General features: G+C 71.2%; 106 protein-coding genes and 4 pseudogenes. 69 read left to right on the top strand and 41 right to left on the bottom strand.

Features of this window, described 5'->3' with window-relative positions; translation table 11 throughout:
* Positions 1-49 precede the first annotated feature (49 nt).
* On the top strand, positions 50-730 hold the full coding sequence (locus tag AB0C96_RS15630; protein ID WP_362917606.1) for a TetR/AcrR family transcriptional regulator: 681 nt from the start codon (positions 50-52) through the stop codon (positions 728-730).
* 57 nt (positions 731-787) lie between these two features.
* Here the strand turns inward: AB0C96_RS15630 and AB0C96_RS15625 are convergent, their stop codons facing one another.
* Both AB0C96_RS15625 and tnpA read right to left on the bottom strand, forming a co-directional pair.
* Entirely contained in the window at positions 788-2,470 is a 1,683-nt protein-coding gene (locus AB0C96_RS15625) for a bifunctional 3'-5' exonuclease/DNA polymerase (RefSeq protein ID WP_362917604.1), read from the bottom strand.
* 224 nt (positions 2,471-2,694) lie between these two features.
* Positions 2,695-2,984 (bottom strand): annotated as a pseudogene (gene tnpA, locus AB0C96_RS15620) (IS200/IS605 family transposase); the annotation flags it as partial.
* Positions 2,985-3,164: 180 nt separating this feature from the next.
* On the opposite strand from tnpA, the gene AB0C96_RS15615 reads away from it, so the two are divergent.
* From AB0C96_RS15615 to AB0C96_RS15585, 7 genes and pseudogenes are all read left to right on the top strand, one after another.
* A complete protein-coding gene (locus AB0C96_RS15615) occupies positions 3,165-3,425 on the top strand; it encodes a chaplin (protein ID WP_362917602.1) in 261 nt (86 codons plus the stop codon).
* A 140-nt stretch (positions 3,426-3,565) separates the two neighbouring features.
* Positions 3,566-3,742, top strand: a pseudogene (locus tag AB0C96_RS15610) (RdlA protein); the annotation flags it as partial.
* A 357-nt stretch (positions 3,743-4,099) separates the two neighbouring features.
* Positions 4,100-4,348 (top strand): chaplin, encoded by a 249-nt coding sequence (locus AB0C96_RS15605; protein WP_362917714.1) that lies wholly within the window; start codon positions 4,100-4,102, stop codon positions 4,346-4,348.
* A gap of 256 nt (positions 4,349-4,604) precedes the next feature.
* Complete coding sequence (locus AB0C96_RS15600; RefSeq protein ID WP_362917600.1) at positions 4,605-4,913, top strand: hypothetical protein; 309 nt, start codon at positions 4,605-4,607, stop codon at positions 4,911-4,913.
* Between the two features lie 823 nt (positions 4,914-5,736).
* A complete protein-coding gene (locus AB0C96_RS15595; RefSeq protein ID WP_362917598.1) occupies positions 5,737-5,883 on the top strand; it encodes a hypothetical protein in 147 nt (48 codons plus the stop codon).
* 138 nt (positions 5,884-6,021) lie between these two features.
* Entirely contained in the window at positions 6,022-6,417 is a 396-nt protein-coding gene (locus tag AB0C96_RS15590) for a hypothetical protein (RefSeq protein WP_362917596.1), read from the top strand.
* A gap of 486 nt (positions 6,418-6,903) precedes the next feature.
* Positions 6,904-7,749: a nitrilase-related carbon-nitrogen hydrolase gene (locus tag AB0C96_RS15585; RefSeq protein ID WP_362917594.1), complete on the top strand. Its 846-nt coding sequence runs from the start codon at positions 6,904-6,906 to the stop codon at positions 7,747-7,749.
* A gap of 36 nt (positions 7,750-7,785) precedes the next feature.
* On the opposite strand, the gene tatA is transcribed toward AB0C96_RS15585, so the two are convergent.
* Positions 7,786-7,983: a Sec-independent protein translocase subunit TatA gene (gene tatA, locus AB0C96_RS15580; protein ID WP_362917592.1), complete on the bottom strand. Its 198-nt coding sequence runs from the start codon at positions 7,981-7,983 to the stop codon at positions 7,786-7,788.
* Between the two features lie 298 nt (positions 7,984-8,281).
* Here tatA and rpmG point away from each other — a divergent pair, with 298 nt between their 5' ends.
* The 6 genes and pseudogenes from rpmG to AB0C96_RS15550 all read left to right on the top strand — a co-directional run bounded on the left by rpmG (position 8,282) and on the right by AB0C96_RS15550 (position 10,948).
* The gene (gene rpmG, locus AB0C96_RS15575) at positions 8,282-8,446 is read left to right on the top strand and encodes a 50S ribosomal protein L33 (RefSeq protein ID WP_361327555.1); all 165 of its coding nucleotides are present in this window, start codon (positions 8,282-8,284) and stop codon (positions 8,444-8,446) included.
* A 6-nt stretch (positions 8,447-8,452) separates the two neighbouring features.
* Positions 8,453-8,704, top strand: coding sequence for a type B 50S ribosomal protein L31 (locus tag AB0C96_RS15570; protein WP_362917590.1), 252 nt, complete (start codon positions 8,453-8,455; stop codon positions 8,702-8,704).
* A complete protein-coding gene (locus tag AB0C96_RS15565) occupies positions 8,704-9,852 on the top strand; it encodes a GTP-binding protein (protein ID WP_362917588.1) in 1,149 nt (382 codons plus the stop codon). The genes AB0C96_RS15570 and AB0C96_RS15565 overlap by 1 nt, the downstream gene beginning before the upstream one ends.
* 224 nt (positions 9,853-10,076) lie before the next feature.
* Positions 10,077-10,313, top strand: a complete 237-nt coding sequence (rpsR, locus tag AB0C96_RS15560) for a 30S ribosomal protein S18 (RefSeq protein WP_362917587.1) — start codon at positions 10,077-10,079, stop codon at positions 10,311-10,313.
* Positions 10,314-10,603, top strand: a pseudogene (locus AB0C96_RS15555) (SRPBCC domain-containing protein); the annotation flags it as partial. It abuts the gene before it with no gap.
* Between the two features lie 105 nt (positions 10,604-10,708).
* A complete protein-coding gene (locus AB0C96_RS15550) occupies positions 10,709-10,948 on the top strand; it encodes a DUF397 domain-containing protein (protein WP_362917585.1) in 240 nt (79 codons plus the stop codon).
* Positions 10,949-11,139: 191 nt separating this feature from the next.
* Here the strand turns inward: AB0C96_RS15550 and AB0C96_RS15545 are convergent, their stop codons facing one another.
* Positions 11,140-11,622: an ATP-binding protein gene (locus AB0C96_RS15545; protein ID WP_362917583.1), complete on the bottom strand. Its 483-nt coding sequence runs from the start codon at positions 11,620-11,622 to the stop codon at positions 11,140-11,142.
* 314 nt (positions 11,623-11,936) lie between these two features.
* Between AB0C96_RS15545 and AB0C96_RS15540 the strand changes: the two genes are divergently transcribed.
* From AB0C96_RS15540 to AB0C96_RS15525, 4 genes are all read left to right on the top strand, one after another.
* The gene (locus AB0C96_RS15540) at positions 11,937-12,800 is read left to right on the top strand and encodes a helix-turn-helix transcriptional regulator (protein ID WP_362917581.1); all 864 of its coding nucleotides are present in this window, start codon (positions 11,937-11,939) and stop codon (positions 12,798-12,800) included.
* 84 nt (positions 12,801-12,884) lie between these two features.
* Positions 12,885-14,342: an aldehyde dehydrogenase family protein gene (locus AB0C96_RS15535; protein WP_362917579.1), complete on the top strand. Its 1,458-nt coding sequence runs from the start codon at positions 12,885-12,887 to the stop codon at positions 14,340-14,342.
* A 344-nt stretch (positions 14,343-14,686) separates the two neighbouring features.
* Positions 14,687-15,241, top strand: coding sequence for a DinB family protein (locus AB0C96_RS15530; RefSeq protein ID WP_362917577.1), 555 nt, complete (start codon positions 14,687-14,689; stop codon positions 15,239-15,241).
* A 139-nt stretch (positions 15,242-15,380) separates the two neighbouring features.
* A complete protein-coding gene (locus AB0C96_RS15525) occupies positions 15,381-16,022 on the top strand; it encodes a PadR family transcriptional regulator (RefSeq protein WP_362917575.1) in 642 nt (213 codons plus the stop codon).
* 119 nt (positions 16,023-16,141) lie between these two features.
* On the opposite strand, the gene AB0C96_RS15520 is transcribed toward AB0C96_RS15525, so the two are convergent.
* The 3 genes from AB0C96_RS15520 to leuE form a co-directional block, all read right to left on the bottom strand.
* Positions 16,142-17,557 (bottom strand): glutamate decarboxylase, encoded by a 1,416-nt coding sequence (locus AB0C96_RS15520; protein ID WP_362917573.1) that lies wholly within the window; start codon positions 17,555-17,557, stop codon positions 16,142-16,144.
* Between the two features lie 17 nt (positions 17,558-17,574).
* Positions 17,575-18,198: an NAD(P)H:quinone oxidoreductase gene (gene wrbA / locus AB0C96_RS15515; RefSeq protein ID WP_362917571.1), complete on the bottom strand. Its 624-nt coding sequence runs from the start codon at positions 18,196-18,198 to the stop codon at positions 17,575-17,577.
* 177 nt (positions 18,199-18,375) lie between these two features.
* Positions 18,376-19,068 carry a leucine efflux protein LeuE gene (gene leuE / locus AB0C96_RS15510; RefSeq protein WP_362917570.1) on the bottom strand — a complete coding sequence of 231 codons (693 nt, stop codon included), beginning with the start codon at positions 19,066-19,068 and terminating at the stop codon, positions 18,376-18,378.
* A 114-nt stretch (positions 19,069-19,182) separates the two neighbouring features.
* On the opposite strand from leuE, the gene AB0C96_RS15505 reads away from it, so the two are divergent.
* Positions 19,183-19,941, top strand: coding sequence for a MerR family transcriptional regulator (locus AB0C96_RS15505; RefSeq protein WP_362917568.1), 759 nt, complete (start codon positions 19,183-19,185; stop codon positions 19,939-19,941).
* Positions 19,942-20,014: 73 nt separating this feature from the next.
* Here AB0C96_RS15505 and AB0C96_RS15500 read toward each other — a convergent pair whose 3' ends face one another.
* Entirely contained in the window at positions 20,015-20,383 is a 369-nt protein-coding gene (locus AB0C96_RS15500) for a YbjQ family protein (protein WP_362917566.1), read from the bottom strand.
* Positions 20,384-20,604: 221 nt separating this feature from the next.
* Between AB0C96_RS15500 and AB0C96_RS15495 the strand changes: the two genes are divergently transcribed.
* Positions 20,605-21,318: a VTT domain-containing protein gene (locus AB0C96_RS15495; protein ID WP_362917564.1), complete on the top strand. Its 714-nt coding sequence runs from the start codon at positions 20,605-20,607 to the stop codon at positions 21,316-21,318.
* A gap of 140 nt (positions 21,319-21,458) precedes the next feature.
* Positions 21,459-23,171 carry a threonine/serine exporter family protein gene (locus tag AB0C96_RS15490; RefSeq protein ID WP_362917562.1) on the top strand — a complete coding sequence of 571 codons (1,713 nt, stop codon included), beginning with the start codon at positions 21,459-21,461 and terminating at the stop codon, positions 23,169-23,171.
* Positions 23,172-23,266: 95 nt separating this feature from the next.
* On the opposite strand, the gene AB0C96_RS15485 is transcribed toward AB0C96_RS15490, so the two are convergent.
* Positions 23,267-23,761 (bottom strand): inorganic diphosphatase, encoded by a 495-nt coding sequence (locus tag AB0C96_RS15485; protein ID WP_362917560.1) that lies wholly within the window; start codon positions 23,759-23,761, stop codon positions 23,267-23,269.
* Positions 23,762-23,847: 86 nt separating this feature from the next.
* On the opposite strand from AB0C96_RS15485, the gene dacB reads away from it, so the two are divergent.
* From dacB to folE, 6 genes are all read left to right on the top strand, one after another.
* Positions 23,848-25,419 carry a D-alanyl-D-alanine carboxypeptidase/D-alanyl-D-alanine-endopeptidase gene (gene dacB / locus AB0C96_RS15480; protein WP_362917558.1) on the top strand — a complete coding sequence of 524 codons (1,572 nt, stop codon included), beginning with the start codon at positions 23,848-23,850 and terminating at the stop codon, positions 25,417-25,419.
* Positions 25,420-25,920: 501 nt separating this feature from the next.
* On the top strand, positions 25,921-27,066 hold the full coding sequence (locus AB0C96_RS15475; protein ID WP_362917556.1) for a zinc-dependent metalloprotease: 1,146 nt from the start codon (positions 25,921-25,923) through the stop codon (positions 27,064-27,066).
* 191 nt (positions 27,067-27,257) lie between these two features.
* The gene (gene tilS, locus AB0C96_RS15470) at positions 27,258-28,265 is read left to right on the top strand and encodes a tRNA lysidine(34) synthetase TilS (RefSeq protein ID WP_362917554.1); all 1,008 of its coding nucleotides are present in this window, start codon (positions 27,258-27,260) and stop codon (positions 28,263-28,265) included.
* Positions 28,266-28,351: 86 nt separating this feature from the next.
* On the top strand, positions 28,352-28,891 hold the full coding sequence (hpt, locus tag AB0C96_RS15465; protein ID WP_066933977.1) for a hypoxanthine phosphoribosyltransferase: 540 nt from the start codon (positions 28,352-28,354) through the stop codon (positions 28,889-28,891).
* A 236-nt stretch (positions 28,892-29,127) separates the two neighbouring features.
* The gene (gene ftsH / locus AB0C96_RS15460; RefSeq protein ID WP_362917552.1) at positions 29,128-31,140 is read left to right on the top strand and encodes an ATP-dependent zinc metalloprotease FtsH; all 2,013 of its coding nucleotides are present in this window, start codon (positions 29,128-29,130) and stop codon (positions 31,138-31,140) included.
* A gap of 119 nt (positions 31,141-31,259) precedes the next feature.
* Positions 31,260-31,865, top strand: coding sequence for a GTP cyclohydrolase I FolE (gene folE / locus AB0C96_RS15455; protein WP_362917550.1), 606 nt, complete (start codon positions 31,260-31,262; stop codon positions 31,863-31,865).
* Positions 31,866-31,914: 49 nt separating this feature from the next.
* Here folE and AB0C96_RS15450 read toward each other — a convergent pair whose 3' ends face one another.
* Positions 31,915-33,030: an alpha/beta hydrolase-fold protein gene (locus AB0C96_RS15450; protein ID WP_362917549.1), complete on the bottom strand. Its 1,116-nt coding sequence runs from the start codon at positions 33,028-33,030 to the stop codon at positions 31,915-31,917.
* A 141-nt stretch (positions 33,031-33,171) separates the two neighbouring features.
* Between AB0C96_RS15450 and AB0C96_RS15445 the strand changes: the two genes are divergently transcribed.
* The 6 genes from AB0C96_RS15445 to AB0C96_RS15420 all read left to right on the top strand — a co-directional run bounded on the left by AB0C96_RS15445 (position 33,172) and on the right by AB0C96_RS15420 (position 38,532).
* On the top strand, positions 33,172-35,019 hold the full coding sequence (locus tag AB0C96_RS15445) for a phosphatidylglycerol lysyltransferase domain-containing protein (RefSeq protein ID WP_362917547.1): 1,848 nt from the start codon (positions 33,172-33,174) through the stop codon (positions 35,017-35,019).
* Positions 35,020-35,145: 126 nt separating this feature from the next.
* A complete protein-coding gene (folP, locus tag AB0C96_RS15440) occupies positions 35,146-36,084 on the top strand; it encodes a dihydropteroate synthase (RefSeq protein ID WP_362917545.1) in 939 nt (312 codons plus the stop codon).
* 5 nt (positions 36,085-36,089) lie between these two features.
* Positions 36,090-36,560, top strand: coding sequence for a nuclear transport factor 2 family protein (locus AB0C96_RS15435; RefSeq protein ID WP_362917543.1), 471 nt, complete (start codon positions 36,090-36,092; stop codon positions 36,558-36,560).
* 406 nt (positions 36,561-36,966) lie between these two features.
* The gene (gene folB / locus AB0C96_RS15430; protein WP_030414985.1) at positions 36,967-37,341 is read left to right on the top strand and encodes a dihydroneopterin aldolase; all 375 of its coding nucleotides are present in this window, start codon (positions 36,967-36,969) and stop codon (positions 37,339-37,341) included.
* Positions 37,325-37,921, top strand: a complete 597-nt coding sequence (gene folK, locus AB0C96_RS15425) for a 2-amino-4-hydroxy-6-hydroxymethyldihydropteridine diphosphokinase (protein WP_362917541.1) — start codon at positions 37,325-37,327, stop codon at positions 37,919-37,921. The genes folB and folK overlap by 17 nt, the downstream gene beginning before the upstream one ends.
* A gap of 122 nt (positions 37,922-38,043) precedes the next feature.
* On the top strand, positions 38,044-38,532 hold the full coding sequence (locus AB0C96_RS15420) for a DUF3180 domain-containing protein (protein ID WP_362917540.1): 489 nt from the start codon (positions 38,044-38,046) through the stop codon (positions 38,530-38,532).
* 55 nt (positions 38,533-38,587) lie between these two features.
* On the opposite strand, the gene AB0C96_RS15415 is transcribed toward AB0C96_RS15420, so the two are convergent.
* A complete protein-coding gene (locus tag AB0C96_RS15415) occupies positions 38,588-39,808 on the bottom strand; it encodes a betaine/proline/choline family ABC transporter ATP-binding protein (RefSeq protein WP_362917538.1) in 1,221 nt (406 codons plus the stop codon).
* A 251-nt stretch (positions 39,809-40,059) separates the two neighbouring features.
* Between AB0C96_RS15415 and AB0C96_RS15410 the strand changes: the two genes are divergently transcribed.
* The 4 genes from AB0C96_RS15410 to AB0C96_RS15395 all read left to right on the top strand — a co-directional run bounded on the left by AB0C96_RS15410 (position 40,060) and on the right by AB0C96_RS15395 (position 43,785).
* Positions 40,060-40,794: an ABC transporter permease gene (locus AB0C96_RS15410; protein ID WP_362917536.1), complete on the top strand. Its 735-nt coding sequence runs from the start codon at positions 40,060-40,062 to the stop codon at positions 40,792-40,794.
* Positions 40,794-41,534, top strand: coding sequence for an ABC transporter permease (locus tag AB0C96_RS15405; RefSeq protein ID WP_362917534.1), 741 nt, complete (start codon positions 40,794-40,796; stop codon positions 41,532-41,534). Before AB0C96_RS15410 ends, AB0C96_RS15405 begins: the two co-directional genes overlap by 1 nt.
* Before the next feature lie 12 nt (positions 41,535-41,546).
* On the top strand, positions 41,547-42,512 hold the full coding sequence (locus AB0C96_RS15400; RefSeq protein ID WP_362917532.1) for an ABC transporter substrate-binding protein: 966 nt from the start codon (positions 41,547-41,549) through the stop codon (positions 42,510-42,512).
* A gap of 190 nt (positions 42,513-42,702) precedes the next feature.
* Positions 42,703-43,785, top strand: coding sequence for a hypothetical protein (locus AB0C96_RS15395; RefSeq protein ID WP_362917713.1), 1,083 nt, complete (start codon positions 42,703-42,705; stop codon positions 43,783-43,785).
* Between the two features lie 188 nt (positions 43,786-43,973).
* Here the strand turns inward: AB0C96_RS15395 and AB0C96_RS15390 are convergent, their stop codons facing one another.
* The gene (locus AB0C96_RS15390) at positions 43,974-45,116 is read right to left on the bottom strand and encodes an NADH-quinone oxidoreductase subunit D (protein ID WP_362917531.1); all 1,143 of its coding nucleotides are present in this window, start codon (positions 45,114-45,116) and stop codon (positions 43,974-43,976) included.
* 33 nt (positions 45,117-45,149) lie between these two features.
* Positions 45,150-46,187 carry an SAM-dependent methyltransferase gene (locus tag AB0C96_RS15385; protein ID WP_362917530.1) on the bottom strand — a complete coding sequence of 346 codons (1,038 nt, stop codon included), beginning with the start codon at positions 46,185-46,187 and terminating at the stop codon, positions 45,150-45,152.
* Positions 46,188-46,406: 219 nt separating this feature from the next.
* Between AB0C96_RS15385 and AB0C96_RS15380 the strand changes: the two genes are divergently transcribed.
* From AB0C96_RS15380 to AB0C96_RS15370, 3 genes are all read left to right on the top strand, one after another.
* On the top strand, positions 46,407-47,615 hold the full coding sequence (locus AB0C96_RS15380) for a sensor histidine kinase (RefSeq protein WP_362917529.1): 1,209 nt from the start codon (positions 46,407-46,409) through the stop codon (positions 47,613-47,615).
* A gap of 238 nt (positions 47,616-47,853) precedes the next feature.
* A complete protein-coding gene (locus tag AB0C96_RS15375) occupies positions 47,854-48,537 on the top strand; it encodes a response regulator transcription factor (protein ID WP_362917527.1) in 684 nt (227 codons plus the stop codon).
* Positions 48,538-48,741: 204 nt separating this feature from the next.
* Positions 48,742-49,452 (top strand): glycoside hydrolase family 75 protein, encoded by a 711-nt coding sequence (locus AB0C96_RS15370; protein WP_362917525.1) that lies wholly within the window; start codon positions 48,742-48,744, stop codon positions 49,450-49,452.
* A 76-nt stretch (positions 49,453-49,528) separates the two neighbouring features.
* Here the strand turns inward: AB0C96_RS15370 and AB0C96_RS15365 are convergent, their stop codons facing one another.
* On the bottom strand, positions 49,529-50,638 hold the full coding sequence (locus AB0C96_RS15365) for a DUF5937 family protein (RefSeq protein WP_362917523.1): 1,110 nt from the start codon (positions 50,636-50,638) through the stop codon (positions 49,529-49,531).
* A 99-nt stretch (positions 50,639-50,737) separates the two neighbouring features.
* Between AB0C96_RS15365 and AB0C96_RS15360 the strand changes: the two genes are divergently transcribed.
* Positions 50,738-50,971, top strand: coding sequence for a hypothetical protein (locus AB0C96_RS15360; RefSeq protein ID WP_362917521.1), 234 nt, complete (start codon positions 50,738-50,740; stop codon positions 50,969-50,971).
* On the opposite strand, the gene AB0C96_RS15355 is transcribed toward AB0C96_RS15360, so the two are convergent.
* Positions 50,938-52,218, bottom strand: a complete 1,281-nt coding sequence (locus AB0C96_RS15355) for a beta-eliminating lyase-related protein (RefSeq protein ID WP_362917519.1) — start codon at positions 52,216-52,218, stop codon at positions 50,938-50,940. The two genes, AB0C96_RS15360 and AB0C96_RS15355, sit on opposite strands and share 34 nt — an antisense overlap.
* A 431-nt stretch (positions 52,219-52,649) precedes the next feature.
* Here AB0C96_RS15355 and AB0C96_RS15350 point away from each other — a divergent pair, with 431 nt between their 5' ends.
* The 10 genes from AB0C96_RS15350 (at position 52,650) to AB0C96_RS15305 (ending at position 61,516) form a co-directional block, all read left to right on the top strand.
* The gene (locus AB0C96_RS15350) at positions 52,650-53,774 is read left to right on the top strand and encodes a DUF2520 domain-containing protein (protein WP_362917517.1); all 1,125 of its coding nucleotides are present in this window, start codon (positions 52,650-52,652) and stop codon (positions 53,772-53,774) included.
* The gene (panC, locus tag AB0C96_RS15345; protein WP_362917515.1) at positions 53,771-55,015 is read left to right on the top strand and encodes a pantoate--beta-alanine ligase; all 1,245 of its coding nucleotides are present in this window, start codon (positions 53,771-53,773) and stop codon (positions 55,013-55,015) included. The genes AB0C96_RS15350 and panC overlap by 4 nt, the downstream gene beginning before the upstream one ends.
* Entirely contained in the window at positions 55,012-56,802 is a 1,791-nt protein-coding gene (locus tag AB0C96_RS15340; RefSeq protein ID WP_362917513.1) for an L-aspartate oxidase, read from the top strand. Before panC ends, AB0C96_RS15340 begins: the two co-directional genes overlap by 4 nt.
* 75 nt (positions 56,803-56,877) lie before the next feature.
* Positions 56,878-57,969 carry a carboxylating nicotinate-nucleotide diphosphorylase gene (nadC, locus tag AB0C96_RS15335; protein ID WP_362917511.1) on the top strand — a complete coding sequence of 364 codons (1,092 nt, stop codon included), beginning with the start codon at positions 56,878-56,880 and terminating at the stop codon, positions 57,967-57,969.
* Between the two features lie 5 nt (positions 57,970-57,974).
* On the top strand, positions 57,975-58,772 hold the full coding sequence (locus AB0C96_RS15330) for a type III pantothenate kinase (RefSeq protein ID WP_362917509.1): 798 nt from the start codon (positions 57,975-57,977) through the stop codon (positions 58,770-58,772).
* Positions 58,773-58,888: 116 nt separating this feature from the next.
* A complete protein-coding gene (locus AB0C96_RS15325) occupies positions 58,889-59,536 on the top strand; it encodes a hypothetical protein (RefSeq protein ID WP_362917507.1) in 648 nt (215 codons plus the stop codon).
* Positions 59,537-59,597: 61 nt separating this feature from the next.
* Entirely contained in the window at positions 59,598-59,777 is a 180-nt protein-coding gene (locus AB0C96_RS15320; RefSeq protein ID WP_362917505.1) for a hypothetical protein, read from the top strand.
* Between the two features lie 167 nt (positions 59,778-59,944).
* Positions 59,945-60,496: a BlaI/MecI/CopY family transcriptional regulator gene (locus tag AB0C96_RS15315; protein ID WP_362917503.1), complete on the top strand. Its 552-nt coding sequence runs from the start codon at positions 59,945-59,947 to the stop codon at positions 60,494-60,496.
* Between the two features lie 9 nt (positions 60,497-60,505).
* Positions 60,506-61,024, top strand: a complete 519-nt coding sequence (locus AB0C96_RS15310) for an amino-acid N-acetyltransferase (protein WP_362917501.1) — start codon at positions 60,506-60,508, stop codon at positions 61,022-61,024.
* Between the two features lie 156 nt (positions 61,025-61,180).
* On the top strand, positions 61,181-61,516 hold the full coding sequence (locus tag AB0C96_RS15305) for an Lsr2 family protein (protein WP_362917711.1): 336 nt from the start codon (positions 61,181-61,183) through the stop codon (positions 61,514-61,516).
* Here AB0C96_RS15305 and AB0C96_RS15300 read toward each other — a convergent pair.
* Entirely contained in the window at positions 61,447-62,136 is a 690-nt protein-coding gene (locus AB0C96_RS15300; protein WP_362917499.1) for an SCO3374 family protein, read from the bottom strand. The genes AB0C96_RS15305 and AB0C96_RS15300 overlap by 70 nt on opposite strands.
* A 497-nt stretch (positions 62,137-62,633) precedes the next feature.
* Here AB0C96_RS15300 and AB0C96_RS15295 point away from each other — a divergent pair, with 497 nt between their 5' ends.
* Together AB0C96_RS15295 and AB0C96_RS15290 are read left to right on the top strand one after the other, a co-directional pair.
* Positions 62,634-65,159, top strand: a complete 2,526-nt coding sequence (locus AB0C96_RS15295) for an ATP-dependent Clp protease ATP-binding subunit (RefSeq protein ID WP_362917497.1) — start codon at positions 62,634-62,636, stop codon at positions 65,157-65,159.
* 1,601 nt (positions 65,160-66,760) lie between these two features.
* Positions 66,761-67,432 (top strand): M23 family metallopeptidase, encoded by a 672-nt coding sequence (locus AB0C96_RS15290; protein ID WP_362917495.1) that lies wholly within the window; start codon positions 66,761-66,763, stop codon positions 67,430-67,432.
* Here AB0C96_RS15290 and AB0C96_RS15285 read toward each other — a convergent pair.
* Positions 67,414-68,028 carry a TetR/AcrR family transcriptional regulator gene (locus AB0C96_RS15285; RefSeq protein WP_362917493.1) on the bottom strand — a complete coding sequence of 205 codons (615 nt, stop codon included), beginning with the start codon at positions 68,026-68,028 and terminating at the stop codon, positions 67,414-67,416. The two genes, AB0C96_RS15290 and AB0C96_RS15285, sit on opposite strands and share 19 nt — an antisense overlap.
* 192 nt (positions 68,029-68,220) lie before the next feature.
* Here AB0C96_RS15285 and AB0C96_RS15280 point away from each other — a divergent pair, with 192 nt between their 5' ends.
* Entirely contained in the window at positions 68,221-69,819 is a 1,599-nt protein-coding gene (locus AB0C96_RS15280) for an MDR family MFS transporter (RefSeq protein WP_362917491.1), read from the top strand.
* A 284-nt stretch (positions 69,820-70,103) separates the two neighbouring features.
* On the opposite strand, the gene cseC is transcribed toward AB0C96_RS15280, so the two are convergent.
* The 5 genes from cseC to AB0C96_RS15255 all read right to left on the bottom strand — a co-directional run bounded on the left by cseC (position 70,104) and on the right by AB0C96_RS15255 (position 75,189).
* The gene (gene cseC, locus AB0C96_RS15275) at positions 70,104-71,408 is read right to left on the bottom strand and encodes a two-component system sensor histidine kinase CseC (protein WP_362917489.1); all 1,305 of its coding nucleotides are present in this window, start codon (positions 71,406-71,408) and stop codon (positions 70,104-70,106) included.
* Between the two features lie 8 nt (positions 71,409-71,416).
* Positions 71,417-72,127, bottom strand: coding sequence for a two-component system response regulator CseB (cseB, locus tag AB0C96_RS15270; RefSeq protein ID WP_362917487.1), 711 nt, complete (start codon positions 72,125-72,127; stop codon positions 71,417-71,419).
* 9 nt (positions 72,128-72,136) lie between these two features.
* Positions 72,137-72,649, bottom strand: a complete 513-nt coding sequence (locus tag AB0C96_RS15265) for a hypothetical protein (protein ID WP_362917485.1) — start codon at positions 72,647-72,649, stop codon at positions 72,137-72,139.
* 373 nt (positions 72,650-73,022) lie between these two features.
* Positions 73,023-73,574: a SigE family RNA polymerase sigma factor gene (locus tag AB0C96_RS15260; protein ID WP_362917709.1), complete on the bottom strand. Its 552-nt coding sequence runs from the start codon at positions 73,572-73,574 to the stop codon at positions 73,023-73,025.
* Between the two features lie 655 nt (positions 73,575-74,229).
* A complete protein-coding gene (locus tag AB0C96_RS15255) occupies positions 74,230-75,189 on the bottom strand; it encodes an A/G-specific adenine glycosylase (RefSeq protein ID WP_362917483.1) in 960 nt (319 codons plus the stop codon).
* A 416-nt stretch (positions 75,190-75,605) separates the two neighbouring features.
* Between AB0C96_RS15255 and AB0C96_RS15250 the strand changes: the two genes are divergently transcribed.
* The 3 genes from AB0C96_RS15250 (at position 75,606) to AB0C96_RS15240 (ending at position 78,618) form a co-directional block, all read left to right on the top strand.
* Positions 75,606-76,268, top strand: a complete 663-nt coding sequence (locus AB0C96_RS15250; RefSeq protein WP_362917481.1) for a pyridoxamine 5'-phosphate oxidase — start codon at positions 75,606-75,608, stop codon at positions 76,266-76,268.
* Between the two features lie 335 nt (positions 76,269-76,603).
* Complete coding sequence (locus tag AB0C96_RS15245; protein ID WP_362917479.1) at positions 76,604-77,446, top strand: hypothetical protein; 843 nt, start codon at positions 76,604-76,606, stop codon at positions 77,444-77,446.
* A 188-nt stretch (positions 77,447-77,634) separates the two neighbouring features.
* On the top strand, positions 77,635-78,618 hold the full coding sequence (locus tag AB0C96_RS15240; protein WP_362917477.1) for an NAD-dependent epimerase/dehydratase family protein: 984 nt from the start codon (positions 77,635-77,637) through the stop codon (positions 78,616-78,618).
* A 307-nt stretch (positions 78,619-78,925) separates the two neighbouring features.
* On the opposite strand, the gene disA is transcribed toward AB0C96_RS15240, so the two are convergent.
* A complete protein-coding gene (gene disA, locus AB0C96_RS15235) occupies positions 78,926-80,050 on the bottom strand; it encodes a DNA integrity scanning diadenylate cyclase DisA (RefSeq protein WP_362917475.1) in 1,125 nt (374 codons plus the stop codon).
* A 125-nt stretch (positions 80,051-80,175) separates the two neighbouring features.
* Positions 80,176-81,588: a DNA repair protein RadA gene (gene radA, locus AB0C96_RS15230; protein ID WP_362917473.1), complete on the bottom strand. Its 1,413-nt coding sequence runs from the start codon at positions 81,586-81,588 to the stop codon at positions 80,176-80,178.
* Between the two features lie 197 nt (positions 81,589-81,785).
* On the opposite strand from radA, the gene AB0C96_RS15225 reads away from it, so the two are divergent.
* Entirely contained in the window at positions 81,786-83,594 is a 1,809-nt protein-coding gene (locus AB0C96_RS15225) for a sigma-70 family RNA polymerase sigma factor (protein WP_362917471.1), read from the top strand.
* 164 nt (positions 83,595-83,758) lie between these two features.
* Here the strand turns inward: AB0C96_RS15225 and AB0C96_RS15220 are convergent, their stop codons facing one another.
* Positions 83,759-84,622: a hypothetical protein gene (locus AB0C96_RS15220; RefSeq protein ID WP_362917469.1), complete on the bottom strand. Its 864-nt coding sequence runs from the start codon at positions 84,620-84,622 to the stop codon at positions 83,759-83,761.
* A gap of 75 nt (positions 84,623-84,697) precedes the next feature.
* Between AB0C96_RS15220 and AB0C96_RS15215 the strand changes: the two genes are divergently transcribed.
* From AB0C96_RS15215 to ilvD, 4 genes are all read left to right on the top strand, one after another.
* The gene (locus AB0C96_RS15215) at positions 84,698-85,624 is read left to right on the top strand and encodes a Ppx/GppA phosphatase family protein (protein ID WP_362917467.1); all 927 of its coding nucleotides are present in this window, start codon (positions 84,698-84,700) and stop codon (positions 85,622-85,624) included.
* Between the two features lie 278 nt (positions 85,625-85,902).
* On the top strand, positions 85,903-86,715 hold the full coding sequence (locus tag AB0C96_RS15210; protein ID WP_362917707.1) for a sugar phosphate isomerase/epimerase: 813 nt from the start codon (positions 85,903-85,905) through the stop codon (positions 86,713-86,715).
* A 16-nt stretch (positions 86,716-86,731) separates the two neighbouring features.
* Positions 86,732-87,358, top strand: a complete 627-nt coding sequence (locus AB0C96_RS15205; protein ID WP_362917465.1) for a TetR family transcriptional regulator — start codon at positions 86,732-86,734, stop codon at positions 87,356-87,358.
* A 199-nt stretch (positions 87,359-87,557) separates the two neighbouring features.
* Positions 87,558-89,408: a dihydroxy-acid dehydratase gene (ilvD, locus tag AB0C96_RS15200; RefSeq protein ID WP_362917463.1), complete on the top strand. Its 1,851-nt coding sequence runs from the start codon at positions 87,558-87,560 to the stop codon at positions 89,406-89,408.
* Between the two features lie 71 nt (positions 89,409-89,479).
* On the opposite strand, the gene AB0C96_RS15195 is transcribed toward ilvD, so the two are convergent.
* From AB0C96_RS15195 to AB0C96_RS15175, 5 genes are all read right to left on the bottom strand, one after another.
* Positions 89,480-90,037, bottom strand: a complete 558-nt coding sequence (locus AB0C96_RS15195) for a hypothetical protein (protein ID WP_362917461.1) — start codon at positions 90,035-90,037, stop codon at positions 89,480-89,482.
* Positions 90,038-90,047: 10 nt separating this feature from the next.
* Positions 90,048-91,643 (bottom strand): alpha/beta hydrolase, encoded by a 1,596-nt coding sequence (locus tag AB0C96_RS15190; protein WP_362917459.1) that lies wholly within the window; start codon positions 91,641-91,643, stop codon positions 90,048-90,050.
* A 3-nt stretch (positions 91,644-91,646) separates the two neighbouring features.
* A complete protein-coding gene (locus AB0C96_RS15185) occupies positions 91,647-92,222 on the bottom strand; it encodes a type VII secretion target (RefSeq protein WP_362917457.1) in 576 nt (191 codons plus the stop codon).
* 126 nt (positions 92,223-92,348) lie between these two features.
* Positions 92,349-92,639, bottom strand: a complete 291-nt coding sequence (locus tag AB0C96_RS15180) for a DUF397 domain-containing protein (RefSeq protein WP_362917455.1) — start codon at positions 92,637-92,639, stop codon at positions 92,349-92,351.
* On the bottom strand, positions 92,621-93,463 hold the full coding sequence (locus AB0C96_RS15175; RefSeq protein WP_362917453.1) for a helix-turn-helix transcriptional regulator: 843 nt from the start codon (positions 93,461-93,463) through the stop codon (positions 92,621-92,623). Before AB0C96_RS15175 ends, AB0C96_RS15180 begins: the two co-directional genes overlap by 19 nt.
* Before the next feature lie 170 nt (positions 93,464-93,633).
* Here AB0C96_RS15175 and AB0C96_RS15170 point away from each other — a divergent pair, with 170 nt between their 5' ends.
* Positions 93,634-93,840, top strand: coding sequence for a hypothetical protein (locus AB0C96_RS15170; RefSeq protein ID WP_362917451.1), 207 nt, complete (start codon positions 93,634-93,636; stop codon positions 93,838-93,840).
* Between the two features lie 347 nt (positions 93,841-94,187).
* On the opposite strand, the gene AB0C96_RS15165 is transcribed toward AB0C96_RS15170, so the two are convergent.
* The 4 genes from AB0C96_RS15165 to AB0C96_RS15150 all read right to left on the bottom strand — a co-directional run bounded on the left by AB0C96_RS15165 (position 94,188) and on the right by AB0C96_RS15150 (position 98,777).
* Positions 94,188-94,550: a hypothetical protein gene (locus tag AB0C96_RS15165; protein WP_362917449.1), complete on the bottom strand. Its 363-nt coding sequence runs from the start codon at positions 94,548-94,550 to the stop codon at positions 94,188-94,190.
* A 254-nt stretch (positions 94,551-94,804) separates the two neighbouring features.
* Positions 94,805-95,866 carry a WXG100 family type VII secretion target gene (locus tag AB0C96_RS15160; protein WP_362917705.1) on the bottom strand — a complete coding sequence of 354 codons (1,062 nt, stop codon included), beginning with the start codon at positions 95,864-95,866 and terminating at the stop codon, positions 94,805-94,807.
* Between the two features lie 71 nt (positions 95,867-95,937).
* Positions 95,938-96,252, bottom strand: coding sequence for a type VII secretion target (locus tag AB0C96_RS15155; RefSeq protein WP_362917447.1), 315 nt, complete (start codon positions 96,250-96,252; stop codon positions 95,938-95,940).
* Positions 96,253-96,446: 194 nt separating this feature from the next.
* Positions 96,447-98,777, bottom strand: a complete 2,331-nt coding sequence (locus AB0C96_RS15150) for a serine/threonine-protein kinase (protein WP_362917445.1) — start codon at positions 98,775-98,777, stop codon at positions 96,447-96,449.
* A 464-nt stretch (positions 98,778-99,241) separates the two neighbouring features.
* Here AB0C96_RS15150 and AB0C96_RS15145 point away from each other — a divergent pair, with 464 nt between their 5' ends.
* The gene (locus AB0C96_RS15145) at positions 99,242-99,508 is read left to right on the top strand and encodes a peptidase (protein WP_362917703.1); all 267 of its coding nucleotides are present in this window, start codon (positions 99,242-99,244) and stop codon (positions 99,506-99,508) included.
* Positions 99,509-99,595: 87 nt separating this feature from the next.
* Positions 99,596-100,093, top strand: a pseudogene (locus tag AB0C96_RS15140) (hypothetical protein); the annotation flags it as partial.
* 352 nt (positions 100,094-100,445) lie between these two features.
* On the opposite strand, the gene AB0C96_RS15135 reads toward AB0C96_RS15140, so the two are convergent.
* Together AB0C96_RS15135 and AB0C96_RS15130 are read right to left on the bottom strand one after the other, a co-directional pair.
* Complete coding sequence (locus AB0C96_RS15135) at positions 100,446-101,387, bottom strand: hypothetical protein (protein WP_362917443.1); 942 nt, start codon at positions 101,385-101,387, stop codon at positions 100,446-100,448.
* A gap of 87 nt (positions 101,388-101,474) precedes the next feature.
* Positions 101,475-102,152 carry a TetR family transcriptional regulator gene (locus AB0C96_RS15130; protein WP_362917441.1) on the bottom strand — a complete coding sequence of 226 codons (678 nt, stop codon included), beginning with the start codon at positions 102,150-102,152 and terminating at the stop codon, positions 101,475-101,477.
* A 279-nt stretch (positions 102,153-102,431) separates the two neighbouring features.
* Between AB0C96_RS15130 and sigJ the strand changes: the two genes are divergently transcribed.
* The gene (gene sigJ, locus AB0C96_RS15125) at positions 102,432-103,421 is read left to right on the top strand and encodes an RNA polymerase sigma factor SigJ (RefSeq protein WP_362917439.1); all 990 of its coding nucleotides are present in this window, start codon (positions 102,432-102,434) and stop codon (positions 103,419-103,421) included.
* 186 nt (positions 103,422-103,607) lie between these two features.
* Here sigJ and AB0C96_RS15120 read toward each other — a convergent pair whose 3' ends face one another.
* From AB0C96_RS15120 to AB0C96_RS15105, 4 genes are all read right to left on the bottom strand, one after another.
* Positions 103,608-105,071, bottom strand: a complete 1,464-nt coding sequence (locus tag AB0C96_RS15120; protein ID WP_362917437.1) for a M1 family metallopeptidase — start codon at positions 105,069-105,071, stop codon at positions 103,608-103,610.
* Between the two features lie 36 nt (positions 105,072-105,107).
* The gene (locus AB0C96_RS15115; RefSeq protein WP_362917435.1) at positions 105,108-105,245 is read right to left on the bottom strand and encodes a pentapeptide repeat-containing protein; all 138 of its coding nucleotides are present in this window, start codon (positions 105,243-105,245) and stop codon (positions 105,108-105,110) included.
* 31 nt (positions 105,246-105,276) lie between these two features.
* Entirely contained in the window at positions 105,277-106,899 is a 1,623-nt protein-coding gene (locus tag AB0C96_RS15110; RefSeq protein WP_362917433.1) for a SulP family inorganic anion transporter, read from the bottom strand.
* A gap of 306 nt (positions 106,900-107,205) precedes the next feature.
* Positions 107,206-107,610, bottom strand: a complete 405-nt coding sequence (locus tag AB0C96_RS15105) for a hypothetical protein (protein WP_362917431.1) — start codon at positions 107,608-107,610, stop codon at positions 107,206-107,208.
* Positions 107,611-108,038: 428 nt separating this feature from the next.
* Here AB0C96_RS15105 and AB0C96_RS15100 point away from each other — a divergent pair, with 428 nt between their 5' ends.
* The 3 genes from AB0C96_RS15100 to proC all read left to right on the top strand — a co-directional run bounded on the left by AB0C96_RS15100 (position 108,039) and on the right by proC (position 110,589).
* Positions 108,039-108,893 (top strand): ABC transporter ATP-binding protein, encoded by an 855-nt coding sequence (locus AB0C96_RS15100; RefSeq protein WP_362917429.1) that lies wholly within the window; start codon positions 108,039-108,041, stop codon positions 108,891-108,893.
* Positions 108,890-109,663 (top strand): ABC transporter permease, encoded by a 774-nt coding sequence (locus AB0C96_RS15095; RefSeq protein ID WP_362917427.1) that lies wholly within the window; start codon positions 108,890-108,892, stop codon positions 109,661-109,663. Before AB0C96_RS15100 ends, AB0C96_RS15095 begins: the two co-directional genes overlap by 4 nt.
* Before the next feature lie 116 nt (positions 109,664-109,779).
* The gene (gene proC / locus AB0C96_RS15090; RefSeq protein WP_362917425.1) at positions 109,780-110,589 is read left to right on the top strand and encodes a pyrroline-5-carboxylate reductase; all 810 of its coding nucleotides are present in this window, start codon (positions 109,780-109,782) and stop codon (positions 110,587-110,589) included.
* 58 nt (positions 110,590-110,647) lie between these two features.
* On the opposite strand, the gene trpS is transcribed toward proC, so the two are convergent.
* A complete protein-coding gene (trpS, locus tag AB0C96_RS15085) occupies positions 110,648-111,661 on the bottom strand; it encodes a tryptophan--tRNA ligase (RefSeq protein WP_362917423.1) in 1,014 nt (337 codons plus the stop codon).
* Between the last annotated feature and the right edge of the window lie 586 nt (positions 111,662-112,247).

Raw genomic sequence — 112,247 nt, 5'->3', positions numbered from 1 at the left:
CACCAGCCGGATCACGCCAGATCGTGGAGCACATCGTGGAGAGGGCCGCATGAGCGAGATCGACCGCAGCCGCGCCGCGCGCGCCGAGGCCAGAACGCGGATCGAGGAGGCCGCCGCCCGGCTGTTCGCCGAGCGCGGCTTCGCGGGCACGACCATCGGCGACATCGCCGCCGAGGCCGGCCTGAGCAAGCCGATGCTCTACCGCCACTTCGACTCCAAGCAGGAGCTGCACCTCGCCCTGCTGGAGCGGCACCGCGACGAGCTGGCCGCCGCCCCGACCCGCGAACTCCTGCACGGTGAAGGCGACTTCGAAACCCGGATGACGGCGATGTACGACGCCTGGTTCGGGTATGTGCAGAGCCACCCGTACACCTGGCGGATGATGTTCCGCGACACCACCGGGGACCCGGAAGTACAGGACTTCCACCGCGAACTTCAGCGCCGACAGCGGGAAACGGACATGGCACTGCTCCGCGAGTTCGTCCCCGGCATCCCGGAGGACGAGCTGGAACCGCTCGCCGAGGCGATCCGCAGCTCGCTCTACGGACTCGCCCTGTGGTGGCTGGACCGCCCCGACCGGCCCCGCGCACTGCTGGTCGCGACGATGGTACGGATCACCCGTGGCCTGATCTCGACGGTCGAGCGCCCGGACCACAAGAGCCCGGACCGCGCAGGTCCGGGCTCCGCAGGCCCGGGCTCCGCAGATCCGGATGACGGGCACACGCCCTGAGGCCCGACCACCGGCCCCCGGTCCTCACCGATGCCCGTCCGCCGCCCCCCCCGCGCGCTACTTCGCCTCCGCATAGCACTCCACCACGGCCGTGGTGAACGGAAACCGCACCGGCGTCTCCCCGAAAGTGATCCGCCCCGCCGTCGCGGCCGCCGCCGCGATCGCCTCGGACACCGCCGGCGCCTCGTCCGCCGGGCAGTGCACGATCACCTCGTCGTGCTGGAAGAAGACCAACTCCGCCCGGAGCCCGGCCTCCCACAACGAGCGGCGCAGCGCGGCCAGCATCAGCAACGCCCAGTCGGCGGCGCTGCCCTGGACCACGAAGTTACGGGTGAACCGGCCGCGGGCCCGGGCGGTCGCCGAACTCCCGCCGTACCCCGACCGCTGCTCCTCCTCCTGCGGCAGACCCGCCTCGTCGGGCGACGCCACCGACGCCGGCGGGCAGGTGCGCCCCATCCACGTGCGCACCAGCCGGCCCTCCTCGCCGGCCCGGGCCGCCTCGTCCACGTACGCCACCGCCGTCGGATAGCGGCGGCGCAGATCGGCCATGTGCTTGAGGGCGTCACCGGACGTCTGCCCGTAAATGGCGCCCAGCAGCCCCAGCTTGGCCTGCGCACGGTCCCCGCCGAACGCACGGGCCGCCAGATCCGCGTACAGGTCCTCGCCGCTGCCGGCCACCTCCATCAGCCCCCGGTCACGGGAGACGGCGGCCAGCACCCGCGGCTCCATCTGGGCGGCGTCGGCGACCACCAGGCGCCACCCCGGGTCGGCCAGCACGGCCTGCCGGATCACCTTGGGGATCTGCAACGCCCCACCACCGTTGGTCGTCCAGCGGCCGGAGACCGTACCGCCGGGCAGGTACTCGGGACGGAACCGGCCGTCGCGCACCCACTGCTGGAGCCACGCCCACCCGTGGGCGGTGTGCAGACGGTAGAGCTTCTTGTACTCCAAGAGCGGGGCCACCGCCGGGTGGTCGATCTGTTGCAGCTCCCACTTCCGCGTCGAGGAGAGGGCGATCCCGGCGCGCGCGAAGGCCTTGACGATGTCGTGCGGCAGATCGGGGCGCACCCGGGCCTCCGGCCCGAAGGCCCTGGACACCTCGTCCGCCAGCTCCGCCAGCCGACGGGTCTCCTGCCCACCCGGATACCGCTCGCCCAACAGGTCGTCCAGCAGCGCGCGGTGCACGTCCGCCCGCCACGGCACCCCCGCCCGACCCATCTCCGAGGCCACCAGCATGCCCGCGGACTCCGAAGCCAACAGCAGCCGCATCCGCTCCGGATGCTCGGCCCGCTCCGCACGCACCACCTGGCCGGCGTAGACCTCCAGCAGCGCGGCGAGCTCGTCCGTGCCGGGCGGCAGCGGCACCGGGCCCGGCTCGAACAGCGACGGCTGGGTCTCGGCCGTCCGCGGCGGAGCGTCCGGCGGAACGGGCAGATGGTGCGACCGCGCCCAGGCTGCCGCCAGCGACCGCGGCTGGCCGGACTGCCCCTCCTCATGGCCGATCAGCAGCGCCTCCGCCGCCTCCACGTCATAGCACCGCTCGACCCGCACCCCCGCCGCCAGCAGCCGCCGGTAGACGTCCGCCGTGGACCGCCACACCCACCGTTCGACCTCCGGACGCGAGCGCACGGCCTCGGCCAGAGAGGACTCCTCCAACACCGGTCCCGCGGGCCGACCGTCCTGAGCGAGCGGGCAGAGACGAGCACCCCCGTCGCCCGTCTCCACCACCGCCCATCTCATGCCCCGAGTCTTGCACCAGGGTCTGACAACCGCCCTGACCAGCACCTACGCCGACAGCACCGCGGGAAGACCCTCCAGTCCGTACCTCCAGCCCGCACTTCCAGCCCCTGCCCCCGTCCATCCCTGATCTTGGGTGGGTATCCCCGGCTTCAGCCGGGGAGGGAAACGCATTCTCGGACCGGAGGCGTGCAGCGCCCGAGTTCGCTCCGCCTCTGTGGTGACGGTCAGGTAGGCCGTTTCTGGCCCTCGATGCACTGACGGACGATGCGGATCGGTGCACCGCCGCACGACCCGGCGAAGTAGGACCGGGACCAGAAGACGGAGCCCAGGCCGATGCGGTTGATACGGCCGGTGTACTCGGCGCGCAGGTAGCGGGAACTGACCCCTTTGAGGCTGTTGATCAGCTTCGACAGCGCCACCTTCGGCGGGTAGTGCACGAGCAGGTGCACGTGATCGCGTTCGCCGTTGAACTCTCTCAGCTCCGCTCGAAGCTGGCACACACCTCTGACACAACCAGCGGTGTCCGGCGCGGGGTTGAGCGGGTCACACCGGAGGGACGGCCCGCCGGAACGGCCGCCGACAGGACGCACGGACCCGGGCATTTCACTCGGTTGCCGCACTACCTCGGTACGGGCGGGGGCGTTGGTCAGCTCGTCGCTCCATGCGGCGTGCACAGGCACCCGAATGCTGATCAATGAAGAGGTCTACCGTGAAGTTTCTCCCGAAAGCCGCCGCCCTGACCGCTGCCGCGAGCATCGCCGTGATGGGCGGGGCCGGCGTGGCCAGCGCCAACAACAGCGCCCACGCAGCGGGCGTCGCCAAGGGTTCTCCCGGTGTGCTCTCCGGCAACGTCGTACAGGTCCCCATCGCCATTCCGATCAATGTGTGCGGCAACAGCGCCAACGTCGTCGGCGCGGGGAACGCGGCGTTCGGCAACCGCTGCATCAACGCCTGACGGATGTGCCGGGTTCGCGGCCTCGGCCGCGTGCACGGTGTGCTCCCGACGGCTGATCGGAAATTCCTCCTATCGGTCCCGGGACGTCACCGGAAGGGCAGCCGGTGCCGGGCCGCCGCGCGGAGGCAGTGATCTGTGTCCATGCCGGTTCGCTCTTCGGGGGCATCCCCGTCTCGGTTCAGGACATCAATGTGCCGTCCAACCCGCAGGCGCAGCAGTGCGTCAAGAACGCGACGCAGATCAAGGGGGACGAGCCGCTGTCGCACATCCTGGACGACATCGCGGTACGTTCCGGTAACGGGCGCCGCAACCACTGAGCGGCCACCGGCCGCAGGCCCGGACCGCCGGCTCTCACCCATGGTGCGGCCCGGGGCTGCGGCACCCCGCCGCGAATCGTGGGGACGGTAATTCTCGACCCCTCTTTCGGTGGAAATTCGTATTCGGCAGTACCTCGCCTGTTCGAACTCCGGCGTTTTTTGCGCGGGCTGTGCGTGACAATCATTTGAAACCGCCTTGCATCCTTCGGGCGATTCTTTCGAAAACACCCACGGTGAGAGTTTCGTTCGCGAGGAGAAATTGTTAGCAATATCGGCAGCGGCGTTACGGGCGTACGGACCAGCCCGTGTGACACGACGGTCGTGTTAGCTATGGACCCGCTGCAGGAAGGGCTGAAAGTGAAGTACGCAAAGGTCGCAGCAGCCACTCTCGGCACGCTCATGGCAGTGAGCGCGGCTTCGCCGGCATTCGCTGACGCGGGCGCCAAGGGCATCGCCAAGCATTCTCCTGGCGTGCTGTCGGGAAATCTTGTGCAGTTCCCGATCCACATCCCGATCAACGTCTGTGGTAACACCGCTCAGTTTGTCGGAGTGCTGAACCCGGCGTTCGGCAACCGCTGCATCAACGTCGACTCGAAGAAGTGGTAGTCGCGTCCATGTGACCCGGCCCCGATGTGCGGTCTTCCGCGCATCGGGGCCGGTCGCATTCGGTCCCGGACCGGACAGAAGCGGTCCTCGTGAACTTTACGGCAGCGTTCTCAAGAAGGCCGAACTTTCAGAGTTTCTCCCGGCGGCGGCACTCGTTAGTCCCCTTGGAAGCGGTGGTCCGAGCAGCGAAGTGATTGCTCGCGCGGCAATGGTGCCGCGGGACCGAGAAGCACCGCCCGAGAAGGGACAATTGAAAGTGAAGTACGTAAAGTCTGCCGCGGTTGTCGCCGGTTCCGTCGTGGCGCTGGGCGCCGCCGCGCCCGCTTTCGCCGCCCAGCCCGGCGCCTCGGCCACCCGGACCGGAGCCCCCCGGACGAGCCTCAACGGCGGACTGACCGACGCGCTGCGGAACAAGCAGCTGGACGGTCACCAGTTCACGCCGCTGGTCAAGTCGGTCAAGAAGACGGGGGAGAAGGTCAAGTCGACCAGCGCGAACAAGCTGCTCGGTGGCGTCTCGGAAGCGGCCAGGAGCACCCCGCTGCTCGGCGGCCTGCCGATCAAGTAACTTCGCTGTCCCGTGGGCCGTGCCCGCTGAATTCACCGCGGATATCGATTACGCGCGCGGAAACCCGCGCGCGTATACCGCACCCCGCTGCGCAGTCGCCCTGAATATAATCCGCCCGACACATTTCGACCCCCAGCGGAACGCGATCGGCGCTTCGGATCAGAGCAGCGGCTCATTGAGTGAATGGGCACAACGAAATTCGCCCCGGTGAGCCAGGCGGGCCGCCCGACCCAAGGGCGACGAGGCCCTGTCGCACATCGTGGACCACATCCTGCTCCTCTCCGGCAACGGTCGCGGCCACCACTGACCGGCAGGTCTGCACCCGGGCCACCCGGGCCCTTCCTGCCAATGGGCGGACCGGGCCCACCCCGTTCCTCCGGCGCGCCCGATCCGGACCCTGGGCCGACGGAATCACCGGCGTCGGAACACGGAAATGTTATTCGCTCGTGACTGGATTACCGCATCCCGCTCGTTAGGCAAGGTGTGTGGAGGGAAGCATGCCGATGCCCTTGCGAGATTGATGGGGTTGCCGGGGCATTGGCATGCCGGCCGTATGCGACAGCAGGGCCCGCGACGTCGTTCATCGGCGCTGCGGGCCCTGTGTCGCACCCGTGAAACGGGGCGCCGCACGGACGCCTGGTGCGAGAAGAGTGCCGCACCGAAAAATATGCCGCACGACCGGTCTCGTGAAAAACGTTTATGGCGCTTTTCCGTGCGTTTTCGCGCCAGCTGTTCGAGTGGCGCAGCGGAACCCCCGTCGGGGTGGTGGGTTGTTCAAACAGGGCTCCCGTGCCGGGAGTTCCGTCTCCTGAAGGGTTTTGCGATGAAGAAGATGATCGCCGGCGCGGCCGTCGCGGCATCCCTGGTCGGTGTGGCGGCGACGGCCGCTCAGGCCAAGGGCGACGAGCCGCTGTCGCACATCCTCGACGACATCGCCTTCCGTTCCGGCAGCGGACGCCGCAACCACTGACGGTCGACGGCCCCGCCCTCACCACCGCTTGCGTCCCCGGGCGGTCGGCGCCGCGTATGCGCTGCCGACCGCCCGGCCGTGTGCGCGGCCCGGGGTACGGCCGCGGCCGTACGCCATGACTTCGGACGAGGAGGAGAGATGCGACAGGGCCTGACGACGTGCGTGCTCGTTGCGGCGGCGTGTGGTGCGCTCGGCGCGAGCGGCGGCACGGCGTACGCGGACGCCGGCGTCGCCCCCGTCCACCGGCTGGCCGCCGAGCTGGTGCACCGCCGCGCCCCGGAGCCGCTGTACCGCCCGGACCCACGGCCGGTGCGGCACCGGGCCGTGGTGCCGGTTGCCCCCGCCCGCCGGCCCGCCGCGCGGCCCGGGCAGAACCGGCGGGTCGGGGCGGTGGCGCGGGCCGGGGCGTCCGCGGGCTCCGCGCTGCTGGCCGTCACCGGGGCGGACGTGCTGGGCGTGGTGGCCGGTCTGGGCGGCGGGCTGCTGCTGGGCGGGGTGCTGCTGCTGCGCAGGGCCCGGACCCGGCGCAGATGAGACCCGTACGTGGTGCGCAACACGTGGTGTGCAGGGCACGCGGTGCGGAGGGCACGTGGTGCGGAGGAGGGGGCGGCCGGACCTGGCGGTGGGGTGGTGCGGGTGGCCGACGTTGCCGTGGGGGCTCGGCGGCCGGCCGAGCGGCGGGTCCGGCGGGCCGCTCGGCCTGGGCCACCCGGTCGAGCCGGCCGTCGGCATGGCCGGACGGTTCGACCGCGGGCCGTCGTACCGCTGCCGGCGGGCGATGCTACGGCTGGATGCCGCCCCGCGGGGGTACGACGGATCGTGCGGATCAACGCGTGGAGCCACGGCCCCGGCACGGCGCGGACGGTTCTTTCGCTCATTGGTGGGGACCCGGCTCCCAGGGCGTTTGAAGGGGACGGAAACGGGAGCAGAGCGGGATCATGCCCGTCGTTGCGGGCTCTGGCAAAATGGCGATGCAATACGATAAAAGCCGCAAAGGTGATGAGTGGATGAGGTGGGGTCATGCTCATTGCGCTGGCGCAGACGGATTGCCTGCTGGGCGAGGTGGCGGAGAACCTCAAGATCGCCCGAGAGCAGATCGAGCAGGCCGCGGCCCAGGGCGCCGACCTTGTCGTCTTCCCCGAACTGAGCCTGCACGGCTACCACTTGGGCGCACTCAAGCGCGACGAGTCCATCGAGGCGAGCGATCCGCGGCTGCTGGAGCTGAGCACCCTGGGCCCCGATGTGCTGGTCGGCTTCCACGAGCACACCCGCCTGCGCGCCTACAACACCGCGGCGCACTACACGGGCGGGTCGCTGCTGCACGCCCACCGCAAGCTCTACCTCCCCAACTACCTCGCCTGGGAGGAGCGCAAGCACGTCAGCCCGGGGCAGTCGTTGCGGGGCTACGAGCTGAAGCGGTCCAGCACCGGCGGGCGGGGCGCGACGCTGGTGTGCAACGACGCCTGGCAGCCGGTGCTGCCGTGGCTGGCGGTGCAGGACGGTGCGGAGGTGCTGTTCGTGCCGACCAACAGTGCGGCGAGCCTTGACCCCGAGGCGATGGACACCGGCCTGTACTGGGACACCCTGCTGGCCTACACCGCGAAGATGCTCCAGTGCTGGGTGGTGTTCGTCAATCGGGTCGGCAATGAGCACGGCGCCACCTTCTGGGGCGGTTCCCGGGTGGTGGACCCGCGCGGGGCGGTGGTGGCGCAGGCCCCCAAGTGGGAGCCGTCGCTGGTCACCGTGGAGATCGACCTCGCCGAGGCGCGTCGGCAGCGCCGGGCGGTGCCGCTGGTGGCCGAGGCCCGGCTGAGCCTGATCGACCGCGAGGTGCGGCGGCTGATCGACGAGGGCGGCGACAGCTGACCGTCGTCGGGGCAGTCGCCGGGGCCGGTGCCGGGGTCAGTGGCCGGTTGCCGACCCCGTTCGGGGCGCCTCGGCCGACCCCTCGTCCTTGAGGGCCTTGGCCTCGGACTTGAGGATGCGCATCGAGCGGCCGAGGCCGCGTGCCATGTCGGGCAGCTTCTTCGAGCCGAAGAGCAGCACGAGGACCGCGATGATCAGGATCAGGTGCCAGGGCTCGAAGGCGTTGCGGAGCATGGGCTTGATCGCTTTCGTCGGAGGTGCCGGCGGACGTTCTGTCCAGTATCACCCGAACGATCCGGCCATGCGGTCCAGGGGTGCTCCCGGGAGGCGGGCGTCTGTCGGCGCGGCCCGTGGTCGGGCCTGTCCGCGCCCGGGCGGTCGTGGATGACGGCCGTGAGGACGGCGCGTCTGGCCGTGTAACAGGCCAACTTCGCGCGGCGCCGGACCGCCTCGCCGATCGTGTTCCGCTCGGTCATCGGGCAGCACTCCTCACTGCTATTGAAAATGGAAACCATTTCCGTATACTAGCCGCATGGCTCGCAACGAACTACGCCCGGTGATCAAGCTCCGGTCCACCGCCGGCACCGGGTTCACCTACGTCACCCGCAAGAACCGCCGCAACCACCCCGACCGCCTGGAACTGCGCAAGTACGACCCCGTGGCCGGCCGCCACGTCACCTTCCGAGAGGAGCGCTGAGCCCCGATGAAGCCCGGAATCCACCCCGCCTACGGGCCCGTCGTCTTCCGCGACCGGGCCGCCGGCCACGCCTTCCTCACCCGCTCGACCGCGACCAGCGACAAGACGGTGGAGTGGGAGGACGGCAACACCTACCCCGTCGTCGACGTCGAGATCTCCTCGGCGAGCCACCCCTTCTACACCGGCACCGCACGGGTCCTGGACACCGCCGGACGCGTCGAGCGCTTCGAACGCCGCTACGGCACGAAGGCCCGCTGATGGGACGGCTCCCCGTCGTGCTGGTGGGCGGCCTGCACGCGGACGCGCGGCGGACCGCCGTCGCGCGGCTGCTGCGCACCGTCCCCGGCAGCGTCGCCCTCCATCACGACCTCTCCTCGGCCGCGGACGGCACCGTGCGGCGCACCGTCCGCGACGCCGGCGGGACCCTCGACACCGGCGAGACGCCCCTGGTCAACGACTGCGCCTGCTGCGCGCTGCGCGAGGACCTGGTGCCCGAGCTGGAACGGCTGGCCGCCGGCCGGACCTGCCGGCTCGCCGTCGTCGAACTGTGGGACTCCGTCGAACCCAAGGCGATGGCCGAGGTCGTCACCGCCTGCGGCAGTGCGAACCTCACCCTCACCGGAGTGATCACCGCCGTCGACCCGGCGCTGCTGCTGCCCTACCTCGGCAACGGCGACGACCTCGCCGAGGCCGGCCTCGCCGCCGCCACCACCGACCGGCGCACCGTCGCCGACACCTGGGCCCGGCAGCTGGAGTACGCGCCGGTGCTGGCGATCGCCCCCGGGGACGAGGAGGCCGAACCCGCCGACCTCGCCCTCCTCACCCAACTCCACCCGACGGCGCGCCACATCCCGGCCGAATCCCGGGAGCTGGCGGCCGTCGCAACGGCCGGCTTCGACGTGGAGGCGGCCGCGGCCCGGCAGCACCCGGCCTGCGCACTGCTGCCACAGGAAGCCGACGCGGACGGCGTCGGCACGCTCGTATGGCAGCACACCAGGCCCTTCCACCCCGAGCGCCTCTATGCCGCGCTGGAGGACCTCACCTGCGCCGCCGCGCGCAGCCGGGGCCGGTTCTGGCTGGCCGACCGACCGGACACCCTGCTGTCCTGGGACGCCGCCGGCGGCGCGCTGTGCGTGGAGAACGCCGGGCCCTGGCTGGCCTCGCTGCCGGACGCGGCCTGGGAGATGGTGCCGCCGACGCGCCGCGCCGCAGCCGCGCTGGACTGGCACCCCGAGCACGGCGACCGCTCCCAGCACCTGGTCTTCACCTCGCCGGGCCTGGACCGCGAGGGCCTACGGGCCCTGCTGGAGTCCTGTCTGCTCACCGACGCCGAATACGCCGGCGGCCGGACCGCCTGGAAGGGCCTGACGCCCGCCTTCGACGCACTCCTCGACCCTGTGTCGTAGCGGTCCGCTCGTGTCGTGGCGATCCGTTCGTGCCCTAGCGGTCCGTTCGTGCCCTAGCGGTCCGTTCGTGTCGTAGCGATCCGTTCGTAGTGCCGTGGTCCGGCCGTGGCCCGCGGCGACCGTCGACTTGCTGCCCCGCCCCGCCCTGCGCTGTCCCCGCTCCCGTTCCGCCCCGCCGTGTCCGTCCCCACGGATCCGCGCCCCGCACGTACAAGGAAGACGCCATGCCCCGACGGTCCGACCCACGCCGTGAGCCCAGGCCCCGCCGCAACCCGCTGGACGCGGCGGGTATCACCGTCATCGACTACAAGGACACCGACCTTTTGCGGAAGTTCCTCTCCGACCGCGGCAAGATCCGCAGCCGACGGGTCACCCGGGTCACCGCCCGGCAGCAGCGGCAGCTGGCCCGGGCGATCAAGACCGCGCGGGAGATGGCGCTGCTCCCGTACGGGTCACGGTGACCGCGGCCCCGCACCGACTTCTCCGGCACCGTCGTCGCCGAGGTGACCGCCTTCGAGGCGGAGCGCATGCTGCGGCTGCGCCGGCAGGACGCCGACGAGGGCGGGGCGGCCGCGCCGACTGGACGATCACCCGGGCCCTGGAACCCCAAGGACGTGGCACACGTCTCTTCCTCGTCCATGAGGGCTTCGACCCCGACGATCCGTACCAGGTGCAGGCGCACCGCATCATGGGTGGCGGCCGGCGGTCGATTGTGCAGGAGCGTTCGGGGAAGGCGCTCGACGAGCTGTGACCGCCCAGGCACCGGCTGTCGTGCACGTGCATCTGCGCATGCATTCGCATATGAACGCAGCTATGATCCGGGGCAGTTGACACCGTTTATCACCGGGAGATCCCAGTGCCCCACGCATACAACGGCATGGCCGCAGCGGATCTCCGCGATGTCGCGTGGCAGAAGAGCCGGCACAGCAACTCCCAGGGCTCCTGCGTGGAGTTCGCCAAGCTGCCCGGCGGCGAGATCGCGGTGCGCAACTCCCGCTTCCCGGACGGCCCGGCGCTCATCTACACGCCGGCCGAGGTCCAGGCGATGCTGCTGGGCGTCAAGGACGGGGAGTTCGACCACCTCGTACGCGACTGACCTCCCCGTATCGGACTGGCCTCCGCGCACCGGGCGGACGGCGCGCCAGGTCCGGGCCCGCCCTGTGGGCAGGTGCTACGCAAACATGTGGGCAGGTGCGACGCGAGCGTGCGGGCAAGCATGACGCGACCGGGCTCCCGTGCTCGACGGGTGCCCGGTCGTATGACGTCCGCGCGAGGGGCGGCGGCCGGCTACGGCAGTCGGAACAGCGCCCACACGATCTTGCCGTGCGTGACGCCGGACAGCGGGTGCCAGCCCCAGCCGTCGCTGAAGGACTCCACGAGGTACAGCCCGCGCCCCGACTCCGCCGCCGAGTCGGCCTCGCCGGCGACCGGTGAATCGTCGCTCGGATCCCGTACGGCACATATCAACCGCTGCGACCAGCGCATCAGATGGAGCCGGGCCGGCGGAGTGGCGTCGGCGTGCTCCGGAGCCGCGAGGATCGCATGCCGCAGGGCATTGGTGACGAGTTCGGAGACGACCAGGCCGACCGAGTCGAAGAGGTCGTCCAGCTCCCAGCCCTGAAGGGTCTCGCGGGTGAACTTCCGTGCAGAGCGCACCGATTCGTAGCGCGGAGGGAGCGTGCACGACGCGGATCCGGAGACGGCCAGGGGGTCGACGGGAGGAAAGCCCTGCCATAACGGCTCGAGCATGGTCAAAACCTTGGTCCCCATGCGAGGCACTCCTGGCGTTCGCGGACGTCATGACCTCGGCTGGTCAGCCGGGTCTGGCGGATCTTTCACGAGCGTGCATGCGTGCGACGCCTATGGTTCCCCAATGTGCGAGACAGATGCAAGGGCAGATGCACGTGCACGCGATGCAATTGTGGAGGGCTGCGCTGATTTGAACGGAATTCTTTCCGGTAGTTCTTGTGGAGGGCCTGCGGGGGCCTCACACATCAGTAACCGGATGAGCACTCAACGAAGCCTGAACATGGCAGACTGCGGCCCACTGTTGGACGGGTGGGGGTCACAGGAGGGTCGGAAAGGTGTCCGCAAGTGAGTCGAGCGGGTCGGTGGTGCGGCGGATCCTGCTCGGGTCGCAGCTTCGCCGCCTGCGTGAATCCCGTGGGATAACCCGCGAGGCGGCCGGCTACTCGATCCGGGCGTCCGAATCGAAGATCAGCCGCATGGAGTTGGGCAGGGTGAGCTTCAAGGCGCGCGACGTCGAAGACCTGCTCACGCTGTACGGAGTCGGTGACGCACAGGAGCGGGAGGCACTGCTGTCCCTGGCACGCGAGGCCAACGTGGCGGGCTGGTGGCACAGTTACACCGATGTACTGCCCGCGTGGTTCCAGACGTATGTGGGCCTGGAAGGAGCCACCTCACTGATCCGGGTCTACGAAGTCCAGTTCGTCCACGGGCTGTTGCAGACCGAGGCCTACGCCCAGGCCGTCGTCCGGCGCGGCATGCCCGACGCCGGACCCGCCGACATAGAGCGCCGCGTCGCGCTCCGCATGGAGCGCCAGAAGCTGCTCGTGGCCGAGCGGCCGGCGCAGTTCCACTGCGTACTGGACGAGGCCGCGCTGCGCCGCCCCTACGGCGAACGCCACGTGATGCGCGAGCAGTTGAAGCATCTGATCGAGGTGTCCGAGCGCCCCAACGTCCGTCTCCAGGTCATGCCCTTCAGTCTGGGCGGGCACGCCGGTGAATTCGGCGCCTTCACCATGCTCGGATTCCAGGAGTCGGGACTTCCGGACGTCGTCTTCCTGGAACAGCTCACCAGCGCGCTCTATCTCGACAAGCCCGAAGAGGTCGCCCAGTACGGGCGGGTGATGGACCGGCTCCAGGAAGAAGGGCCGAGTCCCGCAGAGACCAGAGATCTCTTGCGTGGTCTGCTACAACTCATGTAACGCGTCGGTAGGATGGCGCACCATCAGGAGTCAGCACCCCCCAACTAGGCGCCCTGCGCGCCCTGTTCTCCAGATCGGGATGGCATGTCCTACTTCGACGAGTTGGCCTATCAGTTCATCGACGGTGAGTGGCGCTCCGGAAGCGGCTCGTGGGACATCGTCGATTTCAACCCTTACAACGGCGAAAAGCTGACCTCAATACCCGTCGCCACGGTCGAGGAGATCGACCAGGCGTACCGCGCCGCCGAACGCGCGCAACGGGAATGGGGCGCCGTCAATCCGTACACCCGGCGCCTGGTCTTCGAACGCGTCCTGCGGATCATCGACGACCGCGAGGCGGAGCTGTCCGAGGCGATCGCCGCCGAGGTCGGCGGCACGCTGGCGAAGGTGGGCTTCGAACTCCACCTGGCCAAGGAGTTCCTCCGCGAGGCGATCCAGCTGGCGCTGCGCCCCGAGGGGCGCATCCTGCCGTCGCCGATCGACGGCAAGGAGAACCGCCTCTACCGGCTGCCGGTCGGCGTCGTGGGCGTGATCAGCCCGTTCAACTTTCCCTTCCTGCTGTCGATCAAGTCCGTCGCACCGGCCATCGCGCTCGGCAACGCCGTCGTGCTCAAGCCGCACCAGAACACCCCGATCTGCGGAGGCGGACTGGTCGCCAAGATCTTCGAGGAGGCCGGGCTGCCGGCCGGCGTGCTCAACGTCGTCGTCACCGACATCGCCGAGATCGGCGACGCGCTGATCGACCACCCGGTGCCCAAGACCATCTCCTTCACCGGTTCGGAGAAGGTCGGCCGGCACGTGGCCACCGTGGCCGCCGCCAACTTCAAGCACACGGTGCTGGAGCTGGGCGGCAACAGCGCCCTGGTGGTCCTCGACGACGCCGACATCGACTACGCCGTCGACGCCGCGGTCTTCAGCCGCTTCGTCCACCAGGGGCAGGTCTGTATGGCCGCCAACCGCGTACTCGTCGACCGCGCCGTGGAGCGGGAGTTCACCGAGAAGTTCGTCGCCAAGGTCGCGTCGCTGAAGGTCGGCGACCCCACCGACCCGCAGACCCACCTCGGCCCGCTGATCAACGAGGGTCAGGCCGAGGCCGTCTCCGCGCTGGTGGACCGCGCGGTCGCCGAGGGCGCCTCGGCCCTCCTGCACGGCGAGACCCGGGGCACCCTCGTCGAGCCGAGCGTGCTGGGCGGGCTGCCGGCGGACTCCCCGCTGCTGACCCAGGAGATCTTCGGTCCCGTCGTCCTGCTGATCCCCTTCGACGGCGACGAGGAGGCCGTGCGGATGACCAACGCCACGCCGTACGGGCTCAGCGGCGCCGTGCACACCGGCGACATCGAGCGCGGGGTGCGCTTCGCCAAGCGCGTCGACACCGGGATGTTCCATGTGAACGACGCCACGGTGCACGACGAGCCGATCGTGCCCTTCGGTGGGGAGAAGAGCTCGGGCGTGGGGCGGCTGAACGGTGAGGCGATGGTGGAGGCGTTCACGACCACCAAGTGGATCTCCATCCAGCACGGGCGGTCGCGGTTTCCGTTCTGAAGTCGATGCGATTCCCGTTCTGAGGTTCTGAGGTCGATGCGATTCCCGTTCTGAGGTCGAGGTTGGGACGGGGCCTGGTGGCGGGCCGTTGCTGCCTGCTCCTTGTTTCGGCAACGATTACGGAGAGTGATAAGTTCCGGGGCTTCTTGAGCGGAGAGTAGTTGTCCGGGGGGTAGTTGGTTGAGGGTGGTTGGTTGGGCGGGGTGGGGACGTGGCGGGCTGTGGATACGGGCGGGTGGGGGAGTTGCGGACAGAAGTTGACCGCAAGTGTCTCTAGCGTGAGGGGTGTTGGAGGGCGACGGCGGAAGGCCGGTCGCCCAGGGATGTCATGAAAGGCGGACCTCATGCCCACTCACGTTCTCGCCGAGGCGCACGGTGACGAGACCGGAGCGCTGCTGTCCTTCCTGGAGGCCCAGCGCGGTGGGCTGCGCCGCGCGGTCCTCGGGCTGACCGAGGCGCAGGCGGGCGAGCGGCCCAGCGCGAGCGAGCTGTCGCTGGCCGGGCTGATCAAGCACGTCGCGGAGACCGAGCAGGGCTGGGTGGAGACCGCGCAGGAGCGGCCGCACAGCATCGAGCGGAACCAGGAGACCTGGCACCTCAGCTTCCGGCTGGAGGACGGTGAGACGCTCGCCGGGATGCTGGAGTTCTGGGACGGGGTCGCGCGGCGGACCGAGGAGTTCGTCCGGTCCGTGCCGAGTCTGAACGACACCTTCCCGCTGCCCGAGGCGCCGTGGTTCCCGCCGAACACGCGGCAGTCGATGCGCTGGCTGCTGCTGCACCTGATCGAGGAGACCGCCCGGCACGCCGGCCATGCCGATGTGATCCGCGAGTCGCTGGACGGCAAGACCGCGTTTGCGCTGGTGGACGAGGAGCGTGCGGCCCGGGAGCAGACGGGCTGAGCAGACCGGCTGAGCAGGCGGGCTGAGCAGGTGGGATGAGGCCCGGGGGCAGGTGGGCGGGGGCCCGGGAGCCGGATGGCCGGGGGCCCGGGAGCAGGCGGGCTGATCCCTGGCGGTGCGGAGCAATAACCTGGATCGCATGTCAGCGATCCGTCTCCTGGTGCTCGGTGCCGTCCGGCAGCACGGCCGGGCCCATGGCTATCAGGTGCGCAACGACCTGGAGTACTGGGGCGCCCACGAGTGGTCCAACGCCAAGCCCGGCTCGATCTACCACGCGCTCAAGCAGATGGCGAAGCAGGGCCTGCTGCACGCCCACGAGACCGCGCCGTCCACGGCCGGTGGTCCGCCGCGTACCGAGTACGAGATCACGGCGCGGGGGACGGAGGAGTACTTCGCGCTGCTGCGCAGCTCCCTGACCGCCTACGACCAGAAGCCCGATGTGCTGTCGGCGGCGCTCGGGTTTCTGGTCGATCTGGACCGCGCGGAGGCCCTCGAACTCCTGACGGAGCGGGTGCGGGGCATCGAGGAGTGGCGCGCGACGGTCACCGAGTACTACACGCCCGAGGAGGGGCCGGGGCAGCTCGGTCACATCGGGGAGATCATGAACTACTGGGTCCACTCGGCGGACGCCGGTGCCGAGTGGACCCGCGGGCTGATCGAGCGGATCAAGGGCGGGGCGTATGTCTTCGCCGGCGAGGGGGAGCCGTTCGTCGGGGTGCTCGCCGAGGGGCAGGAGAACCCGTACGCGACGGGGGATGACCACCCCGGGGATGTGCGTTAGGCGAGCGGAGGCCGCGGTGTTGAGCGGCTGAGTAGCCGAGTAGCCGAGTAGCCGAGGAGGTGCGGGGCGGGCCGGTGGAGGTGGCCGGCCCGCCCCGGGCGCGGGCCCCGATGGCAGGGTCAGTGGTGGAACGCCGTTGCCACGGATTCCGGGCGTTGCAACGGGCACGGCTGTTCCCGGAGTTCGGGCAGGAGCTCTTCCAGGTCGGCGAGGAAGAGGTCGGCCAGGTCCTGGGAGAAGCCGTTGCGGCAGACGATGCGCAGGACGGAGAGGTCCTCGCGGTCGGGCGGGAAGGTGTAGGCCGGCAGCAGCCAGCCGTGTTCCTTCATGCGTCGGGAGACGTCGAAGACGTCGAACGCCTTGACGTCGTCCGCGGTGGTGAAGGCGAAGACCGGCAGCTCGTCCCCGTGGGTGAGCAGCCTGAAGTCGTCCAGTGAGTCGATCCGGTCGGCCATCGAGCGGGCCACGTCGCGGGTCGCCTGTTGTACGGCGCGGTAGCCGTCCCGGCCGAGGCGCAGGAAGGTGTAGTACTGGGCGGCGACCTGGGCGCCGGGGCGGGAGAAGTTGAGTGCGAAGGTCGGCATGTCGCCGCCGAGGTAGTTGACGCGGAAGACCAGCTCCTCGGGGAGTGCCGCCATGTCGCGCCAGAGTGCCCAGCCGACGCCTGGGTAGACCAGGCCGTACTTGTGGCCCGAGGTGTTGATGGAGGCGACCCGCGGTTGCCGGAAGTCCCACTCCAGGTCGGGGTCGAGGAACGGGGCGATCATGGCGCCGGATGCGCCGTCGACGTGGACCGGGATGTCCCAGCCCTTCTTCTCCTGGAGCTCGTCGAGCGCCGCGCAGATCTCGGCGACCGGCTCGTACGACCCGTCGAACGTGGAGCCGAGGACGGCGACCACGCCGATGGTGTTCTCGTCGCAGAGGCCGGCGGCGGTGGCCGCGTCCAGGTGGAAGCGGTCGCCCTGCATGGGGACCTGGCGCGCTTCGACCTCCCAGAAGTTGCAGAACTTCTCCCAGCAGACCTGGACGTTGGCGCCCATCACGAGGTTGGGCCGGGCGGTGGCCGGATAGCGCTCCGTGTTGCGTTGCATCCAGCGCCGCTTGAGGGCCATGCCGGCGAGCATGCAGGCCTCGCTGGACCCGGTGGTGGAGCAGCCGACGGCGGACGACGGGTCGGGGGCGTTCCAGAGGTCGGCGAGCATCGCCACGCAGCGTCTCTCCAGTTCGGCGGTGCGCGGGTACTCGTCCTTGTCGATCATGTTCTTGTCCCGGCACTCCGCCATGAGGATGCCGGCCTGGGGTTCCATCCAGGTGGTGACGAACGTCGCGAGGTTGAGGCGGGAGTTGCCGTCCAGCATCAGTTCGTCGTGGACGAACTGGTAGGCGGTGTGCGGGGATACCGGGCCGTCGGGCAGGGTGTGCCGCGGTGGTGAGGTCTCCATGCCGGCGATCGGGTCGGCTTCGCCGTAGAAGGGGTTGACCGGGTTTCCGGCGTGTTCGCGGTCGGCCGGCGATGCGCCTTTGTGCAGAGTCATCCAATCGCCCCTACTCGTCAACTCGCCTGAGAAAGGCCGTGCTTGATGGCTTTGGTGAACTTCACCACGCGCTCCGCCTGGATGCGGGCGGCGGTGCGTGCGTCGTCGTCGAGCGGGGTTTCCGGGCCGCCGACGTGGGAGGTGCCGTACGGGTTGCCGTCGACGAACTTCGCCGGGTCGGTGTAGCCGGGGGCGATCAGGATGCCGCCGAAGTGGTGGATGGTGTGGTAGAGCGCGAGCAGGGTGGACTCCTGGCCGCCGTGCTTGGTGGCGCTCGCAGTGAAGCCGCTGTAGACCTTGTCGGCCAGTCTGCCCTGCTGCCAGAGGCCGCCGAGGGTGTCCAGGTACTGCTTGAGCTGGGAGGTGACGTTGCCGAAGCGGGTGGGGGTGCCGAAGATCACCGCGTCCGCCCAGAGCATGTCCTCGTGGGTGGCTTCCATGACGTCCGCGGTGGCCGCGGCGTTGGCCGCCCAGGCCGGGTTGGCGTCGATCGCCGACTGCGGGGCGAGTTCGGCCGTCCGTCGCAGTCGTACGTCGGCGCCGGCGTGCTCGGCGGCGTCGGCGATCCGTCGGGCGAGTTCGGCGACGGTGCCGGTCGACGAGTAGTAGATGACGGCGACGTGGACGTCGTGCACGGGCATGGACACACCTCCTGGAACCCGACGATACGGGCATAAGGGGTGCGCGGCCTCCAGGGTTCGTCCAGTGGAAGCGCCGCGGGCGGGCGGCCGCCCCGTACGGCAGCCACCCGCCCGTCGTCAGTGAAGGGGGTCCCGCGCCCGGTGCTCCCTCACGCGTTCCGCGCTACGGGGCGACCCTCAGCCGGCGCTCGCCAGCGACAGCTTCGCGGCGAAGCCGAGGAACGCCGCGCCGGCGCCCGCGGACAGCCCGGCCGTCAGTCGCCGCCGGCGCCGGAAGGTCGCCGCCAGGAACGTCCCGCTGAAGATCAGGATCGACAGGTAGGTGAAGCTGAACAGCTGCGCCCACGCGCCCAGCGCCAGGAACGACAGCGCCGGATGGGCGTACGACGGGTCCACGAACTGCACGAAGAACGAGATGAAGAACAGGATCGCCTTCGGGTTGAGCAGGCTGACCACCAGCGCCCGGCGGAACGGCCGCTCGGCGGTCTCCTTCGGCGCCCCGGCCGTGCCGTCTGCCCCGGCCGCCCCGTCCGCGCCGGCCGCAGGCTCGGCCCTGCGGGCCTCCCGACCGCGCCACAGCGCCCACGCACCGCGCAGCATCCCGACCGCGAGCCACGTCAGATAGCCCGCGCCTGCGAACTTCACGATGGCGAACAGCACCGGGCTGGCCTGCAACAACGACGCCACCCCGCCCGCCGACAGGGTCATCAGCACCGTGTCGCCGCACAGCACGCCGGCCGCCGCGCGGTACGCCACCCGAGGACCGCGCCGGGCCGCCACCGAGACGACGTACAACGAGTTCGGTCCCGGCAGCAGAATGATCAGCGCCAGCCCCACCAGATATGTGGACAGATCCGTTATCCCCAGCATGAGCGGCAGGATCTCACCGCCCGATCGGTCCGCTCACGACTTTTCAGGATGCGGACTTGCACCTCACGCGGCGTGAGGAGCCATCGTGAAGCGCGTACCGAGAAGGGAGCGGAAGTGAGCTATTCGGTAGGGCAGGTCGCGGCCGTCGCCGGAGTGACGGTGCGCGCCCTGCACCACTACGACGAGATCGGGCTGCTGCAACCCGGCGAACGCAGTCACGCGGGCCACCGGCGCTACGGCGACGACGACCTGGACCGGCTCCAGCAGATCCTGTTCTACCGGGAGCTCGGCTTCCCGCTCGACGAGGTCGCGGTCCTGCTCGACGACCCGGACGTGGACCCGCAGGAACACCTGCGGCGCCAGCACCACCTGCTGACCGACCGGATCGAGAAGTTGCAGCGGATGGCCGCGGCCGTCCAACACGCCATGGAGGCACGCAAGATGGGTATCAACCTCACGCCCGAGGAGAAGTTCGAGGTCTTCGGGGACTTCGACCCCGACGCCTATCAGGACGAGGTCAAGGAGCGCTGGGGCGACACCGAGGCGTACAAGGAGTCGCAGCGCCGGGCCGCCTCGTACACCAAGGAGGACTGGAAGCGGCTGACGGCGGGGTTCGACGCCATCCACCGCACGATGGCGGACCTGCTCACGCAGGGGGTGCCGGCCGACTCCGAGGCCGCGATGGACGTCGCCGAGGAGCACCGCCGGTTCATCACCGACGGGTACTACGACTGCACCCACGAGTTCCACACCCGGCTCGGCGAGATGTACGTCGCCGACGAGCGCTTCACCGCCACGTATGAGGCGATCGAGCCCGGCCTCGCGGTCTACCTGCGGGACGCGATCCTCGCCAACGCCGCCCGCCACCGGTGATCCGTACGGGTCGGGGGCGCGCACCCGACCCGTACAGGCGGCTCCTGACGGGGGCCGGTCCCACACCGCCGCATCAGGACAGCGGGGCCAGCACCACCGCGGTGCCGTACGCGCACACCTCGGTGCCCACGTCGGCGGCCTCCGTGACGTCGAAGCGGAACATCAGCACCGCGTTCGCCCCGCGCGAGCGGGCCTGCTCCACCAGCCGTTCCATCGCCTGGTTGCGGGTCTCGACGAGGGTCTTGGTCAGGCCCCGCAGCTCGCCGCCGACCAGTGACTTCAGGCCCGCGCCGAGCTGGCTGCCGAGGTGCCGGGAGCGCACCGTCAGGCCGAAGACCTCGCCGATCACCCGGTCCACGTGGTAGCCCGGCACGTCGTTCGTCGTGACGACCAGGACGTCGGACTGCCCGGTCTGTCCCCCGCCGTACTCCTCGATGCCCATGCGGAGCACCTCCTCGCGGTCAGCATCACCCGGCTCCACGGGCGCGGCCAGCGGTACACGGACAAGCGGGTGGCGGCAGGGGAAGGGCCGGGTGCCGGCCCCGGGGGCGCCCGCCTGGAACCACGGGGGGACATCCGGCGTTGATAGTTTTGGGCCGCACACGCGCCTGCACCCCCGTCGCTTGCACGATCCGGCGCCCTCGACCCAGGAGCCTTCACCCCGTGAACACCCTCGCGCTCGGCCCCCAGTGGCTGGACCCGGACTACCTGATCGCGACGTTCGGCCTGATCGGTGTCCTGGTCATCGTCTTCGCGGAGTCCGGCCTGCTGATCGGCTTCTTCCTGCCGGGCGACTCGCTGCTGTTCACCACCGGGCTGCTGGTGACGGCGGGCAAGCTGGACAAGCCGCTGTGGCTGGTGTGCTGCCTGGTCGTCCTCGCCGCCGTCCTCGGCGACCAGGCCGGCTACCTCTTCGGCCGCAAGGTGGGCCCCTCGCTCTTCAAGCGCCCCGACTCCCGGCTCTTCAAGCAGGAGAACGTCGAGAAAGCGCATGAGTTCTTCGAGAAGTACGGCCCCAAGTCGCTGATCCTGGCCCGTTTCGTGCCGATCGTGCGGACGTTCACGCCGATCGTCGCCGGTGTGAGCCGGATGAACTACCGCTCCTTCCTCACCTTCAACGTCATCGGCGGTGCCCTGTGGGGCGCCGGTGTCACCCTGCTCGGTGCGCTGCTCGGCAACATCGAGTTCGTCCACAAGCACATCGAGCTGATGCTGGTCGCGATCGTGCTGATCTCCGTGGTCCCCATCGTGATCGAGTTCCTGCGGGCCCGCGGCAAGGCGAAGCAGGAGGCTCCGGCGCCGTCCGCGACCACGGGCCGCCCGCTCGGCGCCGCGCCGGAGAACACCGCGCGGCGGGGCCGGCACGCCAAGCGCTGAGGCCGCGCCCGGGCGGCTCGCCACGGCGTCCCGGCGCGGCGGTGATCGGACAATGTCCGCCCCAAGCGAGCACGGCGTCCGGGCATCAGGCATCGTGTCCTTGAACCACCCCCCAGGAGGCCATCAAGGAGCGAGAATCCGTGGTGTCGGATCCCCATGCATCGGAGTCGGGCGGCGGTACCGGGGAGGACCGCAAGCCCCCCTCGGACGAGGCGCACTCCGCCTTCACTCCGCCGCTCGGTGTCCCCTACCCCCCGCCGCCGGAGGAGGAGCACCCCACCTCCGAGTTCGCCCTCCCTGCCGGCCTGCGCCCGGAGGCGCCACCCGAGCAGGAGGGCTCCGCGTTCGCGCCGCCCGGCGGCACCACCGGGCAGACCCCGCTGCCGACCCCGGTTGGCGCCACCGCCCTGAGCGTGGCGTTCACCCCGCCGCACGGCATACCCACCATCCGCCTGACCAAGGAAGCCCCCTGGCAGGACCGGATGCGCACGATGCTGCGGATGCCGGTGGGGGAGCGGCCGGTCCCCGAGCGCCGCGGGGCCGGTGACGAGGAGACCGGCCCGGCCGTACCCCGCGTCCTCGACCTGACGCTCCGCATCGGCGAGATCCTGCTCGCCGGCGGCGAGGGCGCGGAGGACGTCGAGGCCGCGATGTTCGGCGTCGCGCACGCCTACGGGCTGGAGCGGGTCGAGCCGACCGTCACCTTCACCCTGCTGTCGATCTCGTACCAGCCGTCGCTGGTCGACGACCCGCTCACGGCCAGCCGGACGGTCCGGCGGCGCGGCGTCGACTACACCCGGCTGTCCGCGGTCTTCCGGCTCGTCGACGACATCACCTCGGAGGGCATCACCCTCGAAGAGGCCTACCGGGGCCTCGCCGAGATCCGACGGAACCGCCACCCCTACCCGAGCTGGGCGCTGACGGTGGCCTCCGGACTGCTCTCCGGTGCCGCGTCCATGCTGGTCGGCGGCGAGCTGCTGGTGTTCGTCGCGGCCGCGGTGGGCTCGATGCTCGGCGACCGGCTGGCCTGGCTGGCGTCCGGGCGGGGGCTGCCGGAGTTCTACCAGTTCGTGGTCGCCGCGATGCCGCCCGCCGCGGTCGGCGTCGCCTTCGGCCTGGCGCACGCCAATGTGTCCGCGTCCGCGGTGATCACCGGTGGACTGTTCGCGCTGATCCCGGGGCGGGCCCTGGTCGCCGGTGTGCACGACGGGCTGACCGGCTACTACATCACCGCTGCCGCCCGACTACTGGAAGTCGGCTACCTCATCGTCGGCATCGTCGTCGGCGTCCTCAGCGTGCTCTACATCGGGCTCCAGCTGAACCCCGCCCTCAAGCGGCTCAACCCCGAAGAGGCGCTACAGCGCTACAACGAGCCACTGGTGCAGACCGCGGCCGCCATGCTGCTGGCGCTGGCGTTCTGCGTGCTGCTCCAGCAGGAACGTCACACCGTGGCCTTCGCGACCCTGAACGGCGGGGTGGCCTGGGTGGTGTACGGCGCCCTCGCCAACGTCGCTGGCGTCAACCCGGTACCGGCGACCGCGATCGCGGCCGGCCTGGTCGGCCTCTTCGGGCAGTTGCTGTCCCGCTACCGCTACGCGTCCGCGCTGCCGTACGTCACCGCCGCCATCGGCCCGCTGCTGCCCGGTAGCGCCACCTACTTCGGCCTGCTCAACTTCGCCCAGGGCCACCTGCCGCAGGGCCTCACGTCCCTGGTGCAGGCCGCCTCACTGGCGCTGGCCATCGCCGTCGGGGTCAACCTGGGCTCCGAGGTCGCCCGGCTCTTCCTGCACGCGCCCGGCGTCGGGGAGGAGGGCGCCGGCCGCCGCGCGGCCAAGCGGACCCGCGGCTTCTAGGGCTCCCCGGCCCCGCGCGTCGGCGGACCGGGCCGGAACACACGACGGGCGGCACCCGACTGGATGCCGCCCGTTCGCGTACGAAAATCAGAGCGTCAGTGCCCGCCGCCCTGGGCCTCGAAGCGCTTGTACGAACGCTCGATCTCGGCCTCGGCGTCGGTGCGGCCGACCCAGTCGGCGCCCTCGACGGACTTACCGGGCTCCAGGTCCTTGTAGACCTCGAAGAAGTGCTGGATCTCCAGGCGGTCGAACTCCGACACGTGGTGGATGTCCCGGAGGTGCTCCACCCGCGGGTCGGACGCCGGGACGCACAGCAGCTTGTCGTCGCCGCCGGCCTCGTCCGTCATGCGGAACATGCCGATGGCGCGGCACTTGATGAGGCAGCCGGGGAACGTCGGCTCGTCCAGGATGACCAGCGCGTCCAGCGGGTCACCGTCCTCGCCCAGGGTGTTCTCGACAAAGCCGTAGTCGGCCGGGTAGCTGGTCGAGGTGAAGAGTCGACGGTCCAGGCGGATCCGACCGGTCTCGTGGTCCACCTCGTACTTGTTCCGCGAACCCTTCGGGATCTCGATGGTGACGTCGAACTCCACGGGTGGCTCCTCCATGATCAACACATACGTCTGGTGATTAAGTGTCCCCCACGCAGGTGTGTGGTGGCGAAAGGGGCTGGTCCGAGGTGCCGGAGACCAGAACGTGGCAGGTCAGATGGCAGTCGGTGCACCGCTCCGCGCGGGCGACGGCTCGCACGGCGGTGCGGACCGCTCGAACGGCGGTCGACGCCGCACAGCAGGCCTGGCGGGCCACACCACGCCACACCCAGCAGACCTGGCGGCTGACGGCGGTCTCCGCAGCCACCGGTCTGGCGGTCGCGATCGCCGCGGTGGCGGCGGCCGGCCCGTGGGACTCGGGCCAGCGTACGGCCGAGCGCGCGGAGGCGGCGGTGATGGACGGCGCCAGTGGCGAGCATCACGCCGCGGACCCCGACCGCGCGCCCAGCGCCCCGCCCGTGCTGCCGGCGCTCGGCGGCCCGGCGACCGGCGCCGCCGGCCGGGGCGCGGCCCCCGTCCCCACCAACGCGGGACTGGCCGACGCCCTCGACCCGCTCCTCAAGGACCCGGCACTGGGCCCGCTGCGCACCGCGTCCGTGATCGATGTCACCGCCGGCCGCGAGGTCTTCGGCGCCGACCAGGGCGAGGCCGCCACCCCGGCCTCCACGGTCAAGCTCGCCACCGCCGTCGCCGCGCTCTCCACCCGTGGCCCCGACCACCGCATCGACACCACCGTCGTCATGGCCGGCAAGGACCGCATCGTGCTCGTCGGCGGCGGCGACCCCACCCTCACCGCCCGCGCCCCGCGGCGAAGCGACGAGGAGCAGCCCGCGAACCTCCGCACCCTCGCCGACGCCACCGCCCGCGCCCTGCACCGGCGCCACCTCACCAAGGTCGGCCTCGGCTACGACACCTCCGCCTACACCGGCCCCGTCGAGCACCCCATCGGACCGAACGAGAACATCGCCCCCGTCACCCCGCTGATGCTCGACGAGGCCCGCCTCGACGACAGCGAGCACGGCCCCGCACCCCGCGAGACCGACCCCGCCCGCGCCACCGCCGACACCTTCGCCGACCTGCTCCACGAGCGCGGCATCACCGTCGACGGCGACCCCACCGCCACCGGCGCGCCGAAGGGCGACCGTCTCGCCGCCGTGCACTCGCTCCCGCTCTCCTCCCTCGTGGAGCGGATGCTCACCTACTCCGACAACGACATCGCCGAGGCCCTGGCCCGCCAGGCCGCCCTCGCCTCCCGCCAGCCGGCCAGCTTCGACGGCGCGGCCAAGGCCGTACGCACCGCGCTCGCACACCTCCACCTGCCGCTCTCCGGCGCGGTCTTCGCCGACGGCAGCGGCCTGGACCGCAGCGACAAGGTCTCCGCCGCCCTCCTCTCCCGCCTCCTGCTGGAGGCCGCCGCACCCGACCACCCGGCCCTGCGCCCGGTGGTCACCGGCCTCCCGGTGGCCGCCTTCACCGGCACCCTCAGCAACCGCTACACGGGCCAGAGCGCCGGCGCCGGCGCCGTACGCGCCAAGACCGGCACCCTCACCGGTGTGAACACCCTGGCCGGCACCGTCGTCGACGCCGACGGCCGCCTCCTGGTCTTCTCCTTCATGACCTCCGGCACGACGGACGCACAGGGTGCGCAACGGGCCCTGGACAACTTGGCTTCGGCCGTGGCGAATTGCGGATGTCGTTAGCCGCCCACGTTGTCGTCTGCGGCGCCGTGGTGGCTTGTCGCCGTGGCGCCTGCGGCGGGCAGGTTGGTGTTGGGTGCGGTGACGGACCTCCGAGGCCTGGTGTGTGGACTGCTTCGCTTTACGTCCACACACCAGGCCCCTCCGGCCCGTCCCCTCCCGTGAGTGGGTGGGAAACACGTAAGTGGGGGCGGGCGTGACCGCTCACAGGCACCCCCACCGGCCTTCTCGCTCCCCACAACGGGAGGGGACGGGCCGGAGCGGGTGGGTGTCCGGACGTAGAGCGAAGCAGTCCGGACACCCACCCGCGGAGGAACGTCACCGCACCCGACAACCCACGCCCGCCGCAGGCGCCACGGCGAGCAACCACCACGGCGGGACAGCCAACAACGTGGGGCGAACGCCGGCCGCCAAGGCCACGGCGGGAAAGCCAAAACCGTGGGAGGGCAGCCAAGCGCAGCGGATCGGGTATCCCACAGCGGAGCGTCCACGTACCGTGAACCCATGACGAGCATCGGTGGAACCGAGATGGTCGACTGGAATCTCGCGGTTGCGACCGCGACCCGGTTCGTGCGGCCGGGGCCAGAGGTGAGCCGGGACGAGGCGCGGGCGATCGTCGCCGAGCTGCGCAAGCACGCCAAGGCGTCCGAGGCACACGTCCGTGCGTTCACGCGGATGGCGCAGCCCGACGCGACGGGCCACGCGCCGCACGACACACCGGTCCTGGTCGTGGACCGGCCCGGCTGGATCCGGGCGAACGTCGCCGGGTTCCGGGCCGTGCTCAAGCCGCTGCTGGCCAAGATGGAGGACCGTCGTTCGACGGTCCCCGGGGGCGCGGTGCTCGGTGCGGTCGGCGGCAAGGTGACCGGCGTGGAGCTGGGCATGCTGCTGTCGTTCCTGGCGTCCCGGGTGCTGGGCCAGTACGAGACCTTCGCCCCGCCGTCCCGGGACCTGCCGGCCGCGGCCCAGGGCGGCCGACTGCTGCTCGTGGCGCCGAACATCGTCCACGTGGAACGCGAGTTGGAGGTGGCGCCGCACGACTTCCGGCTGTGGGTGTGCCTGCACGAGGAGACCCACCGCACCCAGTTCACCGCCGTGCCCTGGCTGCGCGACCACATCGAGGGCGAGATTCAGTCGTTTCTCGGGGAGACCGACATCGATCCGGGCACCCTCCTGGAGCGGCTGCGCGAGGCCGCCCAGTCGTTGGCCGGCGCCAAGCCCGAGGGCGAGGAGGGCGACGACGGCAACCGCTCGCTGGTCGATCTCGTCCAGACTCCGGCGCAGCGCGAGATCCTCGGGCGGCTGACCGCCGTGATGTCCCTCCTGGAGGGGCACGCCGATTATGTGATGGACGGTGTGGGGCCCGATGTCGTGCCCTCCGTCGCCGAGATCCGGGAGAAGTTCCAGAAGCGCCGGGCCAGTGGCGCCGGCCGGCTCGACCAGGCGCTGCGTAAACTGCTCGGTCTCGACGCCAAGCTGCGGCAGTACCGCGACGGCGAGCGGTTCGTCCGGTCCGTGGTCGAGGAGGTCGGCATGGCCGGCTTCAACCGCGTGTGGACGTCACCGAACACCCTCCCCACCAAACAAGAGATCGCCAAACCGGCGGACTGGATCGCGCGGGTGCACCGCAAGGTGGACGGGGCACCGTAGGGGAACGTTGTGAGCCGGGCACGCCGCGTGGCAGAAGAGCGCCCCTTCTATCACCCGTCTGAGGGACCGTTGGCGATGGATAGGCGTGCAATGCTCGGGGAACCGCTCGCCTCTGTCACCATCTAGGCACTCTGTGTGACGAACAGCCCTCACCGGCCCGAGGCTCCCCAGCTGAACGATTGGAAACGGACATGGGTCCCCATCCAGCGGTCGCCGCGATACGCCTGGCGGTCCGCCGCGTACTCCACGACGTGCTCAACCACCACTGCGCACAGGACCGGCAGGAGCCCCCGCTCGTGCTCGTCGCGTGCTCCGGCGGCGCCGACTCGATGGCGCTCGCCTCCGCTCTCGCGTTCGAGGCCCCCAAGCTGGGGGTCCGCGCCGGGGGTGTCACCGTCGACCACGGCCTTCAGGAGGGTTCCGACCTCCGGGCCGCCGAGGTCGCCCTGCGACTGCGGGCCCTGCGGCTGGCCCCGGTAGAGGTCGTCACCGTCAACGTGGGCCGCGAGGGCGGGCCCGAGGCCGCCGCCCGGGACGCCCGCTACGCCGCCCTGGACGCGACGGCCGAGCGCCACGGCGCCGCCGCCGTCCTCCTGGGCCACACCCGCGACGACCAGGCCGAAACGGTGCTCCTCGGCCTCGCCCGCGGCTCCGGGATCCGCTCGCTCTCCGGGATGGCCGCGACCAGCGGCCGCGACGGCCGCTACCGCCGCCCCTTCCTGGACGTGGACCGCCAGACCGCCCGTAAGGCCTGCCTGATCCAATCGCTGCCCGTCTGGGACGACCCGCACAACTCCGACCCCGCGTACACCCGCTCCCGGCTGCGCCACGAGGGGCTGCCCGCCCTGGAGAAGGCGCTGGGCAAGGGCGTCGTCGAGGCGCTGGCCCGGACCGCCCAGCTCTCCCGCGACGACGCCGACGCCCTGGACGCCTGGGCCGCCGCGGCCGAGGGAACGGTCCTGGACGACGCCGGCACCCTCGACGTCGCCGCCCTGTTCGCGCTGCCGCCCGCGGTCCGCCGCCGGGTGCTGCGGCGGGCCGTCATCGCGGCCGGTTCGCCGGCCGGCTCGCTCTTCGCCCGCCACATCGAGGAAGTGGACCGGCTGATCACGGCCTGGCGCGGGCAGGGGGCCATCAACCTCCCCGGGCGCGTCGGCGTGCGGCGGCAGGGTGGCAGACTTGTCATTCGGCAGGGCTGAGCCGCAGACGCTGCCGTGCATGTGAAGTCTCACGACTGACGTGAACACCGAACCGAGCGAGAGTGGCACGGGTGGACGACAAGGACATGGGCGCCGACCTTCAGTCGGTACTCATCACCAAAGAAGAGATCGACGCGAAGCTGGCCGAGCTGGCCGCGAAGATCGACGCGGAGTACGCGGGCAAGGACCTGCTCATCGTCGGTGTCCTCAAGGGCGCCGTGATGGTGATGGCGGACCTGGCGCGTGCGCTGTCCACCCCCGTCACGATGGACTGGATGGCCGTGTCCTCCTACGGCGCGGGCACCCAGTCCTCCGGTGTGGTCCGCATCCTCAAGGACCTGGACACCGACATCAAGGGCAAGCACGTCCTGATCGTCGAGGACATCATCGACTCCGGCCTGACGCTGTCGTGGCTGCTGTCGAACCTCGGCTCGCGCGAGCCGGCCTCGCTGGAGGTGTGCACGCTGCTGCGCAAGCCGGACGCGGCCAAGGTCGCCATCGACGTGAAGTGGATCGGCTTCGACATCCCCAACGAGTTCGTCGTGGGGTACGGCCTCGACTTCGCCGAGAAGTACCGCAATCTGCCGTTCGTCGGCACCCTCGCGCCGCAGGTCTACGGCGGCTGAGAAGGCTCTGTGAACCGGCGGGAACCCTTCCGGGCTTCCCGCCGTTGGAGCAGGGAGAGCGGAAATCCTCGGCTGCATGTTCACTGTCGGCGCAGGCGCCGGGTGACAATGCTGGGGTACCGTCCGAAGGCAGTTCGTTTTCGGGCCAGTAATACACCGTACGCACGACCGACCCTCCCGAGGGCGTTGTGCCTCACTGTGGCAGGAGGGACGGGGCCTCAAACGGCTCCGTATGGATGGACGTGAAGCGATACTTCCGTGGGCCGGTCATGTGGATCGTGCTGGCCGTCCTCGCCGTGGTCGTGTTGATGCAGGTCGTCGGCTCGTCCGGCGGCTACAAGACGGTGGACACCGGTCAGGTCGTCAAGGCGATCGCTGACAACAAGGTGAAGTCCGCCGAGCTGACGACCGGTGACGAGAACAAGATCAAGGTCGAGCTTTCCGGCTCCAACAAGGTCGACGGCTCCAACAAGATCCAGGCGAGCTACATCGGCGACCAGGGCGTCGATCTGGCGAAGAACCTACAGGCCAAGTACCAGACCGGCGAGATCAAGGACGGGTACACCGTCTCCCCGTCGAAGCAGAACCCCTTCGTCAGCGTGCTGATCTCGCTGCTCCCCTTCATCCTCCTGCCGATCGGCATCCTGTTCGTGATGAACCAGGTGCAGGGCGGCGGCTCCCGGGTGATGAACTTCGGGAAGTCGAAGGCGAAGCTGATCACCAAGGACACCCCCAAGACGACCTTCGCGGACGTGGCGGGGTCGGACGAGGCGGTCGAGGAGCTCCATGAGATCAAGGAGTTCCTCCAGGAGCCGGCGAAGTTCCAGGCGGTCGGCGCCAAGATTCCCAAGGGCGTGCTGCTGTACGGCCCGCCCGGAACGGGCAAGACGCTGCTCGCGCGCGCCGTCGCCGGCGAGGCGGGCGTCCCGTTCTACTCGATCTCCGGCTCCGACTTCGTCGAGATGTTCGTCGGTGTGGGTGCCTCCCGGGTCCGTGACCTGTTCGAGCAGGCCAAGGCGAACGCCCCGGCGATCGTCTTCGTCGACGAGATCGACGCGGTCGGTCGGCACCGCGGTGCCGGCCTGGGCGGCGGTCACGACGAGCGCGAGCAGACCCTCAACCAGCTGCTGGTCGAGATGGACGGCTTCGACGTCAAGGGCGGTGTGATCCTGATCGCCGCGACGAACCGTCCGGACATCCTGGACCCGGCGCTGCTGCGCCCCGGCCGCTTCGACCGGCAGATCGCCGTCGACCGTCCGGATCTGCAGGGCCGCCTGGAGATCCTCAAGGTCCACCAGAAGGGCAAGCCGGTCGCCCCGGACGTCGACCTCTCGGCCGTCGCCAAGCGCACCCCCGGCTTCACCGGTGCCGATCTGTCGAACGTGCTGAACGAGGCCGCGCTGCTCACGGCCCGCAGCGACGAGAAGCTGATCAACAACCACTTCCTGGACGAGGCGATCGACCGCGTCGTGGCTGGTCCGCAGAAGCGGACCCGGATCATGTCGGAGAAGGAGAAGAAGATCACCGCGTACCACGAGGGCGGACACGCCCTGGTCGCGGCGGCCTCCCCGAACTCCGACCCGGTCCACAAGATCACGATCCTGTCCCGCGGCCGGGCCCTGGGCTACACCATGGTCCTCCCGGACGAGGACAAGTACTCCACCACCCGCAACGAGATGCTGGACCAGCTGGCGTACATGCTGGGCGGCCGCGCGGCGGAGGAGCTGGTCTTCCACGACCCGACCACGGGCGCCGCGAACGACATCGAGAAGGCGACCGCCACGGCCCGCGCGATGGTCACGCAGTACGGCATGACCGAGCGGCTCGGCGCGATCAAGTTCGGCACCGACAACTCCGAGCCCTTCCTGGGCCGTGAGATGGGTCACCAGCGCGACTACTCGGAAGAGGTCGCCGCGCTGGTCGACGAGGAAGTCAAGAAGCTGATCGAGACCGCGCACAACGAGGCGTGGGAGATCCTGGTCGAGAACCGCGACATCCTCGACAACCTCGTGCTGACGCTCCTGGAGAAGGAGACGCTCAACAAGGAGGAGATCGCCGAGCTCTTCAAGCACGTGGTGAAGCGCCCGGCTCGCCCGGCGTGGACCGGCTCGTCGCGTCGTACGCCCTCCAGCCGCCCGCCGGTGCTGACGCCCAAGGAGCTGGCTCCGGCCAACGGCGCGGTGACGACGGCCACCACCGTCTCCACGGAGAAGGCGGAGGCCGCCGAGGAGCCGCGCACGGATAGCTGATCCCGTCGGCCCGCCGGGCCCCGGAATACATGCCGCGCCCCCCAGGTTTAGCCTGGGGGGCGCGGCATTTCGCGATTCCACCGCGTTTCCGCGCGGGCGCAGAAGGAACGAGGCACCACATGACCGACCCTGTGACGCTGGACGTCGACGGCAAGATCGGCGAGTTCGACGAGAAGCGCGCCGAGAACGCCGTCCGCGAGCTGCTGATCGCGGTGGGCGAGGACCCGGACCGCGAGGGGCTGCTGGAGACGCCGGCGCGTGTGGCACGGGCGTACAAGGAGATCTTCGCCGGCCTGTGGCAGAAGCCGGAGGACGTGCTGACGACCACCTTCGACCTGGGCCACGACGAGATGGTGCTGGTCAAGGACATCGAGCTGGTCTCCAGCTGTGAGCATCACCTGGTGCCGTTCGTGGGGGTGGCCCACGTCGGCTACATCCCGTCCACCGACGGCAAGATCACCGGCCTGTCCAAGCTGGCCCGGCTGGTCGACGTCTTCGCCCGCCGCCCGCAGGTGCAGGAGAGGCTGACCACGCAGATCGCGGACTCCCTGATGCAGATCCTGGAGCCGCGCGGGGTCATCGTCGTCATCGAGTGCGAGCACATGTGCATGACAATGCGCGGGGTCCGGAAGCCCGGCGCGAAGACCACGACCTCGGCCGTCCGCGGTCAGCTGCGGGACGCGGCGACGCGGGCCGAGGCGATGAGTCTGATACTGGCGCGTTGACGCCCGTCCGCCGCGGTGGGGAGCTCCCGCCGCGGCGGACCCGGCCGGGTCAGGCCTTCAGGTGGTCGCCCAGCCACTGGAGCGCTGCGGGGATCTCGCGGCGCCAGGTGTTGAAGTTGTGACCGCCGCTGTCGAGGATGATCGACGAGATCCGGCTGGGCGTCTTCGTCTGCTCGATGAAGCGCAGCGTCTGGCGGTAGTTGCCCTCGCCCTGCTTGCTGGTGGTGACCAGCAGGTTCACCGGGGGAGCGGGCAGGTGGCGCTGGCGCCACAGCAGGTCGTTCTCGCGCTGTAGCTGCCGGCTCCCGCCGAAGAGGTCGCCGGTGGTGGCGTCCAGCGGGGCCTTGTACGAGCCGGAGAGGGCGACCGCGCTGGAGTACGCCTCCGGGTGGCGCATGGTCATCTTCAGCGCGCAGTAGCCGCCGGTGGAGTCGCCGATGACGCCCCAGCTCTTGGCCTGGCGTCCTATTCGGTAGTGCTCGGCGATATCGGCGCGCAGGTCCTTGGTGAAGAACGTCTCGGTCTGCGGGCCGTTCGGTATGTCCACGCACTCGGTGTCGCGGGGCGGGGCGACCGTCGGGCGCATCATCACCAGAACGGTCGGCCGCATCTTGTTCCCTTTGAGCAGTTCGTGCTGGGTCTGCGGGAAGTGCAGCTTTTTGTAGAGGGCCTCGGCGGTGCCGGGGTAACCCGTGAGGACCAGCGCCGCCGGGAAATTCTTCTTCGCGTATTTCTTCTGGAAGTACTGCGGCGGCAGATAGACGAATGCCGGGCTGGCGATCTTGGAATGCTCGCCCTGGATCAGCACCTTGTCGATCCGGCCGGCGGACGCCGGCCGGGACCCGTCCTGGACGCTGATCCGCTCGGTGCCCAACATCTGCAACTTGGTGCCGTGGGGCCCGGTCTGATAGTTGGTGATCACGCCCGGCCCCTGCTCCTGGCCGAACAGGTCGGCCCAGGAGGCGTAGAAGCCGAAGGAGTTGTTGGCGAACAGGCCGATCGCGGCGAAGATCGAGAGCTGGGTCGCCAGCAGCAGTCCGACGCGTCCGAGGACGGCGCGCCAGTTCCCCTTGGACAGCCGCGGCCAGAGCCAAATGGTCAGGATGAACAGTGCCACCGCGACAAGAACGGCAAGAAGCAGCACTTTCTTGCTGGTGAGACCCATGAGGTGCTTTCTTCCGGGCGGCCGGGCCATCCGTACCGCAAGTGGAACCCCGAGCCCTGAAACGCCGTCATACAGGGCGCAAAAAGTCCAGATGCTGCGACAAGGCTCGCACGTTCTCTCGACCGGGGCGACGGGAAAGTGATGTCTGACAGGCTAGATGGCGAAAAGTCGGAGAAGGTTGCGTGGCGAACGCCACGCTGGCTCCGCGGCCCGCGGCCCGAGGCGGTGCCGGGGATCGTCGGAACGGCCGGCGTGATTGTCGGTCTGCTGAACCTGGCCGCCGGGGTGTTCCCGCGCTTCCGGCACAGTCGGGTGCACGCCATGGCCGAGGTGCTGCCGGGCGCGGTCAGCCCGCTGGCGGCCGCCGCCTCCATTGTCGTCGGCATCCTGCTGCTCCTGCTGGCCCACGGCCTCAAACGGCGTAAGCGGCGGGCCTGGGTAGCGGCGGTGGCGCTGCTGCCGGTGGGCATCGCCGCTCAGCTCGTGTACCGGCACTCCGTCTTCGGAGCGGCGCTCTCGCTTGCCCTGTTGGGGTATCTGGTCTGGCACCGGAGGGAGTTCGCGGCCCTGCCCGACCCGCGCAGCCGCTGGAAGGCCGTGGCCAACTTCGTGGTCCTCGGCGGCGCCAGCTTCGGCATCGGCATGGTGATCGTCAGCTCCCACCCCCACAAGATCGTCGGCTCGCCGTCCTTCACGGAGCGCGCCGAACACGTCCTGTGGGGCCTCTTCGGCTTCGAGGGCCCCATCGGCTTCACCAACCACGTCGACTACACCGTCGGCTACTCCCTCGGCGCGCTGGGCCTGCTGACCGTCGCCACCACCGCCTACCTCGCCTTCCGCCCCGAGCACCCGGTGGCTCGGCTGACCGAGGACGACGAGCGGCAGCTGCGCGAACTGCTCGCCAGGCACGGCGCCCGGGACTCGCTCGGCTACTTCGCGCTGCGCCACGACAAGGGCGCGGTCTTCTCCCCGTCCGGCAAGGCCGCGGTCTGCTACCGGGTGATCTCCGGCGTGATGCTCGCCAGCGGCGACCCGATAGGCGACGTCGAGGCCTGGCCGGGCGCCATCGAGCGCTTCATGGAGGAGGCCCGGGCGCACTCCTGGACGCCGGCGGTCACCGGTTGCAGCGAGACCGGCGGCCAGGTGTGGACCCGGGAGACCGGGATGGACGCCCTGGAGCTCGGCGACGAGGCGATCGTGGATGTGCCCGACTTCACCCTCAGCGGGCGCGCGATGCGCAACGTACGGCAGATGGTCAAGCGCATCGAGCGCAACGGCTACCACACCCGGGTGCGCCGGGTGCGCGACCTGGAGCCGGCGGAACTGGCGCGGATCCAGCAGGCCGCGGACGCCTGGCGGGACACCGACACCGAGCGCGGCTTCTCCATGGCGCTCGGCCGGATCGACGCGGTGGCCGACGGCGACGCGGTGATCGCCACCGCCCATCTGCCGGCCGGCGAGGGCGAGGAGCCCGGCCCGTTCGGGGACCTGAAGGCGATGCAGCACTTCGTCCCCTGGGGCGACGACGGCATCTCCCTGGAGCTGATGCGCCGCGACCGCAGCGCCGACCCCGGCATGAACGAGCTGCTGATCGTCGCCGCGCTCCAGGCGGCGCCGGACCTCAAGATCAAGCAGGTGTCGCTGAACTTCGCGGTCTTCCGCTCCTCCCTGGAGCGCGGCGAGAAGCTCGGCGCGGGGCCGGTCATCCGGTTCTGGCGGGCGACGCTGATCTTCCTGTCCCGCTGGTACCAGATCGAGTCGCTCTACAAGTTCAACGACAAGTTCCAGCCGCGCTGGGAGCCCCGCTTCGTGGTCTTCCGCAACAGCCGCGACATCCCGCGCATCGGCCTGGCGGCGCTTCAGGCCGAGGGCTACCTGGAGCTGAGCCTGCCGCGCTTCCTGCGGAGCCGGAAGACCACCGAGCCGCGGCCGTGCGCGCACACGGAGACACCGGTACGGGCCGCCGGCGCGGTCGAGCGAGCGGCCTGACGACCACGTCGCCGCGGGCCGTCCACCAGGGCGGCCGGGCGCCGTTGGGGCCGGGCCGGCGCCGGCCCGTTCCCCGCACGCGAAGGCCGCAATCCGGCCGGTCGGCACACGGCCTACGCTGGTGCCATGAGTACCTTGCGTGGCCGGGTGGCCGGACTGCCGGACTGGGACCGCTGCGCGGTGATGGGCGTCGTGAATGTGACGCCCGATTCGTTCTCCGACGGCGGCGAATGGTTCGACACCGAACTCGCCGTCAAACACGGTCTGGACCTCGTGGCGCAGGGCGCCGACCTGGTCGACGTGGGCGGCGAGTCGACCCGGCCGGGCGCGGCGCGGGTGGACGAGGCCGAGGAGCTGCGCCGGGTCGTCCCCGTCGTACGGGAGCTGGCCGCGGCCGGTGTCCTGGTCTCCGTCGACACCATGCGGGCGTCCGTCGCCGAGCAGGCGGTGCAGGCCGGGGCCCGGCTGGTCAACGACGTCAGCGCGGGCGCCGCCGACCCGGCGATGCTGCCGGCGGTCGCCGCCCACCAGGTCCCGTTCGTGGTGATGCACTGGCGCGGCCAGTCGATCGACATGAACAACCGCGCCGTCTACCGGGACGTGGTGGCGGAGGTCGTGGACGAGCTCGGGCGGTCCATGGAGCGCGCGGTGGCCGGCGGCGTGGACCCGGACCGCATCGTCATCGACCCGGGCCTGGGCTTCGCCAAGGAGGCCGGGCACGATCTCGCGCTCGTCGCCCACCTGCCGCGACTGCGGGCGCTGGGCCGGCCGCTGCTGGTGGCCGCTTCGAGGAAACGGTTCCTGGGCAGGGTGCTGGCGGGCGGCGAGGGAGCCGCCCCGCCGCCGGCCCGGGAGCGGGACGCCGCGACGGCGGCGGTGTCGGCGATCGTGGCGCGAGAGGGGGCCTGGGCGGTGCGGGTGCACGAGGTCAGGGCGAGCGCGGATGCGGTGCGGGTGGCCCGTGCCGTGGAGGAGGCGGCAACGGCCGCCACCGGGGACGCGGCCGGTACGGCCGGCGTCGGCGAGGTCAGCGGGACGACGGCGAACACGACGGGAACGGTGTGAGCGGCTTGGGCCCACGGACGGACATCGAGCTGGTCGAGCAGGCGAACGCGACCCTGTACGAGACCATCGAGCGCGGCGATCACGAGGCGCTGTCCGAGCTGTGGCTGGACGGTCAGGTGAGCGTGGTCCACCCCGGGTGGCCGGTGTTGCGCGGGCGCGGCGAGGTGCTCCGTTCGTACGCCCTGATCATGGCGAACACCGAGTACATCCAGTTCTTCCTCACCGACGTGGAGATCGACGTCATCGGGGACACCGCGCTGGTGACCTGCACCGAGAACATCCTCAGCGGTGGGCCCGCCGAGGACGACGGCTCGGTGGGGCCGCTGATCGGCCAGCTGGTCGTGGCGACCAATGTCTTCAAGCGCACCGAGGACGGCTGGCGGGTGTGGTCGCACCACGGGTCGCCGGTGCTGGCGGACCGTGAGGACGAGGAGGACGAGAACGGCGGGGACGGGGACGAGGAGGACGCCTTCTGAACGCTCCGTGAACATCCGCGCCCGGCGTCTCAGGATCCGGGCGCGGCGGGCGTGTGAGCCTTGCCATGACGACCGGGCCTTGCGCTCGGGGTGGTGGCCTGCGCAAAGCGTCAGCGGGGACGTCAGCCATCCGGTCGAGGGCGCACCCGTTCGAGCCAAGTGCGGTACGGGGAGGGGTGGGGCCGGGGAAGGCGGGTAAGAGGCGCGCGGACGATCTCCCGGCCGGCCTGGGCCTGCCGTGCCTAGCAGCGGGGCGGGGTCTTGTCCATAGCCCCCGTGGGCGAGGACTGTCGGTGCTCGAAGGTAGATTCGATGGCGGGGCAGTGTCGCCGGATCGCTCTGGCGCCTGCCTGGAACCGACGAACAGTGGCGCCAGAGGTGCCGTGGACCAGTGGGAGTGATTCGCGTGGATCGTGTCGCGCTGCGTGGCCTGAAGGCCCGGGGCCACCACGGGGTGTTCCCCCGGGAGCGCGAGGAGGGGCAGACCTTCATCGTGGACCTGGTCCTCGGTCTGGACACCCGCCAGGCGGCAGCCTCCGACGATCTCGCGAAGACCGTCCACTACGGCGTCGTGGCCGAGGAGGTGGTGGCCGTCGTGGAGGGCGAGCCCGTCGACCTCATCGAGACCCTTGCGGAGCGCATCGCCGACCAGTGCCTCAAGCACGAGGGCGTGCAGGAAGTGGAGGTGGTGGTGCACAAGCCGGACGCGCCGATCACCGTCCCCTTCGACGACGTGACCATCACCATCACTCGGAGTCGAGTACATGAACACCAGCAGTGACCCGACCGTACAGCCGGTGCCCGCCTCCGTCGTGGAGCAGGTGGACGCCGCCGATGTGACGCTCTCCAACCCCAAGCGCGCCGTGATCTCCCTCGGCAGCAACCTCGGCAACCGCCTGGAGACCCTCCAGGGCGCTGTGGACGCACTGGAGGACACCCCCGGACTGCGGGTCAAAGCGGTCTCCCCGGTGTACGAGACCGAGCCCTGGGGCGTGGCGCCGGGCACCCAGCCGTCGTACTTCAACGCCGTGGTGCTGATCAAGACGACGCTGCCGCCGTCCTCCCTCCTGGAGCGCGGGCACGCGATCGAGGAGGCCTTCGAGCGGGTCCGCGACGAGCGCTGGGGGCCGCGCACCATCGACGTCGACATCGTGGCGTACCAGGACGTCGTCTCCGCCGACCCGCTGTTGACGCTGCCGCATCCGCGCGCCCACGAGCGGGCGTTCGTGCTGGCGCCCTGGTACGACGTCGATCCGGAGGCCGAGGTCCCCGGGCGCGGTGCGGTGGCCGCGCTGCTCTCGACGGTCGGCCGCGACGGCGTGCTGCCGCGGGCGGACCTGGAACTTCGACTGCCCGAGTAGCCGTTAGGGTTGCGGGTCGGTTCCCTGCGGGATGCATCCGTACGGAACGGACGGCGCGGCCACAACGGCAAGATGGTCGTGACGGCAGCTTGGGTCATGACGGTGCGAGGGGCGATCGCTCGGTGAGGCAGCTACACATCAAGGCGCTGGTCGGCGTGTTTCTGGCGGCCGGGGTGCTGGCCTGGGGCGGCGCCCGCCTGTGGGACGCGTTCGGCACCCTTCCCAGCGTGCCCAAGGCGGCGCCCATCGTGCTGGGGTTGATCGCCGTCGTGCTCGCGGCCACCGCCTTCTCGCTCCGGTCGATGCTGCGCGCCCAGCGCGAGCGCCGGCCCGGCGCCAAGGGCGTCGATCCGCTGGTGGCCGTCCGTGCGGTGGTCGTCGGCCAGGCGAGCGCCATGGTGGCGGCGCCGGTGGCCGGGCTGTACGGCGGCGTGGGCGTCTTCCTGCTGACCTCCGGGCTCGATGTCGCACCGCGCCGCGAGCAGGTGCTCTACGCCGGTCTGTCGGTGCTCGCCGGTGCGGCCGTGGTGGCCGCGGCGGTCTTCCTGGAGCGGGTGTGCAAGCTGCCCGACGACGAGGACAAGGGCGGCGGGGTGGACGCGGCGGCCTGACGGCCGCGCCGCCCCGTCCGCTCGCCCGTCCGCTCCGGCCCCGCTCCGGCCCGGGTCAGGCGCCGCCACCTGGGACGGCGTCGGGTGCCGCCGCGCCGCGCGGCAGCTCCGATCCGTCCGCGGTGGTGGCGCGGCGCAGTGCGGTGTGCAGCCCGGCGGGTGTCAGCACGCCCAGGTGGCGGTCGCCGTCCCGCACCGCGATCCAGCCGGCGTCGTGCCGCAGCATCGTGCTGAGCGCCTCCTTGAGCGGTGCTCCCAGCGGCAGCCAGGCGGCCATCTGCCGGGCGTGCTCCCGGACCGTGCCCTGCGCGGTGGGCCGCCCGGTGCCCGGAGCGGCCCCCGAGCCGCCCTCGGCGCCGTTCTCCCCGCCCGTGAGCGCCCGGGCCGTCACCCAGCCGTACGGTGCCCCCTCGGCGTCCAGGACGACCGCCCAGGGCGCGCCGTCGGCGGTCAGCCGGTCGGCGGCACGGGCCGCCGGGTCGTCGAGCCGGACCACCGGCGGCTCTTCCAGGTCGCCGGGCCGGACCGGGGTGACGGCGAGTCGCTTCAGGTCCCGGTCGGCGCCGACGAACCGGGCGGTGTACGGGTTCGCGGGGGCGCCCAGGACCGTCGCCGGGGTGTCGAACTGCTCGATGCGGCCCGCCCCGTAGACGGCGATCCGGTCGCCGAGCCGGACCGCCTCCTCGATGTCGTGGGTGACGAAGAGGACCGTCTTGTGCAGCGTGGACTGGAGCCGGAGGAACTCGTTCTGAAGGTGCTCGCGGACGACCGGGTCGACCGCGCCGAACGGCTCGTCCATCAGCAGGACCGGCGGGTCGGCGGCGAGCGCGCGGGCCACGCCGACGCGCTGGCGCTGCCCGCCGGAGAGCTGGTCGGGGTAGCGGTCGCCGTACGTCGACGGGTCCAGGCCGACCAGGTCGAGGAGCTCCGCGGCGCGGGCCCTGGCCTGCCCGCGCGGGCGGCCGAGCAGGTGCGGGACGGTGGCGGTGTTGTCCAGGACGGTCTTGTGGGGGAAGAGCCCGACCTGCTGGATGACGTAGCCGATGCGGCGCCGCAGCTGGACGGGGTCGACGGTGGATATGTCCTCGCCGTCGAGGAGGATCCGCCCGCTGCTGGGCTCGATGAGCCGGTTGACCATCTTCATCGTCGTGGTCTTGCCGCAGCCCGAGGGTCCGACGAGCGTGACGAGTTCCCCTTCGGCGACCTCGAAGGTCAGGTCGTCCACGGCGGTGGTGCCGTCGGGGTAGTGCTTGCTGACGTGCTCGAAGCGGATCATTCTTCCCCCAGGTGTGGACGGCCCATTGTGGCCGGGCGGGCGTGAACGTGGTGTTGCGCGTACATGGCGATGTAGCTGGTGAGCTGCCGGACCGGGCCGATTGTCAGTGGTGGGGTTTAGGGTCGCAGACGGTCGCCGGAGGAGTGATCGAGAGGGCGGGGGAGGTGACGAGCCTTGAGCGAACGCAGTGAGCGCACCGTCGAAGCGTGCGCGCCGCGCGCGAACGAGGCCGGGCACGGCGAGGTTCCGGGATGAGCGGCACGGCCGCCGGACCGAGCTGTCTGGAGCGCAACGACTGGATCTGCGGTGAGTATCTGCGCACCCGAAGCCAGGAGTTGGTGGACGCGACGGTCCAGCACATCGGCATCACCGCCGTGTCGGTGCTGATCGGCCTGCTGATCGCCGTGCCGCTGGCGCTGGTGGCCCGGCGCTGGCGGCGCGCCGCCGGTCCGGTGCTGGGGCTGACGACGGTGCTCTACACGGTCCCCTCGCTGGCCATGTTCGCCCTGCTGACCCCGGTGTTCGGGGTCTCGGCGGCGGTGGTCGTCACGGGCCTGGTGCTGTATTCGCTGACGATCCTGGTGCGCAACGCCCTCGCCGGCCTGCAAGCGGTGCCCGCCGAGGTGCGGGAGGCCGCCCGCGGGATGGGGTACGGCTCCGCGCGGCTGCTGTTCGAGGTGGAACTCCCGCTCGCGCTGCCGGCGTTGGTGGCCGGACTGCGGATCGCCACGGTCTCGACGGTCGCGATGACCACCATCGGCTCGGTCGTCGGCTACGGCGGCCTGGGCAATCTCATAGCCAGCGGGATGGAGGGCTACTTCAAGGCGGAGGTGCTGACCGCGTCGGTGCTGTGCGTGCTGCTGGCGTTGGTGGCCGACCTGCTGCTGATGGGCCTTCAGCGGCTGCTGACTCCCTGGACGCGCACGCCGAAGAAGGCCGGGGCCCGAGCCCGGCGCGGCGCCCGTACGGTGAAGGCGGTGGGTTGATGGGGGCGGTCACAGGCGCCTGGCAGTGGCTGACGACGGCCGCCAACTGGGCCGGGGAGAAGGGGGTGTGGCACCGCCTCGTCGAGCATCTGTGGCTCAGCGCGCTCTGCCTGGTCCTCGCCGCCCTGACAGCCCTGCCGGTGGCGCTGTGGCTGGGGCACCTGGGCAAGGGCGGGGCGCTGGCGGTGAACCTCTCCAACGTGGGCCGCGCGGTGCCGACCTATGCGGTCCTGGTGCTGCTGACGCTCAGCCCGCTGGGGCGGCACGGCGACTGGCCGACGATCATCGCGCTGGTGCTGTTCGCGGTGCCGCCGCTGCTGACCAACGCCTATCTGGGCATGCGAGAGGCGGACCGCGACGTGGTCGAGGCGGCCCGCGGGATGGGCATGTCGGGTCCGCAACTCCTGCTGCGGGTCGAGCTGCCGCTCGCCTATCCCCTGATCATGACGGGCCTGCGGTCGGCCGCGGTCCAGGTGGTGGCGACCGCGACGTTGGCCGCGCTGGCCGGCGGCGGGGGCCTGGGCCGGATCATCACCGCGGGCTTCGGCAACTACGACACCGCGCAGGTCGTCGCGGGCGCCCTGCTGGTGGCCGTGCTCGCGCTGGCCGTGGAGGGCGTCCTCGTCCTCGCGGAGCGGCTGCTGGACCCGATGCGGGGGCGACGGCGCGCCGCATCGACCTCCCCGACCCGACGGGCCCGAGCGGCCCGGACCGTACCCGACCTGATCCGAACGGACTGAATGGTGGCATCCATGAGCAGCAAGTCACGCGCGGCCCGCACCGCGCTCGTCGCGGGCACCGCGGTCGCGCTGGCGGCCGGGCTGGCCGCGTGCGGTGGCCAGAGCCTGGAGGAGAAGGGCGGCGCCAACGGCAAGGGGGGCAAGGGCGAGATCGTCATCGGCTCGGCCGGTTTCACCGAGTCGAAGGTGCTCGCCGAGATCTATTCCCGGCTCCTCGCCGATGCGGGTTACCGCCCCCGGGTACAGACGCTCGCCAATCGCGAGCTGTATGAACCGGCCCTGGAGAAGGGCCAGATCGATGTGGTTCCGGAATACGCCTCCACGCTCGCCGAATTCCTCAACGCGAAGAAGAACGGCAGCAAGGCCGAGCCGGTCGCCTCCAGCGACATCGACAAGACGGTGGCGGCCCTGAAGAAGCTCGCCGGGCCGCGCGGACTCAAGGTGCTGCCGGCGGGTGCGGCGACGGACCAGAACGCCTTCGCGGTCAGTAAGGAATTCGCCGCCGAACGCCACCTCAAGACCCTCTCCGACCTCGGTAAATCGAAGCAGAAGGTCAAACTCGCCTCCGGTGAGGAGTGCGAGACCCGGGTGTTCTGCAAGCCGGGCCTGGAGAAGACGTACGGCATCGACATCACCGGCCTGGACCCCAAGGGGGTCGGCACCCCGCAGGCCAAGCAGGCGGTCAAGGACGGCACCGACCAGCTGGTGCTGACCACGACCACGGACGCCACCCTCGACAACTTCGGGCTGGTGCTCCTGAAGGACGACAAGAAGCTTCAGAACGCCGACAATGTGCTGCCGGTGGTGAATGCCAAGTCCGCCGGCGACAAGGAGATCGAGACCGCGCTCGGGAAGCTGACGCGTACGCTGACGACCGAAGACTTGATCAACTTGAACCGCAAGGTCGATGCCGAGCGACTCAAGCCCGCGGATGTCGCGCAGGCTTATTTGGAGGCCAAGGGTTTGGTCCAGAAGTAACCAGCGTGAAACGGATTGGCGTGCGGGGCCCCATAGGTCCCGCACGCACGGTAAGTTTCTGGCCATGCCACGAGGACGCCACCGCCATTCCCCACCCCTCCACCGGCTGCTTCCTCCCGTGACGGTCGCCGGTGCGTCAATAACCTGCGCCGCGGGTGCGTGGTTCGTCGGCGACGATGTGGTGCAGCGGGTGCTCGCCGCGGGCGCAGCCGCCGCCGCGCTCGCCGGCGCCGTCCTTCTGCGCGCGTGGGACCGCAAGGCCGGCCGACGGGTCGCCGAACTCACCCGCGCCCGGGTGCGCGACGAGTGGCGCACCGAGGAGCGGATAGCCGAGCTCGAAACGGACGTCGAGGAGTCCCGCGAGATCCGCTCCGCCCTGGATGCCAAACTGCGGGCCAAGCGCGCCGAATTGGCCCGGTTGCGCAGCGAGCACGCCGATCTGCTCCGTCGGTACGCCACCGCCGAGACGGAGCGGGCCAGCGCCCTGGAGGGCCGCCGGCTGCTCGCCCTGGAGGCCGCCACTCCGGCCAAGGCGCTGCCGGCCGTCGCCGAGGTGCCCGCCGCCCGCCGGCCCGCCGGGGCGGGGGAGACCACCCCGGCCCGCCGCGAACCCGCCGCGACTCCGGCCCGCTCGGCCCCGGCCGCCAGCTACGCACAGGCCGATCAGGCGCTCCGTCAGCTGGCCCGTAGCGCCGCCCGGCAGCGCGCCGCCCAGCAGACCGCGGCGCACACCGGCCAGGACGCCGCGGACACCGCACGGGGCGACCGGGACGGTGACAACGGCCGGGGGAATCCCCAGGCGGCCGCCGCCGAGCGCACGGGCGACGCACCGCACGCCCGTACGGCCACCGCCGCCGGACCCGCGCTCCGCCCGGTCCCGGCCGCCGCCGTCGCACCGTCCCGGCCCACCCCGTCCCGCGAGCTGGGCGGCTTCGACTTCTTCGGCAACGCCGCCGCCCGCCGCCCCCGTCAGCTGACCGCACCGCTCCAGGACGATCTGGCGGACGTCGTGGGCGACGAGGCGGTCGCCGAGCAGTCGGCGCGCGCCGAGGCCGGTGCGCAGCCGTCCGCGAAGGACGCCGCGGCCGACGGCGAGCGGACCGACGCGCCGGTGGCCGACGGCGCGACCCCCGACGGCGTCGGAACCACTGACGGCGTCGGAACCACTGACGGTGTCGGTACCGCCGACGGTGTCGGTGAGGTCATCGACCTGACCGCGCACGACGAGACCGAACAGCTCGACCTCGGCGCACTGCGCAGCGCCATCTCCTGACCCGGCCGGCCGCCACCCGGCGCGCCGACCGCCTGGTCCGTGACCCTGGTCCGTGACCGTGTGGCCCCGGAGCCCTCACCGGCTCCGGGGCCACACGTCGTTCGGCCGTCCACAGGGTGTGGACAAGGAAGGGGAGAGGGTCGGGACGGGGCCGCGCCCTACCTGGCCGTACCTGGCCTTACTTGGCCCTACTTGTCGATGTCTCCCACCACGAAGAACATCGACCCCAGGATGGCGACCATGTCGGCCACCAACGTGCCCGGCAGCAGCTCGACCAGCGCCTGGATGTTGTTGTACGACGCCGAGCGCAGCTTGAGGCGGTAGGGCGTCTTGTCGCCCTTGGAGACGAGGTAGTAGCCGTTGATGCCCAGCGGGTTCTCGGTCCAGGCGTACGTCGTGCCCTCGGGCGCCTTCAGCACCTTGGGCAGCCGCTGGTTGATCGGCCCCGGCGGCAGCTCCGCGATCCGGTCCAGACAGGCGTCGGCGAGATCGAGCGCATTGTGGCTCTGCTCCAGCAGGCACTCGAAGCGGGCCAGGCAGTCGCCCTCCTCCCGGGTGACGACCTTCAGCGTGGACCCCAGCTCCCCGTACGCCAGGTACGGCTCGTCGCGCCGCAGGTCGAAGTCCACGCCGGAGGCCCGGGCGATCGGCCCCGAGACGCCGTACGCATGCACCGTCTCCGGCGCCAGTACGCCGACCCCACGGGTGCGGCCGCGGAAGATCTCGTTGCCCAGGACCAGGTCGTCGAAGACGTCGATACGGGAGCGCACATCGGCGACGGCCTGCCGCGCCCGGTCGAGCCAGCCGGCCGGCAGGTCCTCCTTCAGCCCACCGACCCGGTTGAACATGTAGTGCATCCGGCCGCCGGAGACTTCCTCCATGACCGTCTGGAGCTCTTCGCGCTCACGGAACGCGTAGAACACCGGGGTGATCCCGCCCAGCTCCAGCGGGTACGAGCCGAGGAACATCAGGTGGTTCAGTACGCGGTTCAGCTCGGCCAGCAGGGTCCGCGTCCACACCGCGCGCTCGGGCACCTCCATGCCCAGCATCCGCTCGACGGCCAGCACCACACCCAGCTCGTTGGAGAACGCCGACAGCCAGTCGTGCCGGTTGGCGAGCATGATGATCTGGCGGTAGTCGCGCGCCTCGAAGAGCTTCTCGGCGCCACGGTGCATATAGCCGATCACCGGTTCGGCGTGCTGGATGCGCTCGCCGTCCAGGACGAGGCGCAGCCGCAGCACACCGTGCGTCGAGGGGTGCTGGGGGCCGATGTTCAGCACCATGTCGGTGCTCTCCGCCGCGCCGCCGATGCCGACCGTCGTCTCCGTCATGGGAACAGTCTCGCAGCACGCCGTCCCCGGCCCTCAGGCGTCCCACTCCTTGAGCAGCCCCGCACACGCCCCGCCCACCGGCTCCAGCAGCCACCCGAAGCCGCCCAGACCCGCCGGGTCGGTCAGCTCCGCCGCCGCACCCGCCGTGCCCAACGCCCGCAGGTACCCGGCCGGGTCGCCGGCGGCCAGCGCGAGCGGTGGACGGCGGCCGCTCACCCCCAGGGCGTGCAGCGCCGCCCGCTGGGTCAGTCGCCGTGCCGACGGGCCGGCGCAGGCGTCCAGCGCCACATGCGCCGTGATGTCGCAGCTGCCGTCCGGGACCGGGTGCACCTCGCGGCCGTCACGGAAACCCGTGAGCGTGCCGAAGGGCGGACGACGGCCCCCTTCGTGCGCGTAGTCGGCGGCGACGGCGAGCCCGGCGCGCAGCGTGCGGACGGCCCGCGCCCAGGCCTCGTCCCGGGGTCGGCCGATCTCGGCGCGCAGCCCCGGGGGCGGGGCCTGCCCGGCCGCGTCCGAGGACAGCGGCGGCGACCACCACCGGCGCAGCCACTCCGCGTCCGCGCCGTCGACCGGATCGCCCAGCCGCTCGGCACCGTCGTCGCGCACCAGCACCCGGCGCGGCACCCCGTCCGCATCCGTCTCCACGACGTCCACCGGCACGTTGTCGAGCCACTCGTTCGCGAACAGCAGCCCGGTGGCCGAGCCCTCGGCGGGCAGCTCCGCCCGCCAGTCGATCCGCGGATCGAGGCCCTCGGGGCGTGCCGCGCGTTCGACGGCGCACGGGCGCAGCCGCGCCACGACCTCCTCGGGCAGCGCGGCAAGCACCCCGGTCAGCAGCTCGCCGCGGCCCGCGCCCATGTCGATCAGCGCCAGCTCGCCCGGATGGCCGAGGGCCGCGTCGACGCGGCACAGGAGGGTGGCGACGGCGCCCGCGTACAACGGGGAGACATGCACGGAGGTGCGGAAGTGGCCGGCCGGGCCGGGGCCGCCGGGCCGGGTGTAGAAGCCCTCGTCCGGGCCGTACAGCGCCCGCTCCGTCGCATCCCGCCAGCCGCGCCACTCGTTCGTCACCCGCCCAACGGTACGGGCGTGGTCCGCGCCACGGTACGGGCGTCGCCCGCCCCCTGGGACGGGCGGGCGACCGGGCCGGCTCCCGACGGACTGCGCAGGACGTCCCGTGCTCCGACACATTTGGCGCATAGGGTCTCCACCTTGGGGAGTAGGCCGGCTGCACAGGATCGCTCCTCCGGTTGACCCGTACACCTATCAGTCCTGCCTACGCTGGGTTACGTGCAGCGCCTCTACGACTTCCTCCGCAGGCACCCGACGGGGGTGGACACGTTCTGGGCCCTCCTCCTCCTCGGGTTCACCGGCCTGTGGGTCGTGGCGGAGGAGGAAGGGAGCCTCCAGCAGATCACCGCGACGATCTTCACGATCGGCCTCTGTCTGGTCGTAGCGCTGCGCCGCAGGGCTCCCGTGCCGATGCTCCTGCTGACGGCGGTCATCGGCACCGGTCAACTGATCTTCAACATCCCGTCCAATCCGGGCGACTTCGCGATGTTGGTGATCGCCTACACCGTCGCCTCCGGCACCTCCACCCCCCGCTGGGCCTCCCGCTGCGCCCTGGCCGGCGCCATCGTCGGCCCCGCCCTGTCCGTGTGGCGCTTCTCGGAGGCGCCCACCGGCCGGCCGGTGTGGGAGATGCCGTTCTTCACCATCCTGCTCACCGTGCCCTTCGTCCTCGCCTGGGTCCTCGGCGACTCCGTGCGCACCCGTCGCGCCTACTGGGCGCAGCTGGAGGAGAAGGCCGCCCGGCTGGAGAAGGAGCGCGAGACACAGTCCCGGATCGCGGTCGCCGCCGAGCGCGCCCGGATCGCCCGCGAACTCCACGACGTGGTCGCCCACAACGTCTCGGTGATGGTCGTCCAGGCCGACGGCGCCGCCTACGTCCTGGACGCCGCGCCCGAACAGGCCCGGCAGGCCCTGGAGACGATCTCCGGCACCGGACGCCAGGCGCTGGCCGAAATGCGCCGCCTGCTGGGCGTGCTGCGCACCGGCGAACAGCCCGAGGGCGGCGAGTACGTCCCCCAGCCCGGTGTCGAGCAGCTCAACGAGCTCATGGACCAGGTGCGCGGCGCGGGACTGCCGGTCGACTTCGAGGTGGCGGGCGAGCCGCGCCCGCTGCCCAGCAGCGTCGAACTCACCGCGTACCGCATCGTCCAGGAAGCGCTCACCAACACCCGTAAGCACGGCGGTCCCGATGTCGCGGCGACCGTCCGCCTCGCCTACAAGGACGACGACCTCGATCTGCTCGTCGAGGACGACGGGCGCGGTGCGCAGCACGAGCTCTACGAAGAGGGCGGGGCCGACGGCCTGGGCCACGGGCTGATCGGGATGCGCGAACGGGTCGGCATGGTCGGCGGCAGCCTGACCGCGGGCCCGCGGCCGGGCGGCGGCTTCCGGGTCAGCGCCGTACTGCCGCTCAAGCCGACCCAGTGAGGACCGGTTTCCGTCGCATGCCTCCGCCCGGCAACGTGCCGTTGCCCCGCATCATGTCCTCGTTCCGCATCATGATCTCGTCCTGCCCCGCATCGTCGTTCCGTCCCGCGTCGTCGTTCTGCGCCGCGTCGTCGTTCCGTCCCGCATCCTTGTTCCGCCCCGCGTCGTCGTCCCGTACCGGGGCGTCGTCCTGTCCCCCGGCTCCGTGCCACCTCCTGCCTGAAGGGATCCCCCTGCCATGACCATCCGCGTGATGCTCGTCGACGACCAGGTGCTGTTGCGCACCGGCTTCCGGATGGTGCTGGCGGCACAGCCGGACATGGAGGTCGTCGCGGAGGCCGGCAACGGCCTGGAGGCCCTGGAGGTACTGCGCTCCACCAAGGTCGACGTGATCCTGATGGACGTCCGTATGCCGCACCTGGACGGGGTGGAGGCCACCCGCCGGATCTGCGAGGGCGGGCAGCGCGAGGACGCCCCGAAGGTCCTCATCCTGACCACCTTCGACCTGGACGAGTACGCCTTCTCGGCGCTGAAGGCCGGCGCCAGCGGCTTCATGCTCAAGGACGTGCCGCCCGCGGAGCTGCTCACCGCGATCCGGGCGGTGGAGAGCGGTGACGCGGTCGTCGCGCCGTCCACGACCCGCCGCCTCCTCGACCGCTTCACGCCGATGCTGCCCGCCACCTCCGCCTCGCCGGCCCACCCCGAGCTGGACCGGCTGACGGACCGCGAGCGGGAGGTGCTGCTGCTCGTCGCCCAGGGCCTGTCGAACGGTGAGATCGCGGCCCGGCTGGTGCTGTCCGAGGCCACGGTGAAGACCCATGTGGGCCGCATCCTCACCAAGCTGAGCCTGCGGGACCGGGTCCAGGCGGTGGTGCTGGCCTACGAGACGGGGCTGGTGCGGGCCGGGGGCGCGGGGGCGTAGCCGCGGAAGGGCCAAGGGACGGCCCGGCGGAAGGTCCGGGGAAGGACTCGGGAAGGCCCAGGGGAGGCCCAGGGGAGGCTGAGAGAAGGCCCGGCGCAAGGCCCAGGGGTGTGTCGCGGGTGCCGCGGGAGGGTTGACGCGCACATGTAAGGAGGAGCAGATTGGCGCGCGGTAAGGAAACTTTCCTAACAGAAGGGTTCCCTCGTGCGCAGAAGAACGCTCGCTCTCGCCACCGCCTCCGGTGCCGCCCTGCTCGCCGCGGCCGCCCTCCCCGCCACCGCCCAGCCCATCACCGCCCGGCCCGCCGCCAAAGGCGCCGGCCTCCAGGAGGGCACGGTCAGCGCGGCCGACTTACTGGCCAAGCTCACGGACTGTGCGCAGCTCTCCCACGGCAAGTACCGCACGGACGAGGAGACCGCGGCCACCGTCCCCGTCTGCGGCAAGAACGGTGCGGTCTTCTGGAAGGCCGACATGGACGTCGACTGCGACGGCCAGACCACGTCGAAGTGCAACGCCGACACCGACCCCTGGTACCAGGACGACACCGCCTTCCACCAGTCCGACGGCAAGCCCCTGAACGCCGAGAGGCTGCCGTACGTGGTCGTGCCCAGCTCCAGCAGCATCTGGAACTACGCGTCCGCCGGCATCAAGGGCGGCGGCGTGGTCGCGATCATCTACCGCAACCAGGTCGAGTACGCGGTGGTCGGCGACACCGGCCCGCAGAAGATCATCGGCGAGGCGTCCTACGCGGCCGCCAAGGGCCTGGGCATCGACCCCGACCCGGAGACCGGCGGCGCCGATACCGGCGTCACCTACCTCCTCTTCACCAACTCCCGGGCCACGCCGATAGAGAGCCACTCCGACGCGGTCAGCCGAGGCGACGCCCTCGCGAAGAAGTTCCTGCGGGACAACTGAGACCGCGCACCGACACCGCGCACTGCACACCGCTCACCGGCACCGCGCACCGCACACCGTCAGGGCAACGGTTCGCTCAACGCAGCACGCCCTCAAGGAAGTCGCTGCCCAGCCGGGCCACCATCTGGAGGTCCAGCTGGTGCAGCACATAGCGGCCACGGCGCCGGGTCTGGATCAGCCCGGCCTTCTTCAACGTCGCCACGTGCCGCGACACCTCCGGCGCCGTGATGCCGTACGCGTTCGCCAGTTCCCCCGTCGTATGCGGCCCCCGCGCCAGCGTGCGGCACAACTGCATCCGCATCGGGTGACCCAGCGCCTCCAGCCGCTGCTGGACGAGCTCCAACGCGGCCGGCGCCGACAATTCCGGGCTGGCGACCGGGTACTGGAGCGCCGGCCGCCAGCCCGGAGCGTGACTGAACACCAGGTGCGGCCAGCCGAACGACGTGGGCAGGAACGTCACGCCCGGATCCCCGGGGCTCGCGAACGCCGTGGTACGTCCCCGGGCCAGCTTGTCGACCAGGATGCGGGTACCGCCACTGCCGTCCTGTGCGTCCTCCAACGACAACGCGCTCGACGTCGCGGACAGCGTCTCGGCCAGGCCCTTGCGCCGCAGCAGCTCGGTCTTGTGCCGGGCGTCGGCCGCGAGTTGGATGCCCACCCGACGCCAGATGTCGCCGAAGAACGCCTCCTCGCAGTCCTCGAACAGTCGGCGTAGCCAAACCCGCAGGCCGTCGGGGTCGGTGAGCATCCGGTCGGTGAACGCCGCCTGCCGGGGGCCGCGCGCCGCGGCCATCTCCCGCACCCGGGCCCGCTCACCGGCGTCGACGAGGGGCGACGGAGTCGGCTGCGTGTACGTCGCCGAGCAGGAGATCTCGAACGCCGCCGCCACGAACCGCTCGTCGTCGATCGCGTCCAGCTCGTCCAGCTCCTCGGCCAACGTCGCCCCGGGGCGGGCCGGCAGCAGGATGTCCGAACGGGAGGACCGCCACAGGAAGTCCGCCTCGCACAGCCGGTCGGCGAGGTCGGTCTTCAACGCCGCGTTGGTGGCGGTGACCCAGCCGTGCAGCCCGGGGTGGTGCCCCGGTTCGGACAGCGCATGCAGCGCGGCACCCAGCTCCGCCAGAGGGGAGGGCGCGAAGACGATGCGCTCCGGCGGCAGCCCGGTGATGTCGATGACGTTGGCCATGGATACATCATGCGTGAGCCCGTGACCTGCACGGTCGTCGATTGACGGCTCCCGTCAATCGACGCGCCACCGGTCACCGCGCACCCCCACAGTGAGGGCATGAACACCACCCAGCAGCACCTCCTCGACGCCTACCGAGCCGCCCAGCGCGGCGAAGCCGCCCCGCCCGCCCCGGACGTCCACCTCGCCCGCACCGTCCGCGAGATCCACCAGTGGCGCCGCTTCCAGGCCGTGGTCACCGCGCCGGAGGGGCGCCTCCTGGGCCGCATCCGCCGAGCCTTGCGCGCGGCCTCCCGGCGTCACGCGCCCATGACACCCACCCGCCTCACGTAGTCCACGAACTCCGCCGCCGCCGACCGCACCTCGGCCGCCGTCCAGTCCATGGCCGACGCGGCGACCGTCAGCTCCGTCATGGCCACCCCGGGAGGCCCGGCCGGATCCGGCTCGAACCACTTGAGGAACAGCGCCGTGCCGCTCTTCTCCGCCTGGCGTACGGCGGCCTCGTTGAGCACCTCTGGCACGTACGGCAGCCACACCTGGAACTGGTGGGTGTGCGGGACCTCCGGGTGCACCCTGAACCACGGCATGCCGGCGTCGGCCAGGCCCTCCCGCAGCGCCCCTGCCACGACCTTCGCATGGGCCACGTACTCCGGTAGCCGCAGCAGCTCGCGGTCCAGTCCGGACAGCGCGGCCAGGGCGGCCGGCCACTGCTGGAACAGCTGGCCGCCGTAGCGGTGCCGCCAGGCCCGTGCCTCCTCCACGAAGTCCCCGGTGCCGGCGAGCGCCGCACCGGATATGCCGTCCAGCGTCTTGTAGAAGGACACGTACACGCTGTCCGCGAGGGCGGCGACCTCCGGGAGGGTGCGGCCGAAGTGCGGGCCGCACTCCCACAGTCGAGCGCCGTCGAAGTGCACCACCGCATCACGGTCCCGCGCCGCCGCCACGACCGCGGTCAGCTCCTCCCACTCCGGCAGCACGAATCCGGCGTCCCGGAGGGGGAGTTCGAGCGCCAGCGTCCCGAAGGGCTCCTGCAACTCATGGACCTCCGTGGCGGTCGGCAGCCGTGGTGCGCGCGTCGGATGCACCATCCGCAGGCCGCTGACCACCGCAAAGGCGTCGCGCTCGTGCATCTCCAGGTGAGAGAGCGGGTGGCCGGCGACGGTCGCACTGCCGGTGCGCCCCGCCCAGCAGCGCAGCGCCACCTGCTGAGCCATCGTGCCGGTCGGGAAGAACGCGGCGTCCTCGGTGCCCAGGGCCTCGGCGGTCCGGCGTTCCAGTTCGCCGACCACGCTGCCCTCGTTGGCGTAGATGTCGGTCCAGTCGTCGAGGTCGTACGCGGTGGGGGCGTCGGCCACCAGGCGGGTCAGCCGCTCGCGGACCGTCTCCACCCGTGCGCCGCCCGACAGCACCCGCTTCGCGCCACGGAAGGCCGCGAGCCGCCGCGCCCGCTCGCTCGGCACGGCGCCGGCGCCGGTGCCGTCGGTACCGCCCCCGCCGGCCTTTCCGTCCGAAGCTCCGCCCGCCGCCCCGTCCCGGACGCCGCCCGCCGTCTTCGTCTCCGTCTCGCCTGTCTGATTCATGCTTCCCCCTGCTGCGTGCCTGGTGTGCTCGTTGTGCCTGCTGCCTGCTGCCTGCTGCCTGCGTAGGGCGTTCGCCGGGTCTTTCCTGTGCCCGCCCCGTTGCCCCGTTGTCTCGGTTCCTCGCTCTCCTCCCTCGCCTCGGTGTTCCTTCGTGTCTGCGCCGCCAGTGCCGTGCCCGCCAGTGCCATGCCCGCTCATGCCGTGCCCGGCCGCTGTCGGCCCACTCGCCCGCCGCTTCCCCGCGGCCTCGGCTCGTCGACGGACCGATCATGGCTCAGCCGTTCGCCGGTCCGCGACCCCTGTGGATAACTCTCGCGAGAGACCCCCGTCTCACCCTCCGCACAGCTCTGAAGCCCGCCGGAGGCACTCGCGTAGCATGGCGAGGAATCGTCCGGTACCCCCCGCGGACTGGAACGGAAGGCCATCGCCGCGTGAACGCAATCCCACCCATCGAGGCCCAGGACCGCCCCGCCCGGCTGACCGTAGGAGTCGTCGGCGCGGGCCGTGTCGGACCTGCCCTCGCCGCGTCGCTCCAGCTCGCAGGGCACCGCCCGGTCGCCGTGTCGGGAGTCTCCGACGCCTCCGTACGCCGCGCAGCCGAGCTGCTTCCCGACGTCCCGCTGGTCCCCCCGGCCGAGGTGCTCGCCCGCGCCGAGCTGGTCCTGCTGACGGTCCCCGACGACGCCCTCGCCGGCCTGGTGAGCGGCCTCGCGGAGACCGGCGCCGTACGGCCGGGCCAGCTGCTGGTGCACACCTCCGGCCGCTACGGGACGGCGGTGCTGGACCCGGCCACCCGGGCCGGCGCGCTGCCGCTGGCCCTCCACCCGGCCATGACGTTCACCGGCACGTCCGTGGACGTCCAGCGGCTGGCCGGCTGCTCCTTCGGCGTGACCGCGCCCGACGAGCTGCGGATGGCCGCCGAGGCGCTGGTCATCGAGATGGGCGGGGAGCCGGAATGGATCGCGGAATCCGCCCGTCCGCTCTACCACGCGGCGCTCGCCATCGGCGCGAACCACCTGGTCACGCTGGTCGCGCAGGCGATGGAGCTGCTGCACCAGGCGGGCGTGCAGGCGCCGAACCGGATGCTCGGCCCGCTGCTCGGCGCCGCGCTGGACAACGCGCTGCGCTCCGGTGACGCGGCCCTGACCGGCCCGGTGGCGCGCGGCGACGCGGGCACCGTCGCCGCCCACGTCGCGGAGCTGCGCCGGCACGCGCCACAGACCGTCGCCGGATACCTCGCGATGGCCCGTACGACCGCGGACCGGGCGTTGGCCCACGGGCTGCTGAAGCCGGAGCTGGCCGAGGACCTGCTCGACGTGCTCGCGGACGCCGGTGACGGCCCCCGGCCGGGCCCCACCGCTCCCGACGCCGGCACCCCGGACCACGACCCGCCGGCGTCCGACCACGGCCCCGGTACCGCCGACCACGGCCCCGGTACCGCCGATCACGGCCCCGGTACCGCCGACCGCGGCCCCGGCACCCCGGGCCAGGACCCCCAGGCCCCCGACGGCGGCCCCGACACCCCCGACCATGGCGCCGAAGGAGGCGACCGATGACCTCCTCGTCTGCGAGCCCGAGCCCGGAGCCGTCCGCGAGCCCGGGCCCGGAGCCGTCCCCGAGCCCGAGCCCGGAGCCGTCCGCGGCCCGCAATCAGGGCCAGGACCCGGCACCGGACCGGCCCGGCGACGCCGCCGCGCCCCTCGTCCACACCGCCGCCGCCCTCCGCGCCCTGCCGCGCCCCAGTGGCGCGCGGGCCGTCGTGATGACCATGGGGGCGCTGCACGAGGGCCACGCCACCTTGGTCCGCGCCGCCCGCCGGCGGGTCGGGCCGCAGGGGCAGGTCGTCGTCACGGTCTTCGTCAATCCGCTCCAGTTCGGGGCGGGCGAGGACCTCGACCGCTATCCGCGGACGCTGGACGAGGACGTCGTGCTGGCCGTCGCGGCGGGCGCGGACGTGGTGTTCGCGCCGCCCGTCGACGAGGTCTATCCGGGCGGAGAGCCGCAGATCCGGATCACCGCGGGCCCCATGGGCACGCTCCTGGAGGGCGCCAGCCGCCCGGGGCACTTCGACGGGGTGCTGACCGTCGTCGCCAAACTGCTCCACCTGACCGCACCGGACCTGGCGTTCTTCGGGCAGAAGGACGCCCAGCAGCTCGCCGTGATCACCCGGATGGCCGCCGACCTGAACTTCCCCGTGGAGATCGTCGGCGTCCCCACGGTGCGCGAGGAGGACGGCCTCGCCCTCTCCAGTCGCAACCGCTACCTGTCCACCCCGGAGCGGCGCACCGCGCTCGTCCTCTCCGCGGCCCTGTTCGCGGCCCGCGACCGGCTCACCGCCGAGGAGGCGCTCCGCGCCCGTGCCGCCTCCACGGGCCACCCGGCCCAGGACCGCTCCGCGGCGCTGGCCGCCATCGGGGAGGACCGGGCCGCCGCCGACGCACACGCCGTCGCCTACGCCGCCGCCGGCCCCCCGCACGGCCCGTCCGTGGCCCGCGCCGCGGCCCGTGCCGTCCTGGAGGATGCCGGTCGGCTCGACCCGCCCCTCGTGCTGGACTACCTGGCGCTGGTCGACCCGTCCGACTTCACCGAGATCCCGGACTCCTACGAGGGCGAGGCGATCCTGGCGGTCGCCGCCAACGTCGGCACCACCCGCCTCATCGACAACATCCGGCTCACCTTCACCGTCGCGCGCCCGGGCACGTCGGCCACCCGCCAGGGTTCCGCCCCGCACCCCGGCACCAGCGCGGACGCACCACCTCCCACCACTCCCCAAGGCCCCCTCGGAGCGACCCGATGACCGCCACCGGAACAGGCCCTGCCACCGCAACAGGCAACGGCCCCGTAGCAGGAACCGGCATACGCCTGACCGCCCCCGCCGCCGGCTGGGCGATCGAAGCGGACGTCGTCGTGGTGGGCTCCGGAGTGGCCGGGCTGACCGCCGCGCTGCGCTGCGCCGCCGCCGGGCGCCGGACGGTCGTGGTCACCAAGGCCCGCCTGGACGACGGCTCCACCCGGTGGGCGCAGGGCGGCATCGCCGCGGCCCTGGGCGACGGCGACACCCCGGAGCAGCATCTGGCCGACACCCTCGTCGCCGGCGCCGGGCTGTGTGACGAGGAGGCCGTGCGGACCCTGGTGACCGAGGGCCCGGACGCCGTCCACCGGCTCATCGCGGCCGGCGCCCGCTTCGACACCGCACCGGGCACCGACGAGATAGCCCTGACCCGTGAGGGCGGCCACCACCGCCGCCGCATCGCGCACGCCGGCGGCGACGCCACCGGCGCCGAGATCTCCCGCGCACTGGTCGACGCGGTCCGCGCCGCCGGACTGCGCACCATCGAGAACGCCCTCGTCCTCGACCTGCTCACGGACGCCGAAGGCCGTACGGCCGGCGTCACCCTGCACGTCATGGGGGAGGGCCAGCACGACGGCGTCGGCGCCGTCCACGCACCGGCCGTGGTCCTCGCCACCGGAGGCATGGGGCAGGTGTTCTCCGCGACCACCAACCCGGCCGTCTCCACCGGCGACGGGGTGGCCCTGGCGCTGCGCGCCGGCGCCGAGGTGTCGGACCTCGAATTCGTGCAATTCCACCCCACCGTCCTGTACTTGGGCCCGGAGGCGGAGGGCCAGCAGCCGCTGATCTCCGAGGCCGTACGGGGCGAGGGCGCACACCTCGTCGACGCCGACGGCACCCGCTTCATGGTCGGGCAGCACGAGCTCGCCGAACTGGCTCCGCGCGACATCGTGGCCAAGGCGATCATGGGCCGGGCGCACGAACAGGGCGTCGAGCACATGTACTTGGACGGCCGGCACTTCGGCGCCCGGATGTGGGAGACCCGCTTCCCGACCATCCTCGCCGCCTGCCGCAGCCACGGCATCGACCCGGTCACCGCACCGATACCGGTCGCCCCGGCCGCCCACTACGCCTCCGGCGGAGTACGCACCGACCTGCGCGGCCGCACCACGGTGCCCGGCCTCTACGCGTGCGGCGAGGTCGCCTGCACCGGCGTCCACGGTGCCAACCGGCTCGCCTCCAACTCCCTCCTGGAGGGCCTGGTCTTCGCCGAGCGGATCGCCTCCGACATCGCCGACGGCGGCGCACCCAGGCGCCCGGCCCCCCGGGCCGCCGACGCCTCGGCGCCCCGTACCGCGCTCCCGCTGCTCGCCCCCGAGACCCGCGCCGAGGTCCAGCGGATCATGACCGCCGGCGCCGGCGTGCTGCGCAGCGCCGAGAGCCTCGCCCGGGCCGCCGCCGAACTGGACCGCATCCACCGCGAGGCGACGGAGGCGAGCGACGCGCCCGGCGACGGCCCCGGCGCGCCCGGCGTCGCCCCCGAGAGCCCCCACAAGAGTCCCGAGCCCGGAGTGGAGGCATGGGAGGCCACCAACCTGCTCTGCGTCGCCCGGGTCCTGGTCGCCGCCGCGCAGCGGCGTGAGGAGACCCGCGGCTGCCATTGGCGCGAGGACCACCCGGACCGGGACGATGCCTCCTGGCGCCGCCACTTCCGCATCACCCTGGGTGCGGACCGCGCGCTGCACCTCCATACGACGGCGACCGCGGACTTCCCGCCGACCGCCGCCCCGTAGCCACGGTCCACCGCCCGCCACGACAGACCACCGACACCACACACCCCCACCTCTCCCCGGATACGGAGCCCACCCGTGAGCAGCACCTCCGACGACCTCCCCCTCCTCCAGATCGGCGGGCCTTCCGGCGGCGCCCCCACCTGGGGGTCCCCCCAGACGAAGCCCGGGGGAGGCTGCGGCGACGCCTGCGGCTGTGCCGGCGGCGACGACGGCTCGTATGAGATCGACCCGCTGACCTGCGGACTCGACCCCGACCTGGCCGCCCTCCTGGTGGCCGCCGGGCTCGACCCCGTACAGGTCGAGGACATCGCGCACCTCGCCGTCGAGGAGGACCTCGACCAGGGGGTGGACGTGACGACCGTGGCCACCATCCCGGAGGACGCGGTCGCCACCGGTGACTTCACGGCCCGTGAGGCCGGTACGGTCGCCGGCCTGCGGGTCGCCGAGGCGGTGCTGTCCATCGTGTGCACCGAGGAGTTCGCGGTCGAGCGGCACGTCGAGGACGGCGACCGGGTCGAGGCCGGCACCACGCTGCTGAGCGTCACCACCCGTACCCGTGACCTGCTCACCGCCGAGCGCAGCGCGCTCAACATCCTGTGCCGGCTGTCGGGCATCGCCACCACGACCCGGGCCTGGGCGGACGTCCTTGCGGGGACGAAGGCCAAGGTCCGCGACACCCGTAAGACGACGCCGGGGCTGCGCGCCCTGGAGAAGTTCGCGGTGCGCTGCGGCGGCGGCGTCAACCACCGGATGTCGCTGTCCGACGCGGCGCTGATCAAGGACAACCACGTGGTCGCGGCCGGCGGCGTGGCCGCGGCGTTCACCGCCGTGCGGGACGAGTTCCCCGGTGTGGCCATCGAGGTGGAGGTCGACCGGCTCGACCAGATCCCGCCGATCCTCGCGGAGGGCGCCGACCTGATCCTGCTGGACAACTTCACTCCTGAGCAGACCCGACAGGCCGTGGAGCTGGTCGCCGGGCGCGCGATGCTGGAGTCATCGGGCCGGCTCACCCTGGACAACGCCCGTGCGTACGCCGAGACCGGCGTCGACTACCTGGCGGTCGGTGCGCTGACGCACTCCTCGCCGATCCTCGACATCGGCCTGGACCTGCGCGAGGGCGGGGCCGAGGCGGGCTCCCCGGACGCCGATCCGCGCGAGGGCAGCTGACCGCCATGCTCCTGACCATCGACGTGGGCAACACCCACACCGTCCTGGGCCTCTTCGACGGCGATGAGATCGTCGAGCACTGGCGCATCTCCACCGACGCCCGCCGCACCGCCGACGAGCTCGCCGTGCTGCTCCAGGGCCTGATGGGGATGCACCCGCTGCTCGGCGACGGCCTGGGCGACGGCATCGAGGGCATCTCCATCTGCTCGACCGTGCCCTCCGTCCTGCACGAGCTGCGCGAGGTCACCCGGCGCTACTACGGGGACGTGCCCGCCGTCCTGGTGGAGCCGGGCGTCAAAACCGGTGTGCCGATCCTGATGGACAACCCCAAGGAGGTCGGCGCCGACCGGATCATCAACGCCCTGGCGGCGGTCGAGCTCTACGGCGGCCCCGCGGTGGTCGTCGACTTCGGCACGGCCACCACGTTCGACGCGGTCAGCGCCCGCGGCGAGTACGTGGGTGGCGTGATCGCGCCGGGCATCGAGATCTCGGTGGACGCACTGGGTGTCAAGGGCGCCCAGCTCCGCAAGATCGAACTGGCCCGGCCGCGCAGCGTCATCGGCAAGAACACCGTCGAGGCGATGCAGTCCGGCATCCTCTACGGCTTCGCCGGCCAGGTCGACGGCGTGGTGAAGCGGATGGCACGGGAGCTGGCCGAGGACCCGGACGAGGTGACCGTGCTCGCCACCGGCGGGCTGGCCCCGATGGTGCTCGGCGAGTCCTCGGTGATCGACGCGCACGAGCCCTGGCTCACCCTGATCGGGTTGCGGCTGGTCTACGAGCGGAACGTCGGCCGGTCGTAGGCGTCGATCGGGGCACCGATCGTCACCACCGGGCGGTGCACGGAGGTGCGGCTCGCTGCCGCGCCACCAGTCACGAATTAAGCGGCTTTTGTCGGAATTGGTCGTAAAGTCGCCACATGCCAATGCCAAACGGAACCCGCGGCGGCGTGGCGTTCAGCGCCGATGAGTTGCGCGTGCTCCGTCGCGCCCTCGCCCACGCCCTTCAGACGATGCCCCACTCCGCCCCGTCGACACCCCTCGACCCGGAGCGGACACAGGACATCCAGGAGTACCTGCGGCTGGCCGAGGCGGTCGACGAGGCGGTCCGCGAAGGCGGCCGACTGCGCGCCTTCCTCCTCGCCGACCTCGCCCGCTACCGCGCGAGCCTGCCCGGTTCGGCCGCCGGCTACCTCGCGCTGCTGACCGAGGCGCTGGAGGCCGGCCACGTCCCCGGACCCGAAGACCTCCGCGCGCTGCGCGCACTGCGCGCCCGCCCGTCCGGAGCCGCCGGACGCGAGCGCCACAGCGCCCTGCTGCGCCACTGCGAGCGGCTGGCCGAACAATCCGTACGGGTCCGGCTGCGCGCGCTGCCAGGCGGCCGCTCAGGGGCCCGCAGCGGCCGGGAACCGGACCCCGGTCGGGAGCCGAAACCGGAGCGCAAGCCGCAACCCGCGCCGACGCCGCAGCCGAAGGCGCCCCGGCCCGACCGGCCGATCCCCACGCCGGGCGAGGTCTTCCCGCCCCGCCGGAAGCCCGCCCCGCCCCCCGAGAGCCGCACCGCCTGAGCGCTGCGTACCCTGACGGGGTACGTCCGGATGCTCACGCCCGCCAGGGAGGCCCCACGCCATGGATTACGTCGCAGCGTTGCTCCCGCCGGTGGTGATGGCGGTGGCCTTCACCTGCCTGATCGTGACGATGATCAAGAGCCAGGGCGGCGCGAACAAGGCCAAGGAGGACGCCGCCGTGGACGCCGCGCTGGCCGGCGCGGAGGCCGCCGGGCCGAAGCCCACGGCGCACGGCGCCTGAACTTCGACCACCCGTCGCCCCGCCGCCGGCGACCGCCGCACACCGTACGGCCCGGACGCTCCTTCAGGAGCGGTCCGGGCCGTACGCCGTTTCCGGCGGGCGCAACGAGACGCCGCAAACGCACGAGATCAACGGGCATTCGCGACATCTCCCACTATTGTTCTTGTGTGCCGAGACCATTGGGTGATCTGGAAGACGCGGTCATGACGCGGGTCTGGGAGTGGAACCGCCCGGTCACCGTTCGAGAAGTCCTGGAAGATCTGCAGAAGGAACGGTCGATCGCCTACACAACGGTCATGACCGTATTGGACAACCTCCATCAGAAGGGCTGGGTGCGCCGCGAAGCAGAAGGCCGCGCCTATCGATATGAGGCGGTCTCCACTCGCGCCGCCTACGCGGCCGCACTGATGAACGAGGCATGGTCCGCCAGTGACAACCCCGCGGCCGCACTCGTGGCGTTCTTCGGCATGATGTCGCCCGAACAGCGACATGCCCTGCGTGATGCCGTGCGGATCGTCCAGGCCGACGAACGCCCCGAAGAGGCACAAGCCCCGGAACGCACAGAAGGCGCAGAACACCGCGGGGAAGAGGCACAACAGCGGCAAGAGCCGCCGCCGGCGGAAGAACGCGCGGCAGAACCCGGCCGGCAAGCGGCCGATGAAGCCGGACCCACCGAAGCGGATGAACCCGGGGCGGGTGCCAACGGCAAGGGGCGATAGCGTCCCGGCATGCCTCCCCATTCAAAAGGGCTCACCGTCCGCCGCGCCAGGACCAGTGATGTACCGGCCGTACGCCGACTCATCGACACCTACTCGCGCGACGGGATCCTGCTCGACAAAGCCACCGTCACGCTTTACGAGGACATCCAGGAGTTCTGGGTCGCCGAGCGGGACGAAGACGGCGAGGTCGTCGGCTGCGGAGCACTCCACGTCATGTGGGAAGACCTGGCGGAGGTGCGCACCCTGGCCGTGGACCCACGGCTGAAGGGCTCGGGTGTCGGTCACCAAGTCCTCGACAAGCTGCTCGGCACCGCGAGCTGGCTCGGAGTGCGGCGCATTTTCTGTCTCACCTTCGAAGTCGACTTCTTCAGCAAGCACGGCTTCGTGGAGATCGGCGAGGCCCCCGTAGACGGTGATGTGTACAGCGAGCTGCTGCGTTCCTATGACGAGGGCGTTGCGGAGTTCCTCGGCCTCGAACGAGTGAAGCCCAACACCCTGGGTAACAGTCGGATGCTTCTGCACCTGTGATGAGTGTTCTATGTCCGAATCGCTCCCCTATCTCATGGCTGTGGAAGCATGCGTTCCCCGGTCTGCGGGCAAGTGAACCCTACCCAAGGGTTTGTGTTTTTCCCGGAAAAGCGGTTTGCTTTCCGTCGTAATCCGCATTCGATGAAAGGGAAACCGGTGGCACAGAAGGTTCAGGTTCTTCTTGTCGACGACCTCGACGGCGGCGAAGCCCACGAGACCGTGACGTTCGCTCTCGACGGTAAGTCCTACGAGATCGACCTCTCCGAAGGCAACGCCGACAAGCTGCGTGACTCGCTCGCCGACTTCGTGAAGGCCGGCCGTCGCACCGGCGGCCGTTCCGCGGCTCGCGGTAAGGCGCGCGCGGCGGCTTCCGGCGGCAGCCAGGACACCGCGAAGATCCGCGCCTGGGCAAAGGAGAACGGCTACAACGTCAATGACCGCGGCCGTGTCCCCGCCGACATTCGCGAGGCATTCGAGAAGGCCAACGGCTGATCGCCGCAGGCGCGGTTCGATTGGCCATTACGAGCACGCAACAACCGGGCACGATGGCACTCCGTCGCCGCCGCGCCCACGAGTCGTACGAGGTCGGGGACGCCCCCACCGTCCCCGATTCCTGCCCCGATCCCCGTGGTGGGCAGGGAATTCTCCACCTCGTACCCGGACCGGGGAGGCCGCACCCATCCCGCGGCCTCCCGCGAGCCGAATCCGTAGGGCGGTGACACCGCCGAAGCGCTGGTGGGGAGCGCCGGCGCGGGCATCCGGCCCCCGGCTCCGCGCGCCGTGAGATCCGGCGTCAGGGTGCCCCACTCAAGCCATTCCAGGATTCCCGGGAGTTCCTCGGCGCCGCCGGCCGCGATGAAGATGAGCAATTTCGGCCGATCACCCGAGTGTTTCCCGTCGGGTGCGGTCCGTAGCAGCGCCACCGGCCCCAGGCGCGGCCAGCGCCGCAGTACGGCGTCGCCCGCATCGGCCGGCATCTCCAGGACGTCGAAGCGCAGCCCCGTCAGCAGTTCCACCGGATCCGGGCCGGTGGTCGGCCAGCCCAGCTCGTCCTCGTACCAGCGGCGGACGGCGGGGAGCGGACTGCGGGGGCGCGGAAGCACGCGGGCCATGACCGGTGCAACTCCCCATCCGTGAGGAAGTTACGTTCGGTGCAAGCTCGGATACTGTGCGTGCTGAACCCGAGGCGCGGCGGAGCATTCGGCGGCGTGCGGATGTTCGCCCATAGCGGATGGAAGCGGCCCGCGCCGCATGGAGTGTCAGTGGCAGCGGGTAAGACAGTCTCAGTGGGAAGAGACGGTGTGACCGGCGCACACAGCGCTGCGGCCCCGCCGATGGCGGGATGCGGACGGCGTGTCGGGCAAGGGCGCGTTCGCCACGGGCGTAGTGGCGGACGGCGTATATGCCTGGCCTGCGGGAACATCGTCTCGCACCATCGAGTTGGAGCAGATGTCAGCTGTTCGGCAGTAAATTTCCCCGCCGGAGCGGGGGTGATCCGGACGGGTGTCGGCAGTTGGAATGAGCTGTCCCGCCCCGCGGGACTAGCATGCGGAAGGACAGGGAGGGGACCGACCCCTAACTGCCTGACCGCTCTGAGGAGCGATTAACGATGTTCGAGAGGTTCACCGACCGCGCGCGGCGGGTTGTCGTCCTGGCTCAGGAAGAAGCCCGGATGCTCAACCACAACTACATCGGCACCGAGCACATCCTCCTGGGCCTGATCCACGAGGGTGAGGGTGTCGCCGCTAAGGCCCTGGAGAGCCTCGGGATTTCGCTCGAGGCGGTCCGCCAGCAGGTGGAGGAGATCATCGGGCAGGGCCAGCAGGCCCCGTCCGGGCACATCCCCTTCACCCCCCGTGCCAAGAAGGTCCTGGAGCTGTCGCTCCGCGAGGCCCTCCAGCTCGGCCACAACTACATCGGTACGGAGCACATCCTGCTCGGCCTGATCCGCGAGGGCGAGGGCGTCGCAGCCCAGGTCCTGGTGAAGCTGGGCGCCGATCTCAACCGGGTGCGGCAGCAGGTCATCCAGCTGCTCTCCGGCTACCAGGGCAAGGAAGCCGCCACCGCCGGCGGCCCCGCCGAGGGCACGCCCTCGACCTCCCTCGTCCTGGACCAGTTCGGCCGCAACCTCACGCAGGCCGCTCGCGAGACCAAGCTCGACCCGGTCATCGGGCGCGAGAAGGAGATCGAGCGGGTCATGCAGGTGCTGTCCCGCCGTACGAAGAACAACCCGGTCCTCATCGGCGAGCCCGGCGTCGGCAAGACGGCGGTCGTCGAGGGCCTGGCCCAGGCCATCGTCAAGGGCGAGGTGCCCGAGACCCTCAAGGACAAGCACCTCTACACCCTCGACCTCGGCGCCCTGGTCGCCGGCTCCCGCTACCGGGGTGACTTCGAAGAGCGCCTGAAGAAGGTCCTCAAGGAGATCCGCACCCGCGGCGACATCATCCTGTTCATCGACGAGCTCCACACCCTCGTGGGTGCGGGCGCCGCCGAGGGCGCGATCGACGCCGCCAGCATCCTCAAGCCCATGCTGGCGCGAGGCGAGCTGCAGACCATCGGTGCCACCACGCTCGACGAGTACCGCAAGCACCTGGAGAAGGACGCCGCGCTGGAGCGCCGCTTCCAGCCCATCCAGGTCGCGGAGCCGTCGCTGCCGCACACCATCGAGATCCTCAAGGGTCTGCGGGACCGCTACGAAGCGCACCACCGCGTGTCCATCACGGACTCCGCGCTGGTCGCGGCGGCCACCCTCGCCGACCGCTACATCTCCGACCGCTTCCTGCCGGACAAGGCCATCGACCTGATCGACGAGGCCGGCTCCCGGATGCGGATCCGCCGCATGACCGCACCGCCGGACCTGCGCGAGTTCGACGAGAAGATCGCCGATGTGCGCCGGGAGAAGGAGTCCGCGATCGACTCGCAGGACTTCGAGATGGCCGCGGGTCTGCGCGACAAGGAGAAGCAGCTCCTGGCCGCCAAGACCAAGCGGGAGAAGGAGTGGAAGGCCGGCGACATGGACGTCGTCGCCGAGGTGGACGAGGAGCTGATCGCCGAGGTCCTGGCGACGGCGACGGGCATCCCGGTCTTCAAGCTCACCGAGGAGGAGTCGTCCCGCCTGCTGCGCATGGAGGACGAGCTCCACAAGCGCGTCATCGGCCAGAAGGACGCCATCAAGGCGCTCTCCCAGGCCATCCGCCGTACCCGTGCCGGCCTGAAGGACCCCAAGCGTCCCGGTGGCTCGTTCATCTTCGCCGGCCCGTCCGGCGTCGGTAAGACCGAGCTGTCCAAGACGCTGGCGGAGTTCCTCTTCGGCGACGAGGACGCGCTGATCTCCCTCGACATGTCGGAGTTCAGCGAGAAGCACACGGTCTCGCGGCTCTTCGGTTCGCCTCCCGGCTACGTCGGCTACGAAGAGGGCGGCCAGCTCACCGAGAAGGTGCGCCGCAAGCCGTTCTCCGTCGTGCTCTTCGACGAGGTCGAGAAGGCCCACCCGGACATCTTCAACTCGCTGCTCCAGATCCTGGAGGACGGTCGCCTGACCGACTCCCAGGGCCGGGTCGTGGACTTCAAGAACACGGTCATCATCATGACGACCAACCTCGGCACCCGGGACATCTCCAAGGGCTTCAACCTCGGCTTCGCGGCCCAGGGCGACACCAAGTCCAGCTACGAGCGGATGAAGAACAAGGTCAACGAAGAGCTCAAGCAGCACTTCCGCCCCGAGTTCCTCAACCGTGTCGACGACACCGTCGTCTTCCACCAGCTGACCGAGGAAGACATCATCCAGATCGTCGACCTCATGATCGCCAAGGTGGACGAGCGGCTCAAGGACCGCGACATGGGCATCGAGCTCAGCGGCACCGCCAAGTCGCTGCTGGCCAAGCGCGGCTACGACCCGGTGCTCGGCGCCCGGCCGCTGCGCCGCACGATCCAGCGCGAGATCGAGGACGCCCTCTCGGAGAAGATCCTCTTCAGCGAGCTGCGTCCGGGCCACATCGTGGTCGTCGACACCGAGGGCGAGGGTGAGTCCGCCAAGTTCACCTTCCGTGGTGAGGAGAAGGCTGCCCTGCCGGACGCCCCGCCGATCGAGTCCGCCACCGGTGGCTCGGGCCCGAACCTGAGCAAGGACGCCTGACAAACGGCATATATGCCACATAGGGAACTGCCCCGGAACCGTTTTGCACGGTTCCGGGGCAGTTCCGTTGCCGCCGACTTCGCGCCGCATTCGATCGCGGATTGCGACCCACCATGGAATCGGCCACCGCGAACGCCGATTCGCCTGGGAAGCCAAAGTCGCCTAGGCGCTATCCGTCATCCGGCATCCGCTATCCGCATCGGTATGCCTGTGGGTGCGAGTGACATCCGGACGTCTTCTCTGAGCGCCTTCTCTGTGCAGCTTCTCTGTGCAGCTGTGCGCTGTCTCTGAGTGGCTTCTCTGTCTGACTTCTCTCTGTGTCTTCTGTGTGCGCTTCTGTATACGCCTGTGGTTGAAGCTGCCTTTGTGACTCTGTTTGCGGCTCGGACGAAAATGCGACGCGGTATGTGCAGCGGCTGTTTTCAGCCGTATGTCCAAAATTCCGCTGTCCGGAATCCAGTCGTGCCCCGTCGTGATCAGTTCCCCGTGGTGAGGCGATGTGCATTCCATCAGGAACGCCGCGCGCCGAGGGAATGCGGTGACCGGTACCGCCCCGGGGCGCTCGACGGCGCCCGAACGGGCTCTGGCGGGGCGGGCGCGGGTGCGGGCGGGGCGGGCGCGGTGCAACTGTGCGCGGAGGGCGGGTGGATGGCCGAGTGCGGCGCGGGCGGTGGCGTGCCGGCGGTCGACCGAGGGGCTCGGCGACCTGGATGACCTCAGCGACCTCAGCGGTGTCGGTCCTCGGTTGTGGGGGCAGGTCGGCCGGGGGAGGTCGCTCGGCGGGGGCGTGCGGCCGGGGCGGCTTGAGATGCCCCCATGGGTGCGCGCCGAAGGTCGACAGGGGCGGTCGCGGTTGCTCGGGGCCTCCGGTGCCGGTGGGCGCGGGCGGCGCGGCCGGCGCGGCAGTGCCGGGTCACGTCGCTCCCGTCACGTCGCTCCCGTCACGTGGCTCCCGCCACGAACCGCCGCCATCACGGCTCCGCGGGCGACGGTTCGGGCGTCGGCGTCGGCGTCGGGGGCGGGGTCGGGGTCGAGGCCGGAGTCGGGGTCGGCGCTCGGCGTCGGCGCCGGGTCGGGCTGGGACGGGTCGGAATGGTGTGGTGGCGGTCACGAATTCGGTGGTCGGATATCGCGTCGATGGGGTCGTCCGGTGTCGTCGGGTAATCCGCGTCACACGAATTCGAGTAGCCCAGGTCACACGGAAAAGGCATTGGATCTTTCCGTGCCGTGACATGACGCACAGGCGTTTCGGGGCCTACTAAAGGGATTAGGGGAAGAGGCGGGGCGGCGGCCCGCGGTTTTCGGCGGGCGGGGCGGGGGCGGCGACGGCGGGCAGTCGGGGTGCGGCGACGCCTGGACTGCTCAGGGAGGAAACCGCTGATCAGGGCGCTGGGGCGAGGCCAAGACGGCGCCCCACATGTCTCTTTTGGGGTGATTGGTGCAGATGAGGTGCGCGAGCGCAAGAGGCTCATTTCCCCGTCTGCAATACGGGCCGGGGTAGTAGCAGGGCCCCTTGGCGAGGCGCTTGATGCGGGTTACCAAGGAATGGCGATCCCGGACCGCAGCCGGGTAACCAATCAATTTCCGGAGGGAAAACCCGCATGTCGAAGTTCGCTGCCATACGTAATTCGAAGAAGGCTGTTCTGCGTAACCGCGTCGCCGTTGTGGCCGCCGGTATCGGCGTTACCGCGGCGCTCGGCGCCGGCGTCGCCTCCGCCGCCGACGGGGGGCTGCTGAGCCTCACCTCGGGCGTCGGCAAGACCGTCAGCGCCCAGGCCGATGCGCAGGTCAAGGCGGCCACCGACGCCAAGGCCGCCGCAGCCAAGGCCAAGCTGGTCGCGGCCAAGAAGGCCAACGCCTGGGTCAAGCCGGTCGAGAAGTACGTCCTCGGCTCCACCTTCGGCCTGGCCGGCAGCCACTGGGCGCACAAGCACAGCGGTCAGGACTTCGTCGTGCCGACCGGCACTCCGGTGAAGGCCGTCCACAAGGGCACCGTCGTCAAGGCCGGCCCGTGGGGTGGCGGCGACGGCCCGGCGTACGGCAACGCCATCGTGATCAGGCACGACAACGGCATGTACACCCAGTACGCGCACCTGTCGGCGATCCAGGTCCACGTCGGCCAGTGGGTCGGCACGGGCCAGCAGATCGGCCTGTCCGGCAGCACCGGCAACTCGACCGGTCCCCACCTGCACTTCGAGGTCCGCACCGGCCCCAACTACGGGTCGGGCATCGAGCCGACCGGATTCCTGCGGGCTCACGGCGACGCCGTCTGAGCTGAGTCCGGCCGGGCTGGCCGGCGGCTCGGCGGGTTCGCCGCCGTGACCAGTTCTGTGGCGACCCTGAGGATGGCCTCGCGCTTCTCCTCGGGGTCGCCCTCCACGTTCTGCATCACGATCATGCCCGCGTGCATGGAGAACAGTGCGGTGATGCAGCGCACCTGATCCTCAAGCCCCGCGTCCGGCTCCTTGAGGAGGCCGAAGAGGGTCAGCAGGCGCTCCTTGGAGGTCTCACCGATGCGCAGCTCGCGCACCGTCGCCTGGTTCTCCTGCATGAAGCGGAAGAGGGGCTCGGCCGAGCGCAGCGACTCGCTGTAGCGGCGGATCAGCTCCTGCTTGGTCTCCAGGGTGCGCGGCTGCCCCTCGGCCCAGGCGATCAGCTCGTCGATGGGCCTGGTCAGGTCCTCGAACAGGCTGATGACGATGTCTTCCTTGGTCTTGAAGTGGTAGTAGAGCGCCGCCTTGGTGACGTCGAGCCGCTCGGCGATCTCGCGCAGCGAGGTCTTGTCGTAGCCCTGCTCGGAGAACAGCTCCAGAGCGACGTCCTGAATGCGCTGCCGGGTGTTCCCCCTGCGCGGCTGCGGTGTGCTCATGGTGCTTCTCCTGCTCGTCGGTACTGGTCAGAGGGCTGCCCAGGAGGGCGTCAAAGAAACTTACTTGACGCCCGGCTAGTTGGCCGCCTACCTTCATCACTGTACTGAACTAGCCGGGCGGCAAGTAAGTGGGAGTGAGTGATGGGGAAGTCGCAGTCTGCGACCCCGACGGGGGACGGAAGGAAAACGGCGATGGCGGAGAGACCGCAGTCGCCCGCAGGGGGCACGGACGGCGGCAAGCAGCCGGCCAGCGTACGCATGGTGCTCTTCGCGCTGATGATCGCGATGCTCCTCGCGATGCTCGACAACATGATCGTCGGCACCGCGATGCCGACCATCGTCGGTGAACTCGGCGGCATGAACCACCTGTCGTGGGTGGTCACCGCATACACCCTCGCCACCGCCGCCTCCACCCCGATCTGGGGCAAGCTCGGCGACATGTACGGGCGCAAGGGCGTCTTCCTCACGTCCATCGTGATCTTCCTGATCGGCTCGGCGCTCTCCGGCATGGCCCAGGACATGGGGCAGCTGATCGGCTTCCGCGCCGTCCAGGGCCTGGGCGCGGGCGGCCTCATGGTCGGCGTCATGGCGATCATCGGTGATCTGATTCCGCCGCGGGAGCGCGGCAAGTACCAGGGCATGATGGCCGGCGTCATGGCCGTCGCGATGATCGGCGGACCGCTGGTCGGCGGCAGCATCACCGACCACCTCGGCTGGCGCTGGAGCTTCTACATCAACCTGCCGCTCGGCGCCATCGCCCTCGTCATGATCACCACGGTGCTGCACCTGCCGAAGAAGCGGTCGCAGACCCGCATCGACTACGTGGGCGCCGCACTGCTCACCATCGGCATCACGGCCCTGGTCCTGATCACCACCTGGGGCGGCACCGAGTACGACTGGCTCTCCGGCCAGATCGTCGGCCTCGGCATCCTCGGCGTGGTCGCACTGATCGCCTTCCTCCTGGTGGAGCGCAAGGTCAGCGAGCCGGTGCTGCCGCTGCACATCTTCCGCAACGGCAACTTCTCCCTCGTCACCGTCATCGGCTTCCTCGTCGGCTTCGTGATGTTCGGGTCGATGACGTTCCTGCCGCTGTTCCAGCAGACCGTGCAGGGCGCCTCGGCCACCAACTCCGGCCTGCTGCTGCTGCCGATGCTGCTGGCGATGATGGCCGTGTCGCTGTTCGCCGGCCGGGTCACCACCCAGACCGGCAAGTACAAGGCCTTCGTCGTGGTCGGCGGTGCCCTGATCACCGCAGGCCTGACACTGCTGTCCCTGATGGACACCGGCACCACCCGCTTCACCTCGGGCGCCTTCATGGCCGTCCTCGGCGCCGGTATGGGCTTCCTGATGCAGACCACGATGCTGATAGCCCAGAACAGCGTCGAGATGAAGGACATGGGCGTCGGCTCCTCGTCCGCCACCCTGTTCCGCACCATCGGCGGCTCCTTCGGCGTCGCGATCTTCGGCGCGATCTTCACCGACCAGGTGAAGTCCACGATGGTCGAGCGGCTCGGCAAGGCGGCCGGCGACAAGATGACCGGCGGCGGCGCCCAGATGGACCCGAAGCGCCTGCCCCAGCTCCCGCCGATGGTCAAGGACGCCTACGCGCACGCGGTCGCCAACGGCACCCACCAGGTCTTCCTGTGGGGCGCGGCGGTCAGCATCATCGGCTTCGCCGCGGCCTGGTTCCTCAAGGAGGTGCCGCTGCGCGGCGGACCCGCCAAGCCCGCCGAGAGCCCGGAGGGTGGGGACGCTCCGGTGGACCGGGTGGCGGTGGCAGAGACCGTCTGACCCGGCCCCGAGCTCTCGGCCCCACGAGCGGCCCCCGGCACCTCGCCGGGGGCCGCTCGTCGTTCTCGACACCACTGGTGCTCGCCGACCCGGCGCCGTGAGCACCAGCACCGCGACCTCGACCAGAGCCGGGGCGAGTAGCGGGGGGCGAGCGAGCCCTACCGGCGAGGCCACCGGGGGAGCGAGTCCCGCTGCGGGTGGGTGAGCGCCGCCGCGGTGGAGCAGTCGGGAACGCTGCGGGTGGGTGAGCGCCGCCGCGGTGGAGCAGTCGGGAACGCTGCGGGCTACCGGTCCGGCAGGTGGATGACGGGGAAGCTGCCCGTGTTCGTGGGCGCGTTCTCCGGGAGCCACAGGACGGACACCGCGCCGGTCGAACCGTCCGTGAGCTCATCGGCGTTGCGGAACGTCAGCCGCGCGCCCAGCACCCGTGCCTGGCCGGCCGCGATCGTCAGGCCCAGGCCGTGCCCGCGGCCGGCCCGGTCACTGCTGCCGGTCCGGAAACGGCTCGGCCCCTCACGCAACAGTGCCTCCGGGAAGCCGGGGCCGTGGTCGCGGACCCGCAGCACCCGGCCCTCCACGGTGACCTCGATCGGCGGCCGGCCGTGCCGGGCGGCATTGGCGATCAGATTCCCCAGGATCCGCTCCAGACGACGCGGATCCGTGGTGACCTCGGCATCCCGTACGACATCGACGGTGATGTCCGGGTCCAGGGCGCGCACCCGACGGATCACGAACTCACCCAGCGCGACGTCCTGCAACTCGGCCCGCTCGGCATGACCGTCGAGCCGGGCCACCTCCAGCACGTCCTCCACCAGCGTGCGGAGCGCCTGCGCCCGGTCCCGCACCAACTCGGACGGCCGACCGGGCGGCAGCAGCTCGGCCGCCGTCAGCAGCCCCGTCACCGGAGTGCGCAGCTCATGGGCGATATCGGCGGTGACCCGACGCTCGGCCTCGATGCGCTCCTGAAGGGCGTCCGACATCGCATCCACGGCATAGGCCAGATCGTCGGTCTCGTCATGCACCCGCCCACCGCCGACCTCGTCGCGGATGCGCACCGAGGTGTCCCCGTCGGCCAGCTTCCCCGCCGCCGCGGCCGCCTTGCGCAGCCGCCTGGAGAGCCGCCCGCCGACCAGCACACCCAGCGCACACCCGCCGACCACGACCGCGGTCGAACCGATCAGCAACGCCTGATCCAGATCGTCCAGGACCGCGAAACGGTCCGGGAAACGGTCATGGACGGACAGCACCCGGCCGTTGCTCAACGGCGAGGCGGCCCACACCTCAGGCGCGGTCTGCCCGGTGTCCTGGAGGTACGTCGCCCGCTTGTTCTTGGCGACCTCGTCGCGCAGCGCCCGCGGCAGCGCCGGATCGTCGATCTTCGCCCCGAACTGGAGCCGGTTGGTCGACTCGAAGATCTTCTGCGTGAAGTTGAGCCGCTCCACCTGCACATCACGGCTGTTGTCGAGCATGGAATGCCGCGCGGCGTTGTGCACGACAAGGCTCAGCGCGACCGCGACCAGCGCTCCGACGAGCGCGATCGCGGCGCTGAGCTTCCATCTCAACCCCGTCCGCAGGGCCAGCCTGACCACCGGCGGCGTCAGCCTCTCAACTTGTATCCGAAGCCGCGGACCGTTTCGATCCGGTCCTGGCCGATCTTGCCGCGCAACCGCTGGACATGGACGTCCACCACCCGGGTGTCACCGCCCCAGCCGTAGTCCCAGACCCGCTCCAGCAGCCGGTCGCGCGAGAGGACCGTACCCGGCGCGTTGGAGAACTCCAGCAGCAGCCGCATCTCGGTGGGCGTCAGCGCGACGTTCTCGCCGCCCTTGCGCACCTCCATGCCCTCCGTGTCGACCTCAAGATCACCGAAACGCAGCACCGCCTCCGCGGCCTCGTCCGCCTCGGCCACCGCCGGCTTGCCGCCGTCCGGACCGCTGGCGTGCCCGAAGCGGCGCAGCACCGCACGGATCCGGGCGACCAGCACCGCACCGTCGAACGGCTTGGTCACATAGTCGTCCGCGCCCGCCTCCAGACCCAGCACCACATCGATCGAATCGGCCCGCGCCGACAGCATGATCACCGGGACCGTCGACTCGTCACGGATCCGCCGGCACAGGCTGACGCCGTCCAGCCCCGGCACCATCACGTCCAGCAGGGCGATATCCGGGCGGTTGGCGCGGAACGCCTCCAGGCCCGCGAGCCCGTCGGGCATCGCAGTGACCACGAACCCGTCCCGCTCCAGCGCCAGCTGGGTGGCCTCACGGATGACGTCGTCGTCCTCGACGAAGAGCACATGGGTCTCGGCCATGCGGTTGTCTCAACCCTTCGATGCCGCACCGTCGGTCGGCGACGGTCCGCCGTCCGTGGTGATCTTGCTGTAGTCGGTGTGATACGAGTCGTACTGGGTGAAGTGGTCGTTGGTCCAGTGGTACGTCAGCACGTCCTCGCCGGACGGGAAGCCCACCTCGTCACCGGAGGCGTAGGTCTGCTTGGAGATCTCCAGCTCACCCTTGTTGACCCCGGCGGTGACCGACGGCTGCTCGTTCACGTATACGTTGTCATACCCGTCCCTCGCGCCGCTGCGCTTGCGATAGACGTACGAACCGATCCCCACCGAATCCGCGCAGGTCATCACGTTGACGATGACATCGGGCGCCGTGTTGCCGGTCAGCGACGCATACGTCACCTGGACCGGGTACTCATCGGCCGCACACGGCTTGTACAGGGACTTCTTCACATCCCCGCCGACCTTCGGGTCGTCCCGCATGAGTTGGACCGCGTCGACCTTCTTGAAACCGGCCGTCGACGTGGGGCTGGGAGAATTGCTCACCGGCCCCTTCGGCGCGGGCGTACTGCTCGCCGCTCCCTCGCTGCGGACGCCCTCACCCCCCGGATTGCACCCGGCCAGCAAAAGGCCGACGGCGGCCACTCCTGCCGTGGCCGCGCCGCCTCTGGTCAACCCGATTCTGGTCAACCTCTTCCTGGACAATCCGCTCCCGCTCACCGCGCTGCTCGCACAGCCGCTGATCCCGCTGCTGCTCCTGATGTGATTGTCGCGCGCCGAGCTGTCAACCGTACGGCCCCCGAGTGCGTGACCGTTTTCACACGTAATGCCACACTGTCCGTCGTCGATCCCGCACGGTCCGCCGCCGACGCCGAACGGACCGCCGTCCCGCCCCCTGCCGACCGCCGTCCGCCGCAGATCAGGCCGCGCACCGCTCCCGCTCCTGGTCGCCGCGCTCCAGCATCCGGGCGTCGATGTCACGCGACTCCAGCTCCTGACGCAGCCGGGCCAGCGCACGGTGCAGGGTGCTCTTGACCGTACCGGTGGACATGCCGAGCGCGGCAGCGGTCTCCTCGGTGCTCATCTGCTCCCAGTGCCGCAGGACGACCACGCTGCGCTGCTTCGGCGCCAGCACCCCGAGGATGTCCATCAGCAGGGCGCGATCGGCACGCTGCTCGGTGCCGTCGTCGACGCTCGCGTCCGGAAGCTGCTCGGTGGGTACCTCCTCCAGCTTCCGCGCCCGCCACCACTCGGTCCGAGTGTTGATCATGACGCGGCGGAGGTAGGCGTCGGCCAGCGACTTGTCCGCGATGCCGTCCCAGCGGCCGTACGTGCGGACCAGCGCCGTCTGGAGCAGGTCCTGGGCGTCCACCGGATCGGGCACCAGACGCCGGGCGCTGCGCAGCAGGGCCTCCTGCCGCGTACGCACGTACTCTTCGAAGTCCAGTACCTTGCCGCCGCTGGTCGCCATTTCGACGCCTCCGATCCGCTTTCGTTTCCCCACGTTGACCGTGCTGGCGGTCATCTCCAGCACGAGGAAGACGCTACGGAGAGGGTGTTGCGGCGTAATGTGCGTCGGCCCCACAGCGAGTGCACGGAAAACCCTCGGTTGTGTAACAGCCCCCCAGGGGTCATACCTCGGACGGACGGCGGGCGTACGCGGGTCATACTCCCGACGGAGGAGCACCCCACCACAAGGCCTATGACGTGCACCGACGCGGCAATCGGGCGACGCGAGCGACACCATCACGCCATCACGGTGGGCGCTTTCCGGCCACACCGCCCGATACCTGACAGAAGGTCAAGCAGGGTCACACAAGGTCAAACGCGGCCGCCGAAGCGACCGCGCCGTGAACGACACCCTGAGACTCCTCGAATGACTTGGCGACGACCGGAGGCGCCCCGGCGAGGACCCGGGACGCGCCGGCGACGACCTGGGACGCCCCGGGGGTGACGCGGGTATGTCTCGGGCGTCGTGGGCCGGGTGTGGCTGGGAGGAGGGGGGAGAGGTAGAGAGGGGAGAGGTAGGGGTAAGGGCAGGGGAGAGGTAGGGGCAGGGACGAGGGAATAGGGGTAGGGGCCGGCTGCCCCCGAGAAGGGGGCCTCCTAAGCCGACCCACCTGGCCCTACGACAGCGGCAGCCGGTACCGGCCGCCCCCCACCGGCTCCACCAATCCGTCCGACACCAGCCCGTCCAGCGCCCGGGCCCGCTGCACCGGCTCGTCCCACACCGCGTCCAGCACCCCCTGCGGCACCGGCGACACCGCCTCCCGCAGCACGGCGAGCAGCTTGCCGCGCACCTGCCGGTCGGTACCCGCGTACGCCTGAGTGCGCCGCGCCGGACCGTCGTGCGCCGGGGACCCGGCCAGCCGCCAGGCGCACTGCGCAGCAATCGGGCAGCGGTGACACTCCGGAGCGCGCGCCGTGCACACCAGCGCACCCAGCTCCATCGTCGCCGCGGCCCAGCGCGCCGCGAGCGGCTCGTCGTCGGGCAGCAACTGGCGGGCGAGCTTGCGCTCGGCGGCGGTGGTGGCGTTCGGCGGGTACTGCCGGCCGGCCACCGAGCGGGCGAACACCCGGCGCACATTGGTGTCCAGCACCGCGTGCCGCTGCCCGTACGCGAACGACGCCACCGCCGCGGCGGTGTACTCGCCGACGCCGGGCAGCGCCAACAACTGGCCGTGCTCGCGCGGTACGTCACCGCCGTGCCGCTCCTGTATGGCGGACGCGGCGGCGTGCAGGCGCAGTGCCCGCCGCGGATACCCGAGCCGGCCCCAGGCCCGCACCGCCTCACCCGGCGCCTCGGCGGCCAGGTCGGCGGGGCGCGGCCAGCGGGCCAGCCACTGCTCGTACACCGGCAGCACTCTGCTGACCGGAGTCTGCTGCAACATGAACTCGCTCACCATCACACCCCAGGCGCCCGCTTCCGGGCGGCGCCAGGGCAGATCGCGGGCGTGCTCGTCGAACCAGTCGGTGACCGGGCCGTGCAGCGCGGTCCCGTCTGCGGCCCCCGCGGCCGGAACGGCGGCGGAAGCGGTCTCGGCGGCGGCGGTCGTGGCAGTAGAGGAGACAGGCGTCGAAGTCATGGCACCGCCGATCCTGGCACGTTCGCGCGCGCCCGGGAAACGCACCGGGCCGGCCCCGCCGCGCGCCCACCCGCACGCAGGACGGCGGGATACGCACGGGTGGCCGCTACCGGCGGTACGCAACGGGCGGACGCGCGCACGGGAGGGGGTGGGGGCGGGGTGGTGAGGTGGATGGGGGAGGGGGAGGGGGAGGGTGAACGGGGGGATGGCCGAGTAGGGAACAGATTACTCTCCGTAATCGTTGCCGAGATATTGGAGGCGGCGCGCGAGGATGCAGGCATGGCAGACGTGGCGGGAATGGCAGGCGTGACGGGCACGGTGAGTAAGGGAGGGGCGGTGGTTGCGGTGGGCGCGGCGGTCACGACGGACGCTGTGGGTAAGGCGGGCGCGGCGGTTACGGCGGCGAGGGCGCAGGCATGACGGGCGCGAAGGGGACGGGCGCGAGCGGGGCCGACTGCCCGGAGGCGATCCTGCGGGCGCTGGCCGCGCACACGACGATGACGCTCGCGTACACGGACGAGGACGGCCCCCAGGCTTGCGCAGTGCTGTACGCGCCCGACGCATCCGACACATCCGGCGCAGGGGACGCGACCGGTGGTGCGGGCGACGAGGCCGGCGACGCGGGGGCTGCGGTGGTCAATGCGGGAAGTGCGGGAAGTGCGGCAGGTGTGGGTGTGGGTGTGGGTGTGGGTGTGGCGGGCGCGGCAGACGGCGGCGCGGCTGTCGGTCCTGCGCTGTACTTCGTCACTGCGGCCACGACGCGGCACGGCCGGGCCCTGGCCGAGCCCGGCGGTGCCCGGGTTGCGTTCACGGCGCAGCGGGACGGCCAGGAGTGGAGCGAGCTGACGGGGCTTCAGGGGCGTGGCCGCTGCCGCATGCTGACCGGTGCCGAGCGCGCGGCGGGCTGGCGGATCTATAGCGAACGCTTTCCCTTTGTCGGGGGGAGCGGCCGGCTGCGGGCCGCCCTGGAGCGCACCGCTCTGTGGGAGCTGCGCCCCGACTGGTTGCGGCTGATCGACAACGGACAGGGCTTCGGTCACAAGGAGGAGTGGCCGCAACGGCAACGGTCGGAGCGGTAGACGCCGGATGCCCGGGTAGCGGGTCGGCTGCGTCTTCTCGCCGCCCGCGCTTCCGCAGCCTCGACGTTCGTCACCACCCGCGCTTGCAAAGCCTTGCTCGCGGGGCGGCTGCCCCTGCCACCGCACGGCACGGGCATTGCCGGTGAATCGAGGTCGGAGTGGAGCAGAAGGCCTCGAAGGTGTCGAAGGTGTTGAAGGTACCTAACGGGGCATCAGGGTCGTTACGGCGGGAAATGTGGGCGTGGAGACGGCTCCGGGCTGATCATGGGAAAAGTTGCAGCCTGATGCGGCGGGTAGTGGCCGGTGTGGCCAGGTATCTCTCGTAGAGTTTCCGCGTGGGATCACTGCGCAATCCGATCGGGCCGCTTCCCTCCTCCATCTACTGGCGGCGGAGGGCCGTTGCGCTGGCCATCGTCGTACTCCTCGCTCTTCTCGTCGTATGGGCCCTCAACTTGGGCGGCGACGGCGCCGGGAGCGGCGGCGAGGGCAAGGGCGGTGCGCACGGCAAGGGACCCGCGTCGTCCATCACCCCGGGGCCGTCCGCCACCGGGCCGGTGAACGGTCAAAAGCCGGGCGGGCGCGATGAGTCGGGCGCCGGCGGGGAGTCGGGGTCGGACTCCGGTTCCGGCGGTGGCGCGGGGTCTTCGGGCGGTGGCAGCGGTGGTTCCGGTGACGGTTCGGGCTCCGACGGTTCCGGTTCCGGTTCGGGTGGTTCCGGCGGCGGTGGCGCCCTCGGGCAGGGTTCCGGCCATGTGGTGCCGGCGGACTCGTCGCTTCCCAACTGCACTTCTCCCGACGTGGAGTTGGCGCTGAAGAGCGTCAAGGATTCCTACTCGCCCGAGGGGAAGCCGAAGTTCGAGCTGACGGTCGAGAACACCGGTGGTGCGGCCTGCAAGGTGGACCTCGGGCAGAAGGCCGCGGTCCTGACGATCACCGACACCGCGGGCGACGACCCGGTGTGGGCGTCGAACGACTGCCCCCCGACGACCGCCCCCGCGCTGCTCCAGGTGCCGGCGAAGGGTTCTGTGAAGCGCACCATCGCATGGGACCGCCGGGCCAGCAGCCCGCAGTGCGTGACGCCGAGTTCGGCCACCGTGCCGTCCGGCAAGTATCTGATCGAGGCCAAGGTGCCGGGGCTGAAGGCGGCCCGTACCTCGTTCGTTCTGGCCAAGGACTGAGCGCGATCGGGCCCCGGGAGCCCGACATGCCGCCCCCCCCGGCCCCGAGGCTGTGGTTGTGGCCGTGGCCGTCGAGGCCCGGCGGTGGGTGTTTCGGAAGCCCGGCCTCCGGTAGTTCCGCTTGTGGGGATTCCGCCGAGAGCGTGCAGCACTGGCCCGGCTCGTACGGGTCCGGCACAGTCGCCGCCATGAGACTACTGATGCTGGGTGGAACGGAGTTCGTGGGGCGCGCGGTCAGCGAGGCGGCGTTGGCGCGGGGCTGGCAGGTGACGGTCTTTCACCGGGGGAACCACGCGCCACCGGAGGGCGCGACCGCGTTGCGCGGGGACCGGGGCGACGCGGCGGGCCTCGCGGCGCTGGCGGAGGGCGAGTGGGACGCCGTCGTCGACACCTGGAGCGCCGCGCCCTCGGCGGTGCGGGACACGGCACGGCTGCTGGCCGGCCGGGTCGGAACGTATGCGTACGTCTCCAGCCGGTCGGTGTACGCGTACCCGGCCGCGTACGGGCTCGACGAGGACGGCCCGCTGGTGGCGGGCTCCGTCGACGACACGGGCTCGGAGGACTATGCGAAGGCCAAGCGGGGCGGCGAGCTGGCCGCGATCGATGCCTTCGGGGAGCGGGCCCTGCTGATCCGTGCGGGGCTGATCCTCGGCCCGTACGAGAACATCGGGCGGCTTCCGTGGTGGCTGGGCCGGATCGCCCGTGGTGGCCCGGTCCTGGCGCCGGGGCCGCGGGAGATGGCGCTCCAGTACATCGATGCTCGCGATCTCGCCGAGTGGACGTTGGGCGCGCTGGAGTCCGGTCTGGGCGGCGCCTACAACCTGGTGAGCGAGATCGGCCACGCCACGATGGGCGATCTGTTGGAGAGCTGTGTGCAGGTCACCGGTGCGGACGCGGAGCTGCGCTGGACCGCGCCGGAGGACGTGCTCGCCGCCGGCATCGAGCCGTGGACGGAGCTGCCGGTGTGGCTGGAGCCCGGCGAGTCGCGGGATGCGCTCTACGGGGCGGATGTGGCCAAGGCGCTGGCGACGGGGCTGCGTTGTCGCCCCGTCAGCGAGACGGTGGCCGACACCTGGGCCTGGCTGGGCTCCATCGGGGGGACGGCGCCGCAGCGTCCGGACCGGCCGGCGGTGGGGCTGGCGGAGGAGAAGGAGGCGGCGGCGCTGCGGTAGGGCGATGGCGATGGCGATGGCGGTGGTGGTGGCGGTGGTGCGGTAGGGCGGTGGCGGTGCGTCGTTCCCTAGGGGGGAGGGGAACGGTTCCCCTAGGGGAGGCGAGGGCCCCCTGCGGGGCCACAACGCAGGGGGCGGGGGCGGGAATTCCCGGCGGGGCCTCGGGCCTCCAACCACGAGCCCGAGCCACGGACCCCGGGTCTCCGGCCCCGAGCCTCAGGCCACGACCCACGAGCCTCAGGCACCAGCCACGAGCCTCAGGCCCCGAGCATCCGCCCTCCGCCCCCAGGCCCCGGCCCGGCCCGTGTCAGACGTACCGCTCCAAGATCGACGACTCCGCCAGGCGGGAGAGGCCCTCGCGGACCGAGCGGGCGCGGGCCTCGCCGACGCCGTCGACCGTCTGGAGGTCGTCGACGCTGGCGGCGAGCAGCTTCTGAAGGCCGCCGAAGTGGTCGACGAGGCGGTCGATGACGGTGCCGGGGAGGCGGGGGACCTTGGCGAGCAGGCGGAAGCCGCGCGGGGAGACCGCGGAGTCCAGCGTCTCGGGGGCTCCGCTGTAGCCCAACGCGCGGGCCACGATGGGAAGTTCGAGCAGCTCGGTGTGGGTGAGGGAGTCGAGCTCGGAGAGTGCCTCGGCGACCGTGCGGGAGCGCTTGGCGGTGGGTTCGGGGACGTAGTCGCGGACGACCAGTTCGCGTTCCGGCTCCACGCCGGCGATCAGCTCTTCGAGCTGGAGGGTGAGGAGTCGGCCGTCGGTGCCGAGCTCGACGACGTACTCGGCGATCTCGGTGGCGATGCGGCGGACCATCTCCAGGCGCTGGGCGACCGCGGTGACGTCGCGGACGGTGACCAGGTCCTCGATCTCCAGGGCGGAGAGGGTGCCGGCCACCTCGTCGAGGCGGAGCTTGTAGCGCTCCAGGGTGGCCAGGGCCTGGTTGGCGCGGGAGAGGATCGCGGCGGACTCCTCCAGGACGCGGCGTTCGCCGTCGACATAGAGGGCGATCAGGCGCATCGACTGGCTGACGGAGACGACCGGGAAGCCGGCCTGGATGGAGACCCGCTGGGCGGTGCGGTGGCGGGTGCCGGTCTCCTCGGTGGGGATGGAGGCGTCGGGCACCAGCTGGACGCCGGCACGGAGGATCTTGGTGATGTCCTTGTCGAGGACGAGGGCGCCGTCGAGCTTGCAGAGCTCGCGGAGGCGGGTGGCGGTGAACTCGACGTCGAGCACGAAGCCGCCGGTGCACATGGACTCGACGGTCTTGTCGAAGCCGAGGACGATCAGGCCGCCGGTGTTGCCGCGGAGGATGCGTTCCAGGCCGTCGCGCAGGGCGGTACCGGGAGCGACGGCGCTGAGCGAGGCGCGCATCAGGCTCTCGGTGCCGGGGGTGCCACCGGACCTGCCGGGAGTCGATGCCCGGTCGTTGACTGCCACTGCACTCCTCCGTCGCAAGGTCGCTCGGTCCGCAGGCCGCCCGGCCCATGCTGTGGTTGACGTACCAGCGGAGCGTACGTGGCCGACAGGCAATTCTGCGGTGACGGGCGAGACCAGGGCAAAGTCTACCGGCGTGCGCCCTCTTCCTGTGGGGCCTCCCGGCGTACGCGCTTGGGCAGGACGGTCAGTGCCTGTCCGACGTCGGCGACCTCCAGGACCCGCATTCCGTCGGGGATCTTGCCCGGGTCGGAGGGGACCAGGGCGTGGGTGAAGCCGAGCCGGGCGGCTTCGGAGAGGCGGCGCTGGACGCCGGTGACCCGTCTGACCTCGCCGGCGAGTCCCACTTCGCCGATGGCGACCAGGTTCTTGGGGAGGGGGGTGTCGCTGGCGGCGCTGGCCAGGGCCAGGGCGACGGCGAGGTCGGCGGCGGGCTCGGTGAGCTTCACCCCGCCGACGGTGGCGCTGTAGATGTCGCGTTTGCCGAGGGCGCTGATCCGGCCGCGCTGTTCGAGGACGGCGAGCATCATCGAGACCCGGGAGGTCTCCAGGCCGGAGGTGGTGCGCCGGGGGGAGGGGATCTGGGAGTCGACGGTGAGGGCCTGGACCTCGGCGACGAGGGGGCGGCGGCCCTCCAGCGTCACGGTCAGGCAGGTGCCGGGGACCGGTTCGGCGCGGCGGGTGAGGAACAGGCCGGAGGGGTCGGCGAGGCCGGTGATCCCCTCGTCGTGCAGTTCGAAGCAGCCGACCTCGTCGGTGGTGCCGTAGCGGTTCTTGACACCGCGGACCAGGCGGAGGCGGGCGTGCCGGTCGCCTTCGAAGTGGAGGACGACGTCGACGAGGTGTTCCAGGAGGCGGGGGCCGGCGATGGCGCCGTCCTTGGTGACGTGGCCCACCAGGAGGGTGGACATGCCGCGTTCCTTGGAGGCCCGGATCAGGGCGCCGGCGACCTCGCGGACCTGGGCCATGCCGCCGGGTGCGCCGTCGATCTCGGGGGAGGCGACGGTCTGCACGGAGTCGAGGATGAGCAGGGAGGGCTTGACGGTGTCGAGGTGGCCGAGGACGGCGGAGAGGTCGGTCTCGGCGGCCAGGTAGAGGTGGTCGTCGATGGCGCCGATGCGGTCGGCGCGCAGCCGTACCTGGCTCGCGGACTCCTCGCCGGTCACGTAGAGGGTGCGGTGGTCGTCGGAGGCGGCCTTGGCGGCGGCGTCGAGGAGGAGGGTGGACTTGCCGACGCCGGGTTCGCCGGCCAGCAGGACGACGGCGCCGGGGACGAGGCCGCCGCCCAGTACCCGGTCGAGTTCGTCCACGCCGGTGGAGCGCGCGGCGGCCTGCCGGCCGTCGACCTGGCCGATGGGCAGGGCGGCGGTGGTGACCCGGCCGGGCGCGGTGGTGCGCACCGCGGGTGTGCCGCCGAACTCCTCGACGGTGCCCCAGGCCTGGCACTCGGGGCAGCGGCCGAGCCACTTCGCGGTGGTCCAGCCGCATTCGGTGCAGCGGTAGGAGGGGCGCTCCTTGCCCGACGTTTTACGCGTTGCCATGGGCCCACCGTAGCGGCGGGGTCTGACAACGCCCCCTTCCGCGCGGTGCCGCGGGTACTGAGCGGGTGGCGCACACCGAGTGCGCCCCCATGGAAGGGCGGGTTCGTGTCCCCTTTTGAGGGAGATGGTCACCCGTATGGGTTAAAAGTGTCCAACGGGTGCAGGCCTGGCTTCATCATCCCCCTACCGTCGCCGGGGTGAAGAGCAGCAGGCCCGAGTACCCCACGCACTCCACCGGCGCACACCGGTCGCGCGGCGACGACCGGCGCCGGCCGCGGTCCGCCGAGCCGCAGGACCCGCCGGTGCCCGGCGGATGCGACGACGGCGGCTACGAGCCGTATGACGACGACGGCTACGAGCCTTATCTGGACGGGTTGTTCACGTACTGCCTGGCCGTCCTGTGCGACCACGACGCGGCGACCGCGGTGCTCGGCGAGGTGCTGGCGCTGGCCGAGCGGCACCGCGGCCGGCGGCCCGCCGACCCGGGGCTGCACCGCTCCTGGCTCTACGCGCTGGCCCGCTGGGCGTGTCTGCGGCGGCTCGCCGAGCGGGCCGGGCGGGACGCCGAACGTCCGGACCTTCCGCTGCCGGGTGGCCCGGCGGCCCGTGACGCCGAGCGGCGGCAGCGGGAGCTGGCCGCGTTGGCCTGGCCGGAGGCCGCGGGTACGACGCCGCGGCAGCGTGAGGCGCTGGAGCTGTCGGTGCGTCATCGGCTCTCCGCCGACGAGGTCGCCGCGGTGCTCGGCGCCGACCCGATCGCCACCCGGGCCCTGCTGGCCACGGCCTCGTGCGAGGTGGAGCGGACCCGGGCGGCGCTGGCCGTCGTCGAGTCCGGGCGGTGCCGCGAGGTGGCGCGGCTGGCGGGGGACAGTCAGATGCTGTTGGGGGCGGCGCTGAGCCGGGAGCTGGTGCGTCATGTCGATGATTGCGCCGAGTGCCGGCGGACCGCCGAGCGGGCCACGGTGCCGGGGACGTGGCCGGGCACCGCGCCGGCCGCCCAGGGTGCGCTGCCGCTGGTCGGTGCGCCGCGGGAGGCCGTGCTGGGGGCGCTGGCGGCGGCGCGGCGGTCCCGCTCGGGGCGGGCGGAGGGGGTGGCCGGTGCCGGGCGTGGTGGCCGTTTGGGCGGGGCAAACGGTTCTCCGCGCTACGACCGCAACGGTTTCCCCGTGGGCGCCCCCACGGACCGGGCCGCGCGCCGGCGCCGGCTGCGGGCGCGGGCGCTGACCACGACGGTGGTCGCCACGGTCGTCGCGGCGCCGGTGCTGGCCTTGTGGGCGGCGTATCGGGGTGCCCCTGCCACGAGTGAGGCGGCGGACGGCACCCCGTCGGTGACGGCCCACGACTCGGAAGCCGGCCCGCAGCTCGGCGGCCGCCCGTACGAGAACGCCGGCAACGCCCATACGACGCCCCGGCCCGGGGTCCCGGACGGGACGCCCGACGTGTCCGTGGAGGTGGTCGGCGCGGACGGCACGCCGCTGCGGCCGGGGAGGCGGGACGAGCGTGCGGAGAAGGGCCCGGGGCGGCTGACGGTGGCCGCGCAGCCGAGCGGCGGGACGACGGTGATCACGGTCGCCGCGTCGGGCGGTGCGCCGGTGCGCTGGCGGGCGTCGTCGGGCGCGGCGTGGTTGCAGATGAGCCATACAGCCGGTGCGTTGCGGCCGGGCGAGTCCACGACGATCACGGTGTACGTCGATGACGACCGGGAGCCGGCGGGCCACTGGCGGGCGAGGATCGCCATCGAGCCCGGTGGCACGGTCGTCACGATGGAGGGCCACGGCGCGACGTCGCCGGCTCCGGGGCCGCACGCCCCGACGCCGACGCGCCCGAAGCCGTCACCGTCGCGCCCGACGGCGATGCCGACTCCGCCGCGTCCGACGCCCACGCCCACCCCGACCCCGACGGGTCCGACGGCCGGCCCGACCACGACGCCGACCGGTCCGACGACGCCGTCCGGCTCCACCGCCTCGACCTCGACCCCGTCGAACACGACCCGCCCGGCGTACTGAGCGCCCACGAGGGCGGGGCGGGGCAGGAACGCGCCGGGCGACCACGAGGGCGGGGACGGCGGCAGGGACGCGCGCGCCGGCCGCGAGGGCGGGCGGCGCGGGTGCCGGTGTGCTGCGCTCCCTCGGCGGTGGACGCCCGGGGCCTCAAGGGCCCCAGGGGCCGGCTACTTCTTCGGCGTGCGGGTCCCGTGGGCCGGCCGGGGGTCCGCCGGGTGCGGCGCCATCGGCAGCGTCGACGCCAGCCGCTCCTCGCACAGCTCGGCGAGCTTGGCGTAGCCCTTCTTGCCCATCAGCTCGGTCAGCTCCGGCTTGTAGGTGACGTAGACCGGTTCGCCGGCGCCGTGTGCCGAGGTCGCGGAGGTGCACCACCAGTGCAGGTCGTGGCCGCCCGGGCCCCAGCCGCGCCGGTCGTACTCGCCGATCGTCACCTGGAGCACCTGGGTGTCGTCCGGCCGGTCGATCCAGTCGTAGGTCCGCCGGATCGGCAGCTGCCAGCAGACGTCCGGCTTGGTCTCCAGCGGCTCGCGGCCCTCGCGCAGCGCGAGGATGTGCAGGGAGCAGCCGGCGCCGGCCGCGAAGCCGGGGCGGTTCTGGAAGATGCAGGAGCCCTGCCAGCGGCGGGTCTGCCGCTCGCCGTCGTCGTCCACCTCGACCCAGCCGGTCTCCGTGCCCACGTCGTGGAACTGCCACAGATCGGGGGTGAGCCGCGCCACGTGCTCGGCCACCCGCTTCTCGTCGTCGTCGTCCGAGAAGTGGGCGCCGAGCGTGCAGCAGCCGTCGTCCGCCCGGCCGGCCTGGATGCCCTGGCAGCCGCTGCCGAAGATGCAGGTCCAGCGGGAGGTCAGCCAGGTCAGGTCGCAGCGGAAGAGCTGTTCGTCGTCGGCCGGGTCGGGGAAGGTGACCCAGGCGCGGGCGAAGTCGAGTCCGACCTCGTCGGCCGGGGGCTGGTTCCCGCCGACCGCCTGGGCGCGCCGCTTTTCTTCCTTCTTGAGCGCTTTTTCGTGCTTCGCCTTTTTCGTCTTTGCCACGACTCCAGCGTACGGGGAGCCGCGGGCGGCACCGCGCCGAGAGGAGTGTGCCACCCGCGGGTTAGGTTTCCCCGTATGAGACTCGGTGTCCTCGATGTGGGTTCGAATACGGTCCATCTGCTGGTGGTGGACGCGCACCCGGGCGCGCGCCCGCTGCCCGCCTACTCGCACAAGGCGGAGCTGCGCCTCGCCGAACTCCTCGACGAGGACGGCGCCATAAGCGACGACGGGGTGGAGCGCCTGGTGGCGACCGTCCTCGAAGCGTTGCAGGTGGCCGAGGACAAGGGCGTGGAGAGCGTGCTGCCGTTCGCCACCTCCGCGGTGCGGGAGGCCTCCAACGGAGACGCGGTGCTGCGCCGGGTCGCCCTGGAGACCGGCGTCGAGCTCCAGGTGCTCTCCGGCGAGGACGAGGCGCGGCTCACCTTCCTGGCCGCCCGCCGCTGGCTGGGGTGGTCCGCGGGCCGGCTGCTGGTGCTGGACATCGGCGGCGGCTCGCTGGAGGTCGCGTACGGCCTGGACGAGGACCCGGACGTGGCGGTCTCGCTGCCGCTGGGCGCCGGCCGGCTGACCAAGAACGGTCTGCCGGGCGATCCGCCGGCCCCGGACGACGTCCGGACGGTGCGCCGCCGGGTGCGGGCGGAGATCGCCAAGGTGGTGAGCGAGTTCCGCCGCTACGGCAGCCCCGACCAGGTCGTCGGCACGTCCAAGACCTTCAAGCAGCTGGCCCGGATCGCGGGTGCGGCGCGCTCCGCCGAGGGGCTCTACGTCCAGCGGGAGCTGACCCGCAAGAAGCTGGAGGAGTGGGTGCCGCGGCTGGCCGGGATGTCGGCCGAGGAGCGGGCGGGGCTGCCGGGGGTGTCCGAGGGGCGGTCGCGGCAGCTGCTGGCCGGGGCGCTGGTGGCCGAGGCTGCGATGGACCTGTTCGGGGTCGAGACGCTGGAGATCTGCCCGTGGGCGCTGCGCGAGGGCGTCATCCTGCGGCGGCTGGACCACCTGCCGTAGGGCCCCGGCGCCGCCCCCGGGTTGGGGTTCGGGCGGTGCGGAGAACGGGCGGCCACCGGGTGGTGGTGCGCGCGGTCGGGGCGGCCGCGTGAGACTCGTCACGTCCGGGCGCCCGCGGCGTCCCGGCCGTACCGCCGGTCCCTTGGGTCCCATGGCTCGTGGGGAGCCCGGGGAGCCCGGGGAGCCTGGGGAGCGCCGTGGGGCGGGAGCCGCGGCCGCCCCGGCCTCCTGCCCCGTGCCCGGTCCCGGCCCGTACGCTGTCCCTCGTGACAGAGCCAGTGGTGCGCATCCCGGATGCGAAGGTCGCGCTGTCCACGGCCTCGGTGTATCCGGAGTCGACGGCGACGGCCTTCGAGATCGCCGCGCGCCTGGGCTACGACGGCGTCGAGATCATGGTGTGGACCGATCCGGTCAGCCAGGACATCGACGCGCTGCGCCGGCTCTCCGACTACCACGGCGTCCCGGTCCTGGCCGTGCACGCGCCGTGCCTGCTGATCACCCAGCGGGTCTGGTCCACCGACCCGTGGGTCAAGTTGCAGCGTGCCCGTGCGGCGGCGGAGAAGCTGGGCGCCTCGACGGTGGTGGTGCACCCGCCGTTCCGCTGGCAGCGCAGCTACGCCCGGGAGTTCGTCCGCGGGGTGTGGCGGATGGCGGGGGAGACGGACGTGCGGTTCGCCGTCGAGAACATGTACCCGTGGCGCTACCGGGACCGCGAGATGCTGGCGTACGCCCCGGACTGGGACCCCACCAACGACGACTACCGGCACTTCACCGTCGACCTCTCGCACACCGCCACCGCGCGGAACGACGCGCTGGCGATGGTGGAGCGGATGGGCGACCGGCTGGCGCACGTCCACCTCGCCGACGGCAACGGCTCCGCCAAGGACGAGCACCTGGTGCCGGGCCGCGGCAGTCAGCCCTGCGGCGAGGTGCTGGAGCGGCTGGCGGCCGGCGGTTTCGACGGGAACGTGGTCGTCGAGGTCAACACCCGCCGGGCGATGTCCGCCGCCGAACGCGAGGCCGATCTGGCCGAGGCGCTGGCCTTCACCCGGCTGCATCTGGCCTCGCCGACCTGGGTGCCGGGTTCGTGACCGGGGGGCCGGCGTCGTGAACGACGAGCCGGAGGCTCCGCGGCCGGCCCGTCGGCGGGGCCGTCCGGCCCGTGCCCAGGCCGCCGAGGGGCCGGGGGCCCGGGAGCGGATCCTGGCCGCGGCCCGTACGGAGTTCGCCGAGCGCGGCTACGACAAGACCTCGGTCCGCGGTATCGCCAAGGCGGCCGGGGTGGACGCGGCGCTGGTGCACCACTACTTCGGCACCAAGGAGCAGGTCTTCGGCGCGGCCATCGAGCTGACCTTCGCGCCCGCGCTGACCATGCCCGAGGTCATCGCGGGCGGCGGCGCGGACGTGGGCGAGCGGATGGCCCGGTTCATGTTCGGGTTCTGGGAGAACCCGGTGACCCGGCAGCCGCTGCTGGCGATCATGCGCTCGGCGCTGACCAACGAGACCGCCGCGGCGGTGCTGCGCGGGCTGATCGCCCGCCGGGTGATGCAGCGGGTGGCGGGCGAACTCACCGTTCCCGACCCGGAGTTCCGGGCGCAACTGGCCGCCGGGCACCTCATCGGGATCGCCGTGCTGCGCTATGTGATCGGGATGGATCCGGTCGCCTCCGCGGACGTGGAGGAGATCATCGCGATGGTCGCCCCGACGCTCCAGCGGTACCTGACCCAGCCCTAGGGGCCTGAACCTAGGGGACTGTCCTTAGGGCCTGACCTCAGGGCCTGACCTCAGGGGATTGGAAGGTGCGCGGTCCGGAGGCCCTGGCCGGGTGTCCGAACTACGGGCGGGCATCTCACATACCGGAGTCGGCGTCCAGATCTTGGATCAAGAGCGTAACCTCGAATCAGCTGCTACGTATCCCGAGGGAGTGACCATCGTGCCCGAGCTGAGGTCCCGCACCGTTACCCATGGCCGCAACATGGCGGGTGCCCGCGCCCTGATGCGGGCCTCGGGCGTAGCGAGCGAGGACATCGGCAAGCCGATCGTCGCGGTCGCCAACTCCTTCACCGAGTTCGTCCCCGGGCACACCCACCTCGCCCCGGTCGGCCGGATCGTCTCCGACGCCATCCGGGCCGCGGGCGCGGTCCCCCGGGAGTTCAACACCATCGCCGTCGACGACGGCATCGCCATGGGCCACGGCGGCATGCTGTACTCCCTGCCGTCGCGCGACCTGATCGCGGACTCGGTCGAGTACATGGTCGAGGCGCACTGCGCCGACGCGCTGATCTGCATCTCCAACTGCGACAAGATCACCCCGGGCATGCTGATGGCCGCGATGCGGCTGAACATCCCGGTGGTCTTCGTCTCCGGCGGCCCCATGGAGGCCGGCCAGGCCACCCTCGTGGACGGGACGGTCCGCAAGCTCGACCTGATCAACGCGATCGTCGACGCGGTCAACGACAACGTCTCCGACGAGGACGTCCTCCGCATCGAGGAGAACGCCTGCCCCACCTGCGGCTCCTGTTCCGGCATGTTCACCGCCAACTCGATGAACTGCCTCACCGAGGCCATCGGCCTGTCCCTGCCCGGCAACGGCTCGGTCCTCGCCACCCACACCGCCCGCCGCGCCCTGTACGAGAACGCCGGCCGCACCGTCGTCGAGATCACCAAGCGCTACTACGAGGACGGCGACGAGTCCGTCCTGCCGCGCAACATCGCCACCCGCGCCGCGTTCGAGAACGCCATGGCCCTCGACATCGCCATGGGCGGCTCCACGAACACCATCCTGCACCTGCTCGCCGCCGCCCAGGAGGCCGGGCTGGACTACGACCTCAAGGACATCGACGCCGTCTCGCGCCGCGTCCCCTGTCTGGCCAAGGTCGCCCCGAACGTGGCCCCCGGCGGCACGTACTACATGGAGGACGTGCACCGCGCCGGCGGCATCCCCGCGATCCTCGGCGAGCTGCACCGCGGCGGACTGCTCAACGAGGACGTCCACTCCGTCCACTCCGCGACCCTCGCCGAGCACCTCAAGACCTGGGACGTGCGCGGCGGTTCGCCCTCCGCCGAGGCCGTCGAGCTGTGGCACGCCGCCCCCGGCTGCAAGCGCTCGGCGACCGCCTTCTCGCAGTCCGAGCGCTGGGAGTCGCTGGACGTGGACGCCGCGGGCGGCTGCATCCGCTCCGTCGAGCACGCCTACTCCAAGGACGGCGGTCTGGCGGTCCTGAAGGGCAACATCGCCGAGGACGGCTGCGTCGTGAAGACCGCCGGCGTCGACGAGTCGATCTGGACCTTCGAGGGCCCGGCCGTGGTCTGCGAATCGCAGGAGGAGGCCGTCGACAAGATCCTCACCAAGCAGGTCAAGGAGGGCGACGTCGTCGTCATCCGCTACGAGGGCCCCAAGGGCGGCCCCGGCATGCAGGAGATGCTCTACCCGACGTCCTTCCTCAAGGGCCGCGGACTGGGCAAGGCCTGCGCGCTGATCACCGACGGCCGCTTCTCCGGCGGCACCTCCGGCCTCTCCATCGGCCACGCCTCGCCCGAGGCGGCCTCCGGCGGCACCATCGCCCTCGTCGAGGACGGCGACCGCATCCGGATCGACATCCCGAACCGCTCGATCGAGCTCCTCGTCGACGACGCCACGCTGTCCGCCCGCCGCGCGGCCCTCGGCGGCGTCTACGCCCCCAAGCAGCGCGAACGCAAGGTGTCGGCGGCCCTGCGGGCCTACGCGGCGATGGCGACCAGCGCGGACAAGGGCGCGGTGCGGGACGTGAGCAAGCTGGGCTGAGCCGTAACGGCGGCAACGAGAAGGCCCCCGTCGTGTGACGGGGGCCTTCTGCGCGCCTTCTCCGTGCTCGCTCAGAATTTCTGCTGCTTGGCCCCGGGGGGCAGGAAGCAGGGGGTGCTGACGGACAGGCGGAGGGTGTTGGGGGGTTTGACGGTGTCGGCGATGAGAGAGAAGTCCTCTTTCTCGTGGTGACCGTCGAGAATGACCTCGTGAGAATGTGGGCGTTCTTCGTAAGAGGAGACGTCCACGCCGTGCTGCTTGAGCACCGCCCGGAGTTTGCGGACCGCTGGAATGTGCTCTTCCCGTGGGAGGCTGGCGTACACGGTGTATGTCAGCGTGTACCGGCCGTCGTCCGCCACCTCGTCATTCTCACCGACGCAGTCCTCGAAATCCGTATAGGGCCCGTATTTGTCGCCCGCCTTGACACCGGCGTAATGCGCCATGGCTGAGGTGTAGTTCTTCGCCCAAGCCAAAGAGTCCTCGCGGCTCTTGCGCGGCAGCGGCTTGTTGGGGTCGTTGGATTGCTGAGACATGCAGGCTCCGGTGGAAAGGATGACCGAGGCGGCCAATACGATCAGGCGGGTTCGCCGCAAGAGCTTGGCCGTTGCCTCGGAGCGATACTTCGCCAAGGGATTGTCCTTATATGTCGACGGGCGTGGGCGGCGCCTTCTCAGGCTTATGACCAGCAATGATCCGTCCCTGATTGGCGAGGCTTTTGCTTTTGTCGTCCCAGTAGCCGCTGTGTCCATGGGTGTCGGTGACGAACCGGGTGCCGCCGAAGTCTGCGGTGTTGGGGTCGGGTCCGAGCGTCAGGTCCTGCGCATTGCTGATGCGGTCGTCATCGGCGATTCCCGTGTAGAAGTGGTCTGCGCCGACGTGGAGATCGGATGCGTGGGCCACCGTCTCGCCCGGGCTGCCGACGACGGAGATACTGTCGGCGTCGAGGCCCTTGCCGCCGGCGTCCGCGTCGCCGACCACCGTGGCGCCGTAGCTGTGCCCCAGCACCGTCATGTGCGCACGGTCCGGCCCCTCGTGTGAGGCACGCAGGCCGTGGGTGAAATCCCGCAGGTCCGGGGCCGCGTCGTCGGCCCGGCTGGTACCAGCGACGGCGAGATTTGGGGCATCGTCACTGGGAATTTCAGGAGCGTCGTAACCGAGCCAGTAGACCATTGAGGTGCTCGCTGACGGATCGGCCCGCTCGGCCGACCTCTGCAGCTTGTCGATGCGTGACAGCTGACCTCCGGTCGAGTCCATGTCCGTGGCCGTGCCGGGTACTTGCACACCGATGTTGTCAGCGGTGTCCGGATTCCCCATGGCGATAACGGCCTTGCCGTCCTCGAAGCCGTCGAAATCGAGCAGATAGAGCTTCTTGTTTCCCGTTGCGCCGTCGCGTTTGTCGAGTTCGGCCTTCAGGACCTCAAGGTTGTGACGGTGTTCCGGAATGCCGGGGACGCCCTGGTCGCTGCCGCTGACGTAGTTGAGCTGCTGATCCAGCGCGAGCCGGTTCGCATCGTCGCGGACAGCGCTGGGAAGGCCGTTCGTCTTGCCGATCTGGTCCGGGTACATGGTGATGTACTCCTGGCGCGATGCCTCGTCGAGGCCCTGCCACCAGGCGGCTGCATCCTTGGGGTCCTTGGGGATCTGCGGCCCCTTGACGCCCAGATCCTTCATGGCCTGCTGAGTATCGGCCGCGGACTCGGCGGCCATGTGCTTGTTGGTGCGGTCCATGATCTCGCCACGGAGTTCCGACAGTGCATGATGGCCGTCGGTGCTGGCCTTCCGTGCGTCCTCGACCGCGGTGTTGATCTCCCCCTGGAAGTGCTTCATCCGGTCCAGTTTGTTCTGCGTCTCGCCCGGCGACTCGTCCACTTCGCAGGAAGCCTCTCCTACGGAGCCGGAGTCGTCGACGAGGAAGCCCTCGGATTCCGCGCTCCGCACCGCGTTGCGCAAGTCCGTCTGCGCCTGCTCCATACGGAAACGAACCGTCTCGATCGCCTTCGAGATGGTCATCGCCTCGGTACGGGCCACATTGATACGCATCTCGATGTCTTCGAGGAACGCTAGGGCGGCCTTGGCGTCGTCCCCTTCCCAGGCGGCGTGCAGTGGGCCGGTCACCTTCGTACGGTGCTGGTCGAACGCGCTGTCCATGTCCTGCGAAACCCGCTGCCAGGAGTCGGCGGCGGCCGTCAGGTCCGCGAAGTCCTGCTTCAGCAGGCGTGCGTAGTCGGAAGCCATGCCTTATCCAAAGGGGTTGTCGTCGGCGTGCAGGAGAGCGGCACCCCGGCCGCGTCCCGAGAGGGCCTCGCCCGGGTCGTAAACGGGCATCGCCGGCTTGGCGTGCAGCATGTCGTCCGTGTTGCGCGACGGCGTACCGGGGGCCGGCTGGTACTCGCCGACGGCCTCCCATATCGGGTCGGGGCCGGGCGCGTTGGGGCGCGGCAGTCCGGCGTACACCGGGGAGCCGGGCCCGCCCCCCGAGGCGGGCGCCGACATGATCACGCCCGCCTTGTCCCCGTCGAAGTCCTCGAAGTCCTGATCAACCATGTCGTCGTTCCACTCGTGGTTGTCGGCGGTGTCGCGGAGGTTGCCGGCGCCCTGCAAAAGGCGTTTGTGCAGGCCGTCGAGGGCGGGCTGCCAGGTCTCACTGATCATGTGCAGTGCCGAGGCGACGGGCCATCCGTTAGCGGAATCCCCAGCCGCACCGGTGTCGGCGATGGCCTTGTCGCAGGGCTTCTTGAGGTCGTCGGCGATGCTGCTCTGGGTGTGCGCTGACGCGCGTAATTCCCCGGGCTGGACCGACATGTTGCTGGACACTGAGCGCCCCCTCCTCGTAACTCTGTGCGAAACGCTATCAAGCGTTCTTGTCGCGGGGGTGGGCCGACACGGCAGCGGCCCCCGTCGTATACGACGGGGGCCGTGCGGTGATGTGCATGCCGGATTTCAGGCGCCGGGCAGCTCGCCGCTCTTCACGGCCGTGACGAAGGACGACCAGGCCGCGGCTTCGAAGACGAGGGCCGGGCCGTGGGGGGCCTTGCTGTCGCGGACGGGGACGAGGGCGGGGTGGTTGTCGGCGACCTCGATGCACTGGCCACCGTCCGAGTTGCTGTAGCTGGACTTGCGCCAAGTGGCGGCGCGCAGGAATTCGTCGGAAACCTCGATGCACGCGCCCCCGTCAGGGTTGCTGTAGCTGCTCTTGCGCCACGTCAGGTTGCTCAGGTCGATGGTGCGCACGGCGCTTCCTCCAACATCTGCCCGATGACCTTCCGCGACTCGGCTGGGGACAGCGCGAGGTCGCGAACAGCATCGTACGCGCGTTGCAATCGCTCAACTGCCTCTGATGCCTCGACCAGTTCGCCGTGTACGGCGCTCTCGATGTAGGCCACGGTGCGGCCGTCCGGCAGCCGGAGAAACATCACGTCCGTGGCTGCCAGAGAGTGCAGCCTTGGGCCGTGAGGCAGCACCTGTAGCGTCAAGGTGGGCTGCTCGACGGCTTCAGCCAGGTGTTGCAGCTGGACACGCCATGCTCGTTCATCACGCAGCGGCGTACGGAGCACCGTCTCCGACAGGATGGTGCGGAACTGCGGCGGGTCCTCGCCGAGCAGCAAATCGCGTCGCCCTATCCGTGCTTCGACCTGCTGCGTCAGCTCTGCCCCCTTGATGCCGCCTGCCGCGAGGACTTCGCGTGCGTACTCCTCGGTCTGGAGCAGGCCAGGCAGGACGCCCACGGCGTAGTGCCAGAGGCTCATCGCCTCGGCCTCCAGGGCCATATAACGCCGGTATTGCTCCTTGAATTGCGTCGGATCCCCGACCGCCAACTCCCAGAGCGTCAGCAGCAGATTCCCCGTCCCGTAGTACTGGGCCAGGGCCTCCACTACTTCCGGGCTTCCGAGCGTCTTTCCGCTCTCCATCTTCCCGAACAGGGACGCGTCCCAGCCCAGTACATCGCCGAGCTTCCGCAGGCTGTCGCCCTTCTCCGCCCGCAGTAATCGCAGCTCCTCCGCGAAGCGTCGCCGCGGCTCCTGGCTTCGTCCCGTGATCGCTGTCCTCGGCGGCATCGCGCCTCCTCCGTGGAACTTGTGGAATTAACGGCCCCGGGCGTGGAACTACGGCCCGAATCTGTGGGGGTGAGCCCCTTCGCCGGTCCATCCTCGTAACGGCCGGACCACTCACGGTAGTTGGCATTCGGCGCGGCACGCAGTGGAACGGCGGACGGGAGCGACCCCAAATGACCACAGAACCCCACATGGAAGCGCAGGTGGCACGCGACGAACTGGCCGCCGTACTGAAGGAGGCCGGGATCGTACTGCCGTCTCTGGGCGTCGACTTGGTGACGTACAGCAGTCAGCTGCCCTCTGTACTGATCGAGTTGGGGCGTTGCAATCTGGAGACCACGCGACGGCTCAGCGCCGCGCTCGCCAGGGCGGTCCGGTGAGCGGCCGCCTCGTACGGTGGGCCCTCGCGCTGCTGTTTCCCGCGTACGGGCGGCACCGCGCCCCCGCCGTCGTGCCCGTGCCGGAGCGCCGTGTGCGCCGTGTGCGTCGTCTCCCGCGTCACAAGAGCGCCTACGCCCGGGACGCGGCCGGCGGAGGGCCGTTCCTGGACACGCCGCCGCGGCCCGTGCGGCCGTACCTGCCCGCGCCGTACGTCTCGCCGGCGTGCCACGTCGGCAGCCACGTGAGGTGCGACAAGGGCGCGCCGGAGCCGGGGACCACTGTGGTGCCGGGGGTGTGGCGCGAGGCCTGCGTGTGCCCGTGCCACGACGACGGGGCACGGGGGGCGTCACCAGCGGGCCGGGGCCTTCGCGTCCGCGGAGAACTCGTCGATGACATCGGCCATCGTCTCCGCGAGTTCGATGAGCCGTTCGTACGGCTTGCGTTCCTTGAGCCAACCGATCATCCGGTCCTCGTGCAGCCGCCAGCCCATTTTGGCGTCGGCCGTCATGCGGATCACCCGCTCGGTGAGGGCCAGTTCGGCGAAAGCGGGGTCGACGGAGCACGCGACCATGCGGGGTTTGCGGCCGGGGGGCAGGTGGACGGGGGTGCCGGCGCGCGGCGGGAGGGGCTCCGTCTTCAGCAGGCGGACCAGGCTGGCGACGGAGACCGACGTGGCGGGGAGAGTGCCCGGCAGGGTCAGCACCGCCACCGAATACATGCTGACATCGGTGGGGTGTTGACCGCCTTTATGCGCGGCGGCGAGATGGAAGAGCGTTGTCTCATAGCCGCGTACCTGCCCTTCCAGTACATTCCTTACGTGATTTCCACGCGTGCCGAAGGGGTGGCCGGGTTTGCCGAACGCGTTCACCCAGTCACGCGACTCCCGTTTCCGGTAACGCCATTCGGGATCCTCACGGTATCTGCGGACGCTCTTCCAGACCCGCCACATTCCTGGTTCTCTCCTCAGCCTTTGTAAGCGCCGTCCGGGTCGGTCAGTGCGGAGCGGGGTTTGTCGAACGGGCTGTCCGGATGGTCGGCGGTGCGATCGTTCTCATTGGCGCTGAAGTCTCCGTACACGGTCCCATTGGTGGCGGACTCTCGCACCGGACCGAAGCTCGGACCGGACTCGGGGTCTCGGTGTCGGCCGCCTCCGCCGAGGCCGCCGCGCTCGGACCAGGAATCGCCACCGTGCACCGCCGCACCGCCCGTCGCGCCACCGAAGGCGCTGGTGATCAGGTCGGGGATGATGCTGTCCCCCGTCTTGCCGCCTGCGTGGTCGTTCGCGATATCGACCCCGTCGGCGGCCATCTGGCCGGCCGCGCTGGTGGCCGCGCCCGTGGCCGTCCTGCCCGCGAGGCCCTTGCCTGCGACGACATCGCCGAGCGCTCCGGGTAGCTTCGGGCCCAGCGCCCGTCCGCTCGCCCCCAGCGCCGTGCCCACGCTGCCAGCCACAGCCGCGTCCTGGAAGTCCTGGCCCCAGGTGACCTCCTGGCCGGTGAATGCCTGGCCCAGCACGTTTCCGGTGAAATTGCCCGCGATGTTCGTTGCGAGCTCCACACCGAATTTCAGGAACTTGTTGCCCTGCATCAGGCCCCGAAGGGCCTCCAGGGCCGATTCGATCGTCTTGAGGACCCTGGCGAGCCGTGTGATGACGACGCCCGCCTCGGCGACCTCGGCCGCCGCGCTGGTGGCGGCCACCACGTCGGAGAAGCCCGCGGTGATGACGGTCAGTCCGATGCCAACGGCCGCGGTGACCGCAAGCTCCTCAAGGACGTGCTCGACCTGCTTGTTGGTGTCCTCGATGTGGTCCGCTGCCTGCTCCAACTCCTTCGCCACCTCATGGAAGTTGGGTAACGCGTGGTCGATCTGCTCCTTCGTGTGCTTCCAGCGCGCGCGGAACGCGGAGGCGGCCTGCCCGTCCCAGTCCGTCGTGTCCAGGTCCTCCACCTGCCGGTTTAGGTCGGCTCCCGCCGTCCGCAGGTCCTGGGCCATCTCCCGCCATGCCGCCGCGCACTTCCGCAGCACCTCGGGATTCCCGCCGGGCTTGAAGATGTTGAAGCTCGTCTCGATCTGTTGCTGTTCCTCGGCCACAGTCGCTACGCCCCCTTGAACGCAGCCGCGTGCTGCGCGTCAGTGTGCTCATAGCTGGCCGCCGAGTGGTCGAGCCCCCTGGCGTATCCGGCCAGTTGCTGACGCAGCTGCTGGAGGCTGGTCACCGTTGCCTGCGTCATCTCCAGGTATTTCGCCAGGGCTTCGGTGGATTCGCTGAGAACGCCGAAAGCGTCGTCCACGTTCTCCGCCTTGTCGGCGAAGTGCTTGACCTGTTCGTCGAGCCGGTCGCCGGCGTGCGTGAAGTCCCCGGAAAGTGTGCGGAGTTTCTCCGGGTGCACGGTGAAGTGTTCCTGTGCCATGACGGCCCCCCGACTGGCTCCCCGTAATGAATGAACGTGATCTCCGTTGAACACGCTAACGGGCGGCGGGTCGGGCGGGCGCTGCGTAGGCGTTAAGGCCGCGACAAGGAGGGGCAACTCTCAGGATGCAAAGGGTAATGGGTCTGCAAATGCCTCTGGTTGCGGAGCCATCGCCGACGAGAAGCCCGCTCAGTTCACCACTGCCGCGGGTCCCGCGCCTGCACGGCGAAGACCGTTCCGTTCGGCGCGGCCGCGTAGATCCGGCCGTGCCGGGCGTCCGCCACCGGTGCGGGCAGGATCTCCAGGAAGCCGTTGTGCCGGTCGGCCGCCAGCCGCGCCTTGGTCTGTCCGAGCAGCGCCCCGTTACGGGCGTCCACGGCCAGCAGCCGCCCGTCCGCCGCGGTGAAGTACAGCCGGCCGCCGCTGATCACGGGCGCCGAGCCCCGGCTGACCGACGTCTCGGTGTCCCACGTCCGCTCGCCGAGGGCCTGTAGCAGGCCGCCCTCGGCCAGCACGTACACCGTCTCGCCGCTCACCACGGCCGCCACCGGCCCGTCGAGCGGTGCGCTGAGCTTCAGGCGGCGGGTGTGCGCGGTGCGCGGGTCGTAGCTGACGACCGCGGTGGTGGTGAACGGGTGCTGCGGGTCGGCGGCGGTGAAGTACAGGGTGCCGGAGGAGCCGGCGCCGGCGAAGGTGAGCGTGCCGGGCAGCCGCCGTGACCAGCGGATCGAGCCGTCCTTCGGGTCGAGGGCGGTGACCGGGGTGCTGGTGCCGTCGACGGCACCGACCGCGTAGGCGGTGCGGCCGTCGCCGGAGGCGCGCAGCGTGGCCGCGGTGACGTCGGGGAACCGCTTGTGCCAGCGCTGCCGGTGGGTGGTGCTGTCCAGCGCGGTGACCGTGCCGTCCCCGGCGGCGAGCAGGATGCGGTCACCGAGGACCGCCGCCCCGCCCTCGTAGCCGGACAGGTCCTGGCTCCAGCGGGTCGCGCCCTTCCCGCCGGCCGACGGGTCGAGCGCCTCCATCCGCCGGCCGTCGGGCGTCCAGACGTACAGCAGGCCGCCGGACAGCACCGGCGCGGTCGGCGGCGCATCGGTGAGGGGAACTGCCTTGCCGGTACGGAGCCATGCCTGGTGGCCGGTGCCGGCGTCGAGGCGGGCGGCCCGTACGCCGGACTGGGCGCAGTAGACGGCGTCCGCGCCGGCCGTGCAGAACGGCATCTCCGAGCGGTGGCCGTCGGGCCGTTTGACGAGCGCCGCGTGCCAGGGCCGGAAGCCGTCCGCGGCCTGCGGCGCATGGGTCTCCAGCGCGGAGTCGTCGCCCGACCCGCCGGACGACAGGGCCCGTACGCCGGCGAACGCCCCGGCCCCGACGGTCAGCAGCGCCACCGCGGCCCACACCGGCCAGCGGCGTGCCTTCTTCGGGGCGCCGGTGGCGTTATCCGCCCGGTCCGGGCCGGGCGCGGCGCCGTCCGGCGGGCCGGCCGTACGGGCGCGGACGTGGGTGGTCTCGGCGCGCGACGGGGCGGCCTCGGCGCGCGACGGGGCGTCCGCGGCGTGCGACAGGGCGGCCTCGGCGTGCGTCGGCCCGCGTTGTGACGGTATCCGCGCGCCGGGCACCGCACCCTTCGTCGGCAGCCGGTGCGGGGGCTGCGCGGGGAGGGGCGCGGGGAGGGGCGCGAGGTCGAGGTTCAGCTCGGTGTGCAGCTCGGTGTGGAGCAGGTCCATCAGCTCGCCCGGCGTCGGCCGGTCGGCCGGGTCCTTCGCCAGGCAGCCGCCGATCAGCGGCGCCAACTCGTCCGGCACCCCCGCCAGGTCCGCCTCGTCGTGCACCACCTGATACGCCACCAGGTAGGGGCTCTCCGAGTCGAACGGGCCGCTCCCGGTCGCCGCGTGCACCAGCACCGACCCCAGCGCGAACACATCCGCGGCCGGGCCCACCTCGCGGGGCCGTTGGAACTGTTCGGGCGCCATGAAGGGCGGCGTACCGATCAACTTGCCGGTCTCGGTGCGCATTTCACTGTCCGACGGCCGCGAGATACCGAAATCGATCACCTTGGGGCCGTCCGCGGCCAGCAGCACGTTTCCCGGCTTCAGATCGCGGTGCACGACCCCGGCGCGGTGGATGTCGCGCAGTGCCTCGGCGAGACCACAGGCCAGCCGGCGCACCTCGGCGGGCGGCAGCGGACCGTTCCGCTTCACATGGTCGGAAAGGGTCGGGCCGGGAATGTACAAGGTCGCCATCCAGGGCCGTTCGGCATCCGGATCGGCGTCCACGACGGGCGCAGTGAAGGCCCCGCTGACCCGCCGCGCGGCGGCCACCTCCTGCCGGAAACGCCCCCGGAACTCGGGGTCCTGGGCGAATTCGGCGTGGATGACCTTGACCGCGAGCTGGAGTCCGGAGGACGAGCGCGCCAAATGCACCACGCCCATACCGCCGGAGCCCAGCCGTGCCTCCAGGCGATATTGACCGGCGTACTCCGGACGCTCCGCTTCCGGGTCGGCCCCGGAACCACGCAGCGGCGGCATCGTTCCACCCCCGTGTCTACCCTGTGCAATTCGGTCGCAGGTGCGACGCGCGGAGCCTAGTCGATGACGCGTACGAGATGAACGAGGCTTGCTAGCGTGCGCGTTGCGCGTCCGAAAATACCCGTCGTCGCGGGCACGGAGGACAGCGCCGGAAGACGGCATCGAAGACGGCGCCGGAAGGTAGCGCCGGAAGACGGCACTGATAGGCAGCGCCGGAAGACGGCACCACGGCGCGGCAATCACCAACGGGGGAACACGGAATGACGACTCAGGACGAGCACGACTTCTTCGACCTTGACGCGATCGTCGGCAGCCTGGACGACGACGCGGACAAGGGCGCGGGCAAGAGCGCCGACGCGGGCGCCGGTGCGGGTGACGCAGCGGGCGCGGGCAACGTCGCGGGCGATGGCGCGGGCGCGGGCGATGGCGCGGCGGGTGGCACCGGCGGTGCGGCACCCGCCGTCATGGCGGCCGCCGCCCGCCGCTCCTTCCAGGTCGCACCGGGCCAGTCGGTCAAGGTCCGCCAGGGCCCCAGCACCAGCGCCCCGGTCGTCGGGAAGCTGGCGGGCGGCGCCTGGGTGCAGATCAACTGCCAGCGGCGCGGCCAGCGGGTGAGCGGCCCGTACGGCACCACCGACATCTGGGACAACATCGCGCCCGGCCAGTACGTCTCCGACGCCTACGTCCGCACCGGCAGCAGCGGACCGGTCGCGCCGAGCTGCACCAGCTGAGCGGGCGCCGGTGCCGGCGCCGGCACCGAACCGCGACGGCCGCCGCCGGGGAGGGCCCCTGGGAGGCCCCCGGGGATAATCGGTGCCATGAGCGATGAGCAGACGCCCTCCGGGGGCTCGGAGCGCGGCGGCCCCGAGCCGGAGGCGATCCGGTTCTTCGGGACCACCTGGGTCCACCACGACGGCGGCTACGCCCTGCGCCGGGCCGGCGTCGCGGTGGGCTCGCTGGCGCTCGCCGCGGCCGGCGCCGTCGTCCTGCGCTTCGCGTTCCAGGGCCTGGAGATCGCCGCCGTCGGCCCGTTCGTCGGCATCCTCGTCGTCGCCGGCTTCGCCATCTGTAGCGCCCTGGCCTTCCGCCGCACCTGGGACGGCTTCCTGCGCCGCCCCGACGCTTCCGCGCAGAGCGCCGCCGACCGGTCCGGCCAGAGCCTGATGCTGATCGGCTTCATCGGCTCGTTGCTCGCCTACTTCTGCCGCAGCCTGGTCGAGGCGCCCGGGGAGCGACTGCACCGCGCCGAGTACGCGGCGGCCCGGGAACGGTACGAGCGCCGCCGCGGGGCCCGCACCGGCAACCCGGCCGCCAAGACCACCAAGGCACCCAAGACCACCAAGACCACCAAGGCACCCAAGACCACCAAGGACGCCAAGGACGCCAAGGACGCCAAGGCTGCCAAGGCCGCCCAGAGGATTCCGACCACCCCGACCACCCCGACCACGAAGAAGCCCAGGAAGCGCCGTTGACGGACCGGGGCGCCACGGGAATGCGGCCGGCCACGGGAATGCGGCCCGCCCCACATGGGTTGTGGCCCCACAGGGGGCGCTCCGGACCCCTACGGGATCTGTTCGCCCGCACCCTAGGGGCGCCGCCCGTGCCGCTACCGCTGCCCCTTCCCCTCCGCCTCCCCTCCCTGCCCCACCCCTTACTTCCTCTTACTTCCTACTTCTTCCCGTACCGGGCCGCCATCGTGTGGAACACCTCCCGCGGTTCCCAGCGCTCCTCGTCGAGCATCGCCACCACGCCGTACGACGAGAGATCGGTGCCCTTGCGGGTGTCGAAGGCGGCGAAGGTGAACCAGAGCGCGGTGTCCACGCCCTCCTCCTCGAAGACGTCCAGCAGTTCGGTGAAGTAGCGGACCTGCTCGCCCTCGTCCGGCACCGACCCCTCCGGCACCTGCCAGGCCAGTCCGCCCCGGTCACCCGCACGCCGGTAGGCGCAGGTGCCGAACTCGGTCACCGCGACCGGCTTGCCGTGCGCGGCGTGTGCGCGCAGCTCGTCCCGGAACGTCGTGGCGTTGTACGCCGCCCGGTACGCGTCCACGCCGACCAGGTCGAACGGCCGCCAGTCGACGGCCTCCCACGGCCCCGAGGCGTAGCTGATCCGGCCGCCGAAGCGTGCCCGTACCAGTTCGGCGACCTCGGCGAGGAATCCGTTGACCTGCTCCTGCACCGGCCCCAGCGACTCCCACCACGCCCGGTCCGCGGTCGTCATGGCCTGGATGCGGTCGTGGTACGTGTCGCCCGGTATGAAGCCCGTGCAGAACAGGCTGATCTCGCAGCCGGCGACGAAGACCACCTCGCCCCCGCCCGCCCGTACGGCCTCGGCGCGCTCCGCACAGTCGGCGAAGAACGGCCGCAGCTCCTCGGGCGTGAGGTCCACCGGGAACGGCGCGAACCACACCTCCAGCCCGGCCTCGGCGGCGCACCGCGCGGCGACGCTCAGCCGCTCCGGATCGCCGCCCGAGATCCGTACCACCTGGCAGTGCAGCTCATCGGCGATCACCGCCATATCGCGCCGTACCGCTTCCGCATCGAAGCTCTTGCGCGAGAGCTCCTCCGCGGGAAGGAAGCCGGTGTCGTAGTTGATTCCCCGTGCGCGCATCTCGCCCCTCACTGCCCTTTCCGGTCTGCTCGTTCTGGCTGATCTGGCTGATCTCGCTGTTCTGGGTGCTCCAACCGATCTGGCTGGTCAGGTCGATTGGCCCTGCTGGCCCTGCTGGTACGGCCGGTCCTCGGCCCCCTTCGGCCCGCGGGTCGTGGCCGGCCGGTCGACCCGGCCGAGCCCGCGCTCCAGCAGGTCGAAGGCGAGCTCGACGTCCTCGCTCAGCTGCCGACGGGCGTCGTCCAACGAGGCGCCGCCCGCGAGCCGTTGGAAGAAACCCTCCTGGAGGGTGACCAGCGAGGCGTTGATCTGGGCCGCCATCAGGACGGCGGTCGGTCCGTCCTGTTCGGCGGCCAGCACCTCCGCCAGCTTCTGCCGCTGCTGGTACAGCAGGGCGTTGGTGGCGCTGGTCAGGGCCGGGCTGTCGAAGATCACCCGGACCCGGGACACCAGGACCTCCGGGTCGACCCCGGTCATGGGGCGGGCCGCGAAGTTACGGAAGTGCTCCCGGAGCGCCTCCAGCGCGGCCTGCCCGGCCGGCCGCCCGGCGACGATCCCCGCCAGGTTGTCGTCCCCCACGCCCTGTAGCGCAAGCGACTCCTTGGTCGGGAAGTACGCGAACAGCGTCGCCTTGGCCACCTCGGCGGCGTCCGCGATCTCGCTGACCGTCACCGCCTCGAAGCCGCGCTCGGCGAACAGTCGCCAGGCCGCCGCCGCGATCCGCTGCCTCGTCCGTTCCTTCTTCCGCTCCCGCAACCCGGTCATGGGAACACTATAGCCATACCGGGTACAAAATTGAACCCGGTATGGATTTTGCGCCGGCCGCGTCGGGAGCGGACCCGTGCTGTCACACTCCGTCCGGCCGCATCGTCCTCAGGGGGAGGGCGCATGGCCCTCGCAGACGGCACAGACAGCAGAAGTAGCAGGACAGCACAGACAGCACAGACAGCGCCGACGACAGAGATAGCAAGACAGCAAGACAGCAGAACAGCAGAACAGCAGGACAGCAGGACAGCAGGACAGCGCGGACAAAGGAGCGGGCGAGTGACGGACACGGGGAGCGCGGCGGCCGGCGACCGCCTTGCGCAGTTCGAGGAGCAGCGTGGCCGGCTGTGGGCCATCGCGTACCGGATCATGGGCACCGTCGCCGATGCCGACGACGCCGTGCAGGAGACCTGGCTGCGCTGGCAGGCGCTGCCCGACGAGTCGACGGTGGCCAGCCCGCGCGGCTACCTCACCACGGTCGTCAGTCGGATCTGCTACGACCTGCTGGGCTCGGCCCGCGCCCGGCGCGAGACCTACATCGGACCGTGGCTGCCGGAACCGCTGCTCACCGCTACCGGCGGCACCGGCGGCACCGGCGGCGCAGCGGCCGGCAGCCCCGGCCCCGGTCCCGGCCCCGGTTTCGGCCCCGTCCCAGGTCCCGACCCCGAGGACCGGGTCACGCTCGACGAATCGGTGGGGATGGCGCTGCTCAGCGTCCTGGAGCGGCTCACCCCGGCCGAGCGCACCGCCTTCATCCTGCACGACGTCTTCGCGGTGCCCTTCCCGGAGATCGCCGAGGCGGTGGGCCGGACCTCGGACTCCGTACGGCAGTTGGCGTCCCGGGCCCGCAAGCGGGTGCGCGCCGAGGCGCCGCGCCGCACCGTCGACCGGGCGGAACACAGCCGTGCCGTCGAGGCCTTCCTCTCCGCCGTCATGGGGGGCGATCTCGATGCGCTGCTGGCCGTCCTCGACCCCGAGGTCGTCTGGCGTTCGGACGGCGGCGGCAAGGTGAGCGCGGCCCGCCGTCCGGTGCTGGGCCGCGAGAAGGTCGCCCGCTTTGTGCAGGGGTTGGTCACCCGGGGCGCCGAGCGGAGTGAGCTCCGGGGCGCCATGGTGGACGTCAACGGCACCCCCGGTCTGATCCTCGCCGATGTGGCGGGTCAGCAGGCCGGGGTGCTTGCCTTCAGCGTGCACCAGGGGCGGATCACCCAGGTCGATGCCGTCATCAACCCCGACAAGCTGGGCCATCTCGACCTCGACCGATACTGACCCGGGCCGGATTCCGGGGCGCGCGGCGGGCCGGCCGGTGTTCCGTCCATCAGCAGCCCGTCACCCAGTAGCCCGTCTATCACTAGCCCGTCACCCAGCAGGCCGTCGGCCAGCAGCCCGTCACCCAGCAGGCCGTCGGCCAGCAGCCCGTCACCCAGCAGCCCGTCGGCCAGTAGCCCGTCACCGTCAGTACTCCCAGTCCGGCTTCCCCTTGCCGTAGAGCCAGTCGTCGAACAGGTCGGTCAGGTCCACGTCCGTCCGCGCCTGGCAGAAGGCGATGAATTCCTGCGAATCGGCGTTGGAGTGGCGGTACTTGGCGGGCCACTCCTTCAGGATCCGGAAGAAGGCCTTGTCGCCGACGGCCTTCCGCAGCTGCTGGAGTACCATCGCGCCCCGCTCGTAGACGGGCGTCCCGGTCACGTTCTCCGCCTTGGCCGGGTCGCCCGGCGGGAACGCCCAGCGCTCCTTGGCGTCCTCGGCCTCGCTCTCGTCCTCGGCCTCGTCGCGCTTGCTGTCCGCTTCGTCCTTTTCGTCCTTGTAGAGCGCGTCGAACTGCTGCTGCGGCGTCTTCCCGCCCTCGTGCTCCTCCCACAGCCACTCGGCGTACGTAGCGAAGCCCTCGCTGAGCCAGGTGTCCTTCCAGGTCTTCGGCGTCACCGAGTCGCCGAACCACTGGTGGGCCATCTCGTGCACCACGGTCACGGTGTCCGGCGCCCCGGCGTAGACCGGCTTGGTCTGGGACTCCAGGGCCAACCAGTCGATCCGCGGCGGGGTGTGGTCGACGATCGCGCCCGCCGAGGAGAACGGGTACTTCCCGAACAGCCCGCTCTCCCACGTGATGATCTCCGGCAGCCGCTCCAACGGCTTCTTGCTCGCCTTGGCCTCCGCCGGGTCCACGGCGACGTACAGCGGCAGCCCGTCGGGCGTACGGGACGTCTGGACGTCGAACTTCCCGATGGTGGCGGTGGCGAGGTACGTGGCCATCGGCTGTGGGTTGTGCCACTCGAAGGTCGTCTTCCCGCCGGAGACCTTCTGCGACCGCAACTCGCCGTTGGCAACGGCGGTGTAGCGCCGCGGCACGGTGATCGTGAAGTCGTAGGTGGCCTTGTCGTCGGGGTGGTTGTTGCCGGGGAACCACGTCATGGACCCCGCGGGCTCGCCCGACACGAACGCCCCGTCGGGCGTCGTGACCCAGCCCTCCGTGGAGCCGTCGGCATCCGTCATCTCCTCCGGCGTGCCGCCGTAGTCGACGGTCGTGCGGAACTCGGCGCCCTTCCGGATCCCGTCGGCCGGCCGCACGGTCAGCTTGTGTCCCTTGCGGGAGAAGTCGGCGTCCTGGCCGTCGACCCGTACGGCGGAGACCCGCAGCCCCTGGAGGTCCAGCTTGAAGGAGCTCAGGTCCTGCTTCGCCCGGGCGGTGATCTCGGCGGTGGCCGTCAGCTGCTTGTGCCGTACGTCGTAGTCGAGGTCGAGTCCGTAGTGCCGTACCTCGAAGCCGCCGTTGCCGAGCGCCGGGAAGAGCGGGTCGCCCAGCCCGCCGCTGCCCGCTGCCCCGCCGGCGCTCATGCTGCTGCCCGTGCAGGAGGACAGCAGCAGAGCGACGGACAGGGCGGCGGTCGCACCGCAGCGACGAAGCGGCCGGCGGTTCACAGCACTCCTCGGGTCGGTGGTCATGAGCTCACGACCCTACGGTCCTTTCCGCCGCAATGCCCCTCCGTTACCGATTACGGCGCACAGGAGCGCGCTGATCAGTGAGCACCCCGTCAGTGAGTGCCCCGTCAGGGAGCACCCCGTCAGGGAGCACCCCGTCAGTGAGCAACCCACCCAAGGGAGCACCCATCAGCAGGAGCACCGATCAAGGCGTGACAGACGACGCCTCCTGGCACGCCGTCCCGTCCGGACCGCGGCGCTGCTCCTCCCAGTTGCCGAGCGCGGCCGCACAGGCGTGGTCGAGGTGCCGCAGACCGGACAGGTCCAGCTCGACCTCCCGGTCCGTGGGCAGCGCCTCCAACTGGTCGAGCAGCTTCGGCAGCCGCAGGAACGTCGCATTGCCCACGGCCCGTACGCGCACCACACCGGTGCCCTCCAGGCCCTCGACCTCCAGGTGGACGTGCGAGGTCTCCCACGCCGACTTGGCGACCGCCATCAACAGCCCCAGCAGCACGCCCTCGAACATGTTGGTGGCCACGATCGCGATCGCCGTCGTCGCCAGCACCACCGCCTCGCCCCGGTGCTCCCGCCACAGCGGGCGCCACTCCTTCACCGGCAGCAACTTGCCGCCCGCATGCACCAGGACACCGGCCAGCGCCGAGATCGGCACCACACCCAGCGCCGCCGGGAACATCGCCGCGAAGACCAGCAGCCACACACCGTGCAGCACCCGCGAGGCCTTCGTCCGGGCCCCGGCGTGCACGTTGGTGGCGCTGCGGACGATCACCGCGGTCATCGGCAGCGCGCCGAGCACGCCGCACACCGCGTTGCCGGCGCCCTGCGCCATCAGCTCCTTGTCGTAGTCGGTCCGCGGCCCGTCGTGCAGCCGGTCCACCGCGGCCGCGCTGAACAGCGACTCCGCCGACGCGATCAGGGCGAAGGCGAGCACGGTGCCCAGCGCCCCGACCACCGCGCCGGCCTCCGTCAGCCGCGCGAAGTCGTCGCCGCCCGGCGGCTGCACCACGTCCAGCAGGCCCTCCACTTCGACCCGGGCCACCGGCAGATCCAGCACGCCCACCACAGCGGTCGCCAGCGCCACCGCCACCAGCGGCGCCGGCAGCACCCGGGGCGCCTGCCGCGCCACCCGCGCCAGCGGCTTCGGGAGCACCGGCGCCACCTGCGGCAGCCGCGGCCAGAGCACCAGCAGGGCGATGGTCGACGCGCCGATCGCCAGCGCCACCAGCGCGTTGTCCGAACCGATGGTGTCCACCCAGAGTTCGGGCAGCCCGCCCAGCTTCGCCGGCCCGCTGCCCGGCGCCTCGGCGCCCACCAGCGCGTACAACTGCCCGGCGATCAGCACCAAGCCGATGCCGGCGAGCATCCCCTGGACGACGGCGACGGAGATCGCCCGGAACCAGCGGCCCAGCCGCAGCGCCCCCATGGCCAGTTGCAGCACCCCGGCGGCCAGCACCAGCGCGCCCAGTGCACCGAGCCCGAATTCCTCCACCGCCTCGTAGACCAGCACGGTCAGCCCGGCGGCCGGCCCGCTGACCTGAAGGCTGCTGCCCGGCAACAGCCCGGTGAGCAGCCCGCCGACGATCCCGGTGACCAGCCCCAGCTCGGCCGGCACCCCGGACGCGACGGCCACTCCGACGCACAGCGGGACGGCGACGAGGAACACGACGAGGGACGCGGTGAAGTCGGCGCGCCAGCGCGCCGGGGAACCCGGCGAGGGCCGGAACGGCGAGGGGGACCGGGGCGGCTCGGCGGACCGGGCGGCTATGGACGGCTGGGACGGGCGTCGGCGGGCAGAACGGAACGTGCGCATGAGCATGCCTCCAGCGAGTCGGTTACGGCGGCGCACACCCGGGCGGCCCGGGTGCCGGTACCGGCACAGGTGCGGGCACGGGCACAGGTGCGGGCACGGGCACGGGTGCGCGTACGGGCACGGGTGCGCGTGCGAGCACAGGTACGCGTGCGGGCACGAGCAGCGGACCCACCGCGCCGCGGGTGGCCCGCGTGCGCAGGCCACCGCGCAGCGCCGTGCGGCGCGCGCCATGAAGGGTGAGGAGCGGTGACGGCTGGATCCGTCGGATGCGCGGGCCGGGGGAGGCCCTGGGGCAGCTCTCAGCTCTCAGCAGCGGAAGACGAGGTGGTGGACCGGCAGTTCGCCTGATCTCGACAGCGGCACGGCCTGACGCCCGGTCAGCGCGGCGTTGATGCCCGCCGGGCCGGCCTCGGTCCGTACCCGCTGCGCCGTCGACACGGGTGTGCCGGACGGGGTGGGTACGGCGACGGTGGCGGTCGAACGCCCGCTGCGCCGCGGCTGACAGCGGTCGGTGGCCTTCTCGGGATGCTCGGCGGCGTCCGAGGCCGTCGGGGCGGTGTCCGGGGAACCGGCACCGGCGGTGCCGCTCCTGGCCGGCGCGGCGGCCGCGCGCTCTCCGTAGGCGCCATTGGCGACGAGCGGCAGGGCCAACACGACGGCCACGACGATCAACAGGAGCCGGCCGAGGCGGCCGACCCGGATCTTCGCCATCGTCGCCCCTTCCGGCGCGCTGGACAGGTCACTCCATTGTGTCGAGCCGGAAGCGCCGGACCGCAACTCGGTATGTAACCGCCCTGTAAACGTGGGGTTATCCGACAGGAAGGGAGGATTCCGTTCGCGCCGGCGCCCGCCAGCGCGCAATTCGCCCCTCCACGCGCCGCCCTGCGCACCACAGCCTCCCGCCCTGCGCACCACAGCCTCCCGTACTGCACGCCACTACCTCCCGCACCACGCACCACTGCCGCCCGCACGGCGCCCCGTACTTCCCGCCACGGCACCCCTACGGCACCCGTACTGCCCGCCCCCGCCCCCGCACCCGTACTGCCGGCCACAGCACCCTTACGGCACCCGTACGCCGCCCCCCACTCCCCACGGCCCGACTCTTGACGACCCCGCCCACCCGGCGCACTATTCATCGCATGATGAATTCTGGTGGTGACGACCCCGCAACACCCCCCGCAACACCCCCCGCCACCCCGGCACCGCCGGCCACCACGCCCGCCGTCCGGGCCCGCGCCCTCACCGTCGAACGCGGCGGCCGCACCGTCCTCGACGCCCTCACCTTCGACGTGCCCCGCGGCCGGATCACCGGCCTCCTCGGCCCCTCCGGCTGCGGCAAATCCACCCTGATGCGCGCCATCGTCGGCACCCAAGCCAAGGTCACCGGCGCCCTCGACGTCCTCGGCCACCCCGCCGGCGACCCCCGGCTCCGCCCCCGCATCGGATACGTCACCCAGGAGCCGTCCGTATACGACGACCTCACGGTCCGCCAGAACCTCGACTACTTCGCCGCCGTCCTGCACCCCGGCCGCGCCGTCCGCGGCCACCGCCGGGAGAGCGTCACCCGCGCCATCGAGGACGTCGACCTCACCACCCACGCCGACGCCCTCGCCGGCAACCTCTCCGGCGGCCAGCGCAGCCGGGTCTCCCTCGCCGTGGCCCTCCTCGGCGCCCCCGAACTGCTCGTCCTCGACGAACCCACCGTCGGCCTGGACCCCGTCCTCCGCCGCGACCTGTGGCACCTCTTCCACACCCTCGCCGCCGAGCGGAACACCACCCTCCTCGTCTCCTCACACGTCATGGACGAGGCCGAACGCTGCCACCGCCTGCTCCTGATGCGCGCCGGCCGCATCCTCGCCGGGGACACCCCCGACGCCCTCCGCGACCGCACCGGCGCCCCCACCGTCGAGGCCGCCTTCCTCCACCTCGTGGACGAGGCCGCGGCAGCCACCGCCCCACCACCAGGAACCACCCCCAAGGAGCCGGCCCGATGAGCACCGCACCGCACACCCCCAAGGCGCCTCCGCTCTCCCCGTCCCGCACCCTGGCCACCGCCGCCCGGGTGCTGCGCCAACTGCGCCACGACCGCCGCACCATCGCGCTGATGCTCGTCGTGCCGTGCGTGATGATCGCCCTGCTCCGCTACGTCTTCGACGCCCGCCCGGAGACCTTCGACGGCATCGGCGCCTCCCTCCTCGGCATCTTCCCGATGATCACGATGTTCCTGGTGACCTCCATCGCCACCCTCCGCGAACGGACCTCCGGAACCCTGGAGCGCCTGCTCGCCATGCCCCTCGGCAAAGCCGACCTGATCGGTGGCTACGCCCTCGCCTTCGGGCTGGTGGCGATCGTCCAGTCGGCCCTGGCCACGGCGCTCTCCATCTGGGTCCTCGGCCTCGACGTCACCGGCTCCCCCTGGCTGCTCCTGCTCGTCGCCGTCCTGGACGCCCTCCTCGGCACCGCCCTCGGCCTCTTCGTCTCGGCCTTCGCCGCCTCCGAGTTCCAGGCCGTCCAGTTCATGCCCGCCGTGCTGATGCCCCAGCTCCTGCTCTGCGGCCTCTTCACCCCCCGCGCCACCATGCAGCCGGCCCTGGAGGCGCTCTCCGACGTCCTCCCCATGTCCTACGCCGTGGACGGCATGACCGAGGTCCTCCACCACGCCCACGCCACCACCGACTTCGCCCGCGACACGCTCATCGTCACGGCCAGCGCCCTCCTGGTCCTGGCTCTGGGCGCAGCCACCCTCCGCCGCCGCACCCCCTGAGCACCCCCTAAGGGGTGTCCCACCGGCCCACCCACTGGACAGCACCCACCCCGGCCACCCCCGCGGTGCGAGGATGGCGCCAACGGCACAGCGCAGCGGAAAGGCACACCGGCACCATGACCCAGAAGGTCGCAGTCCTCGGCACCGGAAAAATCGGCGAAGCCCTCCTCAGCGGCATGATCCGCGGCGGCTGGGCCCCTTCCGACCTCCTCGTCACTGCCCGCCGCCAGGAACGCGCCGAGCAGCTCCAGGCCCGCTACGGCGTCGAAGTCGTCAGCAACGCCGAGGCCGCCAAGTCCGCCGACACCCTCATCCTCACCGTCAAGCCCCAGGACATGGGCGCCCTCCTGCGGGAACTCGCCCCGCACGTGCCCGCCGACCGCCTGGTCATCAGCGGCGCCGCCGGCATCCCCACCTCCTACTTCGAGGAGCGCCTGGCCGCAGGCACCCCCGTCGTCCGGGTCATGACGAACACCCCCGCCCTCGTCGACGAGGCCATGTCCGTCATCTCCGCGGGCAGCCACGCCACCGCCGCCCACCTCACCCTCGCGGAGGAGATCTTCTCCACCGTCGGCAAGACCCTCCGGGTCCCGGAGAGCCAGCAGGACGCCGCCACCGCCCTATCCGGCTCCGGCCCGGCGTACTTCTACTTCCTCGTCGAGGCCATGACCGATGCCGGCATCCTCCTCGGCCTGCCGCGCGACAAGGCCCACGACCTGATCGTCCAGGCCGCCATCGGCGCCGCCGTGATGCTCCGCGACAGCGGCGAACACCCCGTCAAACTCCGGGAGAACGTCACCTCCCCGGCAGGCACCACCATCAACGCCATCCGCGAACTCGAAAACCACGGTGTCCGCGCCGCCCTCATCGCCGCGCTGGAAGCCGCCCGCGACCGCAGCCGCGAACTGGCCACCGGCAACGGCTGACCGCACCCCGCGGCGGGGCAGCCGGCCCCCGGACCGGCTGCCCCGGGGGAGACACGCCTCAGGCCAGCAACCCCATCGCCCGATAGGCCGCATCCACCCGCGGCCTGGCGATCGCCCGGGCCCGCTCCGCCCCGGCCCGCAACACCGCGTCCACCGCCGACGGATCCGCCGCCAGCTCCGCATGCCGGCTCCGCACCGGCCGCAGCATCTCCACCACCGCCTCCGCGGTGTCCTTCTTCAGCGCCCCGTACGAGGAGTACCCCTCGGCCAGCCGCTCCGGATCCCCGTCCGTGCAGGCGGCCAGCACATCCAGGAGATTGGCCACCCCCGGCCGCTCCGCCCGGTCGTAGACCACCTCGCTCCCGCCGTCGGTGACCGCCCGCATCACCTTCTTGCGGACTACCTCCGGCTCGTCGAGCAAATACACCACCCCCGCCGTCCTGGCGTGCGACTTGCCCATCTTGGACGTCGGCTCCTGTAGATCCATCACCCGCGCCGCCACCGCCGGATGCGTCGCCTTGGGCACGACGAACGTCGCCCCGTACCGCTGGTTGAACCGCACCGCCAGATCCCGCGTCAGCTCCACATGCTGCGCCTGGTCCTCCCCGACCGGCACCTCCTGCGCCCCGTACGCCAGGATGTCCGCCGCCATCAGCGCCGGATAGGTCAGCAGCGACAGCCGCACACTCCCGCCCCGCGCCTGCTCCCGCGCGGCCTTCTCCTTGTACTGGATCATGCGCCGCATCTCCCCGTCGGAGGCCGTGCACTCCATCAGATACGACAGCCGCACATGCTCATCGACCCGGCTCTGCGCGAACACCGTGCACAGCTCCGGATCCAGCCCCGCGGCCAGCAGCAACGTCGCGGCCTGCCGACTCAGCCGCCGCAACCGCGCCGGATCGTGCTCAACGGTCAGCGCATGCAGATCCACCACGCAGAACAACGCCTCCGCACGGTGCTGGTCCACCTCGACCCACCGCCGCATCGCACCGAGGTAGTTCCCCAGCGTCAGATGCCCCGTGGGCTGCACCCCGCTGAAGATCCGAGTACGCGCCGTTGCAGTCGTCGCCATCGCCATCTCGCCCGTCCTTCTCTCCCGCACTCCGCTGAGTACGCGTCGAGACCGTCGACTTCGCCGGCCGGCTACGAGAGGGGGAAACGCGAACGGCCGCCGAAGCGGCGGCCGTGGTCATGCATGCGCTGTGGTTCGGCCGCCGTCAGGCGAGCCACCACTGCTGTACGAGCGCATGCGTAGTCATGCCGCAAAAGTACACCGCAAACCCGGGCCCGGCGCGGGTTTGAACAACCCCACGCCCTCGTGTAGTGTCCTCCGAGTTGCCACGGAGCCGACCGGCCCCAGACAACCATCTCGCCGCTTCGCGGCACACCACTACTGCACGGCCCCTCACCGGGAACAATTTCGGCATGCCGAAATTCGACCGTGGCGCGATTATGCGTCGACGAGGAATTCCGCTAAAGTAGTGATCACACCGAAAGGTGCGAACAAACCCCCTCCGACGGGGATTCGGAAACGAATTCGGACCGGCAACGGAACGAACAAGATCTGATAGAGTCGGAAAGGCCGAAAAGCGAAAGCGAACCGGCCACTCCCGCTCCAACAGGGAGTCAGAGACGGAAACGGATCTGGTAAGGTTGGA

It is taken from the genome of Streptomyces sp. NPDC048506 (assembly GCF_040651315.1).
GTDB lineage: Bacteria > Actinomycetota > Actinomycetes > Streptomycetales > Streptomycetaceae > Streptomyces.
This window is presented reverse-complemented; position numbering and strand designations above follow the sequence as displayed.

What these genes read in the sequence shown, in the direction of transcription:
- AB0C96_RS15630 (WP_362917606.1), top strand. Translation starts at nt 50, where the DNA reads ATGAGCGAGATCGACCGCAGCCGCGCCGCGCGCGCCGAGGCCAGAACG.
- AB0C96_RS15625 (WP_362917604.1), bottom strand. Translation starts at nt 2,470, where the DNA reads ATGAGATGGGCGGTGGTGGAGACGGGCGACGGGGGTGCTCGTCTCTGC.
- AB0C96_RS15615 (WP_362917602.1), top strand. Translation starts at nt 3,165, where the DNA reads ATGAAGAGGTCTACCGTGAAGTTTCTCCCGAAAGCCGCCGCCCTGACC.
- AB0C96_RS15595 (WP_362917598.1), top strand. Translation starts at nt 5,737, where the DNA reads ATGAAGAAGATGATCGCCGGCGCGGCCGTCGCGGCATCCCTGGTCGGT.
- AB0C96_RS15590 (WP_362917596.1), top strand. Translation starts at nt 6,022, where the DNA reads ATGCGACAGGGCCTGACGACGTGCGTGCTCGTTGCGGCGGCGTGTGGT.
- AB0C96_RS15585 (WP_362917594.1), top strand. Translation starts at nt 6,904, where the DNA reads ATGCTCATTGCGCTGGCGCAGACGGATTGCCTGCTGGGCGAGGTGGCG.
- tatA (WP_362917592.1), bottom strand. Translation starts at nt 7,983, where the DNA reads ATGCTCCGCAACGCCTTCGAGCCCTGGCACCTGATCCTGATCATCGCG.
- rpmG (WP_361327555.1), top strand. Translation starts at nt 8,282, where the DNA reads ATGGCTCGCAACGAACTACGCCCGGTGATCAAGCTCCGGTCCACCGCC.
- AB0C96_RS15570 (WP_362917590.1), top strand. Translation starts at nt 8,453, where the DNA reads ATGAAGCCCGGAATCCACCCCGCCTACGGGCCCGTCGTCTTCCGCGAC.
- AB0C96_RS15565 (WP_362917588.1), top strand. Translation starts at nt 8,704, where the DNA reads ATGGGACGGCTCCCCGTCGTGCTGGTGGGCGGCCTGCACGCGGACGCG.
- rpsR (WP_362917587.1), top strand. Translation starts at nt 10,077, where the DNA reads ATGCCCCGACGGTCCGACCCACGCCGTGAGCCCAGGCCCCGCCGCAAC.
- AB0C96_RS15545 (WP_362917583.1), bottom strand. Translation starts at nt 11,622, where the DNA reads ATGGGGACCAAGGTTTTGACCATGCTCGAGCCGTTATGGCAGGGCTTT.
- AB0C96_RS15535 (WP_362917579.1), top strand. Translation starts at nt 12,885, where the DNA reads ATGTCCTACTTCGACGAGTTGGCCTATCAGTTCATCGACGGTGAGTGG.
- AB0C96_RS15530 (WP_362917577.1), top strand. Translation starts at nt 14,687, where the DNA reads ATGCCCACTCACGTTCTCGCCGAGGCGCACGGTGACGAGACCGGAGCG.
- AB0C96_RS15525 (WP_362917575.1), top strand. Translation starts at nt 15,381, where the DNA reads ATGTCAGCGATCCGTCTCCTGGTGCTCGGTGCCGTCCGGCAGCACGGC.
- AB0C96_RS15520 (WP_362917573.1), bottom strand. Translation starts at nt 17,557, where the DNA reads ATGACTCTGCACAAAGGCGCATCGCCGGCCGACCGCGAACACGCCGGA.
- wrbA (WP_362917571.1), bottom strand. Translation starts at nt 18,198, where the DNA reads ATGCCCGTGCACGACGTCCACGTCGCCGTCATCTACTACTCGTCGACC.
- leuE (WP_362917570.1), bottom strand. Translation starts at nt 19,068, where the DNA reads ATGCTGGGGATAACGGATCTGTCCACATATCTGGTGGGGCTGGCGCTG.
- AB0C96_RS15500 (WP_362917566.1), bottom strand. Translation starts at nt 20,383, where the DNA reads ATGGGCATCGAGGAGTACGGCGGGGGACAGACCGGGCAGTCCGACGTC.
- AB0C96_RS15475 (WP_362917556.1), top strand. Translation starts at nt 25,921, where the DNA reads ATGACGAGCATCGGTGGAACCGAGATGGTCGACTGGAATCTCGCGGTT.
- tilS (WP_362917554.1), top strand. Translation starts at nt 27,258, where the DNA reads ATGGGTCCCCATCCAGCGGTCGCCGCGATACGCCTGGCGGTCCGCCGC.
- hpt (WP_066933977.1), top strand. Translation starts at nt 28,352, where the DNA reads ATGGGCGCCGACCTTCAGTCGGTACTCATCACCAAAGAAGAGATCGAC.
- ftsH (WP_362917552.1), top strand. Translation starts at nt 29,128, where the DNA reads ATGGACGTGAAGCGATACTTCCGTGGGCCGGTCATGTGGATCGTGCTG.
- folE (WP_362917550.1), top strand. Translation starts at nt 31,260, where the DNA reads ATGACCGACCCTGTGACGCTGGACGTCGACGGCAAGATCGGCGAGTTC.
- AB0C96_RS15450 (WP_362917549.1), bottom strand. Translation starts at nt 33,030, where the DNA reads ATGGGTCTCACCAGCAAGAAAGTGCTGCTTCTTGCCGTTCTTGTCGCG.
- AB0C96_RS15445 (WP_362917547.1), top strand. Translation starts at nt 33,172, where the DNA reads ATGTCTGACAGGCTAGATGGCGAAAAGTCGGAGAAGGTTGCGTGGCGA.
- folP (WP_362917545.1), top strand. Translation starts at nt 35,146, where the DNA reads ATGAGTACCTTGCGTGGCCGGGTGGCCGGACTGCCGGACTGGGACCGC.
- folK (WP_362917541.1), top strand. Translation starts at nt 37,325, where the DNA reads ATGAACACCAGCAGTGACCCGACCGTACAGCCGGTGCCCGCCTCCGTC.
- AB0C96_RS15415 (WP_362917538.1), bottom strand. Translation starts at nt 39,808, where the DNA reads ATGATCCGCTTCGAGCACGTCAGCAAGCACTACCCCGACGGCACCACC.
- AB0C96_RS15410 (WP_362917536.1), top strand. Translation starts at nt 40,060, where the DNA reads ATGAGCGGCACGGCCGCCGGACCGAGCTGTCTGGAGCGCAACGACTGG.
- AB0C96_RS15405 (WP_362917534.1), top strand. Translation starts at nt 40,794, where the DNA reads ATGGGGGCGGTCACAGGCGCCTGGCAGTGGCTGACGACGGCCGCCAAC.
- AB0C96_RS15400 (WP_362917532.1), top strand. Translation starts at nt 41,547, where the DNA reads ATGAGCAGCAAGTCACGCGCGGCCCGCACCGCGCTCGTCGCGGGCACC.
- AB0C96_RS15390 (WP_362917531.1), bottom strand. Translation starts at nt 45,116, where the DNA reads ATGACGGAGACGACGGTCGGCATCGGCGGCGCGGCGGAGAGCACCGAC.
- AB0C96_RS15375 (WP_362917527.1), top strand. Translation starts at nt 47,854, where the DNA reads ATGACCATCCGCGTGATGCTCGTCGACGACCAGGTGCTGTTGCGCACC.
- AB0C96_RS15365 (WP_362917523.1), bottom strand. Translation starts at nt 50,638, where the DNA reads ATGGCCAACGTCATCGACATCACCGGGCTGCCGCCGGAGCGCATCGTC.
- AB0C96_RS15360 (WP_362917521.1), top strand. Translation starts at nt 50,738, where the DNA reads ATGAACACCACCCAGCAGCACCTCCTCGACGCCTACCGAGCCGCCCAG.
- AB0C96_RS15355 (WP_362917519.1), bottom strand. Translation starts at nt 52,218, where the DNA reads ATGAATCAGACAGGCGAGACGGAGACGAAGACGGCGGGCGGCGTCCGG.
- panC (WP_362917515.1), top strand. Translation starts at nt 53,771, where the DNA reads ATGACCTCCTCGTCTGCGAGCCCGAGCCCGGAGCCGTCCGCGAGCCCG.
- AB0C96_RS15340 (WP_362917513.1), top strand. Translation starts at nt 55,012, where the DNA reads ATGACCGCCACCGGAACAGGCCCTGCCACCGCAACAGGCAACGGCCCC.
- AB0C96_RS15330 (WP_362917509.1), top strand. Translation starts at nt 57,975, where the DNA reads ATGCTCCTGACCATCGACGTGGGCAACACCCACACCGTCCTGGGCCTC.
- AB0C96_RS15325 (WP_362917507.1), top strand. Translation starts at nt 58,889, where the DNA reads ATGCCAATGCCAAACGGAACCCGCGGCGGCGTGGCGTTCAGCGCCGAT.
- AB0C96_RS15320 (WP_362917505.1), top strand. Translation starts at nt 59,598, where the DNA reads ATGGATTACGTCGCAGCGTTGCTCCCGCCGGTGGTGATGGCGGTGGCC.
- AB0C96_RS15310 (WP_362917501.1), top strand. Translation starts at nt 60,506, where the DNA reads ATGCCTCCCCATTCAAAAGGGCTCACCGTCCGCCGCGCCAGGACCAGT.
- AB0C96_RS15300 (WP_362917499.1), bottom strand. Translation starts at nt 62,136, where the DNA reads ATGGCCCGCGTGCTTCCGCGCCCCCGCAGTCCGCTCCCCGCCGTCCGC.
- AB0C96_RS15295 (WP_362917497.1), top strand. Translation starts at nt 62,634, where the DNA reads ATGTTCGAGAGGTTCACCGACCGCGCGCGGCGGGTTGTCGTCCTGGCT.
- AB0C96_RS15290 (WP_362917495.1), top strand. Translation starts at nt 66,761, where the DNA reads ATGTCGAAGTTCGCTGCCATACGTAATTCGAAGAAGGCTGTTCTGCGT.
- AB0C96_RS15285 (WP_362917493.1), bottom strand. Translation starts at nt 68,028, where the DNA reads ATGAGCACACCGCAGCCGCGCAGGGGGAACACCCGGCAGCGCATTCAG.
- AB0C96_RS15280 (WP_362917491.1), top strand. Translation starts at nt 68,221, where the DNA reads ATGGCGGAGAGACCGCAGTCGCCCGCAGGGGGCACGGACGGCGGCAAG.
- cseB (WP_362917487.1), bottom strand. Translation starts at nt 72,127, where the DNA reads ATGGCCGAGACCCATGTGCTCTTCGTCGAGGACGACGACGTCATCCGT.
- AB0C96_RS15260 (WP_362917709.1), bottom strand. Translation starts at nt 73,574, where the DNA reads ATGGCGACCAGCGGCGGCAAGGTACTGGACTTCGAAGAGTACGTGCGT.
- AB0C96_RS15255 (WP_362917483.1), bottom strand. Translation starts at nt 75,189, where the DNA reads ATGACTTCGACGCCTGTCTCCTCTACTGCCACGACCGCCGCCGCCGAG.
- AB0C96_RS15250 (WP_362917481.1), top strand. Translation starts at nt 75,606, where the DNA reads ATGACGGGCGCGAAGGGGACGGGCGCGAGCGGGGCCGACTGCCCGGAG.
- AB0C96_RS15240 (WP_362917477.1), top strand. Translation starts at nt 77,635, where the DNA reads ATGAGACTACTGATGCTGGGTGGAACGGAGTTCGTGGGGCGCGCGGTC.
- radA (WP_362917473.1), bottom strand. Translation starts at nt 81,588, where the DNA reads ATGGCAACGCGTAAAACGTCGGGCAAGGAGCGCCCCTCCTACCGCTGC.
- AB0C96_RS15215 (WP_362917467.1), top strand. Translation starts at nt 84,698, where the DNA reads ATGAGACTCGGTGTCCTCGATGTGGGTTCGAATACGGTCCATCTGCTG.
- AB0C96_RS15190 (WP_362917459.1), bottom strand. Translation starts at nt 91,643, where the DNA reads ATGGCTTCCGACTACGCACGCCTGCTGAAGCAGGACTTCGCGGACCTG.
- AB0C96_RS15175 (WP_362917453.1), bottom strand. Translation starts at nt 93,463, where the DNA reads ATGCCGCCGAGGACAGCGATCACGGGACGAAGCCAGGAGCCGCGGCGA.
- AB0C96_RS15170 (WP_362917451.1), top strand. Translation starts at nt 93,634, where the DNA reads ATGACCACAGAACCCCACATGGAAGCGCAGGTGGCACGCGACGAACTG.
- AB0C96_RS15155 (WP_362917447.1), bottom strand. Translation starts at nt 96,252, where the DNA reads ATGGCACAGGAACACTTCACCGTGCACCCGGAGAAACTCCGCACACTT.
- AB0C96_RS15150 (WP_362917445.1), bottom strand. Translation starts at nt 98,777, where the DNA reads ATGCCGCCGCTGCGTGGTTCCGGGGCCGACCCGGAAGCGGAGCGTCCG.
- AB0C96_RS15145 (WP_362917703.1), top strand. Translation starts at nt 99,242, where the DNA reads ATGGCGGCCGCCGCCCGCCGCTCCTTCCAGGTCGCACCGGGCCAGTCG.
- AB0C96_RS15135 (WP_362917443.1), bottom strand. Translation starts at nt 101,387, where the DNA reads ATGCGCGCACGGGGAATCAACTACGACACCGGCTTCCTTCCCGCGGAG.
- AB0C96_RS15130 (WP_362917441.1), bottom strand. Translation starts at nt 102,152, where the DNA reads ATGACCGGGTTGCGGGAGCGGAAGAAGGAACGGACGAGGCAGCGGATC.
- AB0C96_RS15110 (WP_362917433.1), bottom strand. Translation starts at nt 106,899, where the DNA reads ATGCGCACGTTCCGTTCTGCCCGCCGACGCCCGTCCCAGCCGTCCATA.
- AB0C96_RS15105 (WP_362917431.1), bottom strand. Translation starts at nt 107,610, where the DNA reads ATGGCGAAGATCCGGGTCGGCCGCCTCGGCCGGCTCCTGTTGATCGTC.
- AB0C96_RS15100 (WP_362917429.1), top strand. Translation starts at nt 108,039, where the DNA reads ATGATGAATTCTGGTGGTGACGACCCCGCAACACCCCCCGCAACACCC.
- AB0C96_RS15095 (WP_362917427.1), top strand. Translation starts at nt 108,890, where the DNA reads ATGAGCACCGCACCGCACACCCCCAAGGCGCCTCCGCTCTCCCCGTCC.
- proC (WP_362917425.1), top strand. Translation starts at nt 109,780, where the DNA reads ATGACCCAGAAGGTCGCAGTCCTCGGCACCGGAAAAATCGGCGAAGCC.
- trpS (WP_362917423.1), bottom strand. Translation starts at nt 111,661, where the DNA reads ATGGCGACGACTGCAACGGCGCGTACTCGGATCTTCAGCGGGGTGCAG.